The sequence below is a fragment of the Paenibacillus sp. NRS-1760 genome, assembly GCF_050467785.1.
GTDB lineage: Bacteria > Bacillota > Bacilli > Paenibacillales > Paenibacillaceae > Pristimantibacillus.
Genome location: NZ_JBITPK010000013.1, coordinates 634,388 through 749,730 on the forward strand (window position 1 = coordinate 634,388; position 115,343 = coordinate 749,730).

A 115,343-nucleotide genomic window follows, 5' to 3' on the forward strand; every position below is an offset into this window, starting at 1 on the left:
TTCGCTGCTGTCGCTGGGCCTTAGCCTCTTAGCCCAATCTCCTGAGCGTGTAAGTCAATGAGCGTACGATTAAGGTCCATTAGTTTGTTGCTTATAACTTTGTTCATTATCCTGTTAGCTGCAACTGGCTGTGCTTCGGATACCTTTACGAACCTCACGAACGTCGATATAGAACCGCCTAAGCGCGGATTGCTGGCTGCTCTTCAGAATGAACAAATGCCATCACCAGAAGCTTCAGGTTATCACGTTAAAGTAAGCGAAATAAATGGCAATCCAGTAGAAGTAGGAGAAATGGAATTACAATTGGAAGTCACCACCGCTGAGGGGCAGCCTGTAACGAAATTTACAGAAGATATGACCAAGCTCATGCATCTGATCGTCGTTAGTAAAGATTTATCATCGTTTCAGCATGTGCATCCCGATTATGTGAAAGACAATGTTTTTCGGACAAAGCTTAATTTACCATTTGCAGGCTCGTTTTATGTAACGACTGAATTCAAGCCTCATAAACAAAATGTTGTCATTAATAAGCAGTGGATACAGGTTGCTGGCGAGCCATTATCTAACGAAACAATAGTTCCTGACACCACATGGATAAAAAGTGTAAGCGGCTTAGAAGTTTCATTATCGGCAAGTCCCGGGATTGGTGAAATAGAAGCGGGACAGATGGTTATGTTATTATTTCGATTCATTGATAAAGAGACGGGAAAGCCGATAAAGCAGATAGAGCCATTTCTCGGCACTTCCGGCCATTGTGTTATTTTGAACAGCACAGTTGACCAATTCGTACATGCACATGCAATGGAAGCGATGAGTGGTGGTGCAAACGTCATGTTTCACACGGTATTTCCTGAGAAAGGCATCTACAAGTTATGGGGGCAATTTCAATTTAAAGGCGAGGTGCTGACGGTGCCATTTGTCATCACCGTTAATTAAGGGATGGTTCTGAATGGATTTAATTTTTCTAAATGCAAAAAGGATTGTCTCTTAAGCGACGGCTGGAGACGATCCTTTTTGCTGTATGATCATTATAAAGTGAGTCCAAATCGCTTGAGCTCAATAAAGATGGGTTCCAATCGTTTACCTTTTTCAGTAATGGTGTATTCTACTCTTGGGGGGACCTCAGCATAAATGGTTCGACTAACGATGCCTTGGTCTTCAAGCTCCTTCAAGCGAAGGGAAAGTGTCTTCGGACTGATGCCTTCGAGTGATTTCAACAATTCACTAAAGCGCATCGTTTCTTCGACCAGCAGGTCACGAATAATGAGAAAGGTCCACTTCGTACCGATAATGTCTAGTACTTTACCTATAACGCAAGGAATACCATAAGTACCTCGCTCTAGAACGAGTAGTTCACGTTCATCCATCAGATCACCTCAATTAAATTAACTCCATTTCTCCAAGTATAGTACAAAAGTAACTTTAGGGAAACTATATGAAAAAAAGTTCACTACTTTCGCATTTATACTTACTGTGGTAAAAATAGATTAATAACTACCCACACTAATTAACGAAGAGGTGCATAGATCATGACGTTTAAACATTTGGATACACCATTTGAACTCAAAAGTCTTAAGCTTAAGAACAGAATTGTAATGGCACCTATGTGTCAATACTCTGTAGACGCGAAGGACGGGATACCTAATGAGTGGCATTATGTTCATTATGTTTCACGTGCGATAGGCGGTACGGGTCTTATCCTCATGGAGATGACCGATGTTGATCCAGATGGTCGCATTACAGATCATGATTTAGGGCTTTGGTCAGATGAGCATATTCCAGCTTTCAGACGCATTATTTCAGAAGTGCACAAACATGGATCCAAAATAGGCATTCAAATCGCGCATGCTGGGCGCAAAGCAGAGGACGCTGAGCAGCCCGTTGGTCCATCTGCCATCCCAGCAGGTCCTAACTATAAAACACCTAAACCACTTTCTGTCGAAGAAATAAAAGTTATTGTGAATCAATTTAAAGAGGCAGCTAGAAGAGCAGTAGAAGCGGGTGTAGACACAATTGAAATACATGGTGCTCATGGTTATTTGGTGCATCAATTCCAGTCTCCTGGCATTAATACCCGTGAGGATGAGTACGGTCAGGATTTGGCTAAATTTGGTGTAGAGGTCGTACAAGCGGTGAAAAGCGTAATGCCGGCAGACATGCCGCTCATCATGCGAATCTCTGCCATTGAATATATGGATGGTGGTTATGATTTGAACCATAGCATTGAGTTCAGCAAACGCTACAGAGATGCTGGAGTTGATGTGTTTCATGTATCCAGCGGCGGGGAAGGACCAGTAGGAGTAAGGCGTCCGGGCAACTATCCTGGTTATCAGGTGCCTTTGGCACGTGCTCTGAAAGAAGCGCTGCAGGTACCTGTAATTGCCGTAGGCAAGCTGGAGGATCCACAGCTGGCTGAAGCGACAATTGCGAGTGAAGATGCAGATCTAGTAGCTGTTGCTCGCGGGATGCTTCGTGATCCTTATTGGTCATTACATGCAATTCAGGCTATAAAAGGTGAGGCATTGCCAGCAAAGCAATATGAAAGAGCATACTGATCATTATCATGCCAATAATAAGAAGAGCCTCTTGGACGCCGAGAGGCTCTTCTTATTATTCAAGCAATGCAATAAATCGGTTTGCGATGATGGGAAGAGAAGAATTGCGCCTAGTGGCAAAACCTACAGAACGTAATGGAATGGGTTCAATTGTCTGAAGTCGAAATAGTTTCTTATTCTCAAGTTCCTGATCGATAAAAGATTGAGTAACAAATGCTGCTCCATAGCCGCGAATAGCCATTTCTATCAGCATATCCATGCTGGACAGCTCCATATCCGCATCTGGCGTTATGCCTTGTGATTTAAACCACTGCTCAATAAACAATCTTGTACTGCTCGCTTCAGAGAGCAGCAAGAGCGGCAATTGTGCTAAGGCTTGAGCCGAAAAGGAGGTATCGACTAAATGACGATACGCTTCTCCTACAACAAAGCAGTCTTGAATCTCTTTTAGATGTGAAACGACAAGTTCATGATCAGAGAGGGGCAGGTGAACAAGACCAATATCAATTTGGCCATCTAACAATCGATCCCGTATATCCGATGTTTTTCCTTGAGAAAGCCGAATGCGTACATCGGGATGCTCCGCATGAAACGTATCAAGCAGCGGCAGCAGCAAATGCTTGATTACAGGTCCGCTAGCCCCAATGCGCAGCTCGCCTGCCGTAAGGTTTTTGAGCGCTTGTAATTGGATTTCACCTGCTTGCAGTATCGTAAACGATTTCTCTACATAAGCGAGAACCTCCAATCCTTCCGGAGTAAGCTTTACTCCTTTGGACAATCGATCAAACAGCTTCACTTCAAGCTGCGCTTCCAATTGCTTAATTGCATAGCTGACAGAAGGCTGTGTAATATGCAGCTCTTGTGCTGCTTTTGTCAAATTACCTAATTTAGCGGTATGGAGAAAAATGCGATACCATTCCATATTCATTAGCATGATATAGTTCCTCTCTATGACAAGATTCGAAAATTTCGATTTCATTTATTTCATATTCAAAATTATAATAGACAAATAACGAATGCGTCAAAGCATTCCATCGGGAGGTAAACATAATGGCAGGAAGCACATATGGGGAAAGCTTTAAGATTACGACATTCGGAGAATCACACGGGGAAGCCGTTGGCGTCATTGTAGATGGCGTGACACCTGGGGTTGAGCTGGATGAGAAATATATCCAAACGCAAATGGATCGAAGAAAGCCCGGTCAATCCTCTGTAACTACCCCGCGCAAAGAATATGATGTCATTCGTATTATGTCTGGCATGTTTGAAGGGAAAACAACGGGAACGCCACTTTTCATTATGCTGCATAATACAGATATGAAGCCTGAAGCATATAACGATATACAAAATTCCTTTCGTCCAGGACATGCCGATTATACGTATTTGAAAAAATACGGCTTGCGTGATCACCGCGGAAGCGGGAGGGCGTCGGGAAGAGAAACAGCAGGCCGTGTTGCTGGCGGAGCGGTTGCCCGCAAGCTGTTAGAGAACCGAGGAATAAGTGTTGTTGCTTATACCAAGGAAATAGGCGGTATTAAATGCGAAACGTACGTAGAGGATGAAATTGAAAAAAATGCGGTAAGAGCATGTGATCCAGAAGCAGCGGTTCGTATGATCGAGAAGATCGAGCATTTAGCGGCTATTGGAGACAGCTGCGGCGGTATCGTGGAATGCAGAGTAAGAGGCGTTTTACCTGGGATAGGCGAGCCAGTATTTGATAAGCTGGACGCTGAGCTTGCAAAAGCAATGCTATCCATCGGGGCTGTTAAAGGCATTGAGTTTGGGGCAGGTTTTGCAGCAGCAGAGATGCTCGGCAGCGAGCATAATGATGCCATGAGCAAAAACGGGTTTTTAAGCAATAACGCGGGCGGAATTGTCGGCGGCATCAGCACGGGTGAAGAAATTGTTTTTCGTATAGCGGTTAAGCCCACATCATCCATTTCTTTGCCGCAGCATACAATTGATATCCACGGTCAAGAGAAGATGATCGAGACCATTGGCAGACATGACCCGTGCATCTGTCCTCGTATTATTCCCGTTGTAGAAGCGATGGCATGTATCGTTATTGAAGATCTAATCAAGCGCCAAGCAGCAATGAATGGATAAACTGTGCTATGCTTATAAATGACAAATGCTGAAAGGAGATTGCTAATGAAACCAACTGTTTTCATTGATCGACAGATCCCCGCTGAAGTAGAGGCGTTTATAGCAGAGCACTGTATAATAGACAAATGGGATGAGAAAACGCCCATGACCCGACAGCAGCTGCTTCTGAAGATGGCGAGTGCAAATGGTTTATTAACGGCAGGAGCCAAAATTGATGCTGAATTAATCGAACATGCACCGCATTTGAAAGTCGTAAGCAGTATAAGCGTCGGCTATAATCATTTTGATCTTGAAGCAATGCGTACAAGAGGGATAATTGGTACGAACACGCCGCATGTCCTGAATGACACTGTAGCGGATCTTGCACTCGCACTCATTCTGGGAACAGCGAGGCGTGTTGCGGAGCTGGATCGTTACGTAAAGGATGGCAAGTGGAAGACAGGCGATGGCGTCAAGCTGTTCGGTAAAGATGTCCACCATGCTAAGCTTGGCATCATTGGAATGGGGAGAATTGGTGAGGCGGTTGCCCGTCGCGCTAGGTTCGGGTTTGACATGGATGTCGTTTATTATAATCGCAGCCGCAAGCCAGAAGCGGAAGAACAGCTAGGCGTTCGTTATTTTGAATTAAATGATCTGCTTGCTTATTCAGATTTTGTTTTATTATTAGCACCTCTGACACCAGAGACGGTTAAGCTAATTGGAGCAACTGAGTTTAAATTAATGAAGCCATCAGCGATTTTTATTAATATATCGAGAGGGCAAACGGTGGATGAGCAAGCTTTGATTGAAGCTCTCGAGCAGGGTACGATTTCAGCTGCGGGCCTTGATGTATTCGAAAAAGAACCGATTGAAGCGGATCATCCTTTTCTGACGATGGCTAATGTATTAACCTTGCCTCATATCGGCTCTGCTACATCGGATACAAGGTTTGATATGGCTATGCTTGCGGCTCAAAACCTAGTAAACGCGTTAACTGGACTAGTCCCCCAAAATGTCGTTGACGAGCTGCTTTAACAGAATAAACGTTGTTAATAAGAGGGGTACATATCATGACAGCTTCAAAGTTATTACTTCTCGGAGCAACAGGCAAGACCGGACAATTTATTGCGAGTTATCTTGAAGATAGGAACGTTCCATTCAAGCGATTTGTAAGACTGCCTGAGCAAATGATCGATGAGAGTTACCTCGGAGATGTACGTAATCAGCATGAGGTTTTTGAAGCCATGATTGATGCGAGCGGAGTCATTTGTGCGTTAAATACAGAAGGCAACGGAACGCTTGTCAGCGGCATCACAAATTTGATTGCCGCAATGCATCATTACCGAGTGAAAAGAATCGTTACGGTTGGTACAGCGGGCATCTTGCAGAGTGAGCTGCAGCCAGAGCTGCTTAGATACCAGTCCAGTGAAAACAGACGTTTAAACCATGATGCAGCCAAAGAGCATGAGCAGGCTTATAGGGCACTCGCTAACACTGATTTGGACTGGACCATCGTCTGTCCCACAAGACTCGTTCAAGAGGAGCTGCGAGGCGGTTATCGTGTGCGAAAGGAGATCCTGCCCTCTGGAGGTGCATCGATTTCTTTTGCAGATACGGCTGAATTCGCTGTTTCGGAATATTTTAACGGTGCTTATGTGCGAGAACGTGTTGGTATTAGCTACTAATTCATAGGCAAAAAGGTAAAAACACCTGAGTTCCTACTTTTCATAGGGACTCAGGTGTTTTTGGTTTTCTATGACAGAGCTGTATCAGCTTTCAAAACCTCAACGCGATTTGAGAAAAATGTAGCACCGCCGCCCATATCTGCGAGCCGCTGCGGCGTCAGTGTATTCACGGCTTGATGACCTTTTTTCTTGTCTTCCCACCATAAGCCTTGCGTGACGAGAACTCCTGGCAGTACGTCTTGACCAACACGCAGCGTCATCTCCAGTTCACCACGGTCATTACGTATCTTTACACGTTCCCCGCTAAGGAGCCCGAGTGCTTCTGCGTCCTCCGCATGCATATGAAGGAGAGGCTCCTTCTCAAGCTTTTGGAGCTTTTCTTGGTTGGCGAAGGTCGAGTTAATGAAGCTGTGATTCGGGCCAGTCGTCAGCCAAAAAGGATATGTTTCCGGCTCTCTAAGCGGCGTATGATTGGGTATTGGAGGCAAGCCGTTCATAAGCATTTTCTCCGAATAAAGCTCGATTTTACCCGAAGGAGTCGGAATCATCGAGGTATAGGAAGGAAGCTCATTACCGCCAGCCTTCATCCACGTATTAGCTTGCAGCGCCTCAAAAGTAATGCCTTTAAGAAGTGGATTATTTTCGCTATCAAGTGCCTCACTTATCATTTGCTGCTCAGAAATGTCAAATAGATGAGGCTCAAAGTCAAGTTTAAGCGCGAGCTCCTTAAAGAGCGTAAAGTTTGATTTGCATTCACCCATCGGTTCCATAATCGGCTGGTGTAGCTGCAAATACAGATGCCAGTAGGAAGTGTATAAATCCAAGTTTTCAAAATGAGAGGTTGCAGGCAATACTATGTCCGAATATTTGCAGGTGTCTGTTAAGAACAAATCATGTGTAACCGTAAATAAGTCTTCACGAGCCAATCCCTCGCGCACTCGGTTCTGGTCAGGCGCTACGACTGCTGGATTGCTGTTATAGACAAACAGCATCTTTACTGGAGGAGCGGCATCTAGAAGAGCATCGCCGAGCTGATTCATGCTGATCGTGCGGACATCCGGATCAGGCATTAAATCGGGGCGCTCAATTTTCTCACCATTGAGCCGCGAATACCAGCTGTTGCCTTTCATTGCACCGCCACCGAGAACATCCCATTGCCCAGTCAATGCAGGTAAGCAGGAGATAGTTCGCACGATCATTCCGCCATTATCATGGTGCTGAAGTCCGTTGCCAATGCGGATAAAAGAGGGAGTGGTCGTTCCATACAGCCTGCTAAGCTCCTCGACCTCCGCTGCCAGTACGCCCGTAATAGCTTCCACTCGTTCAGGCGTATATTCAGCTGCTTGCTTCGCGAGATCCTCGTAACCGAGCGTGAACTGCTCGAGAAAAGCTTGATCAGTCAGCCCATCACGGATGATAACATGCATCATGCCGAGAGCGAGTGCTGCATCCGTTCCCGGACGCAAATGAATGAACTGATCCGCCCAAGTAGAGGTACGATTGCGATGCACATCAATATGAATAACCTTTGCTCCGTTTTTCCGTGCTTCCGTTGCCAACATCGTTTGATGCATATTTGTGGATACGAGATTGCAGCCCCATATAAGAAACAGCTTCGTATGTATCGTTTCTTCGGGATCAATTCCTCTGGAAGCGCCCATCGTATAAGCATAGCCTGTTGAGCCAGCAGCGTTGCAAATTGCGCGGTCCAATTGACTAGCGCCGAGTCGATGAAAGAACCGTCGATCCATTCCTTCTGCATTCAAAACACCCATATTGCCATAAAAACTATAAGGCAATATGGCACTCGCTCCATGCTCTGAAATAATCCCTTTCATCCGTGAGGTAATTTCCTCATAGGCTTCTTCCCAAGATATGCGTTCGAATGAATGCTCGCCTTTGGGACCTACGCGGCGAAGAGGGTAGAGCAGTCTATCAGGATGATACACGCGATCATTTAATTGTCTTACCTTATTGCAAATTGCTCCGCGGGTTACCGGGTGCTCTGCATCACCTGTTACTTTCGTTATTTTGCCTTCCTCGAAGGTGACGCTCAGACCACAAGTATCCGGGCAATCAAAAGGGCAAACCGATTTTACAGTACCATTTATTACTGATTTGCTCATATCTATCTCACTCCATATAACAGCCATATTCACGTCGTATTATCATAGCATAATCGCATGCAACATAGGGAGCAAGATGCAAAAAAGTGATGTGAAAATCGCCTATTTTCCGAACTTCCAGTTTATTATCTATTGACAGCACTTTACTTGTCATGTAATATTCAATGTGCTTAAGACGTATTCCACAACTAAATAATTCGTATAACCTCACGGAGTTACAGCTTGAACAGGGTGAGGGTTTCTACGGGAAGCCTTACTTCCCAACTACGAATATGAGATCAATCATCATTGATCCTATATTCGCAGTTGGGATTTTTTTATGCGCAAATTTTCAAATTTTCATGAGGGGGATTCACACAGATGAAGTATATTTTTTCGGTTTTTCTAGGTGCTGCAAGCTATGGCATTTTATCCACTATTGTTGTGCTTGCTTATGGCCGCGGCTATGAGCTTGGTGAAGTTGTAGGCAGTCAATTGTTAACAGGTTTTTTGCTCGCTTGGATACTCACTTTCATTATGAAATGGCGTGAGAAGCGCAGCCAGAGCTCAACTAATCAAAGTAAGGCTAATACATCTATTCGCACGAGCAGCATGACATGGAAACAACGTTTCATTCTAATGGCCGCTGGAACTCCAACCGCTATTACAGGTTTATTGTATTACCAATCTCTTCGCTACATCCCAGCATCGCTTGCGATTATATTGCTCTTTCAGTTCACATGGATTGGTGTATTAATTCAAGCGGTAGGACAGCGGAAACGTCCAAACGGCATTATGTTTTTTACAATTGCTATCTTATTCGGCGGTACTTTGCTTGCAGCAGGCATCATTGAGCAGGGCACAGGACAGTTCAATATAATGGGAGTTATACTCGGCCTGTTATCTGCAGTCAGTTATTCACTATTTATTCTATTTAGCGGAAAAGCAGTTCCTTCTGTACATCCTGCATATCGAAGCGCATGGATGATTACCGGGGGCATGGTACTTGTATTTATTTTATTCCCTCCAACCTTTTTGTTTAATGGACTCATTTTTGGAGATTTGATGCTTTACGGTTTCTTGCTTGGTATGTTCGGTGCGTTTATTCCACCCGTGCTATTTGCAATCGGTGTGCCGCATGTCGGAGAAGGGATGGCAGGGATTTTAGGTGCGTCGGAACTTCCTGTCGCTGTTCTGCTTTCATCCTTCGTTCTGAATGAACATGTTAGTGCCTTGCAATGGGCTGGTGTCATCGTCGTACTCATAGGGATTGCGCTTCCAGAAGTCATCAAAATGAAGCGAAGAAGATTGAGCGTGCAATAATCACATATATGAAAAAGAAGCCAACTGCCCTGAATTAGAGCAGCTGGCTTCTTTTTTGAAATAGAGACTATTCCTAACCGTATCCTTATTCCTTTGTATAAGTGGAGAGCCAATTATAAATAATAAATAATCAACTGATGTTGTGTACACTAATCCTATTACTGGGAGGCATTTGATGATCTATGATTGTGTAATTGTAGGCGGCGGCATTGCAGGATTACAGGCTGCCATACAATTAGGAAGATATCGTCATCACGTTGCTGTTATCGATTCCGGCAATGGAAGATCTTCGGTATGCAGAAGCTATCATAATTTGATCGGTTTTCCTGATGGCATTAGCGGGGCGGAGCTTCGCCTTGCAGGGAGAAAGCAAGCAGAGCAGCTTGGAGTCACTTTCATACACGCTGAAGTTGTAGAGGCGGAAAGAATAAATGAGGCTTTTTTTCTAAAAACTTCGGATATGAACAGTTATAATGGTAAGAAGCTGCTTATTGCGACAGGTGTGAAGGATCGGCTTCCGAATTTGGAGATGCTTATTCCATGTTTGGGAACGAGCGTATACGTATGCCCAGACTGCGATGGATACGAAGTACGAGATCAGCCGACGCTTGTACTCGGTGCTGGAAATGCTGGAGCGCAAATGGCACTAACACTTACGCATTGGACGGAGGAGCTCATTTATGTTAATCATGAGCTCACACCAATTAATGAAGAGTTACGCCTCAAGCTAGACCAAAAAAGAATCCCCTATATTGAACAGACTATTCAAACCGTTCTGATTGAGCGTGAACAATTTATAGGGGTAATCCTTGCGGATGGATCATCTATTTATCGTCAGCGCTGTTTTGTTGCTTTTGGCGGTAATGATGTTTGTTCCTCCATTGCCAAGCAGCTTGGAGTAGAGGTTATGGAGAACAATCATATTGTCGTTGACCCGCGTACAAAGCTTACAAGTGTCGAAGACATTTGGGCCGCTGGAGACGTAACTGCGCATTCTGAAATGTTGACCATAGCAATGGGGGATGGCAGCCAAGCGGCAATATGGATTCATAAGAGCTTATTATCTACATAGAGGTAATGACCTTGTCGATAATTCCATATTCCAATGCCTCTTCCGATGACATAAAATAATCACGATCCATATCCTTTTCGATTTTCTCTATAGGCTGCCCTGTTCTTTCTGCACTAATCCGGTTCAATTTAGAGCGTATATTCAAAATCCGATTTGCACTTATCGCAATATCACTGGCTTGCCCTTGGACACCGCCATGGGGCTGATGAATCATAATCTCGCTATTAGGCAGCGCAGCACGATGACCCTTCTCGCCAGCAAGCAGAAGTATAGCTGCAAAAGAAGCAGCGAATCCCGTGCAGATCGTGTGTACTGGAGCTTTCACAAATTGCATCGTGTCAAGAATGGCGAATCCGGCAGAAGTAGAGCCGCCTGGGCTGTTAATGTACATCGAAATTTCTTTCTCAGAATCCTCCGCGGTAAGAAATAATAATTGAGCAACGATGCTGTTAGCGACTACATCATCTATTGCAGAGCCCAAAAAAATGATGCGATCCTTCAGCAATCGCGAATAAATATCGTAAGATCTTTCACCGCGGCTGGATTGCTCGACTACATAAGGTACATAATTACTCATCGTATTTTACCTCCAAATGGATGTTGTTTGGTTTCGATTAGTAAACGAATCACAATTAAAAAAAGATACGGGAAAAATTTTTGAGAAAAACGTATCTTTTTTCTCACCTCATTCGTTTACTTCAGTAAGGATGTTTTCCTTTTTGACGAGATGAAGAGAGGTAAATGCCGAGGAGGTATAATAATGAATGAACTGAAATCTTTACCCCATACAGTAGTAAAAAGTACAGAGGCTGACCTTGATCGGCTTCAAAAAACACTTGAGCGATATTGTTTGTTTTTAACCAAATCAAAATGGGATGCAGAGGATTTAGTGCAGGATACATGGCTAAAAGGGCTGCGGGCAGCTGTTGATTCAAATCACAATAATCCGGAAGCTTTGTTGCTGCGCATCGCCAAAAATACTTGGATTGATCAGCGAAGAAGAAAAAATCAATATCAACTTCTCATCCAGCAAGCGAAGCCATTGGATATAGCAGCTTATTCAAGCAGTCTTGACCACGAAGAAGCGATGTACGCGCTCATGCAACATCTGTCACCTTTACAACGAACCGTGTTTCTTTTGCGCGATGTGCTTCATTTTTCAATCGAAGAAACCGCCGAGCGGCTAAATACGACGACTGGTGCAATCAAGGCTGCCCATTACCGTGCGCGTGAAGCCTTGCAAGCAGTCAAGCGGGAGCTGAAGGCAGAGGCTGTTATTCTACCTGATGATGAGTATTTGCGAAGCTTCTTAAGAGCGATGGCGATTGCTTATCAGACGGGGGATGTGGCCCTTTTAGTTGAGCTTGCACAACGAGATATTTCTGAAGCGCCAATCCTTGTAGGTATCGCACAAAACAATAAGCGCAAAGCCTCAAGAAGTGGAGCACATGTGTTTGCTGCTAACCCAGTGAATGTGCAAATGGCAGCATAAGCAATAACAAAATAAACCGATGCCAGCAGGCGTCGGTTTATTTGCTGTGTGCAGCTCCACGCAGAATTTTATGAAATAAGCTATAATAGAGGAATAGAATATGAAGGATTGAGGCAAACAATGATGACTCGCAAGCTTATTTTTTTTGATATTGACGGTACCTTGGTTGATCACGAGAAGAAAATACCGCCATCTACGCAGCAAGCGATTGAGCAATTGAAAGCAGCTGGCCATGAACTCGTTATTGCGACGGGAAGAGGGCCCTTTATGCTGAAGCCCATTAGCGAACAATTAAACATAGAATCCTATGTTAGCTTTAATGGCTCTTACGTGGTTTACAATGGAGAAGTTGTTTATAGCCATTCGATTAATCCTGACCGACTTGCAGAGCTTACGCAAATTACTCTAAATAATAATCATCCTTTAGTCTATATGACACCGGAAGGTATGCGATCCAGTACACATGAAACCGCTTATTTAGAGGATGCCCACGAACCGTTAAAAAAGAAGCTGCCGCCTATGGAGCCTGATTATTATGTAGGAAAAGATATTTATCAGTGCCTGCTTTATTGCAAGCAAGAGGATGAGGGCTGCTACAAGGAAAATTTTTCTGAGCTCGGCTTCATTCGTTGGCATTTGTTTGGCAGTGACATTTTACCGCCTGGCGGCTCAAAGGCAAAAGGAATTCATGCTCTTGTAGAACGATCCGGTTTCGAACGTGAAAATATTTATGCATTTGGCGACGGTTTAAACGATCTGGAAATGATGCAATATGTCTATCACAGCGTTGCGATGGGCAATGCATCCGATGAAGTGAAGCAAGCCGCTCGTTATGTCACTAAGGATGTAACGGAGGACGGCATTATGTATGGCCTGCGCATGCTCGGTTTATTAAAAGAATAACGGAAGCAAGCTACTGATGCGAAAAATAAAAATAGGCAGATCTCTTTAATAGAGATCTGCCTATTATCGTACTATTTAATTACGCGTCTAGCAGTTACATAACGCTTGTCCCATGTGCTGCCTTTGAATTTGGAAATGGTTACGCCTACACCTACTCTGTAAGTGTGAAGGAGTTTATCATTACCGATATATATGCTTACGTGATTGATGATGCCATCACGATTCGTGTCAGAGAAAACAAGATCGCCTGGTTTAAGATTGCTTTTCGAAACATAAGTGCCTGATTTCGCTTGCTGTTTAGAAGACCTTGGCAGACTAATGCCATTTTTCTTAAATACGTACTGCGTGAAAGACGAGCAGTCAAACGCGCTAGTAATACCAGATTTTGCACCAAATTTATAAGGCACGCCCAAATATTTTTTTCCAGTTGCAATGACACTGTTTGCTTTGGACTTACTTGATACCGTTGCTGCATTTGCTTCTTGAGGCGCTATGACAGGCACGCTGGCAATGGCAATAGATAAGCTGATTCCAATACCTGCGATAAGTCTACTAATCTTTTTGTTCTTTGTGTTATTCATGATGTTCCTCCTTGAAATTAGGTAGTCTGTGTGTTGAGCTAGAAATACCATAACATAGATTAAATGCCCACTAATTACCTATGAGGAAGCAAACCCTTGCTGCTGCTGAATAAAAACAACTTTATTAAAAAGTGATGATAAAATACTCACTTTTTCTCACTTGACAGCTGTCCATTTGGTAAAGTTCATTTATAAGTGTTTTTACTCTATCGCCAAGCTGGATACAGGATATATACTGATGAAGTCGGGCCGACGAATCTTGAGGAAAGGAGCTGATCGATTTGATTAACAACTTGGAGGTGATCTCCGTTTAACGGAGATCGCTCATTAGAAGGAGACCGCAAGGTCTCCTTTTTACTTTTAAAAACGTTCTAACCATTATTAATGGAATTATTGTTAAACATTTCTTGTCATCTGAAAATGCTTACAATATAATAAGAAAGTGCAACAAGAAAGAAGTTCAAGTGGAGGGAATAACATCCATGGCTTTTATTGCTTGCAACAAAAACTCAGCGTTACCAAAAATCGAAAGGAGGAAGCAAAAAATGTTGATTAACACTACTGCTGCAAACAATTCTAAAAAGATTAGCTTGTTCGAGGAGGACATTTATTGTGAACTACAAAAATGGGAGAGACGTGCTTCCCCCTAGTCTATTGCAAGAGCTTCAAAAATACATTCAAGGTGATTTGATCTATGTGCCTAAGCTTGCGGAGAAACGCGCGCATTGGGGTGAGGTAAGCGGCACACGGAAACTGCTTGCCGAACGAAACAAAGAAATTTACCTGTATTATTCGAATGGTTGGACTGTTGCTGATCTAGAGCGGAAATATCATTTATCGTGCGAAAGCATTCGTAAGATCATTGTTAAATCACGATAATGAAAAAATATTGAAAAAAAGCAGATTGCCGCGAGCATCTGCTTTTTTTGTTTCATTATTGAGTAAAAAGTAGGATTGACACAACTAAGACAAACCTTTAAAAGGGATTTTTTGTCGAACGTCGAAATATTAATGGATGTATTTTTGACGATAGATGTCGAATGAACACTAGAACAAATGGCAGTGGAGGATTAAGAAAATGAAAACATTATTAATTGCAGAAGATGAGCCGGTTCTGCGCATGCTTATTATGGATACGCTCGAAGATGAAGGTTATGCGCTCGAAGAAGCGGCAGATGGGGAAGAAGCGTTACAAAAAATTGTGGAAACTAACTTTGATTTAATTATTCTAGACTACATGATGCCTAAGATGACAGGTATTGAAGTCATAGAGAAAACAAGGCTGCTGGAGGATCGCAAGCATTCATGCATTCTTATGCTGTCAGCGAAGAGCCAGCAAGCCGAACAAGAGAAAGTGCTGCTCGCCGGTGCGGATGGCTTTATGTCTAAGCCCTTCAGTCCGCTTGAGCTAATCGATAAGGTAGAGGAGATGTTACGTGGGTAAACTGCGTCTCTTCTATAAGAAAAGAATTACACGACAGTTCGTAGCGATGATGGTGCTCGCTTTATCGCTTATTCTTATTGGTGCTGTTGCCGTGCTGACAATCTCCGTTATTATATTAAAAAATTATGAGTCCGAAACGGTTCAAATGAGAGAGAAGCAAGAGCTTGTCGCGCAAATTGCCGATCATTCCAATGATATTATTTTGAGAGCGCGCGGTTACTATGTCTATTTAACTGAATTCGAATATAAGCAGATTTTTTCTGAGAAGAAGCTGCTGGATCAATCTCTAGCAAAAATCAAAACTTATCCGATTAATGCAACGGAACAAGAAGTGATGAACAATATTGAGTCCTTTTTCGTCGATTACTTTGAAAACATTTTGCCGAAAGCGATTGAATATTCAAAAGCTCAAGATTATGAAGCGCTTCGCGTCCTTGTATCCGCAGGTGAGGATAACCCTGTAAATAAACTAATTAGCTACTCACGTGATTTTGAGAAACAAGTACAGCTGCTTGCTGAGCAAAAAAACGATGAATTGTTTCGCAGCCTAACGCTCCAAGCCGTTATATTAATAGGCTACATCATTATTATCTTAATTATAGCTTCATTTATTACGAGAAAAGTGGCTAGAGATATCGGTGTGCCGCTCATGAGACTGACGAACCACGCTCGTGAGTTCGCGAATGGTGAATATTCGGAGCCGGAGGATCTCACAAGAGAAGATGAGCTTGGTGAGCTGGCACGAACCTTTAAGAAAATGATGACGCAAATCCAAAGTAAAGAAGAGGAGCTTCTCGCTCAAAACGAAGAGCTTATTGCGCAGCAGGATGAGCTTCAGGCGCAGCAAGAGGAACTGCAGATCGCCGTAGGCGTAATGGAGCAAAATGAGAAATATTTGGAGAAGCGCAACCAGCTTGTACAATCCCTCTCTAATACCCTCGATAAACAAGAGCTGCTGCAAAGCATCATTTCTAATATTGTCGCTATTACCGATTCCGATAAAGGCTTAATTGTGATGATGAATAGAGAGCATGATTGCGCATCCGTAGGGATTTCCAATGCTTCAGCCAAACAGTTTATTGAGCAAATGGAAGATGGCATCGTATTGCGTGCCTCACAGACCAAACAAGCATACAGTATGATTCGTGAATGTTCACTTGGTGAACAGGGATATCACGATTCTGCTATGAAAGCTACCGATTTAATCTTGCCAATTCTGAATGCATCAGAAGAAATGGTTGCCTGCCTAGTTATTACGAAGGTCAATCGTACGATTACAAAGCAAGAGGAAGAAGAGATCGTTGGCATGATGACACAAGTATCATTAGCCTTCGATAAACTGCATTTGTACGAGCTGTCGGAGAAGCAGCGATTGATGACTGGAGATATACTGAACACCATTCAAGAAGGCATACAATTGCTGGATCTAGATGGCAGCACGCTTCAAATTAATCACAAAATGGCTGAGATATTCGGTTTTTTCAATGATGAAAAAGGGACAATCAATATGCCTTTTGAGCAATTCAAAGGTTTTGTCCAATCCTCTGTTGTTGAATCTGAACAGTTAATTCAATTTATGACTGGGCTTATCTCAAATGGACATTATAATGGCTTGCGCAGCATGAACTATGAAATTACAGAACCAGAAAGAAAATTCATTCAAATTTATTGCGAGCCCTTGTACCGCAATGGTCAACAATTCGGGTTATTGCTAGTTCACCGTGACATCACGAAGGAGTACGAGGTTGACCGGATGAAATCTGAGTTTGTAAGTACAGTTAGTCATGAGCTGCGGACGCCGCTTGCAAGTGTGCTTGGATTCGCAGAACTGCTGCTTCACCGGGAACTGAAGCCGGAGCGCCAGCGGAAATATGTATCGACGATTTATCAAGAAGCAAGAAGATTAACGACGTTAATTAATGACTTTTTAGATTTGCAACGAATGGAATCAGGTAAACAAACCTATGAAATGAAAAGCACATCGTTAACGCCATTAATTAAAGAAGCCATCGACATGCAGCAAATGTCTGCTAGTATCCATCAAATAACGTGGCAAAATGATGCACAAGAAGCAATTGTAATTGCAGATAAAGATAAAATGCTTCAGGTATTCATTAATTTATTGAGCAACGCAATTAAATACTCGCCAAATGGCGGACCAATCACTTTGTTTAGCAGCATTAACAAAGATATGATCGTCATTCGCTTAGAAGATGAGGGACTTGGCATACCAAAGGATGCACTGCCTAATCTCTTCAACAAGTTTTATCGTGTCGATAATTCAGATCGAAGAGAAATTGGCGGGACTGGCTTAGGCTTAGCAATCGTAAAAGAGATTGTTACAAGACATGATGGAAAAATAGAAGTTTTTTCCGAGTTCGGACATGGAAGTACCTTTATCGTGACGCTTCCACTGGCTAAGCAGCAAGAACGAATACAAAACGATGAGTTGAAGGAAAATACTTCTTCTGAGACGTCCATTCAAGTGATGCTGATTGAAAACGACCTTAATTTGTCAACTTTACTCCGTGATGAATTGAGGTCTAGTGGATTTCATGTTCACCTGTTCACAGAAGGTGGATTGGCTATTAATGCAATTGAACAGCTCAAACCGGATATCGTGGTCATCGATCTGATGCTGGAATCAGGAATTACCGGCTGGGATATTATTAGCAAAATCAAGAAATCCGATGTATTGCTAAATACGCCAATCATCATTTCGAGCGCCTTCGAAGAGAAAGAAAAAGCTGCACAATGGGGAATTAATGAATTCCTTGTGAAACCCTATTTACCTGGCAGACTAAGTGCAGCAATATCTCGTTTGCTGCGATAATTGGGGGAGCCCATTTTCATGAAGACGGAAAAATATAAACAACTGATTCAACAGCGAATTACACAGACGATCGATGATTGGTCCAATCAAACAGCAGTTGAGGAACAAGATATTCATCGATTTTTCCATAATCTTAAAGGGACAAGCGGTACGATTGGGCTACGTGAGGTTGAAAAGTTTTCGGAATCCAAAGAACAATTTTTTTCTGAAAAAAGCAAAAAAACGTACATACGCGAGGAGTGGTCAGAGCATTTGCTGCCACTAACGGCCATGTTTCCTCAAGTACTGCAGCTGCTAGACGGACTCGACAATGCAAATGAGGGTCAGGCTGATTCCCTTGATGATCATTCAAAGCATCACAATCGTGTACTTGTCATTGATGATGATGTTGAATTTGTAACCTATGTCAAAGAAGTTTTAGAGAAAAATGATTATCCAGTAAGCATAGCTCTGAATGCGGAGCGCGGTTTAAAGCTGTTCTACGAATGGAAGCCTAATCTCATCCTTCTTGATATCGTGTTGCCCGATCGAAGCGGCATGTATGTTCTTAATCAAATCGTTGATAAGGCGAAGCAGCAGCATATTCCGATTATTATGGTCAGCGGGAATGTATCCGTCGAAAATCAAGTTAACGCCTATCGATCCGGTGCGATGGACTTTCTTGCCAAGCCGTTTGATGTTGAGCTGCTTAAGGCTCTCATCGACAATCGATTTGCGATGAAGATGGACTGGGAACGCTCGATCATTATTGATGAGTTAACAGGCGCTTACAATCGCAAGCATTTCAATCAAATGATGCGGCAGCATATCGACAGCTTTAAACGCTCAAACGATATTTTCTCACTCGTTATGATTGATTTGGATTACTTCAAACTTGTAAATGATACCTATGGTCATCTTCAAGGGGATGAGGTGCTTCAAGCCTTTGTGGCAACTACACAACATGCGATCAGGCCAAGAGACATTTTATGCCGATATGGCGGGGAAGAATTTGCTCTCATTTTACCGAATACGGATGCAGTTCAAGCAGCTTACCTTATGGAGCGTCTACGCAATAAATTTAATGCTATTAAATTTCAAACGGGTGATTCTCACTTCCAAGTCACATTTTCATCAGGAATCACAGAAATAACGGAACTTAATAGCCATTCTGCTACCCTGGTAGATGAAGCGGATCAAGCTTTATACAGTGGGAAACGCGGGGGAAGAAACCAAACGGTTGTTTATTCCAAGGCATTAAACCATTCCAAAAACGAATCGATATTAAACATCATTGTCGTTGATGATGATCCATTAATCCGAGAGATTATCATCAATCGATTTTTTAACTGGAAACCGACGAATCATACGAAGGTAAAAGCAGAAGGATATGCAGACGGAAGAACGTTCTTATCCTCCAACTGGTACAAAGAGAGTGAAAAGTATATTATACTGCTCGATGGCTCTATGCCTGATTTGGACGGATTAGAGGTATTAAAGGAGCTCCGCCTCAATTATCCTGAACAACAGCTGTTGATCGTCATGCTGACCGCCCGCAATAATACTTCTGATATCGTCAATGCACTTCAAATTGGTGCAGATGATTACGTCGTTAAGCCATTTCATATGCAGGAGCTTGTTCTGCGAATCGAACGATTGGCTAGTCGAATCGTTAACTAGATTAAGGAATAGCACAAAAAATCGCGCTTCGATAAGAAGCGCGATTTTTTTTATAGGGCATCCTATGATTACAGACTTGCATTCCCTATTAGGGAATAGTATGTTTAGAAAAATTAAACCGAATCAGCGATGGACGGCTTCCGGTAATTCTACAACGGTTTGGGGATACTTATAATCGTTCTGATAACAGTTCGTGTCTGAATCATAAGTAGACTGTGAAAGCTTGTGAGAGATCGCGAATATGGGAAGTTTCGGGTTGACGTGCAGGGAAGAATCATAAAAAGAGCATCGTTCAAAATTAAAGTCCAGCGTAGTGATAATGATGACGCAGTTCGAGAAGGTACACCCGATAAAGCTAAATCCGTCAAAAGCAATCGTTTCATTCGTAAAATGTTCATTCGAAATTGTGTGCATAATCAGCGCTCCTATTCTGTGGTGGGACAACCTAATTGCTAGTCTACCAGATTCGTGATGTGATGTTTGTCGGTTGATGCATGTGAAAATTAATAATTAACGACATAAATAGCGTTCATTTGAGATGACTCTCCATTAATATAGTGAGTACAATATTTTTTTACAAAATACGATTGATTAAGTGAAGGAGCTGTATAAATGGACTCAAAAAAATTAGCCGCCGAAAAAGCTGTCGAGTTTCTTAAGGACGGAATGGTCGTGGGATTAGGAACAGGATCAACCGCTTATTGGGCGATTCAAAAAATCGGTCAAAAAGTAAAGGAAGGCCTATCGATTAAGGCGATTGCTACGTCGAGAGCTTCTGAAGAGCTTGCGATAGAGCTTGGCATTACGATGCTTCCATTCGCAGAGATTGAGCAAATTGATGTGACAATTGACGGCGCAGATGAAGTAAATAACGAATGGAACTTAATCAAAGGCGGAGGAGGCGCGCTGCTCCGAGAGAAAATCGTAGCTGCCGCCAGTAAACAGCTGATTATCATCGTAGATGAAAGCAAGCATGTCGCGCAATTGGGACGTTTCCCGCTCCCGGTAGAAATCGTTCCGTTTGGTTACGAAATGACAATAAAAAAACTGCGTAATCTCGGCGCTGAGACGACAGTGAGAACGAAAGAAAATCAAATGTTTGTAACGGATAATGGCAACTATATTGTAGATTGTCAGTTTGGTACCATTTCGCAAGCAGAACAGCTGGAACATACATTGAATCTCATCCCTGGTGTCGTCGATAACGGTTTGTTTATCGGTATGGCAACTAAGGTCATCGTAGGTTATGCCAATGGTACAGTGAAGCTATTGTAAAGCTTTCTAATAGATGTATGCTGCACTTAGCTTGACACATCACCCGAAAGTGGTTTACAACCATATACAGAGGTGAGCGACATGAGCGTCATTCGGTTGGAGAACGTAACGAAAAAGTATGGAGATACACTTATTTTTCGAGATATTTATTTTCGTATAAGCAAAGGGGAACGAATCGGTCTTATAGGCCGTAACGGCGCAGGAAAATCGACCGTATTTAAACTTATTTTAGGCAGAGAAGAGCCTACGGCAGGAAAGGTAGAGGTTGATCCGAAGGTCAAGGTGAGCTACTTCTCACAGTTCTCAGAGCTGAGCGGCAATCGTTCCGTCAAACAAGAGCTGGAGCTTTGTTATGAGCATATTTGGAGCATCGAACGCGAGCTTGGGGAAATCGGAGAAAAGCTTGGTATTACCGTTGATGCTGATGAAATGGATCAGCTGCTGAATCGTCAAGCAGCTCTCTTCGAGCAGATGGAGCATCATAATGGCTGGAATGCTGCTGTAGAGATCGATACCGTACTCACAAAGCTTGGATTTGATGAGCAATCGCGTCAACAGCCTATCGATCAATTGTCAGGCGGCTGGCGCAACCGCGCCGCACTTGCCAAAATGTTAATTGAGCTGCCAGACGTCGTACTTCTTGATGAGCCGACGAACTTTCTAGACCTCGAAGGTCTTGCTTGGCTGGAGCAATGGTTAAATCGCTTTAGCGGCACAATGATTTTGGTATCTCATGATCGGCAGTTTATTGACCGGGTAGTAACTCGTACTATTGAGATTGAAAATTATCATTTTCAAGAATATGAAGGCAATTATACCGATTATATTCGGAAGAAGAAGCTTCGCAAGAAAGAACTTGATCGGCAGTTCGAATGGGAAGAGGAGCTTCTGCTAATGGAAGCCGAGGAAATCGACAACCGTTCGAACAGGAAATCATCCAAAGATCGTCTGTCGCGGAAGCTGGCTGATATGAAGAAAAGAGTAGAGCCGCATCCTGTAAACGTTCTGATTACTGATATTTATGAAAATTTGCGTTTTCCAGACAACTTATGCACTGTCGATGCAATAAGCAAAAACTATGCTGAGCGTGTTATCTTTCAAGATGTCAGTTTTGATATCCAAAAAGAAGACCGGATTGCTATTATCGGTTCAAATGGCAGCGGAAAATCCACTTTAATTAAAGTGCTAACAGGACAAGAACCGGCTGATTCAGGTGCCGTGCAGTTTAGTAAAGGCGTAAGCTACGCCTATTTCAATCGCATGTGGGACGAGCTCGATCAGAAGGATACGGTAAGCCATGCAGTGAACATCTATGGCCTTGGACTTAATGCCCCTCGCAAGAAAGTGAATAAATTTCTTTCTATGCTGCAGTTCTCGGAAGCAGACCTTCAAAAAGTGATCGGAAGCTTATCCGGCGGTCAACAGGCACGTGTGGCACTCGCAAAATGTTTGCTGTCCGGCGCCGAACTAATCATTTTGGATGAGCCTACCAATCATTTGGATTTGACCAGCATACAGGTGATGGAGCAGGCGTTAATTCATTTCCCTGGAGCAGTACTCACCGTAAGCCATGATCGTTTCTTCATTGATAAAATCGCTACAAAGCTGCTGACCTTCGAACCTGGAGGAGTAATTACTCAACAAAGTGTATAGCTCACAGCAAAACATAGTATAAGCCAACCTAATGGGGTTGGCTTTTTTTTGTTTATCCGAGCTTAAATAATAAAGATAAGCTGCATATATGGCGGGAGATCGAAGTCATTTTTCAGCGGTCTGTCTTCATATACTACGATATGTGCGGATACCGTCGAACATTGTCCACTAACCATGCCTCGTATAAGAAGGAGTGGAGTGAGATGCAATTTTCTATATCCGATGAGCTGGAAATGACTCGCGCAGTGTTAAGGGAATTTGCAGAAAGCGAGGTTGCAACTAGAGCAATCGAACGTGATGAGAAGGAGCAGTTTGATCAATCGTTATTTGACCAGCTGGCTAAGCTTGGCATAACAGGCATACCTATTGATGACTTAAATGGCGGTGCCGGCAGCGATTGGATGACTTTCATTATTGTAATAGAAGAACTGGCTCGTGTCTGCGCTTCTACAGCCGCTCTGCTTGCCGCCCATACGGTTTATGCTGCTATGCCGATTTTCACTTTTGGCGACGACGCTTTAAAAGCATTGTATCTTAAGGACCTCGCAAAAGGTGTAAAGCTAGGTGGATGCGCTCTACCATTGACAGTAGTGGGGAACGAGGGATTGAGCAGCAGCATTTCAGCACGTCGACGAGGAGACCACTGGGAGCTAAGCGGTAAGCATACATGTGTCATTCATGGAGATATTGCGGATTATTGCATTGTTATTGCAAAGACGGAGTTAAAACGAAAGAAATCGTTATGTACAGCTTTTTTAATAGAAACGAGTAAAGCTGGATGGCAAATAGGGCAGCGAGTACGAACAATGGGATTGCGTTCTTTCCACATTTCAAATGTGAAGCTGGATAAATGTGAGTTATCGGAGACAAACAAAATCGGAAAAGATGGTCAAGGGTTTGAAATCATTTTGAATTCCATCGATATCGGGCATTTGAGTGCAGCTGCGCAATCCATTGGCATTGCACAAGGAGCTTTTGAAGCTGCAGCTGCCTATGCCAAGGAGCGCAAGCAATTCGGTCATTTAATTGGAAAGCAGCAAGGCATCTCTTTCAAGCTTGCAGATATGGCAACTCAGCTGGAAGCAGCCAGGCTTCTCGCTTATCAAGCGGCGTGGCGCAAGGATGAAGGCTTAAGCTTTGCAAAGGAAGCCGCCATCGCGCGTAAGTTCGCGGCAGAAACGGCTGTTGCCGTTGCGATTGAGGCTGTACAAATATTTGGCGGTTATGGCTATATGCAAGAATATCGGATGGAACGGTTTTTAAGGGATGCAAAATGTGTGGAAACGGAGCTTGGAACAGGAGGGATGGAAGTGGATTGCATCCATCGGATGCTGAAGGAGTAGGGGGTATATCACCATGCGCCAGACCGTTATTATAGGAGGGAAACGAACAGCTTTCGGAAAGCTCGGGGGCATGTTCAAAAATGAGAAAGCAGTTGATCTGGGCGCTTCCGTCATTAAAGGAGCCCTGCAGCAAGCAGGCATACACGCAAGTCAAGCTGATGCCGTCATGATGGGAATGGTGCTTCAAGCAGGCTGCGGTCAAAATCCAGCGCGACAAGCTGCCATTCTTGCAGGGATCGATTGGAGCGTTCCAGCGGAAACGATTAACAAGGTTTGTGCTTCGGGCTTGCGAGCCATTTCTATGGCAGATCAGGTCATACGTGCCGGAGATGCAAACATAATATTAGCTGGCGGAATGGAGAGCATGAGTCAAGCGCCATTTGCTGTTCGAACGGCTAGATGGGGAAACAAGCTGGGAAATGCCGAACTGACGGATTTATTGATTCATGATGGTCTTCTTTGTCCTTTCGAAGATGTACTGATGGCTGTTTATGGCAACAAAATTGCAACAGATCATCATATTAGCCGAATGGAACAAGATGAATGGGCATTAAGAAGCCATGACCGGGCGAGCTCTGCTGCAAATCTGCGATTATTTGAGGATGAAGTTGAGCCTTACTACACTTCTGCAAACGCTATTTTGGCCATCGACGAAGGACCACGTTTTAATACGGATTTGTCGAAGCTTGCGCTGCTAAAACCAATTCATGGTCCAAGCGGTACGATTACAGCTGGGAATGCTCCGAGTGTGAATGACGGCGCCGCCGCTATGCTCCTCATGTCGGAGGAAGAAGCGATACGAGGCGGACACAAGCCGCTTGCCAAAATTATCGGACATAGCACCATTGGTGCGAGTGCTCCTAATTTAGCTGCTGCTCCAGCGCTTGCAATCCAAAAGCTATTGCGAAAAACGGGCATTCCTTTAAAAAACATTGATTTATTTGAGGTGAACGAAGCATTTGCCTCCGTCATCCTAAGCTGCGGGAAAATAGTAGGCTGGGATGAGGAGAAGGTCAATGTGAATGGCGGTGCGATCGCGCTTGGACATCCAATCGGTGCAAGCGGCGCAAGAATTTTACTCACTTTAATTTATGAATTGAAGCGCCGCGGCGGCGGTTTAGGCATTGCTGCCATCTGCAGCGGCGGAGCCCAGGGTGATGCCATGCTCATTCAGGTGGAGGGCTAAGGCAAAGGGGGTGCTCATGATTATCCAAACCGTTACCGTAATTGGAGCTGGACAAATGGGCAGCGGAATTGCACAGACGTTAGCGCAAAATGGATTGCAGGTAACTCTTTACGATATTGAGCAAGCTGCCGTGGCAAGGGGGATTGCCACAATTAATACTTCGCTGGCTCGACTTGCCGCCAAAGGAAATATTAGCGAGGCTGATCGAACTCAGACCATAAAATCCATCATACCATCGACAGACTTAATGTGCGCCAATCGCTCTGATCTAATGATCGAAGCTGCGCCAGAGAATAGGACGATGAAAAAAGCGCTTTTTGAAAAGCTTGATCAAATTTGTCAACCAAATGCCATTTTGGCTACCAATACGTCCTCGTTATCGATTACAGAAATAGCTTCAGCAACAAAAAGAGCATCGCGTGTAATCGGCATGCATTTCATGAATCCCGTACCTATTATGCCATTAGTCGAAATTATTAAAGGGCTTGAGACTTCGAGCGATACATTTGAAAAAATAAAAGCATTGACGCTCACAATCAAAAAAACGCCGATTGAAGTTCAAGATTTCCCCGGCTTTGTCTCCAATCGAATTCTGATGCCTATGATAAATGAAGCGATTTACACGGTGTATGAGGGGGTCGCTGAGCCGGAAGCTGTAGACCAAGTGATGAGGCTTGGCATGAACCATCCGATGGGTCCGCTTACGCTTGCCGACTTTATTGGACTCGATACTTGCTTAGCCATCATGGAGACGCTGCAAGCCGGATTCGGCGATTCAAAGTATAGACCATGCCCGCTGCTGCGCAAATATGTGCAGGCTGGCTGGCTAGGTAGGAAAGCTGGACGCGGCTTTTATGTGTACTCGAATGAGAAGGAATAGGCACATCCGAAGGGAGACGGGCGATGGAACTCCGACTTTCAAAGGAACAATTAGAGCTGCAACAAGCGGTACGACGTTTTGCAAAGACACAAGTAGCCAGCGCTGTGCCGATCATGGAGCTACACGATCAATTTCCCAGCCTTCTCATTGATAAACTATCACAAGCAGGCTTTATGGGCATTCCAATTCCTAAGCAATGGGGAGGAGCAGGCTGCGATTTCATTTCCTATATTGCTGCGGTTAACGAAATATCAAAGATAAGCGCAGCGCTTGGCGTCATCTTATCCGTTCATACTTCGGTTTGTACTTTGCCAATCCTGCATTATGGTACGCCTGCTCAAATATCAAGATATGTTCCCAAGCTTGCTTCGGGTGAGCGGTTAGGCGCTTTCGCGTTAACAGAGCCTCACGCGGGTTCGGACGCTTCCTCTATAAGAACAACAGCAGTATTAGACGGAGAATATTATGTTTTGAACGGATCAAAGGTATTTATCACGAATGCCGGCGCGGCCAATGTTTATGTTGCATTTGCAGTGACTGATGCAAGCAAAGGCGCATACGGCATTACCGCTTTTATTATTGAAAGTGAAACAAAAGGGCTAACGATCGGAAGAAAAGAAAAAAAATTAGGTTTGCACGGATCAAATACTTGTGAGCTTATATTTGATCAATTAAGGATACCCGTTTCCCAGAGACTTGGTGAAGAAGGCAAAGGCTTTACCATAGCCAAAGGCTCACTTGACGGCGGACGTATCGGAATCAGCGCCCAAGCGCTTGGAATTGCGCAAGCTGCACTAAACATTCTAAATGACCGCTTCCAACCGAAGGCTGCATTGTTGTTAAAGCCAAATCAGAAAGCAATGCATCAGCAAGTTAAACTCGCTGGCATAACAGCTAAAGTAGAGGCAGCGAGATTGCTCGTTTATCGCGCGGCGTATTTGCATCAAGAAGGTTTGCCTTGTACGAAGGAAGCATCCATGGCCAAAATGTTCGCATCTGATAAAGCAGTTGCAGTGACAAGCCAGGCAATGCAAATGCTCGGATCAGACAGCTGCCTGCAAGGATCAACGATAGAAAGACTGTTCCGAGATGCGAAAGCCACTCAAATTTACGAGGGAACGAACGAAATTCACCGAATAGTAATCAGCGGCAAAATACTCAAATCATTATGATTTCTAAAAAGGCGGTGGCGAGATGGTTCATACTCCCGGAGCGCGATTTCGCGAGGCGCTTCAAGTCGAGAAGCCTTTGCAGATCGCAGGCGCTATAAATGCCTTTTCGGCAATAATGGCTGAAAGAGCAGGGTTTCGCGCTTTGTATTTATCTGGTGCAGGTGTTGCTAATGCGTCGTTCGGTCTGCCTGATCTAGGGATTACAACGCTGCAGGATTTTCTTGAGGATGTAAGAAGAATAACGAGTGTTACAGAGCTTCCGCTGCTCGTAGATGTGGATACGGGCTTTGGAGGAGCTTTCCAAATTGCGCGAACGATTAAGCTGATGAACCGTGCGGGAGCCGCAGGCGTTCATATTGAAGATCAAATCATGGCTAAACGCTGCGGGCATCGCCCGAACAAAGCAATCGTAAGCAAGGAGGAAATGGTCGATCGGGTTAAAGCTGCTACAGACGCAAGAGAAGATGATCAGTTTGTCATTATGGCTCGCACGGATGCGCTTGCGGTTGAGGGATTAGAAGCAGCGATTGAACGGGCATGCGCCTGTGTGGAAGCCGGAGCAGATATGATTTTCCCTGAGGCAATAACAAAACTTGAGGATTATCAAGCCTTTGCTGATGCGGTGAAGGTTCCTATACTCGCAAACATTACGGAGTTCGGGCAAACTCCGTTGTATACGATAAAAGAGCTTGAGCATGCAGGTGTCAGCTTAGCTCTTTATCCGTTATCTGCCTTTCGCGCAATGTCAGCAGCAGCTCTTCATGTCTATGAAACGATAAAACAAGAAGGAACACAGAAAAATGTCATAAATGTTATGCAAACTAGAGCAGAGCTTTATGATTTCCTCGATTATTTGAGCTACGAAGAGAAGCTGGATCAGCTTTATGGAGTCAAAGAGGAGGAGAACCGTCATGACAACTAAAAAACAAGGCGGTCTCGCCGACGTTATAGCGGGACAGACTTCGATTTCGACAGTCGGAAAAGCAGGAAAGGGCTTAACCTATCGAGGTTATTCGATTGATGATCTCGCCCTTCATGGCAGCTTTGAAGAAACTGCTTTTTTATTGTTATATGGAGCACTGCCAAACGATGTCCAGTTAAAAGATTACACGAAGAAGCTTGCGTCACTTAGACAACTGCCAGCAGGTGTATTGAACATATTGGAGCAGCTGCCGAGCAGCACACATCCAATGGATGTGCTTCGAACGGGGGTTTCGGCGTTAGCTGCGTTCGAACCAGAAAATGAGGAGCGTGACGCTTCCCACATCGCTGATAGATTAATAGCCTGCAGCGCCTCTATTTTATTATATTGGTATCATTATCAGAAGAGTGGGAGAAGGATTGATACAGAGACAGATCAACAAAGTGTTGCTGGACATTTTCTGCAGCTGCTTCATGATCAACGCCCGAACGAGCTTCATGAGAAAGCTTTTGACGTTTCACTTGTCCTGTATGCGGAGCATGAATTCAACGCTTCTACATTTGCAGCACGTGTTACTGCATCTACTTTATCAGATATGTATTCCGCCATTACGACTGGCATCGGCACACTCCGTGGACCTCTTCACGGCGGTGCCAACGAAGCCGCGATGGAGCTGATTGAACAATTCGGCAGCGTGCGCGAAGCCGAAATCGGGATTAGGCAAATGCTGAAGGACAAAAAATTAATTATGGGCTTTGGACATCGTGTTTATTCTGTATCTGACCCACGATCCGATATTATTAAATACTGGTCAAATAGACTCTCTGCAGGGACTGAGAATTCAATGATTTATCCAATTTCCGAGACTATAGAGAAAATAATGCTGCAAGAGAAAAAACTATTTGCTAATTTGGATTTTTACAGCGCGTCAGCCTATCGATTTATGGGCATTCCAACCTCACTTTTTACACCGATCTTCGTTATTTCTCGTACCAGCGGCTGGGCTTCCCATATCATTGAACAACGTGCAAACAATCGAATCATTCGTCCAAATGCTGATTATATTGGCTATGATTTGCTGCCTTGGCTGCCTATCGAGCAACGATCCTAAATGAGGAGGAGGATGCGAAACGAATGTCCACTTTAATGAGTAATGAGAGGCCAAAGCCGGATCAAGTGTTGGTTGATATTGCACAATATGCTGCAAATTATACGATAACTAGCAAAGAAGCTTATAATACCGCTCGCTATTGTCTCATCGATACGCTTGGCTGCGGGTTGTTAGCGCTTAGGTATCCCGAGTGCACGAAGCTGCTAGGCCCTACAGTACCCGGAACTCTCGTTCCGAATGGAGCTCGTGTTCCTGGAACTTCGTTTCAGCTTGATCCGATCACTGCTGCATTTAACATTGGATGTATGAACCGCTGGCTCGATTACAATGATACTTGGCTTGCAGCGGAGTGGGGCCATCCTTCAGATAATCTTGGAGCTATACTAGCTGCTGCGGACTATGAAAGCAGGAAAAACATAGCCGAGGGCAAACCGCCGTTTGTCATGAGAGATGTGCTTACGGCTATGATCAAGGCTCATGAAATTCAAGGCATTCTTGCACTTGAAAACAGCTTTAACCGCGTAGGGCTCGATCATGTTATTCTCGTGAAGGTTGCCTCAACTGCTGTAGTGACTGCGCTGCTAGGCGGGACGACAGATGAAATTATTGATGCTTTATCCAATGCCTGGATTGATGGTCATCCGCTTCGTACTTATCGTCATTCGCCAAATACAGGTTCGAGAAAGTCATGGGCAGCCGGCGATGCCACAGCTCGCGCGCTTAGGCTTTCATTAATGGCGCTAAAAGGAGAGATGGGTTATCCCGCTGCACTAACTACGCCGGAATGGGGATTTTATGATGTGCTGTTTAAAGGGAATTCCTTGTCCATTAAACGGAATTTTGAATCTTATGTCATGGAAAATGTATTGTTTAAAATATCTTTCCCCGCTGAATTTCATGGCCAAACAGCGGTGGAGGCTGCTATCTTGCTGAACCCGAGTGTAAAGGACAGATGGCATGAAATTGATAAAATAATCATTTCTACACATAAATCCGCACTGCGAATTATCGACAAAACAGGACCGCTCCATAATCCTGCGGATCGTGACCATTGCATTCAATATATGGTTGCAATTGGTCTGATTCATGGACATTTAACTGCCGATCATTATGAGGATGATTATGCGAGTGACAGTCGTATCGATGAGCTTCGCAAGAAAATGATTACGACTGAAGATATCACTTACTCATATGATTATTTGGACGCTAATAAACGCTCGATTGCCAATGCCATTCAAGTGTTTTTCCAAGACGGAACATCCACTGAGAAGATCGAGATTGCTTACCCAGTAGGTCATCGGCGCAGACGTCAGGAAGCCATACCGCTTCTGTTTGCGAAGTTTGATACCAGTTTGAAGAGCAGGTTTCCATCCAAGCAAACACAAGCGATATTAGACCTCTGCCAAGACCAAAACGTATTAGAGAACACGCCCGTACAGCAGTTTATGGAACTATTTGTTATTTAGGTGAATGCCTGCGTACAGCGCAGGTTTTTCTTTTTAAAATCTATTTTTTTTTGTAGCTTTTCTGTAACTTTCTGCACCCCCATTTCGTTATATTGTATAAGTAAGCCGAATAAGAATATATACCATATAGAAGGAGCGTCTGCGCTATGAAAAAATATGTATTGATCGCAACTGTTGCGATAGCTTGTCTCACGGCCTTTAGCTTTGCGCCGGCGGGAGGCCGTGAATATACACCGGTAGAACAAACACCGGATATGATAACTGGCTACGTTGCAATGACAAAAGGGGAAAATCATCATTACACATTATCGATCGACCAAATCGATTGGTACGAGGGTGATGCAGCTACAAAGATTTTCCTTGAGCGTGAAAAGGATTCTGGGCTAGATGCCCCGCCAGATGGTTATTACATTGAGAATGATGATGAAACATTGCGTGACTTACCGATAGCCGATAACGCTGAGGTGCTAATGCAAATCTATAATCGAACAGGCAATATTAATGAAGCAGATATAGTTTGGAATGAACCGATTTCAGTTAAAAAGTTTATTGAACTCATCAATACGGAAGACGACTTCGATATGAAGAGCTTTCCTTATCATATGACGATCAAGAACGGGGAAATCGTACGCATCATCCAGCAATTCGTTCCTTAAATAACTTTTACATTTATGAGAGAAAGCAACACAACAAGCGCGTGCCGATATTTAATCGGCACGCGCTTTTTAATGTTTCACTTGATACTTTTGAAATAACGTTTCTTCATTCTGATTTATCCGTTTAATCCCGTCCAGCTTCATAGATACGATGAGCAAGCATCTCAGGATGTGTCTTTGCAGTTGACATATGATCGCCATGACCTTGGATATATCGGAACAAGCCCAGTCGATTGGACATATGCGGATGCCATCCATATTCGCTGTTGTACTGTGGAAGAACATTATCTTCCGTTAAGAAAATATAACTTTTAGGCATATTCAAACTAAAAAATACTTTAAGATCGAGTTTTTCATAAAAAGGTTTTGCTGGTTCTGGACTTACCATACTGTACATTTTCTCCGCTAAGCCGAGGCTTGCCAAATTAACAAATGTTTCACGAAACAGCGAAAATGGCAGCATGATCGTATCATCCTTCGAGCTTTCCCTAAGCTGCTGGAAACTAGCTTTTACAGGGGCTGGAAATTCATCGGCGACCATTTCACCGTCGTTTAATACAAAAGCATCCAAAAATACGAGCCTCCTAATACGCTCTGGAATAAGCTCTGCAACCTTTTGGATAACGGAGCCTCCGAAGCTGTGACCCACAAGTATGATTTGCTGAAGATTTCTTGACACAATAGAAGCGGCTACAGAATGACTTATCATTTCATGAGTGACGTTTTTATTAGGGTCTGCACCATGCCCAGGATATTCAGGCGCGAACACGGTATGGCCCATTTTGGTTAATTCATAACCGATGCCGTTCCAAAAGCTCGCATCCGCCCAGGAGCCATGAACGAGAACAAAAGTGAGCGGCTGTTCGCTCTGCATCAATCTTACACTGGTTGCGAAAACATCCGAGTATGGATAAGCGTAGTTAATCGTGTTTTGTTCAATTTGATACATACAGCATTACTCCTCAAAATCAGATTATTCAGCATATGCCTATAATCCATTTAAGGTTAATAATCGCCTAGTATTTGTACAAGGCTGCAAATTTTCCACTTATATTATCGTTTTAATATCCTTATTCTGATTAAGCGGAATGCGAAAGCGATGTCTAGCTGAGTTATTGGGTGGAATATTGCTTTTTGCTGATGCGAGCGTAGCATTAATTTCACCGCCAAGCATGATGAGGATAGAGCTAATGTAGAGCCAGATCAACAGGATGATTACTCCTCCGAGACTGCCGTATGTTTTCGAATAGTTCCCAAAATTGTTCATATAGAATTGAAAAACAAGTGAAGTCGCAATCCAACCAAAAGTTGCAAATAAAGCACCTGGCACAGCTTCTTTTAAGCTCAGCCTTCTGTTAGGAACTATCCAATAAAGCAAGGAAAAGGCGCCTATCATTGCCGAAATTGGTATGACATACTTCAAGACATTCCAAATCCATTCGAAACCATTTGGATAATCAAGCCATTTAAATAAGTATTCGCCAATAGCTTTACCGAAAATAAGCATAACCATGACCAAAACAATAACGACGACTAAAAAAATTGTTGATAGCAGTGAAATACCGCGTACCTTCCAAAACGGCCGCTTTTCCTCAACATCGTACGCTTTGTTCAATCCTTTCAAAATCGCATTAATACCGTTTGAGGCAGACCAAATAGTCGCAATCATACCGATTGACAGCAGTGTTCCGCTGCTGTTATCTACAACTTCAGCAAGAATTCCGCTAATCGTATCACTTGCTTCTGCAGGTAGAAGGCGAATAAACTCTGCGATCACGCTATCACCAGACATTTCGATAAAGCTAAGCAAACTGACCATAAAAATAAGAAAGGGGAAAAACGATAAGATCAAATAATACGTTAGCTGTGCGCCAAGCGCAGGCACATCATCCTCACGAAAACGGCTGTATAAGCATTTTATAAATTGCATCGTGTTGAATTTTTGTTTCATCAAGACCACCATCCTTTTGATATAAAACTAAACAAAATAGAAGAGCACAAAACATTTTTTGAAATAGAAAAGATAAGCTGCAAGTAGGAAATAGTCAAATCATGTCGAATAAGAGTATGAGTAAATATTTTCGAATGAAGGGAGTGGACCTTATGTTTTTACATTTTCTACAAACCAAGGAGCAAAAAGAAGCATTTCTCGAATTAGCACATCTTGCAGCAAATGCTGATGGGTTCATTCACAAGAAAGAACAAGGATTTCTTCAATCGTATATGCAAGAGATGGATATGCAGCAAGCCGTAATAAGCTTTTCATCCGAAAAGCAGTTAGCAGATATACTAGGAAATATTAATGATGATCATGTAAAAAAAATCTTTTTCGCAGAAATTCTGCTTCTCATATTCGCTGACGGCGACTACAATGACGATGAAAAAGAGTTAACAAAGGATATGAAAGAGCTTCTTAATCTAGACGAAGAAACTTGTGAATCCATTAAAAACTGGGTTATTCGTATGGATCAGCTCAAAATTGAAGGACTTAAGCTTATTTTGAACCCCTAATAAAATAGCAGACATAAGTAAAAAACCTCCGTTCTTCCCAGTGGAAGAATAGAGGTTTTTTTAAGTACTGCTTTTTCTTACATGCATTATGGCTTCGAAAAACCGAATTTTTCAAACACAGCCATTGCCTCTGCCGTTTGAAGATAATCATAAAATTGCTTCGATTCTGGAAGATGCTTTGTTGCTGTAACGATACCAATCGGATAGGTGATCGGCGTGTATGTTGCAGGATCAACGGTAAGGACAATATTGACTTTATCTGATGTTAAAGCGTCAGTCTTATAAACAAAACCCGCGTCTGCATTGCCTGTTTCAACGTACTGAAGAACCTGACGGACATCTTTCGCTTGAACAACCTTCGGTTGCAACCTATCCCATAGCTTTGCTTGTTCCAAGGCTTCTTTCGTATAGCTTCCAGCCGGTACGCTCTCTGGGATGCCAATTGCAATCGTTTTGACATCAGCGTTCAACAGATCATTAACCGTTGCAAGCTGCGTTTTTGACGTTTTTGAAGTGACGAGCACGAGTCCATTAGAGAGGAGATTTGTTTGGCTATCCTCAGCAATCAGCTTCGCATCAACTAGTGACTTCATGTTTTTGGAAGCAGCTGAGAGGAAAAGATCCGCAGGCGCACCATTTTCAATCTGCTTCTGAAGAGCGCCTGAAGCGCCAAAGTTAAAATTCAGTTTTACATTAGGGTGAATTACCTTAAATTGTGTTTCAATTTCCTTTAACGCATCCGTTGAACTTGCAGCTGCCGAAATCGTTAAATCAACATTTTCAGCAGGTGTTTCCGTGCTAATTGCTGTTGCTTCTGGTTGATTGGTGGAGCTTGGTTGATTCGTTTGATTCGATCCACAGGCCGTTACAACGACCATAATCATAACCAAATACAATAAAACATAGCTTTTTTTAAGTGAATTAATCATTTAATACCCACTTTCGTTATGTTTAGATATAAATAGATATATTCCATTTTCCGATTATAAGATGAAGGAAATAGATTTGTAAAGCGAATCACCACAGTATTTCCGTTGTTTATGCTACAATAATGATTACTGCATACAATCCTTAAGAGGTGATTAACATATCTGAAAATATTTCCTATACGACAGAGGAAATCTCTAAGCTGCTCAAAATATCCAAATTAACCGTTTATGATCTCATTAAAAAAGGGGATTTGGCCTCATACCGAGTAGGTAAACAAATGAGAGTGGACGCTTCTGATTTAGAAGCCTATAAGCAGCGCTCAAAGGGTAACCAGCAAAGCTTGCGTGACGCTTTAAATGTTCAACCAGATGCTGCAAGCAAAGCACGCCATAACCTTGGAGCTCGCTCCGTTGTCATCACAGGACAAGACATCAGCCTCGACATACTCGGAAGGCATATAGAGAAATATACACACGCACTGCGCCCACTACGGTCCAATGCTGGCAGTCTAGATAGTTTGATCTCCATGTACAATGGGCAATCCGATGTCGTAAGCACCCATCTGTTAGACGGCGATACGGGCGAATACAATATTCCGTACATACGCAAGCTGCTCGTCAGCTCGTCATACGTTGTTATTAATCTGCTATCTAGGAAAGCTGGGCTATTTGTCCAAAAAGGGAATCCGCGAAACCTAAAAGGATGGAGCGATCTTGTTCAGCCAGACTTACGTATTATTAATAGAGAAAAAGGCTCCGGGGCTCGTGTATTATTGGATGAACAGCTTCGATTGCATCGTATTTCGGCACGCGAACTTCTCGGTTATGAGGACGAACTGACAAATCATTTAGGCGTTGCAGCCAAAGTGGCGGGTGGCGAGGCCGATGTTGGAGTTGGGATAGAAAAAGCAGCAGCGATCGTAACTGGAGTGGACTTTATTCCTTTAGTTAGTGAACGTTATGATCTTGTCATTATGAAAAATCCGGGGAATGTCGACCTCATTAACTTAATTATCGAAATTTTGAAATCCGCTTCATTTCAACAGGAGCTTGCAGCTATTTCCGGCTATGACTTATCACAGACAGGAAATGTTCTTTATGAATGTTAATGCAGATGTCACTTTTCAGATGAATCCCATTATAATGCGCAAGGATGGTTGAGATGAAACTTCCCATTTTGAATGAAGTGTTAATTAAACGAATACAGCAATCAGAAATGGAATATCTTACATCAAGAATTAGTTCCATAGGGGAGAGACTAGGCAATCCTGAAGGAGTCGAAATTAATCATTATGGCCAAGCTGTAGCTTACTATATAAAAACAATGCCTTGGGGCATTTTTAATTCGGTAAAAGGTTTGGGCGATGAGGACAGCGACAAGCTGGAGGAGATTATCAAGTTTTATGAAGCAAGAGACAGAAGCTTTCAAATTGATTTGGATCCTATAAAATGTACAGCTGCTCTGTTTGGAAAATTGGCAGAGCTCGGTTTTCGACATAATGGCTTTCATTCTGTTCTTTATGGACTGCCAAGTGAAGATAAACCTGTTTTGCCTCCTCATATCACGATTTCAGAAGTCGTTACAGAGGAGGATTTCGATCATTATGCTGAAATCCATTGCCTAGGATCAGGCATGTCATTGTCCGATAAACACCATTTTGTTAATAACAATATTGGTTTACTGAATCGAAAAGGGTGGAAAATCTATCTAGCGTATTTAAATGACATACCTGCAGGTGTAGGTGTCATGCATATGAATGAGGATGGAATCGCATCATGTGCTCTTGCGGCTACTGCCCCTACATTTAGAAAACAAGGTCTGCAAACAGCACTATTAAACAAGCGTCTACATGAAGCGCATCTTGCAGGCTGTGAGCTCGTCGTAGCACAGGCTAGCTTCGGATCAAGCAGTCAACATAATATGGAAAGAGCCGGATTACATATCGCATGGACGAGATCCATTATGAAAAAATAAAAAGAACATTTTGTATTCATGCTTTTCATGCTATTATTGATCCATAAATATGGATGACAGGAGAAAAATAATATGAGCTATACGCAGTCAAGCGGTTATGGTAAACCGATGCAAAAATTAATGCTAACCTTTTTCTTTGCCTTAATTGTTTCAGTAGGCGGCATGTACATAGGAACAATGCTTCCCAGCGCCGCACGAATCCCACTGTTTATTGTCGAGATTGGATTAATCATTGCCATCATGTTTTTGCGTAAATCAACAGCAATTGGCTACTCACTGATGTACGTGTTTATGATTGTATCTGGTGCAACCTTGCAGTTTTCTTTAAGCTATTATATCGCCTCCATGGGTACATCGGTCGTCATTCAAACCGTTGCCGTTGCTGTACTCGTTTATGCAGGCCTTGCGATCTACGCTACATACTCCAAAGAGGATTTTCGCTTTCTCGGTGGGTTTTTGTTCGCATCATTAATTGGGCTCATCCTTATCGGTCTTATGCAATTTATTTTCCCTTTCGGAGGGATGATGGAAACCATTTATGCCGGCTTTGGACTGCTCATTTTCATCGGTTATACACTTTATGACTTTAGCCGTATGTCCAAGGAAGGTTTTGAAGACAAAGATATTCCACTGATGATCGTTAATATTTATCTTGATTTGGTTAATATCATTTTGTTCGCCCTACGTTTTGTGAAATCCTTGCTGGATGATTAAACATTCATCCTAATTGCCAATAAGGTTAATCTTCATACTTGAGGATTAACCCCTTTTTTTTTACGAGTCAATAGCCATTTTTTAATCATTGATTTATCGGGTGAAGCTGCTTTGATATCATAATCAATAAAATCCCCTCGACGAATTCGCTTATCCAAAGCTTGCTGCTGATCCCTCCATAAACTTTCTGCTACATAGTTATGAAACAACATAATCCATTCCTCCTCTTACCAATCAATGCTTATGCTTTCATTATGCGATCTGAGTCCGTTGCTAAAAAGAGTAGATCTTTCATTGTTTATTTCACCTTTTAATTTTCAGAGCGATGCCCAGTATAGCTTTATCCTAGGAGGAAAGAGATGGAGTTTATAATCGTTTTACTGCTAACGATGATTGTTATTTTATTATTTGAAATAAATGGAAAGCTGCCTAGAAGAAATCGAAACAAAGATGAATTGAGGCGTGCTTTGAAGAGAGATCAGGAAAGAAGAAAAAGGGATAAAGAAAGAGATTACTAAGAGACCGCTGAATGACGGTCTTTTTTTTTTGTGATGCCACGTTGACATCTGCATTTAAAACATGTATATTTTTATCAACACCTTATACCCATAGGGGTATATGTACGGCGTCATTTTTTCGCCTTTTTCTATACCCTAATGGGTATGTTGTTCAAATGATTTATTAATAAACGCAAAGGAGGTTCAAGAAATGATGAATCACATTCAAGCAGACAAAACAATAGATTGCAAAGGCTTGGCTTGTCCTATGCCCATCATCAAGACGAAAAAAGCAATGAATGAGCTTCTTTCTGGACAAGTCATTGAAGTGGTTGCCACGGACAAAGGATCTTTGGCAGACATCCAAGGGTGGAGCAGAAATGCGGGGCATCAATACTTAGGTACGCTTACGGAGGGCGAGGTATTGAAGCATTACCTTAGAAAATCCGACCCGAATGAAATAAAAGAAGAAATCAAATATTTGAAGACAATGAACAACGGAGATTTGATGAAGAAGCTTATTTCAAATGAGAGCATTTTGATTTTAGATGTACGCGAATCTGCAGAGTATGTTTTTAACCACATTCCAGGAGCCAAATCAATTCCGTTAGGAGAGCTTGACTTGCGAACGAGTGAACTCGATCCTGATCAGGAGCTTCATATCGTGTGCCGCACTGGCACCCGCAGCGATATCGCTTGCCAGCTATTAGCTGATAAAGGGTTCAAACTCGTGTACAATGTCTTGCCAGGTATGTCCGAATGGGAAGGACCACTAGAGAATGATGTACAGTAATACCATTCACTCATCATAGTAGGAGGAATACACCGTGATTTCATCAAACCAGTTAAATGAAATGAGTGCAGGCAGCTAGCAAAACTTATTTTAAGCAAAAAAGAAGACCTCTTCATCCTTGATGTACGTAGTGAAAGCGACTTTGCGAATTGGAAAATCGAAGGAAGTCGAATCGAAGTTCTCAATATTCCTTACTTTGAGCTGCTAGAGGGAGTAGAGGAGATAATCGAACAAATTCCAATAGACAAAAAAGTGCTGGTTGTATGCGCCAAAGAAGGTTCTTCTATATTTGTTGGAGAGTTGCTCGTCGCAGCAGGCAGGTCTAATATTTATTACTTGCAGGGCGGAATGAAGTCGTGGAGCGAGCATTTGGAGCCCGTAAAAATTGGCGATTTGCGCCAAGGCGGTACTATTTTTCAGTTTGTACGAATGGGTAAAGGCTGCTTGTCCTACATGATCGTATCAGACGGTGAAGCTGCTGTCATAGATGCCCCTAGAATGACGAATGTGTTGGAGCAATTTGCGAAGGACAATGGGTATCGCATTATGCATACGATAGATACCCATCTTCATGCGGATCATATCTCGGGCGGCCGTAAGCTTGCAGAACAACAATCTGCAACGTACTGGCTTCCTCCAAAAGATGCTGCAGAAGTCACATTTGAATACGCGAAGCTTGAGAACGGTCACGATATTGAGGTAGGCAATACCACTTTAAAAATACAACCCATTTATTCACCTGGTCATACGACGGCAGTACATCGTTTATAGTAGATGATCAGTATTTGCTAACTGGTGACATTTTATTTATTGAATCCATTGGACGACCTGATTTGGCTGGACTAGCTGAAGATTGGGTTGGTGATCTTCGCCAAACGTTATATAGTCGTTATCCGGAGTTGTCTCAGGATTTAATTGTACTTCCAGCACACTTCGGCAAGTTCTCGGAGCTTGGAGAAGATGGGCGGGTAGCCGCTGTTTTATCCGATGTATATAAAAACACTACAGGCTTGCAAATATCGGATGAAGCTGAGTTTCGCAGCATGGTGACCAACAATCTGCCGCAGCATCCGAACGCTTACCAAGAAATACGCCTAACGAATATGGGTAAAATCACACCTAACGAAGAAGAGCAGCGCGAAATGGAAATCGGTCCAAATCGTTGTGCCGTTCACGATAATTAAAGGAGGAAATGAATAATGAAAGCTGATCTAATCGTTGATACCAAAGGGCTGGCTTGCCCGATGCCAATCGTAAAAGCAAAAAAAGCGCTGGATGGATTGAAACCTGGACAATTTATGGAGGTATTATCAACCGATAAAGGTTCTTTAAATGATTTTACGGCTTGGATTAGAAAAACAAATCATGAACTCGTGCAGCATACGGAAGAAAACGGCGTGTTCACATTTCTAGTGAATAAAATTTAACTGAATTTTATTATGGAGAGGAGAACATAAATGGAAGCTGTAACTGAAAAAACAACGATAGTCCTCTTCAGCGGGGAACTTGATAAAGCGATAGCTGCTTTTATTATTGCAAATGGAGCAGCTGCTTATGATCACGAGGTAACTATATTTTTCACCTTTTGGGGACTAAATGCTTTGCGCAAGGATGAAGCAATCCATACCAAAAAAGGGCTTCTTGAAAAAGCCTTTGGCTGGATGATGCCAAGAGGACCGCAAAAACTAGGCTTATCCAAAATGAATTTTGGCGGCATGGGACCTAAAATGATTAAGCATGTTATGAAGAAACATAATGCGTTATCACTGCCGCAGCTCATTGAACTTGCGCAGGAGCAAGGGGTTAAGCTTGTTGCATGTACAATGACAATGGATCTTCTTGGTTTGCAGCGTGAAGAGCTGATCGATGACATTCAACTTGCCGGTGTAGCCGGTTACTTAGGCGACGCCACCGATGCAAAAGTGAATTTATTTATATAATTAATGAAATGATACTCTTTTTTGGTTTATAATATACCCATACATGTACACGTTATCGAATGGGAGGTTAAGAACATGGCATATGTTTATACTGATGAAATGAAAACACGTCTAAGAAGAATAGAGGGTCAGGTTCGAGGCGTATTGAGATTGATGGATGAACAGCAATCCTGCAAGGACGTAGTGAGCCAGCTGTCAGCAGTACGCAATGCAGCAGATAAAGCTATGGCCCAAATTGTTGCGGAAAACCTTCATCAATGTATTATTGAAGAACAGTCAACTGGTGGCGATACGAATAAGCTGGTTAAAGAAGCGATTGAGCTACTTGTGAAAAGTCGGTAAAAGAACACAAGCTTAATAACCTTCTCTAGCATACTCTACTTAGTAGAATGGATGGTAGAGGAGGAATAGTTATGCATTTAATTTCAATCATTCTCATTGGACTGGCTTCTAATATTGATAATTTAGGAATTGGTGTATCCTTTGGCACGCGATCAACAAAAATTCCAATTGTCTCAAACTTGTTTATTGCCATATTGGCCATGGCTGCAGCATATTTAGCCATAACAATGGGTCACCTTATATCTGGTTTTATGAGTCAAAAGCATGCAGATTTAATTGGTGGTTCTGTCATCATACTTCTAGGTCTTTGGAGCATATTGCCTAAACAGAGGACAAGGGTTGCAACAAGTCCATTACGTGAGACAAGTGATTCGGAAAGATCTATTACTTGGCAGGAAACGATCTCATTAGGTTTTGCTTTATCATTAAATTGTATCGCTACAGGATTTGTAGCAGGTGTTAGTGGTGCGTCACCGATAATGACTGCAATTTCAGTTGGTACATTTTCACTAATAACCGTTGCTATCGGATTGCGGATTGGACATGAGATTGCAAGAACATGGTTAGGTAAATATTCTACGCTCATCGGCGGTATGATACTCATTGTAATAGGCCTTATGGAGATTTTTTTGTAACTGACCGATAACAAAAAATAAGCGAACACGGTAGAGCGTGTTCGCTTATTCTAAGACGTCATATATAATTCTTACACCTAGGGAGCTGTAATTTTCTTCTTTGTAATGTCCATGCTCACAATACTTGGTGCTGGACAAGCTTTCATTGATTGACAGCAAGGGTTCATTGCAGGTCGGGCATTTATCTTCAAATATTTTTTTGAAAATACTTTTCATTTTTTAAATACCTCATTTCACATGAAGTTACTTGGTTTTAATTATACCTTACTTATTGCAATCCAACAAGGAGAGTTTTTATGGACATTATCCTTTACATCATCATGACGCTGCTCGGTTTTGTCGGTTCCTTTTTTTCGGGATTACTTGGCATAGGCGGGGCCATAATAAATTTTCCCCTTTTATTATATGTTCCATCCAGTCTTGGCTTAGCGCAGTTTACGGCAAAAGAAGTGGCATCCATCAGCATGTTTCAAGTTTTCTTCGCTTCGTTAGCTGGGATTATCGCTTTCCGTCAAAAAAGCAATCAAACAGCAGTCATTCATAAAGGTCTTGTTATTTATATGGGCAGCAGTATTTTAATGGGCAGTTTAATTGGCGGATTCGGATCTCGTTTTCTTAATGAAGATGCCATTAATATTATATACGGAACATTATCGGTTATTGCTGTTGTTTTAATGCTCGTTCCAAACCGGGGAAAACAACAATTAAATATAAATGAAATCACTTTTAATAAGCTCATTGCGGTAACGTCTGCTTTCATTGTTGGCATTGTGTCAGGAGTTGTTGGAGCAGGTGGTGCTTTTATTCTAATCCCAATCATGTTGACGGTCTTAAAAATTCCCACAAGGACAACCATTGCCTCATCATTAGCGATCGTATTTGTATCGGCGATTGGTGGTGTCATCGGCAAGCTATCCGCTGGTTCCATTCCGATATGGCCAACTGTATTTGTTGTATTGGGCAGCTTAATCGGTGCACCAATTGGATCTAGAATCAGCTCTAAAATAAACGTGAAATATTTGCGATATGGGCTTGTTGTATTACTCATTTTCACAGCGATTAAAGTGTGGTCATCCATATTGCAATAGAATATGCGTACCTTATTAAACGGATTGGGGAGGTTAGGATATGTTGATTTTACTTGCTCTAACTGGTTTATTCGTGATGTGGTTCATTTATAGAAGATTCTCGCCCCTAAAAAATTTAACTTATGTCGACGAAAAAGCGCTAAATGAAAAAGGCGTTATACCTGACAGCAGCAAAATACTCGATGTCCGCGATTCAACTGATTATGAGAAATGTCATGTGGATGGTTCGATTAATATATCAATTGGTCGGCTCCCTTATTTGTGGAACAAAGAGCTTGCACCAAATGACTCCGTCTTAATTTTGTCGGACAGTTTCTATAAAAGTAAAAAGGCTGCGAAAATCCTTAAAAAACATGGTTTCAGCCAGCTGTTTACTGTACGAAACCAACAATGTGCATAGATAACTTTTCAAGTGACTGATGAACCGCGTATATCGCGGTTTTTTTGCGTCCACTCTAAACCAGATTATGGTACAATTTCCTCGTATGTTGAAAATAATACTGTTCGTGCACAACCATTTTATATCAGAAAGCAGGGATCATTTGAGATTATTTCATGTGAGCGAAGAAAGTGATATTACACTTTTTGAACCTAGAATACCTTCTCGAGTGGATATGGATCAAAGCAAAGGGTTGGTATGGGCAATAAATGAACAATGCTTGCCGAATTTCCTAACACCTCGCAATTGTCCTAGAGTAACTTATCATAGTCATGAAACGACCACAGATGAGCATAAAAAACTTTATTTAAGCTCAAATTCGTTGGATCATGTTGTTGCGATTGAGCATAAATGGTTTGAAATCATGAGGGAAACCACATTGTATTTATATGAATTCGATACGGTTGATTTCTATGGCGCTGATAAAAGTGCTGGTTACTATGTGAGCGAAAAAACACAGATCCCCATCAATAAAATAATTGTTCATGATTTGTTTGGAGAACTCATACGCAGAAATGTCGAGGTTCGCATGATCGATAATTTGTGGGATTTGAATGATAAAATTGCAACCACAAGCTTTAATTGGTCGATGTGCAGAATGGGTTTTGCCGCGCAGAGAAAGGAATCAGTATGATGAGTACAATAGTTGAGATTGAAAACTATAATCCTCTTTGGGAGCACGAATTTTGTGAAATACGATCTACTATCGAAGCTGAAGTTGGGCAATTCATTAGGTCAGTTGAACATGTAGGAAGCACCTCTGTTAAAGGACTTGGTGCAAAGCCCATCTTGGATATAGATATCGTCATTGAAGATTATAGTATGCTGCCTCTGATCATCCAAGGGCTTGAGAAGATTGGTTATTTCCATCAACAAGATTGGAGTTTTGAAGGAAGAGAGGCCTTTGGCAGAAAAGATATGTCGGTTCCTTGGCATAAACAGCGTGAAAAATGGATGGAGCATCACTTGTACGTGTGCAATCGTGATAGCGAAGAATTAGCAAGACATTTGGCATTCCGCGATTATCTTAGGGAGCATCCCGAAGCTGTCATTGCGTATGAACAGTTAAAAAAGGAATTGGCATTGCAAGCTCAAGATCGGTCCGGTTATACAGCAGGTAAAACGGATTTTATAAATGAAATATTAAAAAGGGTAAAGCTCACGAAAACAAAGGTTCAGCTCTGAACTTGATACAAACGAACAATTTTTTATAATTTTAACGGCAGTCTTTACATCCATATGGACGAAATTAGAGCGGCTCGTGTAGTATAGATTCATTGTTCCTAATTAATGGAAGGGGATCGAGACAGATGAATGAATTGCTAAGCGAGTGGAAAATAACAGAGGGCCACTTGGATGTTGTGCCCGAAGAGGTTGGGCTCAGCTCACATCAATTAAATAAGCTGGATAATCACTTTCTGAATCTGATCGCACAGCAAAAAATTCAAGCAGCCAGTTTTCTCGTTGCACGAGAAGGAAAGATCGCCGCATGGAAATCAATGGGTCGACTTCATGGATCCACAGACCAAGGTGAACTGCAGCCGGATTCCTTGCGTAAAATGTCATCCATAACGAAAGCATTCACAAGTGTTGCAATCATGAAGCTCATAGAGGACGGTAAGCTTTATATCGATCTGACTGTGTCCAGCATTTTGGAAGAATTCAATAATCCTGTACATAAAGATATCACCTTGTTCCACTTATTAACGCATACGTCTGGTATTTTACCAGTCACCGGATATTACAATGAGCCCTATCCTAGAGAATGGTGGGGGGCTAGCGGCATGGATAATTGGATTCGAAAAGTGTTGCAAGGCCCGCTCGTTTGCCAACCTGGGGATGCCTATAATTATTCTACGGTGGGCTTCGCTCTGCTGGGCGAGATCATCTCAAGAGTATCTGGTAAGCAGTATGAGGACTACATTACGGAGAACATTATCGAACCACTCCAAATGACACGTACTTTTTTTGATGTTCCTGAGCATCTGCACTCTGAAGTATGCAGTGTAGATCAGATGGATATCGAAAGGTTAAGCATAGAAAATGACGGTTCCCCTATGCCGCCTCGTTCGGATAGTGGACTTTATTCAACACTATTTGATATGTGGAAATTCGGACAAATGCTGTTGAATGGCGGAACCTTTGAAGGTCAGCGTATCCTTGGCAGAAAGTCGGTAGATCTGATGACTCGCCGACATCTGTTTAACGTTCCCGCCTATCATTGGGGAGGTAAAATCAAAGATAAAGGTCATGCTCTTGGTTTAGATTTAGCTATTCATCATCTTTCATATGAATCAGTAGGCACCTACCAGCTGGAGGGTTCAGGAAGAACCGGATTTTTTGTGGACCCGGTTGAGAAGCTCGTTGTTATATTCATGGTACCTTCCATTTACTCATGGATACCTGAATCGGTACTTGGTACCAAACAAATTATATGGTCAAGTTTGGTTTAGAATAAGCATAAAACTTGAATGCAGCCATTAGTGATATTTATATAGAGTGAGTCGACTATTCGCCTCGCTCTTTTTTTTGTGCAGACAATTAAACTGATGCAATGACATCATTAAAACTAATCAAGATACTTAACCCGGGTATAGTAAAAACTCTTGACCTACATACCCTTAGGGGGTATATTATAATGGTTATGATGTAAAGGAGAGATGCCAAATGAATGATAAAATAAAAATCGCAGTCTCACCAGCCATTCAGGTTGGAGGCAGCCTGTTCACACCTCATCAACTGGTAACCATAGGTTCACTTATTGACACAGAAGCAAATATAGAGATGACACCTTTTAAGCAGCTTTATGTGGAAATACCGTTAGATCAACAAAATGAACTAACCGAACAATTACGAGCAGTCGGCCTCGAGGTTAATCCTTCAGGCTTTACGACAAAAAGCTTGATTGCATGCAACTTTTGCAAAGGAGCCCAGGATGCCGGCTTAGATATTGCCATTAAATTAAACGAAGCAATTGCGGGAATCGGAACACCAACTCCAATGAAAGTCGGTTATGCTGGTTGCGCATTAGGTACAAGTGAACCTTTATTAAAAGATATTGGGGTCGTAAAAATGCGGAATGTGTTTGACGTTTATGTCGGCGGAGAGCCCAAGGGAATAAAACCTTCCTTTGCCCAGCTTTTAATTTCAGGGTTATCGGAAGAGAAGTTAATACCATCAATAATTAATCTCATTAACTATTATAAAGAACATGCTAAAGGAAAGGAAAAATTCAGCAAATTTATTAATCGTATTTCACTAGACGAATTAAAAACTTTGAAATGGAATGAACAACCATGAGTAAAATTTTAGTTGTAGAGGATGAAGATAAAATTAGAGAGGTTATAATCGCTTATCTAAACAAGGCTGGTTATAGTGCATGTGAAGTTAGTGATGGCCAAAGTGCGTTGCATGAAATCGATAAGCAGCCCTTTGATTTAATCATTCTTGACTTGATGCTCCCTGACATTAATGGAGAACTGCTGTGCAGACAAATACGAGGAACTAATCCGGTACCTATCATTATGCTAACGGCTAAAGCTTCTCTAAATCATCGCATCCAAGGGTTATCTGCTGGAGCTGACGATTATATCGTGAAACCATTTGATCCCCATGAATTGTTGGCTAGAGTTCGTTCTGTCCTGCGGCGTACTAATCATCAAGAGCTTCTCGCTGATCGTTTGGAATACGGTAATGGACGATTAAGTTTGGATAGCCAAGCTAAACAGGTTTACATCAATCAAGAACCCATAAATTTAACACCCAATGAATATAAACTGCTTGTTGCTATGGCTAGAAATGCTGAAAGAACACTTTCCCGCGAACAATTAATTGATATGGTGATGGGAATCGATTTTGAAGGGGATGCTCGTACAATTGATCAGCATGTCAAAAATTTACGGCAAAAAATAGAGGAGGATGCTAAAAATCCAATGTTCATTCAGACGGTTTTTGGTGCCGGCTATCGCTTTCATGGAGGAGGCAAATGAAAAAAACACTATCCTATCGGATTAGTATTCTTCTTATCTTTTATACCACAGCCATCTTAATCATTGCTTCCATTGCTTTAGCTACAGCCACTCATCATCATTTCCAGCTTTATGGTGAAGAGATAGCGCAAGGTAGCCACGATAAGACAGAGTCATTAAATTCACATTTAGAGCAAGCCGTTCTTCAATCCATTGGACTGACAGTAGGCGGAGCACTCATTATTACGCTTATTATGAGCATTTACATCGCTAAAAAAATTTCCTCACCTTTAGTTAAAATGAAGAACATAACACTCGTTATGGCAAGAGGAAAACGAGATGCTCGACTACCTATAAAAGGAACTCCAAAAGATGAAGTCGATCAACTGGCTGCCTCTATCAATCATTTAGCTGAACAGCTTGAACAGCAAGAACAATTACGGGTGACGATGACCGAAAATATTGCTCATGAGCTTCGAACACCTTTAACGACATTAAATAGTTATTTATCAGCGATTCAAGATGGGATTTGGGAAGCTACTCCTGAACGCATTCAATCATGCAGAGAAGAAATTCACCGTTTAGTCCAAATGGTTAATGATTTGGAAGAACTGCAAACACTTACTTCTACAGCACAGCCGTTAACCTTAAAAGAAGCTCCTCTAACAAAATCTATAGAACAAGTTATAGATCTTATGAAGCCCTCCTTTTCAGACAAAGGAATTATATTGGAAAGAGGTTTCATCCCTAAAATGACTATCCATGCTGATGAATACCGACTCATTCAAATATGGACAAATTTATTATCGAATGCTCTAAAATTTACTTCAAGTGGTGGAAAGATATCGGTATATGGGAAATTAGTTCAACAAGGTGTTCAAATAACTGTCAAGGATACTGGAATCGGAATACCAACTGAGCAGCTCGCGCATATATTCGAACGTTTCTATCGTGTGGAAAAATCACGGAACCGGAAATCGGGAGGTGGGGGCTTAGGACTGGCTATTACGAAAACACTTGTCGAACGTCACGGAGGACAAATTTGGGCTGAAAGTGATGAAGGGACTTTATTTCATGTGTATTTACCGAATACAGTAAAGAATAACTAAATAAAGAGTCTATTTGTAGATGAATGAAAACAACATGCTGCTATTGGAGTCAATCAATTCGAGCCAAGGCTTACTTCACAAGATAGTAAACTGCAGAGGCTGTTACTAATCTGATACTGAACCGAGTGAGATTGTTTATAAATGAATAGCATAAAAAACACGTACCGTTGATGCTTTTCCGATCGGAGGTACGTGTTTTTTATTGAAGATAGACATTGCTGAAAAAGATCTTCGTAATCGGCATAGCAAGCTTGAATAACATCAATTCCTAATCGGAGGTGCAGCAAATGTCCGGGGTCATTTCCAAAGCTATTCACATATTGGATCTGCTTGTACCGCATGGCAGCGAGAAAGAAATGAGTGCAACAGAAATCAGCAGGGAACTCGACATGCCCGTACAAAGCGCGCATCGGATTCTTCATTCTTTATCCGAACATGGATTTGTTGCTCAAGATAAAAAATCGAAAAAATATAAATTAGGACTTTCCATTATGAAATACGGTTTTTTGATGTGGGACAGTCTAATGTTCAGGTCACTGGCTAGACCATTCATGGTCGAACTATCGCAAAAAACGAAAGAAACGATCTATTTGGCTACAAGAGAGAACCAAGAAGGCGTCTATATTGATTCCATCGATTCACCGCAAATTTTGAAAATTTCCGAACCTATCGGACTTAGGCTGCCACTCTATATAGGAGCATCTAATCGCGCTATTCTTGCTCATTTGCCATCCACGATGCAGGAAGCTATATTGCAAGGTGTGGATTGGACAACAATACCGTCGCTGATTCCATTATCCAAAGAAATGATTCAGACTGATCTAGAGATCATTCGCTCCCGAGGTTATGCCATCACATCAGGAGAAGCAACGGATGGAACAACTGGCATCGGGGCTCCCATCTTTTCTTATGATAATACCGTTATTGGATCACTGAATGTAGCTGGTCCCGCGATACGCTTTACGCCAAGTAAAATCGAGAGCTACGGTCAGCAAGCAAAAAAGTATGCGGATCTCATCTCCAAAGAACTGGGGTTCCGCAATAAGATACGTTGGAGCGAGTAGGTGGCGATCCCAAACGAATAAATTGAACGAACAGTGATCGAGCGTTCGTTCTTTTTTTATGCAAAAAACTGCTTTACATTGATTTAGGACATATGTCCTTTCCTAAACCTTGAAATGTATCGTTTAATGATGGAAAGATTGATATGGAGGAGAGCAATGATATGAAAGGGAGCATTTTTGCATTTTTAGGCGGGGTCTTAATTACACTGCAAGGTGTTGCTAATTCAAGAATTAGTCAAGATATCGGCACTTGGCAAACCGCAACGATTACCCAGTTCACCGGCTTCATAGCAGCCTTGATTATTCTGTTATTCGTCAGGGATAAACAGTGGACCGGTTTTAAACAAGTAAAACCCTTATATCTAATCGGCGGTTCCTTTGCAGCTATTATCATCTTCAGCAATGTCACTGCTATTCAACAAATTGGCGTTACACTTAGCATATCTGCCATGCTGATTGCCCAGTTAAGCCTGGCTTTTATCGTCGATAGTCAAGGATGGTTCGGGGTTGCAAAGCAGAAGATGAGGCTGCCTCAATTCATCGGTATTGGGATGATGATAGCTGGGGTGGTCATATTGCGGTTATAATAGTTAAAATATACCAAGCCCTTGATCGTATTCCACTGGAGGTGATTCGTACAGATGCAAGAAATTAAAGATCGCGAGCAGCTTCACCATTTTTTACAAGCGCATCAATTGGAAGCAACATTCGGGGAACAACTATTACCCCATTTGTCACTATTCTGCTTTGATCATGAGGAGCTTATTTGTTCCCAAGGTCAATCTTCAAAATATCTCTATTTTCTCGTTCAAGGAAAGATAAAGATCTACACAACCTCAAAAGATGGGAAAACACTTATTCTTACTTTCAAAACCTCCCTTGATGTAGTGGGGGATATTGAATATGTGCAAGACATTGACATTATTAATACGGTTGAAGCCGTGTCGACTGTATACATGATTGGAATTCATCATCAGTGGTTGAATAAATACGGCAAAGATCATTCACCGCTGCTGCAATTTTTATTGAAAATTATAGCTCGGAAATTTTTAAAAAATTCGAATGCATTAAGCTTCAATATTTTGCACCCTGTAGAGGTTCGATTGGCGAGCTATCTATTGTCCGTCTCCTATGATGATTCAGAATATCTAATTAAAGGGCAGCGAAAAACAATCAGCTTAAAGGATACGGCTAACTTGATTGGAACGAGCTATAGACATCTCAATCGGGTTGTCCAGCAATTTTGTGCAAAAGGTTTAATTGAGCGGAAGAATGGAGGCATTCTTGTTAAAAACAAGGATGGACTACGCGCACTCGCCAGCCAAAATATTTATGAGTAATACAATATCATGAGCTATTTCAAAACAATAAGCCAATGGGAGAGTAGAAAACATGATGATCGGGCTTATATTCGCAGTTCTCACTGGTTGTTTGGTCAGTTTGCAAAATATATTCAATAGCAAAGTCAATGAACGAATAAATACATGGACAACTACTGCCTTAGTATTAGGCATGGGCTTCCTTGCCTCATTTGTTATCGGATTCGTATTCGAAGGCGAACAGTTATTTGTATTACAAAATATGAAGCCATGGTACTGGTTCAGCGGTCTAATCGGCGTAGGCGTCGTTACTTGTCTGGTACAAGGCATTAGGCGGCTTGGCCCGACGTATGCCATCTCTATCGTTCTAACCGCACAGCTGGGAACTGCTTTATTGTGGGACTCGCAAGGGTGGCTAGGTATCGAAAAAGTAGCGTTCACAACGAATAAAGGGTTAGGTGTCCTTGTAATCGTCTGTGGTATCATTGTATTTAAAATAAGCGGTGCTCGTAAGAAAGTTACAGCATAACGACCAATAACGTTTAAGATTCAATTTGATCAAAGCAGGGTATTTTCTTCTATAAAGGCTCTAATACTAACTTAGCAGCAGGAGGAGGAAAAACATGATCAAAGCTAAACTTAAGTACGGTCTTGTAGCAGCAGCACTGATGATTGGCCTTACAGTAATCACACCGTTAACGCAAGCAGCAGTCAGCACAACAGCAAAGGATCTTTTCAGCGGAACACCAGCAGGGGATACCGCATACCATTTCAGTGATATTCAATTTTTGAACGGTACAACCGGACGCGCTGCTGGCAATGGATTTCTCATTGGTACTTCTGATGCCGGCTCAACATGGCAACCGATCTATAAGGGTACTTGGCAATTTACACAGCTTGATTTTATTTCCAACACAACCGGATGGGCATTGGCGAAATCTTCTGCTTCCGGAACGAATGCCCTTATTCACACCAAGGATGGCGGAAAAACGTTCACCAAAATAGTAACCAGTCCGCTCGCGCTTGAACGTATTCATTTTGTGGATGCTTCAAATGGCTTCGGCTATACGAAGGCTTTTGCCTATAAAACATCAAATGGCGGGAAAACATGGACCAAAATCTCTACTCCTCCCAATAACCGCTATGCAGAGTTTACAGATGTGAAGCATGGATGGTCACTTATCGTAGTACCTGGATTTGGCTATCGACTATCAAAAACCACAGATGGTGGTATGAATTGGTCCACGAAACTAACGGTTAAATCTGAGGAGAGCATAGGCGGAAAGCTTTACACAAAGGGAAATCAAATATGGGCACAATTTTACGGTGGAGTAGGGATGTCCCAGCAATCTTATTCCCTTTATGCCTCTGCAGATAGTGGTTCAAGCTGGAGGAAAGTAATTAGTCAGGAAACAGCAGGCGGTGGACCAGCACCGGGCGGTGCTGCAGGACTTGTTAAGGAAGGACCGGCTGCGCCTGGTGGACACCCTAGCAATATGGAGCTTGTTGATGGAGCTGCGATACTCGGAGGTTACTCTCCAGCCGCTGGAGTCATTGGCGTTGGTCGTTCGGTTGATTCAGGGAAAACGTGGAATAATCTTAGACCGATCGCAGGGGGAGAAAGCATTATTTCGTTTACAAGCAAGGAGCTAGGCTGGATGGCAGATACAAGCCTAGCTAATGCTGCTGTGTACAGAACAACTGATGGCGGCAAAACATGGTCCAAAAAAATAAGCATTCCTGAAAACAATCAGTAAGCTGCAATAACGGATATGCTGACAAGAACTTTAAGAAGACTGGTTCCTATTATAGGGGCCAGTCTTTTTGTTGCCGTCAGCTATTATGTATAAAAAATGAGGGGCTAAGCAAAATAAATGAAGTATTCAACTTCAATTTGCGGTAATCACTTGAGTGGGGTGGACGTATGGATGATATAAAATGTGATTTCTCTCCAATGAAAGTTGAAGTGAAAAGCAAGCTTCTACATTTGCGTGAATCCCTTGAATCTTTGATAAAGGATTTGGATCATGATGCTGGCAATTGCTTGCTAAACGAGTTCCATTCTATGAAAGAACAAGTTTTTGAGACGGAATCGATTGCAACAACCTTTTATTTAAAATGTTATCTTGCACCTTATACCGCTAAATATGACGAGTTGTCCCATGCAATATCCCATTTATCGAAACGGCGCCATGGGGCGCTTCTCGTCGTGCAAAGATCAGATTCAATTGATAGGTATATTACTCATGGCGTATTAATTTCTGCCATGCTGACGCATTCGTTAATAGAATCTATTTTCACGCCTGGCGGTCCACTCCACGACGGCGCAGTTTTAATCCAAAATGATAAAATTATATCTGCTGGCAATGTCCTCCCGTTAACGCAAAGAGACAGCGAGCAGAAGAAGCTTGGAACTAGACATCGTGCCGGTCTTGGTTTATCAGAATTAAGTGATGCACTTGTTATCATCGTATCAGAAGAAACCGGACAAGCTTCCTTCAGCTTGGAAGGAAATTTATATCCCTTTTCACCTGGCAATGATCTGCTCCATTAAATGACACAAAGAAAAACCACCTCTTCATAAAGAGGTGGTAGTTGGTAGTGACGATTAACGCAATGTTCTCAATGCACCGCTCCAAGCGAGTACTTGATCTAACATACCGTTCAAATTAGTAAGATGAAGATCAGCTGGTTTGAAAACAGAACCGTTCTCAAAATCAGTGAAGAGTGACAATGCAGGATGTACACGAACGTCAGCTACAGACAATTCACCCAAAATTCCACGTAAATGCTCAGCTGCACGAGCACCTCCTACAGAACCGTAACTTACGATACCTGCTGCTTTATCGTTCCATGCGTCACGTGCATAATCAAGCGCATTTTTCAGAGATGCTGAAATACTGTGGTTGTATTCTTGTACGATAAATACGAATCCATCCAAACTAGCAAGCTTAGTATTCCAAGCTGTTGCTTGCTCAGTAGCATCGCTTTCTCCCAAGAGCGGGAGCTTGAAATCCGCGATATCAACGATTTCATAATTAGCATCTCCGCGTTGATCAGCAATTTTCTTTACCCATTCACCAACTTGCGGGCTAAGACGACCTTGACGAGTACTTCCTAAAATAATACCGATATTTAATTTTGACACTGTTTTTTCCTCCTCAATAGTTGTTCTACCAAATCATTTGTCTAGAAAACCTTTTGCAGACACTGCCAAATCATGTTGTAAAGCTTTAGAACAAGAACCGTCCTTAGAATAACAAATAGTTAATGATCAGTATTTCTTAAACAAGGAAGGGTTATTCTTAAAAAGATGGATAATAAAAATACGCCAACTTCCTTTACGTTGAGTATCTTTAATATGAGATAATAATAGCGAATATAATTTTCTTTGTCAAGTAACTATAATTAATTAAGTGCATTAATCTTTCCATTAATTGTAGCTTTTCAAACTTAAACATTCACACTTGCCATTTTATCAATTGAGTAGTAAAGTGATGGCATAGTCATTGAGAGGGGGAACGAAATGCAGAATAATACGTTAGGTTCGTTAATTTGGCTTCGGCTGATGCGTTTTACGAATCAGAGCAACCAGATGTCAAATGAATTTTTAAAACAATTTGATTTAACGACTGCTCAATTTGATGTACTCATGCAGATTCGTGTCTATCAGCCTCTAACCCAAATGGTTTTAGCCGAGAAAGTAACGGTTACGCAAGGCGGTATATCTCGCATGCTCGTACGACTTGAGAACGAAGGTTATATTGTGCGCAAGCAAGACTGGAAAACCAAAACGATTAGTTTAACAGAAAAAGCCGAAGCCATATTGGATAACGCAATGCCGAGCCAGCTTGCTTTTCAAACTTCATTTTTTGAAGATGTATTAAATGAGGACGAACAAAAAACACTATACGCATTGATGACTCGTATCCATAAACATAGCCAGAAAAAGAAATTGCCGTCAGAGTAATTTTTTTGCAATATCAATTGACTAGTCAAGTTAAAAAGAGGAGGAACAATTATGTATACCATCCCTGGACATCATCATATTTCGATGATTACAAAAAACGCAAAAATTAATAATCATTTTTATCAAGAAGTACTAGGACTACGCAGAGTGAAGAAGACGGTCAATCAAGACGATCCATCCATGTATCATTTATTTTACGGTGATTTAACGGGCAGTGCGGGAACGGAGCTATCCTTCTTTGAAATGACAAATGCAGGAAGAACTGTGCGCGGTACTAATGCGATTACTCAAATTGGCTTACTCGTGCCTTCTTTAGAAAGTTTAGCCTATTGGAAAAAACGTTTTGAATTATTAAAGGTAGAACACGGCGAAATCACAAAATATGCAGGACGAGATGCGCTCCATTTTGAAGATACAGAAGGTTTGCGAATGGTTCTACTAAACAATAACGGTGAGGAAGTCCCTGAGAAATGGGCAGCATGGGAGGAATCAATCGCCTTACAAAATCATCGCATTCTTGGCATGGGAACTGTCGAAATTACTGTTCGATCTTTAGATCATTTAGCCGCTACATTGACGAGCATGTTAGGTTATAGCGAAGTGTCACGTACGGATAATGAAGCCGTTTATCAATCCGTTGCCGGCCGTTCCTATGGAGAAATTTTGGTCAAACAAGCAGATGGAGCAATCGAGAAGCCTGGAAGAGGAAGCATTCATCATTTAGCGATCCGTGTTAAAAATGAAGAAGAACTGCGTTATTGGGATGAGGTCGTTAAAAAACGTGGCTTCCACTCCTCCGGCATTGTGGATCGTTATTATTTTCAAAGCTTATATTTCCGAGAATCAAATGGCATTTTGTTTGAAATAGCGACGGATGGGCCTGGGTTTACGAAAGATTCATCCGTCGCAGAGCTGGGCAAAGCACTGGATTTACCGCCATTTTTAGAAGCCAGACGGGCGGATATTGAAGCAAAATTAATACCGCTGAATTAATACGCAAAAGGGGAGAGTACGCATGGAAAAATATCGAATCGATAAAAATAAATGATTAGAACTCGGATTGTATTCCATTGGGGATCATTTGCCTAACCCGCATACGGGCACTCAAATTGATTTTGGCGGTGTTCCGTTTGATAGAATTGCAAAAAATATAGAATTTATCGCTACTGAAATTATGCCCGCAATTAAGAAACATACCGCTAAAAACTAAATTGCAATTAAAATCAATTTCATCATTTAACTTATAAAAAGTGCCGCGACGATTTATTGCGGCACTTTTTTATGTTCCAGATCATCCTAATAACCCCGCTAAATAGCTAGTCATAACGAGCTTCCGTAGCTATTTATGTATGGATTGGAACAATTTTCTATTTATATATAGAATTATTCTATTATTCAAACTTTTCAAAATTCTGTATGCTAGGGATAATCAAAGTTCATAAAACACATAGGAATTATATGGATTACTTGTAAAGTATGTATACCAAATGATAAAAAGTTGGTGAATGCAATAGGACAGCTATTAGAAGTTGATCGATTACAGGTGGCATTTCGGATGGATCAAGGAGAAGTGATCGCTGTAGATGATGTGAGCTTCACACTTGAACATGGGGAAACCATCGCTATTGTTGGCGAATCCGGTTGCGGAAAGAGTGTAACATCCCTTTCCATCATGGGATTGCTCGGTGCTAATGGTTCAGTTCGTCACGGAGACATCAAGTTCAACGGCTCATCCTTAATCAGCTGCTCGCAAGCTCAGCTTCGTAAGCTTCGCGGCAGCGAAATCGCGATGATTTTTCAGGAGCCGATGACCTCTCTAAATCCAGTCTTCTCGATCGGAGAGCAGATTGAAGAAACGATTCGCCAGCACTTGAACCTGTCTCGCAAGGAAGTGAAGCTCCTAGCCGTAGATTTGTTAAGGAAAGTAGGTATTTCTAGAGCTGAATCGATTATAAAGGAATACCCTCACGCACTTTCAGGAGGCATGAGACAACGGGTAATGATAGCAATGGCGCTGGCATGCCAGCCCAAGCTGCTCATTGCCGATGAGCCAACGACTGCACTCGATGTTACGATTCAAGCACAAATCCTTGCATTGATGAAGCAGCTGCAGGCAGAAAGCGGTGCTGCTATCTTGCTAGTTACGCATGATTTAGGAGTTGTAGCTGAAATGGCTGATACGGTGGTCGTCATGTATGCGGGGCAAGTCGTCGAATCAGCTGACGTTTTCACTCTCTTTCGAGCACCAAAGCATCCGTATACGCAAGGCTTAATGAAATCAACCCTCCGACTCGATCAAGTCAACAGGGAGCGGCTGCAGACTATTCCAGGTTCAGTTCCCTCTTTCCAGAAGATGCCAGCAGGATGCCGCTTTCACCCACGCTGTCCACATACAATCGCACGATGCCAGCAAGAACAGCCTGATCTTACGACGAATGGACAGGGACATCATGTACGCTGCTGGCTGATGGACCTTCCAAACGTATCGAATGAAGAACATACTCAAGCGGTTAGCTTATGAGCCTCAACACACTATTGCAAATCGAACGGTTAAAAATGTATTACCCCATTCGTAGTGGCGTATTTTCGAATCAAGTCAGCCATATCAAGGCGGTTGATGATGTGAACCTAACGATGTATGAAGGGGAAACCATCGGTTTAGTAGGCGAATCGGGATGCGGCAAGTCGACGATTGGACGTTCAATCATTCGACTTGAGAATCCGCAAGCTGGACGTATTCTTTTTGAAAATCAGAATATTATATTTTCCTCTCAGCGACAGTTAAAACAACTGCGGACACGAATGCAGATGATTTTTCAGGACCCTTATGCTTCCTTAAATCCAAGGCTTCGAATATACGATACGCTTGCTGAGCCGTTAATTGTTCACAAGCTGGTGAAGCGCAGTGAGGTGCAGCGTGAGGTTGATAACCTGCTTCAATTAGTTGGATTGCCGCGTTCGGTTGCCAATCGATATCCTCATGAATTTTCTGGGGGGCAGCGCCAGAGGATCGGAATCGCTAGAGCCATTTCAATCAAACCCAAATTGATCGTATGCGATGAGCCAGTATCAGCGCTTGATGTCTCCATCCAAGCTCAAATTTTAAATCTTTTGCAGGATTTGCAAAATGAGTTGAAGCTGACGTATTTATTTATCGCCCATGGCATTGGAGCAGTTAAACAGATCAGTACAAGAATCGCCGTCATGTACTTGGGGAAAATCGTAGAATTGGCGCCTACAGAGGAGCTATTCCGCAAGCCGAAGCACCCGTATACGCAGCTTCTATTAAATGCGTATCCTCCGCCGGACCCAACACTTCGAACAACGAAGAGTCACATCATTCAAGGAGATGTGCCTAGTCCAGCTGAGCCTCCATCTGGTTGTCGATTTCATACTCGTTGTCCTTATGTGCAAGAGTTGTGCCGAACAACAGAACCGGTAATTACGGAAGAGCATCACTCTGTTGCATGCCACTATCCGCTTGCATAGCACAAAGGCTAGGAAAGGAGAAGGCATCGATGGGCCATTATATCGTTCGAAGGCTGCTGATTTCCATTCCAGTATTTCTTGGAATCACATTGCTTAATTTTCTTATCATGAATATGGCTCCCGGGAATCCCGTGGATATGTTAATCAATCCTAATATCCCGAAAGAACTGCTAGAGATTAAAAAAGAGCTGCTTGGTCTGAATGACCCATTGTATATACAGTATGTAAAATGGCTGGGCGGTTTTTTTAGAGGAGAACTAGGCTATTCATTTAGCAGCTTCGCCCCCGTATCACAGTTGATTGGCGCCAGAATCGGACCTACCTTGCTGCTGGCTGCAGCATCGATGCTGGTTGGGATATTGATTGCCGTACCCGTGGGGGTGATCAGTGCTGTCAAACAGAATTCAAAATTAGACTATGTCATGACAGGGTTATCCTTCCTAGGCACCTCGATTCCTCCCTTTTTCCTAGGCCTTGGATTTATCTATTTGGTTGGAATTAAGCTGAAGTGGCTTCCAACAGGGGGAATGTCAACGTTAGGTGGCTCTGGAAGCTTCGGGGATATCCTCATGCATATGATTCTTCCTGTCATGGTACTTGGAATTACGATTGCTGGTAAAAAGGTTCGTTATGTTCGCGCCAGTATGCTCGATGTACTCCATCAGGATTATCTGCGTACAGCAAGGGCGAAAGGCCTTAGTGAATTTCTGGTTACGAATAAGCATGCACTCCGCAATGCCTTAATCCCGATCATAACGATCATCGGTGCAGAAATTCCTTTGGTATTAGGCGGCAGCATTATTATTGAGCAAGTATTTCAATGGCCGGGTATCGGGCAATTAACGATGGAAGCCATTCTCTCACGCGACTATCCGACTTTAATGGGCATTAATTTGATTGCTGCATGCGTTATACTCCTCACGAATTTGTTCACCGACATCGTTTATTCAATAGTTGATCCACGCATTAAATACAGCTGATTGGAGGGGATAGCGAATGTCCGTTAGTGAAATGCCATGGATGAGGAAAGATGCATTTTCTTCAGATCATGGCGATGAAGACGAACTGTCCTTGGATGTAATGGAGAGTCATGCCCAATTAGTGAGGCGTAAGTTTATCAAGCACAAGCTGGCGGTATGGGGACTTGTAACTACCTTGCTGCTGCTTAGTATCGCTCTTTTTGCTCCGTGGCTTGCTCCGAGTCAGCCTAATGAAATTACAGATGTGTTCTCAGCCCATCCCTCGCTTACACACTGGTTAGGCACCGATCAAGTAGGGCGGGATGTATTAAGCCGGTTGATTTATGGAACACGTGTATCTTTAATGATTGGTTTTTTTACAGTTGCTTTGTACGTAACCTTCGGAACATTCATTGGACTAATTGCTGGTTACTATGGAAAATGGCTGGATATGGCACTTATGCGTTTGACTGATATTTTCTTAAGTTTTCCTTACATGATGGTTGTGTTGGTCATCGTGAGCGTGCTTGGTGCAAGTGCAACCACGATCATCCTTGTTCTCGCACTATTCAAATGGCCAACAATAGCAATGCTTGTCAGGGGAAGCGTATTATCCATGAAACAAATGGATTTTGTCCGCGCCGGCGTTGCGCTTGGATACAACACCCCGCGAATACTATTGAAGCATATTTTGCCAAATGTATTGGGGCCAATCATTGTGAATGCAACGTTTGGCGTTGCCAGCACAATTCTTAGTGAAGCTGGACTTAGTTTCCTTGGGATGGGGGTCAAATCCCCTCAGGCGAGCCTTGGCAATATGCTGCATGATGCACAATCGCTAACGGTTTTAACGGAGCAGCAGTGGTTATGGGTACCCGCTGGCATCGTTATTCTCATTACCGTTCTTGCGATTAACTTTGTAGGTGACGGCCTTCGTGATGCGTTTGATGCAAGAGCCTAAGTACATGAAGCTGCTATTTAATTATTTAAATAGAAAAAGCAATAAAACAAAAGGAGAGAAACAAATGAAAACAAGGTTTCGAGTACAAGGTTTCATAGTATTAACCATCTTCTTGATTTTCCTATCGGCTTGCAGTGAAACGAAGCAGGTGAATGTCGAAGCAACAGCAGAACCAGCCAAGGAGGAGGTTTATGTTAAGGCAACAACCAACGATGCCAAAGCAAAAAAAACCTTATACATTGGCATCGTTAATGCTCCTGTTACTTTAAATCAAATCAATACGCAAGGAAGCTCGGCGTCGCTGGCGCCCATTAATTTACTTAACGATTCTTTGCTCGATGTAACGGATACCGCACAATTTATTCCGAAGCTGGCGGAATCTATCGAGACGCAGGATAAGCAAACTTACCGTATCAAACTCAAAGCGAATGCCAAATGGAACGATGGCAACCCTTTTACAACGGCAGATGTGGCTTTCACCTTAAAGCTTGCCCTCCATGCCAAAGTAGAATCATCCTTCAAGCTGGATTTTATCGAAGGTTTAAATGACATTGGGAAACTGGATGAAGGGAAGACAGAGCTATCCGGATTAAAAATCATCGATCCAACGACCTTCGAGATCAAAACAAAAACACCGATCGATCCGCTCGTATTTAATGAACGTTTCGGTGTTAAGGTTAATTTCTTGCCCGAGCATATTCTGAAAGATGCCAATCCAGAGCAGCTTTCAACGAACGAATATTTTCAAAAACCATTAGTCACCATTGGTCCCTATAAGTTTGCGAATTATGAGCAGGGGCAATTTGTCGAGGTGACGAAAAATGAAAAGTACTACCTCGATGTACCTAAGATTGACACGATATTCATAAAGGTGCTTCCCGCGGCAAATCTTGTAGCACAGCTGCAGACGGGAGAAATTCAAATGAATTCTTTGCCGGTCGGGCTTGTACCGATTACGGATTATGATAAGGTCAAGGGCTTTGAGAATGTAAATGTAACCTCTGCTCCAGCTTCTGAGCCGGCCGAAATTTTCTTCAATACGGAGAAGCTGCCAGATAAAAAAGTGCGCCAAGCGATCGCCTATGCGTTGAACCGTCCACTCATTGTGGAGCAGCTGCTCAAAGGGCAGGCCGAAATTATTGATGGAGGCATCCCAAGCTCGCATCCTTATTTTAATAAAAATATTGCCAATTATGATTACAATCCTGAAAAAGCAAAAGAGCTTTTAAAAGAAGCGAACTGGGATCCCAAACGTACCATTACATTTATTATTCCAGTTGGGAATAAGGTTCGTGAGCAGGCTGCTGATATTCTCGTACAAAACTTAGAATCTGTTGGGATTAAAGTAGACGTTCAGAAATTCGATTTCCCAACGTTAATCGATAAAGTGGAGAAGGGCGAGCATGACATTACCATATTCACAAGAGATTACTATATCGAACCGAGCCTCTATTTTACAACCTATAAAAGTGATGATCCCGAGAGTGTGATTCGATTTAAGAATCCATTAGTCGATGAGCTGATTAAAAAGGGCGAACAAGAAATTATAGAGGAAAAACGTCACGAGATTTATAACCAACTGCAAGAGGTACTGCATGATGAGGTTGCCACTTTAGCTGTTTATTCCGAGAAACGTTTGCAGGTCGTATCAAAAAACGTTCTGGTTGGAAAACCGCTTAATCTAGGTACGTTCAATAATGTAAACCAGTGGGATATAGAAACAAAATAGCAGCACACGGTTTTATAAAAGCTGCATGCCATGAAGTTATTGCTCGGTTTTACGGAATTTATTCCATTTATATATGTTTTTAAAACTTTAGGAGGTGCAAGGATAATGACAGAATTGAATTGTCTTGTATGCAAGTCGGATATCGAGGTGGAAGAGAGTGTAACGACGGGTGAAATTTTGGAATGCGGTTCATGCGGTCAAGAGCATGAAGTGCATGTCGAATCCAATCTTGTAAGCATCGCTCTAGCTCCAGAAATAGAAGAAACTTGGGGAGAGTAGGAACCGAACATGGAGCAGAATCGTGCGATTTTATTATGTGTTACAAAGTTGCGGGAAGAAGAACAACGAATAATCGATCATCTTCGAGCTTTAGGCGTACAAGTGCAGGTGAACTTGGATTCCATGGAGTTACCATTAGGCGAGCCTGATGTCCATTCCTTCGGACTTGCTCTCATTCGTTGTCTCTCACAGAAAAACGCGTTGAATCGAGCCCATCTGCTTGAATTAGCCGGTCTTGAAACGTTGAATTCGGTCAAAGCAATTACTATTTGTACAAATAAAATACATCAAGCGATTGTGTTTCAAAAACATGGCATTCCCCAGCCCCAATATAAAGTAGCTTTTACACCTGAGAAGCTCTTCCAAGCTTTGCAGACATTTGGAGATTTATGTGTCATTAAGCCGGCAACCTCATCTTGGGGAAGAGGAATAGCTAGAATCACCGGCAAAGAATGCTTAGATGGGTGGATAGCTGCAAGGGAATCTGTAGATCCTGGGCATCAATCGTTCCCTGTATTAGTGCAAGAATATGTGGAAAAAGGCGATTTTGATATCCGTGTTGTCATCGTAGGCAGCAAACCGATTGCTGCGTTCCGCCGAGTTTCAGCAGACAACTGGAAGACGAATACGCATCTAGGCGCGGAGATCGATCCTCTAGAAATTAATGAAGAAATGGCATCCATTTGCAAACAAATAATTGAGGTTTTGGGCGAAGGCATTTATGGTGCAGACTTGTTTTTTGATTACAAGCAGCAACGGTATGTCGTTTGTGAAGTGAATCAAAACCCGGAATTCGCAAAGTCTTGGAAAATTCATGGTGTCGATGTGGCCTACCATATTGCACAATATGTAAAAGCTGCGATTGAACGAAAAAATAAGGCCAACTTAACTGTTATATCGCGGTAAATAGGGAGGTTAAATAGGAAATGGGAGAAACATTAACGAAACCAGAAGCTGTCATCCAAAAAGAAAACTATTTTTCATTGTCTTTTGTATTATCGAGAGTACTAAATTCAGGCGTCATTATGAGTATTGAAAAAAATGATCTTGAATTAAAAGGATTGGAGAAAGGGATAGCCAAGCTGACCAACAAGAAATATGTCTCCTTATTTAATAGTTACACGGGTGCGATTCATGGTGCGCTGTGGGGACAGGACTTAGGCTACCATACATCTGCACGACTGGATCATCCGAGTGAGCAGGAAAAAAAGTTTATTCATTGGTTAGGAATCACACTCATTTCAGATCAACACATAAAGCAGGCTTATGTGACCGTTGAAGTTAATTGGGATAATCTTCAGCAGTTGGATCAGATCATTTTTAAAGCCAGCGATCACGCTCCCGTTCTCGTTTTGGATTTTACGGGATTAGGCTTTGGTCCGGTAGCTGCCATCGCAGCAAATGATGAGAACATTTGGAAAAAAGCAGAGCGCTTGAAGATTTTTGGTGCCTTTGATTTACAAACGATGTGGACACAGGAAGAAAGTGAACCTGACCTGCAGCCAGCCTTACAGTTCAACTATAGGCTTAGCCCGCTCGTGGCAGCATGCGTGAAGTTAACACTCTTAAGGAGGAACCAATCATGATGAAGTCGGATTTTATTCGCAAGCCGTTAGCGCTGCCATCAGACGATTGGGTTCAAGCGCCATTAGCCTTTTATGGAGGACCGTCGATTATTCCAGAGGATGTAAGGAAGACGAATTTCCCAATTATTACGAAAGAAGATGTCATCCAAATGCTTATCTCCATCCAACAGGATGGAGAACAAGTTGTCGATGAGTTCAAGGAAACGTATCGCAATTATGTTGGGGCGAATTATGCGATTGCTACAGCGAGCGGTACATCCAGCCTGCACCTCGCATTAGTTGGGGCAGGTGTACAGCCCGGGGATGAGGTGATCGTTCCTGCATTCACATTCATAGCAACCGCTCAAGCCGTTGTTGCAGCGAAAGCGATCCCCATTTTTGTGGACATCGACCCTATAACCTACTGCTTGGATCCACTAAAAGCAGAGCAAGCCATAACGAACAAGACAAAGGCAATCATGCCCGTTCATGTACATGGCCTACCTGCTGATTTACCTGCATTGAGACGTCTGACTGACAAGTATTCGCTTCGCCTTGTGGAGGATGCCTCCCATGCGCATTCCGCATCGATCCATCAACAACTCGCCGGTTCGATCGGAGACAGTGCGGGACAAAGCTTAATGGCCGATAAAAACTTTCCTGTAGGCGGGGAAGGAGGCATCGCTTTTTTCAAAGAAAAAGAGGATTATGAGCGCGCACTCGCGTTCCTTGATTCATCAGGTATTGATTACCGCATGTCGTGGATCGCAGCTGCTTTCGGTTTGAGCCAGCTTTCCCGACTTCCTTATTATGATGCCATTCGTGCACGGAATGCAGCCTATCTAACCAATGAGCTTTCAGAGACTAAGCTGTTTAGCGGACCATTCGTACCGGATGGGTATAAGCACAGTTATAATATGTATCGCGTTAAACTCTCACCCGAGCGGCTTGGGCTTGAGGATTTGGAGGATTATCTTGTAAAAGATGCCGTTCAGCAGCTCATTAATTCTGAAGGCGTGTTTGCTAGAGAATGGCAAAATGTGCCGATACCTGGGCATCTGCCATTCAAAAATCGGAAAGGCTTTGGGAATGGTTATCCGTTTACGTTATCGGACCGTCAAGATTTTGGTTACGATTTGAACCATTTCCCTGAAACATTGAAGATGCTTAGAAACAGCTTAACGATATGCAGAGAATTAAGAACGCCTATAGAATATGAGCGAATTCAAGCTTACGCCTTAGCTTTCAAAAAAATTGATGCGAACCCGCATATAATTCGAGAACTGGTAGAGCGAGGCAGCGATCTTAAAGTGCTGTACGAAAGAGACGCTAGATTAGGATGAGTACAGCAGAACAACAAACGAAACGAGTAGCCATTTTAGGCGGCAGCGGGTTCACTGGCGCTGAGTTATACAGGCTGCTAAATAAGCATCCTCATTTTGAAGTTCAGTTTGTGTCCTCCGAATCCAAGGCGGGATACCCGGTGGATAAGTTCTATATTGGTTCTATTCATAAGAAAAAGCTCAGCTCGTTAAAGTTTAAAAAAATATCCGAATTAGACGGTCATTACGATGCGCTCTTCTCCTGTTTGCCTACAGGCTCCTTGCCTAAGATCATCCAGCATGTTGCAGAGCATACAGACTATATCTTTAATCTAAGCGGGGATTATCGTATATCCGACCCCGATATATTGCATCAACATTATCCAGAAACATTAAAACATGCATATGAAGGCGGATGGCACTACTATATTCCAGAGTTCAGCAAAATCAATACTGAAGCAAAGGTAGTCAATCTTCCGGGCTGTATGGCGGTGGCGACGCTGTATACACTTTATCCGCTTGTGGCGCATGGCTTAATTGAAGGACGTATAGTCACTGATGCCAAGACGGGCTCCAGCGGCGGCGGAAAATCGACAACAGAACATCATGCGGAGCGCTCCCATAACTTCAGAGCTTATAAAGTTCATGGTCATCGTCATCAGCCCGAAGTCGTGCATGCATTATCCTATCATTTGAATCAAACGGTAAATTTGCAGTTTTCGGTCTATAGTCTTGATCTTCCCCGAGGAATTATGACAACCTCGTATTCCTTGCTCAAAGAGCATGTAACAGAGGTAGATGTAAAAAAAGCATTCTACAGCACGTATTCATCCAAACCCTTTCTTCATTATTTTAACTCGGGCAATGGTTCACCTATGATCAAAACAGTGGTAGGAACAAACTATGCAGAAATCGGTGCTTATGTGGATGGACGTAATTGTGTTTCCATCGTAACCATCGATAATTTAATTAAAGGAGCTGCGGGGCAAGCCATACAGGCAGCAAACAATTATTTTGGATACTCTGAGGAGGCGGGATTGACATTTGAATTTGAGGGAGCGTGGCCCTGATGAGCAGCGGCAGCTTATATGTAATCAAGCTCGGGAGCAGTACGATTGTAAACCATCCTCACATTTTTGAAGAAATTAGCCGTATCGTAAAGCGAGAAAATCAAGTGCTGCTTGTGGCAGGCGGTGCCGAAGCCATTAAGCAAAAATATGAATCCATTCCTCGTGCGATGCCTTTTCTTACATTGCCGTCAGGGGATGAAGTGCGGTACTGTTCACCCGAAGAGATGCCGATTATCCGTGCTGCCTATCATGAGATTATTTTGCCCACTATACATACACAGCTGAAGGCATACGGTCTGACTGTCTACTCACAGCTTGGTGGAGATCAAGGTCTTGTTTATGGCGAGAAAGCGAAACCCCTTAAAGTGATTAAGAATCAAAAATCAATTATTGTCCGTGATTCGATGTTCGGTCATTTTGTGGGCAGTCATGTGGCATTTCTCAAATCTGCTTTACAGGCCTTTGATGTTGTATGTGTTTCTCCACCAATATTAGATCCAGAACTGGATGTGTACATAAACATTGATGCAGACGTGCTTGCTGCTCACTTAGCAGTGGACTTAGAAGCGCATCACCTGCGCTTTGTTACTGGAACTGCAGGTTTACTGGAAGATATTGAAGATAAACATTCAACGATACAAAGTGTCTATACGAATGATGAATTAAGCTTTGTAAAAGGGCGCATGAAGCAAAAAGTACGCGCAGCCCAATTAGCAATCCGACAGGGCGTCTGTGATGTGAATATATCCGGTCCTCATACCTTGGAAGCCCCCGGCAAAACGTGGTTCTGGAACATGGATCGGGAACTCGGCGCATTCGATTTATTGAATAAAGTCGCGCGCATTCCTTCGGTCTCTCAAGATGAGCATGTGCTTTCACACTACTTATTAGAGACGATAAAGCAACCTCCGGTTTCGGGGGAAATTGACCACGCTGGGAACATCGTTTTCCGCAAAGGGAATGGTCCCCATACGCTGCTCTTGTTAGGGCATATAGATACGGTTCCGCATGTTTGGCCTGTTCGATCCGACTCCAAAGGCATTACGGGCAGGGGAATCGTGGATGCTAAAGGCTGCTTTGTAAATTTCATTCATATGCTGCAAGAAGTTGATGTGCCAGAGCAGGGATCTTTACTTGTAATTGGAGCCGTCGAAGAAGAAATATCATCATCAAAAGGAGCTCATTTCATTCGAGATCATTACAAAGCGGATGCGGTTATTATTGGGGAGCCGAGCGGGGTAGAGAGCTTAACCCTTGGTTATTACGGTCTCTTTAAGCTGGAAATTACTATTCATCGAGCTCAGGAGCATACCGCAGCCAAAGATAGCCAGAGTGTTATCGACGAATTGTACAGTGTCGTATCAGATATTCGTGTTCTCGTACGTGATATCGATCCGCAATCCCTATCCTCATTAATTGATATCGAGCATCAGAATGAACGGGGCTTTTTGACGGTAAAAGGGACGTTAAACTTTAGAATATCACCTACGGCAGGCAACGATTATTGGAAAAAAATTGATTTGTCATTTGGTGAAAATGTGACTGTTGAAATCCTGCGTGCAACACCAGGATTTTCGAACTCTCGCACAGGCTCCTTAGTCAAAGCTTTTGTTCGCAGTTTCGCAAAGCAGGGAAAATCGATTCACTATATCAAAAAACGTGGAACGAGCGACATGAATACGCTGGCCACAACTTGGGATTCCGTCCCGATGGTAGCTTATGGTCCAGGGGATTCCAGCTTGGATCATACGAATGATGAATATTTACATTACGGTGAGGTAGAGCAGACCAGAACAATTTTGAAGGAAGCCGTAAACGAATGGTTTCGGCTGAGATTGGAGGAATAAATGGAGCTGGCAATCGATATTCAAAGGGAAGAAATTTCCCTGCTGGTTGATAAAGCGAAAGAAGCGAGGAAATTGATTATTGACATGGCGGCTTCGTCTACTGGATGCCATATCGGAGGAAGTCTTTCTGCGATTGACTTATTGATTGGTGCATATTCGAAATATGTGCAAGATCCCAATACGCTCATCATTCTTAGCAAAGGGCATGCTGCAGCAGCATTATATGCCGCGCTTCATGTATATGGGATTATCAAGGATAACCCAGCGGATAGCTATGGAAAAGCAGGCTCTTTGTTCACAGGTCATCCTAATCATAAACTATCAGGAATCCCCTTCGCTACAGGCAGTTTGGGTCATGGCATTCCTTACGCAGCAGGTTGGGCACTGGCGCAAAAGATGAAACAAACGAATGGACTAGGGATTGTGATCGGTGGAGATGGGGAGCTGCAGGAAGGGTTATGCTGGGAAACCGCACAGATTGTCCAAGCCCAGTCGATCACTAATTTTGTATATATCGTAGATTGCAACGGAGGCCAAAACGATGGTTATGTGCATGACATATCACCGCTTCGCAATCTCCGGCAAAGATTTGAAGCGTTTGGCTTTGCTGTCAAGGAAATCAACGGCCATCATTTCGAAGAAATCCTTGCCGCGATTGAACCAGATCCAGATAGACCGGTAGCCGTCCTAGCCAATACGATAAAAGGAAAAGGTGTTGCAGCGATTGAAGGAAACCCCGAAGCGCATTATGTTAAAATCCCGGAGAAGCTCGCCCATAAATGGAAGGTGAATTTATCATGACCAAGAAGTCAGGTAGAGATGCCTATAAAGATGAGCTGACTACACTTGCTTCCAGCAACGACCAAATTGTATGTATTGAAGCAGATCTAGGAGGCAAAAATCATCCTTTTGGACAGCAGCATCCCCAGCGTTTTTTTAATCTAGGCATCGCGGAATTAGCTGGCATTGATATGGCAGCCGGTCTTGCTGAAGCAGGTTATGTGCCATTCTTCTCAACCTTTGCTTCCTTTGCAGCATTGCGAGCAGCGGAAAGCATCAAGCTGACGATGGGGTATATGGGAAAAAATGTGAAGGTTGTAGCTGCGTATGGAGGGGTATCTGGTGGTTGGTTTGGAACGACACATCATGCACTGGAGGACATCGCAGTCCTCCAATCGTTTCAGAACATACGGATCGCCTGCCCTCATGGTGAGCAGGAAACACGAAGAGTAATACGTGAAGCAGCAGCATCAGAGGAGCCGTATTATATTCGCCTTTCTAGAAATGATGCTTTTGACAGCTTGGATCGAGCAGAGGACGAGAGCTGCAGAAACTTAATTGTTGAAGGAGGCGCACGTACTGCCCGATCCAAACTATGCTTGATTTCCGTGGGTGAACAAGCAACAGAACTTTGCAAGCGGATCGTTCAAGAAGACGACGATATCGTACATGCGCATTTATGTTACGTCGACATTCAAAGCTTGAAACCTTATATTCAACCATTAAGCGGTTTAGCTGACCAATTTCTGGTCGTTGAGGAGCATCGAGCAACCGGCAGTACGGCGTCCTATCTAGCCTTATTATTGCCAAAGCATCAAGTTCACTCACATCATTGCGGTGAGAAATGGCCAATCTACGGCGGTACACATGCTGAGGTTCTAGACTATTTAGGATTTGGGTTTGAACCACTGCAACAACAAATCCAGAATATTCTAGGAGGTAAGGATGGTTTTTAGCGTACTTAAACAAAGAAACTTCCGCCATTATTCCTTCGCTGATATTATTTCCGGGTTCGGCGTAGGTATGAGTACGATTGGTGCGAACTGGTATCTCATGGATCAGACAAATTCGATTACCGCCATAGGGTTCATGCTTTCCTTAAATGTTATTGCTGGTTTTCTCATCTCCGCATTTGTAGGCACCCTAATTGATAAATGGAATCGTAAAACGATTATCTTATGGGCCAATGGCATTCGGGCGATCGCCTTGTTAATCATAACAGGTGCTTTTGTATGGACGGGATTCCGAATTGAATATCTTTATGCCTTTGCCATTATTAACGGGATGGGCTGGACCGTGTATATGACTGCTTCTCGAAGCCTGGTTCAAGAAATCCTATCGGAGAAGGATCTCATTCATGGCAACTCCTTAATTGAAATCAGCTTGCAAGTAGGGATGTTTATGGCTGGTGCACTTTCAGGAGTGTTGTACAAATTCGTTGGTTTTGAGATCATTCTTCTTCTGAATGCGATCGCCTTTATAGTGAGCAGCCTCTTCCTTAGTCGAATTCAATATACACCTATCCCTTTTGAAAATGATAAAGAGACCTTTTTTGCAACGTTTAAGAATGGCATAACGTATCTGGCGGAACGTCCATTTATTTTCATGTTTGGTATTGTATCGATTATTCCACTCGTTTCTACGATGATTTACAACGTCGTTCTTCCTGGCTATGTGAGCAATACGGTGCAAGGTGATTCCGTTGTATTCGGTTTGTCAGATATGTTTTATGGCATTGGGGGATTATTGTCTGGATTTATTGCAGCACCCTTGGCAAAAAAAATATCACAACATGGAACCATACTATTATTTTTTATGATATCCGTGCTGAGCTTGCTCGCTGTAGCGTTTAACCATTTGATTCTGCTTTTGTATTTTGGCAGTGTGTTGATCGGATTAACGAACTCTTCGTTACGTATTTTGATGACAACGACGCTGATGGAATCGGTATCCAAATCCTACATGGGTCGAGCGACTTCGGTCTGGATGGCGATTTCCTTGCTCTTGCAGACCATGTCCGCCACAGGGCTTGGCCTTGTCATTGATCATTTCTCTCCAGGTGCGGGTTTTATCTGTATGAGCGGCTTAATGTTCATCGGATTTGTTGTGTACTTTGTGATGAATAGTAAAGCGACACAAAAAAGTACTCTGGAAGCCTGAAATTTGCATTGCGAACCACTTCTTTCATAACCATTAAAGGAGGATAAAAAGATGACAGCAATTAAAACGGTAGCTTTTGTTGAACCAAGTTTCTATGGCGTTAGTTTTGCGAGAGTCGCTTTTGAACAGGGACATAAAGTTATTTCCATCGTTTCTTCAACGGAAAATCCGCAAAAGTATGGATATGAAGGGATCTACCATGATTTGATTGTCGCAGATATTCGAGATGAAGAGTCACTCTATCAAGCGATTGTTAGCTCCCCCTATGCGAATCAACTGGATGCGTTAATTCCTGCTACGGATTACGCCTCTCACGTAACTGCGAAGGTTGCGGAGCGGATTGGACTTAGAGGAGTACCCTACGAAGCAGCTTTAAAGTCGAGAAACAAAGATTTGGCTAGAGAAGCTTATGCTGAACATCAAGTTCCGAGTGCAAAATTCAAAAAAGTGAGAACTTACGAAGATGCTTTAGCAGCTGCGGAAGAGATCGGATTTCCTATCGTATTAAAACCGACGAATTGCGCAAGCAGTCAAAATGTTTATTTCATCAACAATACAATTGAACTGAAGCATGCAATAGATGCGATCTCAGCGTTTAAAGTAACTTATATGGACTTTAAAGTCCGCGACGAGTATTTAATTGAAGAGTACTTGGATGGTCCAGAATTCAGTGTCGAATTGTTCGTAAAAGAGGGGGAGCCCATTTTCTCGGCCGTTACTGAAAAATTGACCTCGCCGCTTCCTTATTTTGTTGAGATCCTTCATACATTACCTACTTCAGTGCATGTAGAGCATGAGGATCACATCGTTCGTACGGCTGTTGATGCTTTGAGAGCTATTGGGATAGTGAATGGACCAAGTCACGTAGAAGTGAAGCTTACAAGTACGGGGCCACGAATTATCGAGGTGAACGGCAGGCCAGGAGGCGACAACATTTCTTCTGATTTATTAGTGCAAGCGTTCGGTGTCGATATATTTGAAGCAACCGTTAACTATTATTTAAACCACCCGATCAATATTCAGAAAAGGTTTAACCGCGCAGCTTCAATTGCTTATGTGACCGCCGATCGAGAGGGTATTTTCGATGGAATTGAAGGTTTTGCCGATTTAGAACAACATACAAATGTTATCCGAGCACAGCTAACGGCAGCTGAAGGAGATTTGGTCTCAGAAGCAAAAAGCTCGGATGATCGATTGGGTTATTTCATTACAGTTGGCAACACCCCTCAAGAAGCGAAAGAACTAGCCCTTGCCCTTAAAGAAACGTTAACGGTCGTGTATCACCAGCATGAAACAGAGAGTGCAGCGGGGTAGACGCAAGACAAGAATTGAGTCTGAATAAGCAGGGAACAGGCTCTTAATGAGCCTGTTCCTTCCATAAATAGAATGTAGCAATAAATCCACGATTAATCATATCAAATGAAAGCCTTTAAGAGACAAGCTTCAACCCTACGGCTGAACCTAATACCATCGTTATAAAAACAACCCTTTTCCAATCTTTCGATTCTCCATATAAAAGCATTCCTAATATAGCTCCGCCTGACGCTCCAATCCCCGTCCAAATGGCGTACGTTGTTCCCATAGGCAGTGTTTTCATGGAATAAGCAAGAAATAGGAAGCTTGCTAAAAATCCGATCGTTAATAATACAACGGATTGCCAATTGCGATCCTTATGCAATTTGTTTATCATCGCAACACCAAACATTTCAAACAATCCTGCAAATATGAGAGAAATCCAAGCCATTAGGATACAGCTCCTTTCTGATCTTTATCCTTCGTAACTAATTTCAAGCCCATAACTCCCGCTAATAAAAGTAAAATCAACAACATTTTGGTCCATTTAAATGGTTCTCCAAAAAATATGATTTCGGAAAAAACTGTTCCTGCCGTACCCATTCCTACAAAAACAGCATATACCGTTCCGACGGGCAGTTTTTTGCCTGCAGCGATCATTAAATAGAAGCTGATAATAATAGAAATAACAGTTCCTGCCCACGTCCAGAAATCATCCGCGTGTTTTAAGCCAATCACCCAAAAAACCTCGAAAAAAGCGGCAATAAATACTTTAATCCAATTCGAATTCACCAAAATACACCTCCAATTTTATTGTTGCCAAAAAACATAAAAAAAAAGCCCAAGAGTAAACTGTTTAACAGTTTCTCCCAGGCTTTTATCCTTCCGTGACACAGCATCGCTGTGAGTTTTCTCTCGGACCAGACCAACGGTTACGCTGCGGAACCCTAGAAAACATTTCGTTTATTCAATTACCTTGTATTATACACATATCCGAATCAATTACAATACTCATAAAATGGAAAATAACAAAAAAAGATCTTCCAGAACATGTAGTACAACCCTTGGAAACCATATATGCTTGATATAAAATAATAGGAAAGCATTAGGAGAAAGGGGAAGCTGAACATGTCGATGCAGATCGAACTGAAACCGAGAAAACCGGGAAGCAACGGCAAGATGCTTGTCTTGCTGATTCATGGTTTGGGCGCTCCTGAAACGTGGGTAAAGCCAGGCAGAGACTGGGCGGAGCTCATCGCATCAGATCCGGACATCACGGATACGGATATTGGTATCGTTACATATGACACCTCTAAGCTCATCAGCAGCATCTTTGGAATCGAAGGAGAGTTTGAAGTTTTAGGTCAAAAAATTAGTGTCAGTAAAAAAAGTCCTCTGTCCATAGACCAGCTTGCTATTCAATTAAAGGCTATTTTGGATGGGTATACCTATAGAAAATATGAGAAAATCGTTATCGTTGGCCACAGTATGGGAGGATTAATCGGTAAACGATTCCTACTCAACGAATATTTGCATCGCAAAAAAGGATTAGAACGGATCGGTGGCTTTATTAGCTATGCAACACCTTATAACGGCTCTAAATTCGCTGAATTCCACCATTTAATAAAGCGCTTTCAGAATCATAAACAAATCGAACAGCTGCGTTCAAACAACGCTTTTTTGGATGATATGAACCGCAGTTTTTTTGATGCTCAAGAAGAGCTTAAGAGCTTCTTCACGTCCATTTACTGCTTCGGAGACAAGGACACCGTAGTCGAGGAGGGAAGTGCTGTTCCTACGATGGGACATTCAACCAAGTACGCGCTTGCCAGGTCTCTGCCCGGTGATCATGGCACCATTCTAGATCTGCTGCAAGGGCATCTCTCAACGAACTACGATATTCTAAAAGGACTTTTACTAGACGTACTTGGCCCTTTTAGTCCTTCACCATTAGGTATACAAGATAACCGCCCAGAGATTACAACTTCCTTAGAGCTGTCGGACAAGCCAGCAGGATCAGCTAATGTGTCTAAGATGCAGGCTCGATTAAACGATCAATTTGAGATTCACCGACAAGCGCTGGATACCATCTTCATACGACGTTTCAAAAATGATGACGAAATAAGAACAAAGCTTATTGCTTCTATGAATGATGTTCTTCGAAAGCTGAAGGAGATGGAAGAAAGCAGATTACAGCTGTTTCTAAAGCTGTACCAATTTGCAAACATTCGTCTTCCTGAAGGAGAACCCGGCCTGCGCGAGCTGTGGGAGCTGCTGGCTCTCGTCAATTTGGTATATCCCGATTGGAACTTTATCGATCCTGAGGAATGGGTTCATTTGTCCAATCTTCAGCTGGATTCCGATCGCTGGGTGCGTATGCTCTACTCACAGGCTAAAGAAACGATGCCTGAGGTCGTCATCGGATTTATGACTAAACTTTATACCAATTCTTTTCAATCTTATATGAAGTCCAGAGACCATTCGGATTTATTCCCATATCGCTTGCTGCTCGAAAATATTAACACGGAATCACTCGCAAAAGGCAACCCAGAAAACCTATGCGAGCATTGCAACAATGGCCGTAAAGCTGACTTTTCCAAAATTTTATTACAATTTGCTCAAGACACGAAGTTAACCATCTTCGAAGGCTTAGAATCTAATCGCTTATCCGGAACGGTCAGTATTAGTTGTTCCTCTTGCTTGCGTCAAGTTAGACATGAAGTGAGTTATGAAGAAATTTGCACGCGACTAAGGAGTGTGATTTGAAAATGGTGCAACAGATATTTGACTTTTTTGACCAACAATCTGACCTTGAGAAGCTAACAAATGTATCGATTAGGCATATAGATGCCCTTTACTTTTCTGCGAAGCAAATTTTTGCTGTCGTTTCCTATGACTCTCCATCATCACTCGAGAATCACTGGGAGCGAGCAGCTTATCAATTTGCTTACCGGGTACAGAATCAGCTGCCCAGCGAACTAGATGATTTGCGTTGGGACATGTATTTAGTCCTCTTTGTAGACGCGCAAGAGCTAAGCAATGTTTTGAAAAAACGCATCGAGTCAAACCGCTTTTTCTTTCGCAAGATAATCATCACGAGCTCTGATTTAAATCGTTTAGCTGAAAAACTGCCTTTAGACTTTCAAACTAAGCTGCCCGAGCACCAGCTCGAGCGCCTTTGGTTTCATGATCGGCATTTTCTCCAGCAATGGCAATCTTGTGTTCAACAATCGACAAAAGACCAGTTAAATATAGCTTTGTTTAAAGCTGATGAGCAGTCTGTGGACAAGCTATTGTCATCTTTAAATATTCCAGTGTTAGCTGAGGTGCTCAGCCATGAGGATTAATGCAATCACAATAGAAGCATTCCGCGGGTTTAATGAGAAGCGAAGATTTGAATTTCCCAATACAAGCATTGTCATTTTACATGGCCCAAATGGTTACGGAAAAACCTCTTTTTTTGACGCGATCGAATGGGGATTAACCGGTAGCATTTATCGTTATGAGCAAGACCCCGAACGAAAATTATATCGATACATTGGGAATCATTTTGCCGGGGATAGAGCTCCAAAAGTAATCATTGAACTAGGAAATTCAGACATACAAATCACAGTAACACGTACGGGGATCGTGAGTACGAATGTAAGGACAGATAGCGGAGCCCATTTGCTTGAAGTTGAGATTAATGGTAAGAAGGTACCTGCCAAGGAGGCAGAAGCCGTTTTAAAAGAGAAGCTCGTCCACGCGGAATGGCTCGATAAAGTGGATTTAAACAAAAGCTTGTTTCTTACTCATCTTCTATGTCAAGAACGGATGAATGGCATCCTAAGAGGCATGAAGGAGAAGGATCGCTACAATTCGGTTTCCCGAATTTTCGGCACAGAGCAATTTTCGAGCTATGGAGAACTCGTACATAAAGCAAGGATGGAGCTGGAAGAAAGAAGACTAGCATTTAGCCAAAAGCGTGGGCAGCTGATTGCGGAGGAAGAAACGCTGGAGCACCGTATTCAAGGCATTAAGCTAGAAATCTCAGAATTCTCGCCTGCATCACGAAATAATCAATGGTCAACAGCACTTCATAACTATGAAGCTGTCTTCCAAAAAGCAGCGGTTTCAGAAGATGAAGATCAGGTTATTTCATTGATCAAAGAAGCCGAGGAGCAAATAGAAGCTCTCGTTCAGGAACGAAATCTTTTGGAAAATGATACAATCAGACGGCTAGATCTAGCAAAAGATGCTATGACCTCATTACAGGAAAAGCTTCCGCTTCTGATGCAATGGGAACGAGAAAATCATCTTACTCAAACGCTAGATGAACACTTAAATACAATTCAAAAATTGCTAAGGCTCAATGAAGAAGCAGATAGTTTTTTGCAAAACGAACAGATCAAGCTCCAAAACGAACAGCTGTATGAGGATTTACAGCAGCAAACAACGGCAATTCAGCATAGAGCCGATCACTTATTTGAAGCGCTAAATGAAGTGAAAAAATTATTGCTTCAGGCAAAAAACCGTAAAAAATTTGATGGGATGAGCGGTAACTTTGCCATGGCTTATCCACGCTTAGAGGAGTCTCCTCGACTCGCACTCTATCATTCATTACGAGAGTTAGAGCTGCGGTTTCGTGAACAAACAGATTTGGAAATCTCCTTTATGGAGGCTGATCGTTTACACAAGCAGCAGTTGGAATTTGTACAGCAGCTTGTGCTTCATGAAAAGAAACATAAAGCTTTTCTAAAGCATGTTCTACAGGTTGCTATTGAACAGCCAGAGCTAGAATGCTGCCCTGCCTGTGGAATAGAAGATGTTGATTCATTACGCCTGCAAAACTATGTCAGCACCCAGATGGATGCCATTCATCCTGATCTAGCTCGTGCAGAAAAGAAGAGCCTCGAGCTTGAATTACAACGACAAATCTATAATGCCCAGCTGTTTGAAGCAAAAGCAAATGTTAAAGAAAGTCTAACCATACTTCAAGCTACCATGCAGGAATGGAGTGATCAGCATACTCAATTGCTCGATCAAGTGGCAGATTTACAAGAAAAGCACTACGATTTGCATAAAAAAATGCAGTTAATGGACAAGAGCTACAATGATTTCAAAGCATTGGCTGATGAGTTGGATATCCCTATTCATACGCCAGCTCTGAAAGAGCTGTTGCTGACTAAGCTGGATGAAGGCAATAAAAAAGTAGATCATTTACGCAAGCAGCTTATTACGATTGCTACATCGTTTTCATCCCTGACAAGGGAGAGCAAAGAGAGAGAACTTAAGCATCTACAAGATGATGTCGTTGTTTGGCTAGGTAAGCTAACGGCAGAAGGAATTATTGGTGCCAGTGCTCAAACAACGGATTGGAGCGCAGTTGCAGATCAGTTAGACGCAAAGTCTAGTTTGGTTGAAGAGTCATTGCTCGAAAATACTTGTAAGCACGGAGCAGCAACACAATTATTAGATGCTTTCCGAGCAAACACAGATCTCGCACTGCTCGAACAATTACAGCAACAAAAAACTGCCAAGCATAAGATCATAGAACGAGTGGAAGAAGGTCTTCGAACCATCGAAGACATGGTTGCCGCTCTAAAGGATGCCGAGCAGGCCGTGCCAGATGCCATTCGCGGCTTGAATGAACGAGTCATGGATCAAATGTTCGATACTATGCGTTCCATCTTTGTCAGAATCAACTCTCATCCCGTATTTACCGAGATCGATTATGATACGGGGAAAAAATTCAACAGCAATCGCTTATTTCTCAAAGTGATGACGAGAGAAGACGCGGCCCTTGGCCACCAAGAAGCAAATCCCTCGTACATATTTAGCGCAGCCCAGGTGAATGCCACTGCGATTTCATTCTTTTTGGCCATGGCGCTTACTCAATCTTGGTCCCCACTGTCCTTTGTCGCAATGGATGACCCTGTACAAAGCATGGATGACTTGAATGTAGCTGCATTAATTGATCTTATACGTAATTTAGCTGATTCCAAATTGCAAAATCATAAACAATTTATTATCTCAACACATGATTCGACCTTCTATCAGGTTATGAGAAAGAAGTTCAGAATGCTGAATGTAGGCATTATTGAATATGATTCCTATTCAGAAGCAGGCCCTACATTTGAGCAGCGTGTAGTAGAAGCTACGGATAAGAAGCCGATTGCCATATTTTCGAAAGCAGACTCATAAAAAATCAATCATAAAAAGTCGATTTCCTGTACGATTAAGGAATCGACTTTTTTTATTATAAATGGCCTAAAAATATAATTAATCTAAACATGAGAATAAAAATTTTCAACTTCGTTGTATATAGTGTAAAAGCTTTTACAAAAAAATAAGGAGAATCGCTAATGAAGTCTAATGATAAAAATTTCATCCAACGCTTAAAGCGCCAGAAAGAAGATGCTTTAGAATATATCGTTGATACCTATTTGCCCTTAATAAAAGGGGTAACTTATAAAGTGCTGTCCCCGCTTGAGAACGAGGGAGTTATTGAAGAATGTATGAACGATATTTTGTTATCCATATGGAACAATTCGAATAAATTCCATGGCGATTCGACTGATTTCAGGAAATGGATTTGTGCTATAGCCAAGTTTAAGTCTATTGATTATTACAGAAAAAATAGTAAAAGAGTTGAGTTCACCACTAATGAAATGGAATTGAGCTCCGAAAAATCGGCAGAAGAAGAGTTGATTATGCTGGAGGATAAAACGGAATTAATTCAATTAATCCATTTATTAGAGCCTGTGGATCGGGATATTTTTATAATGAAATTTTTTCTTGGATTAAAAACAGAGGATATATCAGCGAAACTCGATTTAACGAAATCTTCCATCGATAATCGAATTTATAGAGGGAAAAAGACACTTTACACCAAAGCGATGCAGCTGAATTGGAAAGGTAGTGTATGATGAAGGATATATATGATTTATTAAACGATATAGATCTAGACGACAAGCAGTTTGTGGAAATGGAAGTAACTGAATTTGAAAAGACCAAGGTCATGAAAGCATTAAAGCAGTCCTTAGCTGAAAATAAAAAAACACAGCGTTGGAAAAAGAATGCTGCTGCAGTCATTCTAATCGGTTTAACGACTGCTACCTTTGGCATTACGTTCCCTGCTTATGCTAGTGAAATCCCCGTTATAAGAAATATATTCAGGTTATTGGATACCGGAAGGGTCGGATTTTATGATGACTATAAGAAATATTCCAGCGAAATTAACATGTCAAAGGAGAGCAGCGGCATAAAAGTGACGATAGAAGATGCGATTTTTGATGGGAAATCGGTTACTTTAACCTATGCATTAGAAAGTAAACAAGACTTGGGTGACGAACCAAAGTTACATGGTTTATTATTTGCAAAAGGAGCACTCGGTGGTAGTCAAAGCTCTGAAATTACAAAAGTGGATGAGAATAGTTATGTAGGTTTAGTGCAAAGCAATATCGATTTTCGTAATCAAAAGGAATTGGATCACGTAAATATAAATTGGACTATTGAAAATATAACAGATCAAAATAACGAAGAGAAAATACAAGGTAAATGGAACTTTGCTCTCTCTTTAGACGCAACGGCGAATCAAACACAGATCATAAATCAAAGTATTGAACATGAGAGAGTAAAAGTGAACATAAACCATATATCCTACACCCCCATGAGCTTTATCGTTTATTACAATCAAGTGATTTCGGATGAGACAAGAAATGAATGGGATGCTGTAGATGTGGATATCGAAATTAAAGACGACTTAGGCAATCATTATGTAGGTAAAGGCAATGGAGGAGCAGGTGAGCGAAGCGGCTATAACATAAACTGGAGTAAAACCTTCGAAAAATTAGACCCTAATGCTACCAAGCTTATACTGACATCTCAAATAAACTTGTATGAACACACTGCTGAAAATCATGGATCATTAGAAATATCGAGAGACGAAGGTTCAAAAGAAATGGTATTGCCTAAAAAATCAGGTAGAGGTAGAGAACAAATTAAATTAGATGATATTGTCATTGAAATAAAGAAATAAATGATAAGTCATTAAGGCTAGTGAGATGACATGCTATGGTTGCTTCAAATTAAGCCATTAAAAAAGCGAGCAGGATCGTAACCTGCTCTTTTTTGTTGCATATTTAATAAGGAGAAACGATAATTTAATGATATGTGGGAAATAGGATTGATTACATTTATAAATAACAACTTTTGATTAAAAGGTAATATTAATCGGAAAAATGTGCTATAATTTAAAGTTGAAATTTCAAAGCTTTAACAACAACAAGAAAAGGTGAAACGAATGATAATGAACGAATGGGAACAACTTTTATGAATAATGAATTGAACCTTTATAAACGTATCTTAAATAAACTGCCCGACTTGAATATTAAGCTTGCTGAACCCGTTAAAAATCACGCATATACAAAATTAGGGGGGAATGCAGATGTATTCATTACTCCAAATAAATATGATGAAATAAGCACTGTCTATAAAATTGCGAAAGAAGAAAATGTTCCAGTTACCCTCTTGGGACATGGCTCCAATCTTATCGTGAAGGATGGCGGCCTTCGCGGGATTACGATGCATCTAAAAAACTTGAATGAAGTTCGTACCGAAAATTGTACAATTATTGCGCAGGCTGGAGCTTCGATTATAGATGTGTCTAGGCAAGCATTAGAACAGCATCTGTCTGGACTTGAGTTTGCATGCGGCATTCCAGGTACGGTCGGTGGTGCATTGTATATGAATGCAGGTGCCTATGGCGGACAAATTTCGGATGTATTAGTCAAAGCTTTAGTCATGAACGAAGCAGGCGAGCTTCTCACATTATCAAGTGAGGATCTGTCATTAAGTTATCGGAAGAGTAATATTTCTGCAAATAAATATGTCGTTCTCGAAGCTGTATTTAATCTTAAACAAGCTGAATATGCCGATATTAAAGAAAAAATGGATGAGTTCACTTTTGCGCGAGAAAGTAAACAGCCATTGGAATATCCTTCATGCGGCAGTGTATTCAAACGCCCGCCCGGATATTTTGCTGGAAAACTGATACAAGACAGCGGTTTGCAAGGGAAACGAATCGGAGGAGCAGAGGTATCCACGAAACATGCAGGTTTCATTGTAAATGTGGATCATGCTACTTCCCAAGATTACATTGATTTGATCGAAGTTATTAAGTCGACGGTAAAACAAAACTTTGGCATAGATTTAGAAACAGAAGTCATTGTCATTGGGGAAGACAACCAAAACTAAAACAAATGATTAATGTTCAAAGACCCTTCCCATTCAATTGGCGAGGGTCTTTGATTTTTTACAATATTTATATTTATATAACATTTTTGGTTTCTTATATAAAATTTATCTATTATGTAATCGATTGACCGTAAGCAGGCGTGAATGCTACAGTTATCTCAGCCTTTAATCCTCACTTAACCCGTAGGGATTATGAGTTTAATACATACCAAATTGGAGGAAACGATTTTGAAAAAGTTTAATGGAATTGCGTTTGCCCTTGTTTTCTTATTTGTTATTACAGCATGCGCCAATAATGGCAGCAGCAATAAAGGAGAATCAACCGCTGGGGTTAAAAAAGTTATTGTCGGCACTGGCAATGATTTCGAACAAGTAGCTTTTCTCGATGATAACGGAAAGTTAACAGGCTACGACGTTGAGGTTATCAGAGAGATAGACAAACGTCTAAAAGAGTATGAATTTGAGTTTCAAACGATGGAATTTTCCAACATTCTATTAAGTCTAGAAACGAAAAAGATCGATATAGCCGCTCATCTATTCGAGAAAAACCCTGAGCGTGAACAAAAGTTTTATTTTAACGAAGAACCTTACGCTTATTGGCGGAACAAAATTATTATTGCAGCAGTAAACAATGAATCGATCAAGTCCTTAGATGATTTGAAAGGAAAAAAAGTGCTGATTGGCCCGACCAGCGCTCAAGCTCAAATCCTTGAAAATTACAATAAGGAGCATGATGGCGCAATAAAAATCGTGTACCAGCAAAACGATGCTAACGATGAAGTTCTTCAAATCACTAACGGACGGGTTGACGCAACAATAAGCGCAGACTTCCTTCTTCCGATCAAAGATCCGCAAGGTAAGCTCAAAGCAGTAGGAGATGCGCTTAATGAGGGGCATATCCAGTATGTACTCCGTAAAGACGACCCCGAGTCAAAGAAACTTGCCGACGCTGTGGATCAAACGATAAAAGAAATGAAAGCGGATGGAGCCCTCGCAAAGCTTAGCACGGATTGGCTTGGTCAGGACTTTTCAAAATAAAGGCTTACCAATTTAAATGTGGAGGTGATTATTCACTATGGGAATTGCAGTGATTTATGGAAGCTCCCGCAAAAATGGAAACTCGGACCAACTAGCGAATTTATTAGTTGAAGGATTTGAAGCAGATAAAATTCACTTATCTGACTATAACATCAAGCCTATAGTCGATTATCGGCATTGTGAGAAAGAGCCTTACCCAAATGATGATTACCATCATCTGATCGAACGCGTAAAGGCACAAGATGTATTAGTGTTCGCGACACCTATCTACTGGTATGGCGCATCAGGCCTTACGAAGACATTCATTGACAGATGGTCCCAATCATTAAGAGAGAATAAGGCCGAGTTTCTATCTAGTTTTGCGTCAAAAACAGCCTGGGTCATCGGTATAGGCGATGACGAGCCCCATCTGAAAGGAATTCCGCTTGTTCAGCAATTTCAATATATTTTCGACTATACGGGCACAAATTTTGCAGGTTACATCCTTGGGAGAGGCAACAAGCCTGGCGATATTTTGCAAGATACCATTGCTTTGGCCACTGTGGAGGAAATCCGGAAAAAGTGGCATACTTAATCAAAATGTAAATTTAGAGGAATTCACACGTTGTAACAACATCTGAATTCATTTTATAATGTAAAGAGGCAGGGAGGTGATAGGAATGGCAAATCAAATTGCCGGGAAAAGTAACTGCTCATGCAAAGCCTAATATTAGGGCGATACTTTGCGTGGGGCCGGACTGAAATATTTTCGCCCAATGGAGCTCATATCGTTTCTAATAAAAGCTTTGCACCTTATATTTTTTCATTAAAAATAAGGGGCTGAACAGCTATGAATAAACCATTTATTAGAAACCATCAATATAATTTAATTAAGAAACAAGCACATCTGCTTCAAACTGCATGCAACACGGTATCCGATCCGAAAGTAGTTGAAGCGGTTAGGTATAGTACGCAAACAAAAATTACCGAAGCGTTCCAAGACGCAACTGATCTTCAAAAGCATGAGTTAGAGAAGCTTGCAATGTTAAATAGGACGGAAGAAATTCAATCCTATTTGCAATCGCTGCAGCCTTTGATGTCGGAATTCACTCAAGTAACGGCAGCTCAAATAAAAAAGCTGTTTCCAAAAGTCAAAAAGTTAAAGGTACCCGATTTTGCTGATATTGACTACCGTTATGTTACCTATATGAGTTGGACCGATATCGCATCTAATAGGCTGTTTCTTATTTACCGTCAAGACGGACAGCTTATCGGCATTGAAGGAAAGTTTACGCCAACAAATAAGAAAAGCACTTGTTTTTTGTGCAATCGACATGAAGAGGTTGCGTTATTCACGGCGATTACGAAATCAAGGCCTGCTAATGCTTCACCTGATTACTACAAGGCGATTGGGAATTATATGTGCGTAAACAGCGAAGCCTGCAACGCAAATATAACGGATGTCACCGTTTTAGAGAAATTCATCAGCAACTTCATCGGAAAACATGAATCATAAAATGAAAAGAAGCATCAGAAATTCTGATGCTTCTTTTTTTCATAGTGATTTGCTTCCTCCAGTATATCTGATTGCAGTCTACACAAGTTCTTCAAAAGTGTAAGTTACAATGAGGATAAGGAATAGTGGATAGGAGGACACAAGAACAAATTTTTTAAAAAAAGAAATGAAAAAACGTTTCCGAAATACCCATTGGGGGTATAATGCGAATAACATACTGAACGAAAAAACAGAGGAGTGTTATATAAAATGAAAAAACAATTGCTTTTAATTAGTGTTGCTGCGGTAATCGCTTTAAGTGGATGCGGTAAAAACGAAAGTGCTGAGAACGCTATGACCAGCAATCAAGGTGAAGACCACTCACAAATGAATCACTCCAATAGCAGCCAGCTTCCTAAAGGGTTAAAAGAAGCAACGAATCCGACCTACAAGGTGGGAAGTGAAGCGATTATAAAAGCAGACCACATGGCAGGAATGAATGGAGCTACAGCAACAATTGTGGGCGCCTATACGACTACTGTATACGCCGTATCTTATACCCCAACAACGGGCGGCGAAAAAGTGACCAATCATAAGTGGGTTATTCAAGAAGAAATTAAAGATGCAGGCGACAAACCCTATGAGCCAGGTACAGAAGTTATCCTTCAAGCAGACCATATGGCGGGTATGAACGGCGCAACCGCAACAATTGATACCACAGAGCAAACGACGGTTTATATGTTTGATTACGTTCCAACCACTGGGGGAGAAAAAATGAAAAACCATAAATGGGTAACGGAAAGCGAGCTTTCACCGAAGTGATCAACCGTTTCTGAACAAACGACGATTCTTACTTAATATTAGAGAGAATCGTCGTTTTTTTGTACAGGAAAACGAAACTTTTTTACAAATAATGGCGTCTAATCCTAATTAGACATTAAAATGAGCATCAAATAAGTTTCAAAATAAGAAAATGAACATAACCAGTTCAACACATCCCATGTGTTGAACTGGTTTTTTGTTTTAGAGGAAAGAAGCTTAGATTAGTTTTATTATCATTGAATCGCATACGATTTACGTAATATTACATCTTATAGCTCGGTCAAATATGTCTTTATAATGTAAGGGTGTGACAACGTGAGGAGGGATGTCTATCATTCTAAAATGAACTAGGAAAGTGAACGGAAGGCTATACGGAAATCGCATAAAAGTGAAACAATCTTTTTTGTAAACGCTGCCATTCGTACGTTTCTCGGTAGATCGCACATTTTCTCGCACCCCCACATTATTGAGGAGGAATATAATGCGCAATAAGTATGTTGCATGGTCGCTTATCGTTACCATGCTATTCTCGACCTTGCTCCTATCTACTGGACCGTTTACTCCCGTTTCTGCTGCAGGTGGATCAAATCTGTCAATCGGCAAAGACGTTACAGCAAGCGGCCAATCTCAAACCTACAGTCCAAGCAATGTGAAAGACAGCAACCAAGGAACGTATTGGGAAAGTGCAAATAACGCATTTCCACAATGGATTCAAGTCGATCTCGGCTCAAGTACTAGCATCGACCAGATCGTATTAAAGCTGCCTGCTGGCTGGGAAACAAGGACGCAAACGCTTGCGGTTCAAGGCAGTGTTAATGGAACAACGTTTACGAATATTGCAGCTTCTAACGGTTATGTATTTAATCCGGCGGTTGCAAGCAATTCGGTCACAATTAACTTCACTTCAACGAACACACGTTATGTTCGCTTGAATTTTACAGGCAATACAGGCTGGCCAGCGGCACAGTTATCCGAATTCGAAATTTATGGCACTGCGCTTACACCGTCACCAACTCCTACGTCAACGCCTACGGGCATCTATCAGGCTGAGTCTGCTGCACTGTCCGGCGGAGCGAGTGTAAATACGGATCATACCGGCTATGCCGGCACTGGATTTGTTGACGGCTACTTAGCACAAGGTGCGACAACAACGTTTACGGTCAATGCAGCCGCGGCAGGCAGCCGCAACGTGACACTCAAGTACGCCAATGCGAACGGAAGCACAAAAACAATAAGCATCTACGTTAACGGAACAAAAATCCGCCAAACCTCACTTCCAAACCTTGCGAACTGGGATACGTGGGGAACGAAAGCAGAAGCTCTCCCTTTAAATGCAGGCTCCAATACGATTGCTTATAAATACGATGCAGGTGATTCCGGCAATGTCAATCTTGACCAAATCACGGTTGATTCAACGATCATTACACCTACACCTTCTCCTACAGCAACGGCAACTCCTACTCCAATAGCTACTCCTACGCCAGCGGTGACGCCAACAGCAACGCCAACTCCTACGCCAACAGTGACACCAACTCCAACAGCAACGCCTACGACTCCTCCAGGTGGAAACATCGCTATTGGCAAAGCTATTAGCGCATCATCCAGTATACAAACGTTTATCGCAGCGAATGCAAACGACAATAACACCGCCACTTATTGGGAAGGCGGCAGCGCTTCGAGCACCTTAACTCTCGATCTTGGGGCGAATCATGACATTACATCCATCGTGCTTAAGCTGAATCCTTCTACAGAATGGGGCACTCGTACACAAACGATTCAAGTACTAGGCCATAACCAAAGTACAACAACCTTCAGCAGCTTAGTGTCGGCACAAGCTTATACGTTTAATCCAGCTTCGGGCAATACGGTAACGATTCCGATTACCTCGACGGTTAAACGTCTGCAGTTGAATATTACGACGAACTCCGGCGCACCTGCCGGTCAAATCGCTGAGTTTCAAGTCTACGGAACGCCTGCTCCAAACCCTGATTTGACGATTACAGGCATGTCATGGGCACCGGTCTCACCAATAGAGACTAACGAAATTACACTGAACGCAACAGTTAAGAATATCGGCAACGCCAGTGCCCCGGCGACTACAGTCAACTTCTACCTTAACAATACGCTTGCCGGCTCTGCTCCAGTAGCCGCACTAGCGGCCGGTGCTTCAGCAACAGTGTCACTTAATGTTGGCGCCAAAACAGCAGCTACGTACTCAGTAAGCTCGAAGGTAGATGAGAACAATGCAATTATTGAGCAAAATGATGCCAACAACAGCTATACGAATCCATCATCACTCATTGTCGCTCCTGTAGCCAGTTCCGATTTAATTGGAACTGTATCCTGGACACCTAGTAATCCAGTTGCCAGCAATACTGTCGCTTTCAACGTTATCCTTAAAAATCAAGGAAACATTTCTACAGCAAGCGTCACCCATGGCGTAACCGTTATTCTTAAAAATTCAGCCGGCTCTACCATTCAGACCTACAACGGGTCATATAGCGGTACTTTAGCAGCTGGCGCATCTGCAAATGTCAGTATTCCTGGAACATGGACAGCAGTAACAGGCAACTATACCGTATCAACAATCGTTGCTGTTGATGCCAATGAATTAGCAATTAAGCAAGCAAATAACACGAGTTCAACAAGTCTAGTCGTTTATTCTGCTCGAGGTGCTAGCATGCCTTACAACAGGTACGATACGCAGGATGCGACTCGTGGTGGAGGGGCAACTTTACAATCTGCACCGACATTCGATCAGGCGCTGATTGCATCCGAGGCATCTGGTCAGAGCTACGTGTCACTTCCATCGAATGGCTCATATCTTCAGTGGAACGTAAGGCAAGGGGAGGGCGGAGCAGGCGTTACGATGAGATTTACGATGCCTGACTCGTCAGATGGCATGGGGCTCAGCGGATCACTTGATGTTTACGTCAATGGTGTCAAAGCCAAGACCATCCCGCTCACATCTTACTACAACTGGCAGTATTTCGCGAGTGATCAACCAGCTGACACTCCATCCGGAGGACGTCCGCTCTTCCGATTTGATGAGGTGCATTGGAAACTCGACGCAGCCCTTCAACCTGGCGATACCATACGTATCCAAAAAAGCAATGCAGACAATCTCGAATATGGTGTAGACTTCCTTGAAATCGAGCAGGTTCCTGCTGCGATTGCCCGCCCAGCCAACTCGGTTTCTGTAACGGATTTTGGCGCTGTTGCAAACGATGGCCTCGATGATCTTGCAGCTTTCGAAGCTGCTGTAACATCAGCGGTTTCTACTGGGAAAATCATGTATATACCGGAAGGAACATTCCATCTCGGAAACATGTGGAAGGTCGGTTCTGTCAGTAGCATGATTAATGATATTACGATCATGGGTGCAGGCATCTGGCATACAAACATCCAGTTTACCAACCCTAATGTAGCATCGGGCGGCATTTCATTCCGTGTCGAAGGCAAGCTTGATTTTAGCAATATCTATATGAATTCCAAGCTGCGGTCACGCTATCACGAGGGTGCTATTTACAAGGGCTTTATGGACAATTTCGGAAAAAATTCAAAGGTACACAATGTATGGGTTGAGCACTTTGAATGCGGTTTTTGGGTAGGGGATTATGCACATACACCAGCAATTTATGCGGATGGGCTAGTGATCGAAAATAGCCGTATCCGAAATAATCTTGCTGATGGTGTCAACTTCGCCCAAGGAACGAGTAATTCGACTGTTCGCAACAGCAGCGTCCGAAATAACGGTGATGATGGTCTTGCCGTATGGACGAGTAATGTAAATGGTGCTCGCGCGGGTGTCAACAATACTTTCTCGTTTAATACGATTGAGAATAACTGGCGTGCGGCTGCTATTGCATTTTTCGGTGGGGGAGGACATAAGGCTACTAACAACTTGATCATCGATACTGTCGGCGGATCTGGCATTCGAATGAACACTGTATTCCCAGGCTACCATTTCCAGAACAATACCGGCATTTTGTTCTCGGATACAACGATTATTAACAGCGGAACTAGTAAAGACCTCTACAATGGCGAACGCGGAGCTATCGATTTGGAGGCATCTAACGATTCCATCAAAAACGTGACGTTTACCAACATTGATATTATCAATACGCAGCGCAGTGCAATCCAGTTTGGATATGGCGGCGGCTTTGAAAATATCGTGTTCAACAATATCAATATTAATGGTACGGGACGTGATGGAATCCTTACATCGCGGTTCACATCACCGCATCCAGGTGCGGCAATTTACACCTATACGGGGAATGGATCAGCAACGTTCAACAACCTGACGACTAGCAATATCGCTCATCCCAACACGAATTACATTCAGAATGGATTTGGTTTGATCATTCAGTAACAGATGGATCATTCAGTAACAATAAGAAATGGCTGTGTGGGGGAGTTCTTCGGAACTCTTCCACTTTTTTTATGTTTATCAAAGCTATACAACGAAAATGAGGAATCTAAAAATACATATTAAATATATACGATTTTAGAAAATGAATGTGAAAAACAAACAATTATATGAGCAATTAGTTGATAACGTCGTTATTTAGATAACACAAAGCGAATAGTTAACCAAAATGTTCATGATTTAAATAAAAATAATCGGAATAATCCAAGCATTCTATGCATTAAATGAATTACCGTTCATATTTTATATATAAAAGAAGCAATTCACTCCAGAAAGCAGGAGGTTATCGCATGAATGCCGAGCACAGTCAAGGACTTAATGCCATTTCGCAACCTGGTGAATTCACAGAGCTTGACCGTTTCATGTTCGAGTCTTGGGGTTATTTGATCATTCCTAATGTATTAACCGCTGACCAAGCACAGCAATGCCTGGAGGCATCTATTCGCCTGCATGAGAGAGAAGGGACAACCGGATGGGCTCAGGTTGGCCGAGGATTTGAAAGTGAACCTACGCTGGACCAGTTGATTGATCACCCTGCGGTACTCCCAAAAGTGAGAGCATTATATGGCGATCGTTTTATTCTTCAATCCGCTTGGTGCACGAAGCAGCCGGCATTTGGAGGAGCAGGCGGCTGGCATCAGGATGGCTCAGGAGCTTACGATTTTAATCAACTAGCTTATCCCATTCCTCTGCTGCAGCTGCGCGCTTCCTATTTGCTTACTGACCAATCGCTGCCTAGGATGGGCAACATGGAGATGATTCCAGGCAGCCATAGAGCCCAAGTTCCACTCCCGGCAGACATCCGCCGCGATAAAGGTGATTTGCCAGTAGGACATGTCATTTGCGCACCTGCCGGATCTGTATTGCTCTTCCATAACGCGGTTTGGCATCGTACATATTATCATGACGGAGATTACGACCGTTATACCGCACATTATATTTATAGTCCGCCTTGGGTTCGATTCTCCGATCGCTTTGCAAACAACAAGGACTATTTGGAGCGTACAACGCCTATGCGCCGTTATTTAGCAGGGGAATATGAGCGGCCAGACGCGCCATTTGGCGCCGGGTACCCCGCAACGGCATTTAAAGATTAGTAATGCGTAGCTTAAGCAAATATTTGAATAATGGAGGGATTTTCGAATGTTAAATGTAGCGATGATTAGCAAATGGCATGTTCATGCTGATGGGTATGCCAAACACCTGCAATCACTTGGAAACGTAAACATAACAGCAGTTTGGGATGAAATAACGGAGAGAGGGCGAACGTGGGCAGCGGAGCTCGGAGCTGCTTTTGAATCTGATTTAGATACGCTGCTTCAAAGGGCAGATGTAGATGCTGTTGTCATCGATGCCCCTACCAGCATGCACGCGGAAGTCATGGTTGCTGCTGCGCAAGCTGGAAAACATATTTTCACAGAGAAATCGATGGCGCTTACGGTAGCCGAATGCGACAAAATTACGGCTGCTGTACAAAAATCCGGCGTGAAGTTTTGTATCTCTTTTCCCGCTCGAACAAGGCCTCACCATATATTCGCTAAACAGCTTCTGGATGATGGGCTGCTTGGTGCCATTACGCTGCTGCGAATCCGAAATGGTCACGACGGAGCATTAAACAATTGGCTGCCTGAATACTGGTACGATGAGAAACAGGCAGGCGGCGGAGCTATGATGGATCTTGGTTGCCATCCGATGTATTTGGCAAGCTGGCTGCTTGGTGAGCCGAGACGAATTACATCCATGTTTAATTATTTTACGGGCCGGGCTGTTGAAGATAATGCACAATGCTCGATTGAGTTTGCTAACAACGCGGTTGCGCTGCTGGAAACTAGCCTCGTTACTTACTCGACGCCTTCTGCGTTTGAACTATACGGTACTGAAGGGACACTGATCATTTCCGGGGAAGATGTTAAATTTGCTTCCAAACATACCGATTCACCGCTCCAAGGCTGGATTTCACCTCGACAGCTTCCAAAGGAGCAGCCGCTTCCACTAACACAATGGGTGGATGGCATTCTGAACGACAAGCCGATGCCATTTGGACTCGAGGACGGAACAAAGCTGACGGAACTTCTTGAAACGGCATATATCGCACATCGCGAGAGAAGAACCGTAGATTTTAAACGGCAAGGAGGAAATTAATGAGATGCGAACAGTAAAGGTAGGTATTATCGGATGCGGTATGATTGCTGGCGGCAAACATATGCCAAGCTTAGCCAAGGTGGGTAATGTAGAGATGGTCGCATTCTGCGATCTGATCGAAGAAAGAGCACGCGAAGCAGCTGAGCAGTATGGAGTTCCCGGCGCAAAGGTTTTTACCGATTATAAGCAGTTATTAGCCATGGAGGATATTGAAGTCATTCATGTATTGACGCCAAATATTTCGCATGCTGTCATTTCAATCGATGCCATGGAAGCAGGCAAACACGTTATGTGTGAGAAGCCGATGGCCAAGACCAGTGCCGAAGCGAAAGCGATGTACGAAGCTCATGTTAGAACCGGTAAAAAGCTGACCGTTGGCTACCAGAACCGCAGCAAAGCTCAGTCGTTGCTGTTAAAAAAAATGATCGAGAATGATGAGCTTGGCGAGATCTATTATGCCAAAGCGGTTGCAACAAGGCGTAGAGGCGTTCCTACATGGGGAGTATTTCTGGATAAAGAGAAGCAAGGCGGCGGACCTTTGATCGATATTGGCACCCATTCACTGGATCTCATCCTCTGGCTGATGAACAATTATGAACCTCACAGTGTAGTAGGCAGTGTGTTCCAGAAGCTGAAGGATACTGAAAATGCAGCTAATGAATGGGGATCATGGGACCCAGAGCAGTTTGAAGTAGAAGATTCCGCTTTTGGTTATGTAAAATTCAAAAACGGTGCTGTCGTTTCAATTGAAACCAGCTGGGCACTTAATATCGCCAAATCTGAAGGATCATATTTGTGCGGTACGAAGGGCGGCGCTGATTTTCACGATGGTCTGCGCATTAACGGTGAGAGGGACGGCAGCTTATTTCTAAACGTCATCGACGTCAAAGCAACCGAGAGAGAGCAATTCCGTGGAGAAAACCTGACTGATTTCGAGTATGAAGCCAAGCAGTGGATCAGCAGTATTGTTAACGATACCGATCCGCTCGTTAAGCCTGAAGAGGCGATGGTGGTATCGGCAATTCTGGAAGCGGTATACTTATCAGCCGAAACCGGCAAAACGATCTACTTCGATTAAAGGCAGCTCATGTCACAAGTAAGAGACGGATAATCATATGAATTACAATAAAGGACGGTATCCTGAGGTCATTAGACTTCTGGATATCGTCCTTTTCAATTGATGTACCCTATATTTAAGATGAAGATTTAGTGCTTTTTGCAGAGCTGAGGCGATCAATTTGATTATCGAGTACTTTGCTGGCTTTTTCTAAAAACTGTGTAATTAGTTCCAGCTCTGCATCTGTATAGGAAGAAGCCAGCTTCACCATCTCGTTATGAAGTGGAATATACGTATTGCTGACGTCTTCTTTTTCTTCATAGAGGGGAACAATAATCACTTTGCGACGGTCATTGGGATCGTTTTGCCTGCGTACGTAACCGAATTTTTCAAGGCGGTCAATTAATGCTGTCACACTTCCTGTAGCAAGGCCAGTTAGTTTGGACAACTCACCGGCTGTGATCGGACCTTTTTCACGCAAAATATCCACAGATAAAAAATCATTATTATATAAGCCGAGAGCACCAGCTACATTTTGTTGGTACAAAACTGTTCGGCTTCCTAGTCCGCGCATACGTGCGACGAATTGTTCCTGCTTATCGGTCGCTTGCACTTGTTGCTCGCTTGACAAAGGACAAACCTCCTTTTAAGATATGGGTATCTCAGTTATCGAGATACTTTGTTATAAAGATATTAGATGAAATGAATATAATCAAGTTCATTCTATCGAAATCATTCGTACTTTGCAAAAACTTTAGTCATGATGGCTAAACAATTTTAACCCATATTTGAGATCGAAATGCTTTAAGACATAGAATAATTATTTATTATGAGGAGGATTTTTATGAAAGATACCATTTTTATTAAAGGTGCACGTGAAAACAACCTGAAAAATGTTTCCCTTTCAATTCCCAAGTACAAGCTGGTCGTTCTTACAGGTCCATCAGGATCTGGCAAATCAACTTTGGCTATGGATACACTTCAAAGAGAGTGCCAAAGGCAGTATTTGGATTCCATGGGCATGACCTCGGATTCGATAGGGAAGCCGAAGGTTGAGTCTATCGAAGGATTGTCACCTTCCATCAGCGTTGGACAGCATGTTACCAATCGAAATCCACGCTCAACAGTCGGAACAGTAACCGATATCTATACGTTTGTAAGGTTTATCTTCTCGCGACTAGGGGAGAGGATTTGCCTAGCTTGCAGCGGTCACATTGCTCCTTCATTTGAGCCCAAAGGTGCAATGGCTGATGAAGATGAGGAAATGGATCATCAAATGATAGGATGTCCTCACTGCGGAGCAGCGCTTGAGCAGCTAGGAATGTCGCACTTTTCCTTCAACAAGCCAGAAGGAGCCTGCGGAGCTTGCAGTGGGCTTGGACATGTGGCAAGCATTAATGAAGCAGCCGTTTTCAATTCGGAGCTCAGTTTGCGCGATGGGGGAGTGGCTTCTTTGAACGGGGTTCATCGCGATATTCAAATTCGTATTTTGATGGCGGCAGGAAAGCATTACGGCTTTGCATTTGATCCGGATCAGCCTTTAAAGGATTTCGGAGAGATACAGCGCGATTTGTTATATTATGGTGTCGAGAGTGAAGCCTTCAAGCGGCATTATCCAAATGTGAAGCCTGTCCAAGGTACAAAATTCGAAGGGGTCATCCCTGGTTTATGGCGGCGTTACAAAGAAAAAGAAGGAGAAACAGGCACTGCGGAAAAAGAGGGAAGTTTTTTTCATGAACAGCTTTGCCCGGAATGCCTAGGCGCACGCCTTAAGAAAGAGGTTCGTCTCGTTCAAGTAGCTGGCTCAACCATCTCAGACGTATCGGAATGGTCGCTCAGTGATGTATTTAAGTGGACCGAGGAATTACAAGAGACGCTTCCGCCTGAAGGTCATTATCTGCTCAAACCCATTCTGCACGATATGCCTACTAGGCTAAAACGAATCATTGATGTTGGCCTAGGTTATCTTTCCCTGAATCGGCAAACCGTTTCGCTATCCGGCGGCGAAGCACAGCGGCTGCGGCTCGCATCGCTGCTCGGTTCTGGCCTCACCGGAGTACTTTATATTTTGGATGAACCGACCACGGGTCTCCATCCCCGTGATACATCCGGTCTCATACGAGTACTTCAGCAGCTTCGTGATTTAGGCAATACAGTACTCGTAATCGAGCACGATGTTGAAATGATGCGTGCAGCAGACCATATCATCGATATAGGTCCTGGCGCTGGGTTGCACGGTGGAACCGTCGTAGGCGAAGGAAGTCTGGAGGATCTAATGTCGAGTACGCTTTCGGTTACAGGCGCTTATTTGAGAGAAGAGAATGGCTCAACTCCTGTACGCGTTCGCAGGACAGGCAACGGTCAATTTATTACAATCGAGCAGGCTAAACTCCGTAATGTTGAAATTCCAACTGTAGCCTTCCCGCTTGGCTGTCTCGTTTCCGTTACTGGTGTATCTGGCTCCGGCAAATCCACGCTAGTTTTTGATATCCTTGCACAAGGAAGTCAGAAGGAGTTGGAGCGAATAGGGTGCAAGGAAATTACGGGCTTAGAGCATGTCGGCAATGTCGTTATATTTGACCAGACACCCATGGGAAGAGTGCAGCGCTCCAACGTAGCAACATATACAGATGTGTTTACGCAGCTGCGCCAGTTGTTCGCTGGTTTGCCAGAAGCTAAAAAAAGAAAACTGACAACCAAACATTTCTCATTTAACACTTCTGGTGGCCGATGTGAGACATGTCAGGGGTTAGGCGTGCTTTCCGTTGATATGAACTTCCTGCCTGATCTGGAGGTAAAATGTCCTGACTGCAAAGGAAAACGATTTACGGATGAGGTTTTGCAGGTTCAGTATGAAGGATGCTCTATATCGGATTTGCTGAATATGTCTGTACAGGAAAGCCTAGCTATTCTCAAAAAAGAAACTAAAATAACAGGTATAATCGAGATGCTTTGTGAAGTCGGACTAGGCTACTTGAAATGGGGTCAATCGGTCAAAACGTTATCTGGCGGCGAAGGACAGCGGATCAGACTGGCGAAAGAGCTGAGCAAGCCTTCCAAAAACCATACGCTCTACCTGCTGGATGAACCGACGACAGGCCTCCATCCATCTGACATTAAGCAGCTCCATACTTTACTCAGTAAGCTGGTTGATACAGGCAATACGGTCATCGTTGTTGAGCATAGTCTGGAACTGATACGAGAATCCGATTGGGTTATCGATATCGGCCCAGAAGGGGGCGCAGCCGGCGGCACATTAGTAGCAGAAGGCACTCCTGAACGTGTAGCGGAAGTAGCAGAGTCCTATACGGGTATGTTCTTAAAGGAAATGTTGGCTAAAAGGCAGTAATTATAGCTTGCCAATCTATCGCTAAATCAATACGTAGTGCAGGTACTGTCATACTGGCAGTACCTTTTTTGTCAAGTATTCCAAATGGAGAGGAAAATTCAATTTCTTTTATAACGAATCACTAATTTATGGTAAATTACAGTAGTGCAACATGTAAACAAAGGAGGAGATCGCCGTTTCTAATGCTCTAAATAAACATAATGAATATCCAATGGCAAGCATTCCAGCTGGAGAAATTGAATTAAGAGATGACCGGACGAAGCGAAAATGGAAGTCTGAAATTAAACCCTTTTATCTTTCACCTTATCCCGTAACGATGGAATTGTATTTAGCTGTAACCAAAAAATCTCCTCTTTCTTTGAGTAGTGATCAAAAACCAGTGGTCAATATCTCTTGGAATGAAGCCATCTATTTTTGTAATTTATTGTCCCTGAATGCAGGATTAACGGAGTGTTATTCATTCAGTCAGGATGGAGATCATGTTGAATGTGATTGGGAATCTAATGGCTATCGCCTTCCGACAGAGGCGGAATGGCAATATGCGTGTAAAGCAGGAACAGCTGGCTATCAATACGGAGAGATCGATAAAATCGCTTGGTACAATGGAAATTCGGGAGACAGCATTCACGAAGTAGGTAAAAAAGAACCCAACGCATGGGGCTTATATGATATGTTAGGAAACGTATGGGAATGGTGCTGGGATTTATATGATGAGCAGGTATATGGCTCATATCGCATTTTTCGGGGCGGCAGCTGGGCTGAAGAAGCGAGAGGCTGCGGAGCCACTTGTCGTCGTCGCAGTCATCCGTCATTTTGTATTGACGACCTTGGGTTTCGCCTTGCCAAATCATGTTAACGAGTTGATAATAACCGCGGAGGTATACCTCCGCGGTTATTTCTAATTCCTATTAAGCTATTTGCAATTCATAAGCTCACGCAGCGCATCTGCAAATTTGGAGATTCCTAAACCAATTTCAGCTTCTTTTGCTCGAGCAAAAGTAAATCTTACGAAACCAGAATCCGATCCGTACACACTTCCAGGAACAAAAACAATCCCTCTTTTTATGGATTCCTCCAGCAGCTTTCCATCGTGAACATCCGGAACTAGCTTACACCATAGATGAAGACCACCTTGTGGGGCAGTGAACGTAACCAATCCTGGAAGTTCCTTCTGCAATGCTTCAATAAGTAAATCTCGTTTATATTGGAGCTGCATTCGCAAGCGGTCAAGATGAGGTTCAAAATAATTGGACTTCAAAAATTGTGCCGCTACCTGCTGCGGTATAACGCTAAGTCCAAAATCCATTTGCTGCCTTGCGTCAGCAAGCCTTTCCACAATGGAGTTAGGGGCAACCATCCAACCAATTCGCATGCCAGATGCAGCTATTTTGGAAAAAGAACCGATATAGAGGACAGACCCAATTGAATCCATTGATTTCAGCGGTGAAGGCGGTGAACCTTCATAGTCCGTTAAGCTAAATGGATCATCCTCGACAATAGGCAGCGCCAACTCGCTTGCAACGTCAAGCAGCTGTTTGCGACGTTCAGCACCGAACACTGTACCTGTTGGGTTCTGATAGTTCGGGTTCATGAACACCATTTTGATCCGATGTTTTTTGTATAAGGCTCGAATGTCCTCTGGACATACCCCTTGACTGTCAACAGGAAGACGGAACAATCTAAGCCCCGCTGATTGAAACATAGGCAGAGAATAGCAGTAGGAAGGATCTTCAATCGCAACTGCGTCGCCAGGCGACAACAAACACTGGGTTATTAAATATAACGATTGCTGAGATCCCGATGTGATCAAAATCGATGATTCCGTTGTCTTAATACCTCGATGTTGATCAAGATAGGATACCAACGCTTGTCTAAGCGGAATATACCCTTGAGGATTATCATAACCCAAATATGAAGTGTATTTATTCTCACTCATCAACGTTGTAATTTCATCATTAGGAGCCAAATCAGCCGACAGCTCGCCGCTAGCAAAATCGATGAGAGAGGGGTTTTGATTGAGCGCTTCACGAATTCTTCGCATAAAGGGTAAGTTAGGTAGAAAGCTGCCGCCTTCAGCGTACCGACTCCAATTTGGCGTGTGCCTCGGAGTGGCTCCCCATTTTGTTTTGGATACACGCGTTCCACTGCCTGTCTGACTTTCAATAATCCCCATCGATCGAAGCTCGGCAAAAGCCAAAATGACTGTACTGCGGTTGACGCCCAGTTGTTCAGCCAATTTTCTCTCCGATGGAAGCAAGCTGCCAGGAGGGAATTCACCGTAGGAAATCCGTCTTTCTAGATGATCGGTAATTTGTTTATATATAGGAATTTTACTTTTCCTCTCAAGTTCCCACATCAGGTTCACATCCCTTGCTTGTAAATAAAACATTATAGTCATGATTATCATACCACTGATTTTCAAACTGAAAGAGGATGTTTTCAACCTAACTATGACAGTTAAATGAAAACCAATCGAATTGGATGGTAGTAATTCATCCGATTTGGATGGTTCGTTTTTTCGCTTTTTATTTTATGATAAACGTTAATTCACATTTCAATGAACTGCACGTATTAGGGATCAAAAATATACTGCTAACATATAGGGGGAAATCATATGCAAGTACCTATCGGCGTATGGATCGTATCTTTTATAATCGTAGCCATTCTTTCATGGATTACATTCTGGATCACGAACAAAGCGTATTCAAGACGTTGGGAAGATCATGATGACAGCAACCTAAATAATTAAACAAAAAAGAGTGTGAGTTACAACAACAAATAGCTCAGGAAATGGAAATCAGTAACGACAAAAGCTTTGTTGTTACTGGTTTTTTTGCGTTCATCTGCGTATTTTCTTAAGATAAAAAGTGAAAGGGTATATAATCAATCATTACTTGCATTTTGCAAATAATTGCGCTATAAATAGATCAAGAGGTGAAACAAGTGGAGAACACAAGAGAGATGTTTCAAATAATGACTCGCCGGTTTGGGCTTCTGGATAAAAATTGTTGCACAGCGGGCGGAGTGGGTATCTCATTAATTCAAAGCCATATTATTTATGAGATCGATCGAAAACATAATCCATCTATTCAGCAGGTGGCGGATTCACTATCCATAGACATCACGACGTTTAGCCGCCAAGTTCAAAGCCTTGTGAAGTTAGGATTGGTGAAGAAAACACAACTTCCTGAAGACCGGAGAATCAATATTTTAACGTTAACGACTGAAGGCAAGTACATTTCAACAGTCATTGATGGCCAAATGAATGACTATTTAAAAGAGGTCTTTTCGCATATGTCTGAATTTGAACAAGACATGGTCATAAACTCGATAAAATTGCTTAACGACAGCATGGCAAAATCGAAAGTATGTTGTACAACACTGGGATAATTATTTATCCCTTTAAAAATCATTAATACTTGCAATTTGCAAATAATATCGAGGAGGAAATAAAATGATGAAAAGTATTCTTGTTAACCAAATTAGCTGCTGTGAGGTACATGACAACGAAAAAAGCAATTTGCCAATTGCAATTATAGGAGCTGGACCGGTAGGTCTTGCGGCAGCTGCACATTTAAGTTTAAAAGGAGAGTCATTTTTACTTTTAGAAGCTGGTTGCGATATCGGAGCAAATATTAAAAAATGGGAGCATGTAAGACTCTTTTCCCCATGGGAATATAACATCGATAAAGCAGCTAAACAATTGTTGCTTTTGACCAACTGGATCGCACCAAAAAATACGGATATTCCAACAGGGAAAGAACTCGTAGAACAATATTTAAAGCCTCTGTCAGAGCTCTCTGAAATAAGTCCGTCTATTCATTTGAATACGAAGGTGACTGCCATTAGCCGTAAGGGTTTAAATAAAGTCAAAACGAACGGTCGTGATGATCTGCCTTTTGCCATTCACGCCACCCAAAATGGCAGCCAACATCTTTTTGAAGCAAGAGCGGTTATTGATGCAACAGGTACATGGTCAAATCCAAACCCGCTTCGTTCGGATGGTGTGTTCTTATTAGAAGAAAAAGCGCTTAGCAATCAAATATATTATGGCATCCCAGATTTGCTCGGAAAGGATGAAGAACGTTACCGCGGAAAAAAAGTCCTTGTCGTTGGAAGTGGTCATTCCGCCATTAATACACTTTTGGAACTTGGCGAGCTTCAAAAGCAAACAAACGAGACTGAAATTGTATGGGCAATACGAAAACATCATCTTGTGGATGTTTATGGCGGACGTGAGTTAGATGGATTACCGGCAAGGGGAGAACTCGGAAATCGAATTCAAAAATTAGTTGAATCGGGAATTTTGAAAGTGATGACCTCGTTTTATATTGATGAATTAAAACAGAGTAACGGGAAAATTCATGTTATCGGTACGGTTGGATCAGAGAAAGCTTATATTGACGGTGTTGACGAGATCGTATGCAACACGGGCTCACGTCCTGATTTATCATTTGTCCGTGAGGTAAGAGTGATGACGGACCCGAATCTTGAAAGTGCATATGAGTTAGCGCCACTAATCGATCCAAACGTTCATAGCTGCGGTACAGTTAGACCTCATGGTGAACTCGAATTACGTCAACCTGAGAAAGATTTTTACATTGTCGGTGCCAAAAGCTATGGAAGAGCACCGACCTTCTTAATGACAACCGGCTATGAGCAAGTTAGATCGATTGTAGCCGGTTTAGTGGGGGATATGGAGTCTGCTCGTAAAGTAGAGCTGGAATTGCCGGAGACAGGTGTTTGTAGCATTGGTGTCGGCGGCGGAGACAGTTGCTGTGGACCAGTTCAAGTGGAAAAATAATATACGATATTTCAGCAAGAGTATGAGCAACGTTCTACTTCAAACAACCTAAAACAAAGGGCATTTATTCAATCTAATGCCCTTTGTTTTGTTTATTTAGGAAGAAGGGGCGACTATGAATGGTTATAAACACTCGAAATTTTCACATCTCATCATATTCGCCATTGATTATATAAGTAATTAGTTATATAATTATGAAATGAAAAGAAGCCAACGGGATAAAACAGAGGGAGGTACTTCATATGGAGCAAAAGATACAGGAAATGGCCGAGGCTTATAAATTATTAGCCGATAAAACGCGGTTAACCATCGTAGCACTGCTCAAAGAAAAGGAACTATGTGTATGTGATATCACTGACATTATCGGGATGTCTCAGCCAAATGCCAGCCAGCATCTACGAAAACTAAAATCAGCCGGACTTCTAAATGAAAAGAAAAAAGGGCAGTGGGTATATTACTCCCTTAATCCGGATGCGGAAGCCTATGTTCAGTGCGTGTATCCATATCTGCCTTCCATGAAAGAAAAAATAGCAGGCTTAAAAAATAACAGCTGTGATACACAGGGGGAAGCATGACACTTATTGCCATTTTAATCTTTTTACTTACGCTCACGTTTGTAATCTGGCAACCAAAAGGACTAAGTATTGGTTGGTCGGCAGCTGCCGGTGCTATTCTGGCTCTCTTGTTTGGCGTCGTAAGCTTTGCTGATGTTAGTACGGTTACGGGTATTGTTTGGAATGCTACGCTTGCCTTTGTAGCCATTATCGTAATATCGCTTCTTTTAGATGAAATCGGCTTTTTTGAATGGGCGGCGCTTCACATGGCGCGGCTCGCACAAGGCAATGGAAAGCTTATGTTTGTTTATGTTGTTCTTCTTGGTGCAGCAGTATCGGCATTCTTTGCCAATGACGGCGCCGCGCTTATATTAACACCTATTGTGCTTGCGATGGTGCGTGCACTCAAATTTGATCAGAAAATGATTTTGCCTTTCATTATGGCCAGCGGTTTTATCGCAGATACGACTTCGCTCCCTTTTGTAATCAGCAACCTCGTAAATATCGTTTCCGTTGATTTTTTTGGAATCGGCTTTATCGAGTATGCTAGCCGGATGATTATTCCGAACTTTTTTTCGCTGCTGGCAAGCCTTCTGGTCTTGTTTTTGTTCTTCCGTAAAAGCATCCCTGGTCACTACGATTTAAAACAGCTCAAGAAGCCGTCTGAAGCCATAAAAGATAAGAAGCTGTTCCAAATTTCGTGGGTAATCTTAGCTATGTTACTTCTCTCATACCTAGTAATTCAATACATTCATGTTCCAATTTCCGTCATAGCAGGCGTCGCTGCAATCTTGTTTATTTTAGCTGCTCGCCGCAGCCCGGCTATTCAAACTTGGAAGCTGGTCAAGGGCGCTCCTTGGGCAGTTGTCATCTTCTCCATTGGCATGTACGTGGTTGTTTACGGACTTCGTAATGTGGGACTGACAGATGAACTAGGAAAAGTCATTCAAGCCATCGCCGACAAGGGACTATTCATCTCCACTATCGGTATGGGATTCCTTGCTGCGATATTGTCTTCGGTCATGAACAATATGCCAACCGTGATGATCGATGCACTAGCCATAAAAGGAACAGCAACGCAAGGCGTCATTCGTGAATCTTTGGTGTATGCCAACGTTATCGGCAGTAATTTGGGACCTAAGATGACACCCATCGGATCGCTCGCGACACTTTTGTGGCTGCACGTATTATCACGTAAGGGTGTAAAAATCACATGGGGAAATTATTTTAAAACGGGTATCATTCTCACGATCCCAACGCTGTTTATCACATTAACAGGGTTGTATTTGTGGCTGCATTTCATCCATACAACAAGCATTAATGTATGGGTGTTAATTGCTGTAATTACCGCAATATTGGTTCTAATCGCCATATGGATAAATGCTTGGATTAGCTCGAAAATGGGCAAAACGAAATTTCAAGAAGAGATAGTAAAAGTTAATTCGAGAATATAGGAGGACGATAATAATGAACAACAAACCACTCGTTTATTTTTTGTGTACTGGAAACTCTTGCAGAAGCCAAATCGCCGATGGATTTTTAAAGGCAATGGGCAGCGGCAAATATGAAGTGAAGAGTGCTGGTCTAGAAGCTCATGGCTTGAATCCCCGTGCGGTTCAAACCATGAAAGAAGCAGGCATCGATATCTCCAATCACACTTCGGATGTCATTGATCCTGAAATTTTGAAACAAGCAGATTACATCATCACGCTTTGCGGTCATGCTAACGATAACTGTCCGGTTGTAAGTAACGACAAAGCGCAAAGATGGCATTGGGGCTTCGACGACCCCGCAAAAGCGACAGGTACAGAAGAAGAAATCAATACTACATTCGCAGAGGTCCGCGATTCGATAAAAAATCGTATTGAGTTGTTTGTGAAGGAAGGGAAGTAATAAACAGAAATAGTTATGTACTTACGAATATATTCGAGGATTTAGGAACTGTTTTTGTGCCATTTATAACTATACTACAAAAGAAGCAAGCCCTCAGGGCTTGCTTCTTTATCATTTAAAATTGCTAATTATTTGGTCTTGCTGAATTTCATCATCTCTAATGATACCTACTCCTGCGTATAAGATATAAATAATGCCGCCAACGAAGCATGCACATAAAGTTAAGAAGGAAATCATATGTTGTCATCCTTTCTAATCGTGATTACAACAATCGTACAGTGCCCCTCAAACCTTGTGACCCTCCAATCCAATCTGATATCTCCCATCCAATAAAATTCAACTGACGGTAGTTATTGATAGCTTGACAAAAAATGAAGCTCCTCTTACTATAATATTATCTCGATTATCAAGATACTTATAACTATAATTATATTTAATCAAGACAATCTGTCGTCGAGATAAACAAAAAGAGTGGCAATTACATTGTCAATTGAACAAAGTGGAGGGAACGAGAAACAATGGAAATGGCAAAAGGAAATAAAGTAGGTGTAATCATTGCAGCACTTCTGCTGGCTACACTGATGGCATCAATGGATAACACCATATTAGCAACAGCGATGGGGACAATCGTAGGGGATCTTGGCGGGTTTGACAAATTAATGTGGGTGACCTCTGCTTATATGATCGCAGAGATGGCTGGCATGCCGATATTTGGTAAGTTATCTGATATGTATGGCCGCAAGCGTTTCTTTGTTTTCGGAATTATCGTATTCATGATCGGTTCTGCTTTATGCGGTACAGCGGAATCTATTGTACAGCTAAGTATTTATCGTGCGATACAGGGTATTGGCGGCGGAGCACTTGTACCCATTGCATTCACAATTATGTTTGATGTGGTCGCACATGAAAAACGTGGGAAGATAGGCGGATTATTTGGTGCTGCGTATGGTATTTCCAGCATTTTCGGACCTCTAATTGGCGCTTATATTGCAGATTATGTTCATTGGTCCTGGATTTTCTACATCAATTTACCAATAGGAATTATTGCATTTGTAATGATTGCTTATTTTTACAAAGAGTCTGTTGAGCATTCTAAACAAAAAATCGACTACATGGGCGCTATTACGCTCGTAACCTCAATTCTTTGTCTCATGTTTGCGCTGGAGCTAGGAGGTAAAAAATACGATTGGGACTCCTTTACGATAATAGGTTTGTTTTTAGCTTTTGTCGTATTATTGGTCACGTTTATCTTTATTGAACGCCGCGCAGAAGAACCGATTATCACCTTCAGCATGTTCAAAAATCGGCTTTATTCCACGAGCAATTTAATGGCTATTTTTAGCGGCGCAGCATTTATAACAGCTTCCGTCTACATCCCAATCTACGTTCAAGGGGTACTTGGAGGCTCAGCTACAAACTCGGGGCTCGTGTTGCTTCCTATGATGGTCGGATCTGTTGTCACTGCTGCTGGCGGCGGTATTCTGCTCTCCAAGTTTAGTTATCGCTCCATTATGATTTCGACATTGTTTCTGCTAGTGGGCGGCATGGCTCTACTGACTACTTTAACACCCGATTCATCCCGATTTACGGTTACAATCTTTATGATTTTAGTTGGTCTTGGCATCGGCTCATCGTTTTCTGTTCTAAGCAATTCCGCAATACATGGATTTACTGCTAGGCAGCGAGGCTCTGCAAGCTCTACACTTAGCTTCACTCGGGAACTGGGAATGACGCTTGGAATTACGGTATTTGGCATTATTCAAAGTCACTTATTTGCAAATAAACTTTCTTCATCGTTCGGCAGCGGCGGTCAAACGTCGGAGTTCATTGATCTAAGTGATCCAAGTAAAATTTTGACACCTGAGACAAGGGAGAGCATTCCTTCTCAGATTCTTGATAAAATAACTGAAGCACTGTCCTCGTCACTCGTTCATACTTTTGCTTGGGCCATCATTCCATCCGTCATTGCTCTTTTAGCTGCCTTTGCTATGAGCAAGGAGAAGTTTGATCCAGCTTCCGAGCTAGAAGAATATTCAGCATCTCATTAAAAAATAAACCTCGCTATTCGTAGCGAGGTTTTTCTTATGTACATTAAACTTTTCCAAATAAATCTCTAATGACGCTTGCGTCAAGCTCATTCGTTATTTTATAAGAATTAGCAGCATCTTTTGAAGCATTATAATTAAATACATTTAGATAATGATAATCATAAAGTGTAAGGCCGAATTGTCTATTCTCATTCGTTTTTATCGTTATCCAATACGTTTCATTGATATTGATCGTTGAAAAATGCTCTTTTATAAGCTTTGTGTTAGAAAATACATTCATGATGCGTTCAATTTGAGCTAAATCAGTAACGACTATTTTTTCCTCTAATGGATCATCTATTGATTTCAAAATCTCAATTGTGCTAATTTGATTTAAATTTAATTGATCCGATATGACCTTATTAAACGTCGTTTGTTTTGAAGAAATCGTAAAAACAACAACACCAGCGATTACAAACAAAAATAATGCAGGAACAAACATATAGCGCTTTTTCATATTGGTCTCCTTAGTCAATTAATCTATAGGAAAAATGTATTTATGAATTTTTATCCATAAAAAGTATAACATAACCAAGAGTCTATTTAGTTACATCATAATATTTCACAACTTGACATATTAGCGACTTCGTAGGTATTATAGACACAATAAGTCTGTAATTGAGGTGAGAACATGAAATTTTCCAAAGCAACCAATTATGCACTTCACACCATGCTCATGCTTGTTGAAGCTTCTAATTTGAAGCCCATAGGTGTCAAGCAGCTGGCGGAATCCCAAAACGTTTCACCTACTTATCTTTCCAAAATTTTAACGAGACTCGTCAAAGCAGGGATGATTGAATCCGTTTCTGGGGCAAACGGAGGTTACCGGCTATCACGCAAAAAGGACGACATTACGTTTTTGGATATTATCCACGCTATTGAAGGAACAACATCATTATTTGAATGTGATTTTGTTCATGGTGAAGAATGCTTGATTCAAGCTGCAATGAAAGAAGCGGAAGAGAAGATGGAACAACATCTGAAACAAACGAAATTAGCTGACATTGCAAAAAAACAAACCAAACTTGAAGGTTAAGAACATTATTTCAGAAAAAGGAGAAGTACAATTAATTTCGTATAAAATCCTTTTTTAATACAATTGTAGACATAACGAATCTTTAATATCGTATTTAAACATGATAATAAGCGTTTTTTCGCATTATTATAGATATAAAGAGTCTTTAATATCCCATTAGTAGGAGATGAGCTGCATGAATTATGATTGTGCCGTTATTGGCGGAGGACCAGCAGGGTTAAATGCCGCACTTATGCTTGGCAGGGCAAGGAGAAGCGTTGCTTTGATCGACAACAATCGTCCAAGAAATGCTGTTACTCATTCATCGCATGGCTTTATAACAAGGGATGGCGTTACACCTGCTGAGTTTCGTCGCATTACTTATGAAGAGGTGCTGAGTTATCCAACAGTCGATCATAGGCAAGCTGAGGTGATTTCTGTCAGCAAAATTGAAGCCGGATTTGAGCTTATTGATTCATCTGGATTTCGCATTCATACACGTAAATTGATCTTGGCAACAGGAGTAAAAGAAATATTTCCCGAGATCGAAGGCTTTTACCCGCTTTATGGAAAAAGCTTGTTTAATTGCCCATATTGCGACGGCTGGGAGCTGCGTGATCAGCCGCTTGTCGTTGTTTCGGAATATCCGACTGTTTTTCATACAGCGAAGCTGCTTCTCAATTGGAGCAAGGATTTAGTTGTCTGTACAAACGGGAATGAAACCCTGTCTAACGAACAAAAAAAACAGCTTCAACGAAACGGGATCGTCATCATGGAGCAGCCCATTGCAGCATTCGTCGGACAAAATGGGAAGCTTGAGCATGTTCGTTTCTCAGATGGAACTACCATCGAAAGAGCTGGTGGTTTCGTTACTCCTAAGTTTATTTCAAGCACGCGGTTCGGAGAACAATTGGGCTGTGATAAAACGGAGTTGGGAGGAATTCAAACGGATGGAAAGGGGAAAACCTCAATACCCGGTCTTTATATCGCTGGTGATGCTTCCTACTTCATGCCATCCCAATTGGTTTTTGCAGCGGCAGACGGCAGTCGAATAGCGATGAGCGTAAACTTGGAGCTGGCAGAGGAAGACTTCATTTAACGAAACATAAATGCAGTCACAATACGAAAGGACTCACAGTAAATAATAAATAGAGGCAAGGTGTGCAAATATAAGAAAAACATTCGTTTCGCAATGGAGGATTCAGATGACTACAAAAATTAAAATGACTCATACGTTTAATGCTCCTCGTGACCTTGTTTTTAAGGCTTTTTCAGAATCAGAACATTTATTGAATTGGTGGGGACCAAAAGGATGGGCTTTTGATATTAAAAAATTCGATCTCCGCCCAGGTGGTTTATTTCATTACAAACAGACCGCACCAGACGGAACCGAGATGTGGGTCAAGTTTATCTATCATGAAGTTAATTCACCTGAGAAAATTGTATATACCAATTCCTTTTCTGATGAGAAAGGTAACACCGTGCGTGCACCCTTTGACGCTAATTGGCCTCTTGAATTTTCAGTCACTATTATTTTCAGTGAAGATGGAGACAAAACCATTCTTACTATGGAAGGGGAAGCAGTATCTCCAACTGAAGAGGAAGCCAAAACGCTTGAAGCATCACAAGATATGGTTCGCGAAGGATATGAAGTGACGTTTAATCAACTGGCAGATTACTTATTAATGGTATAAACCAACTAGTTAAAGTGATACAAAAAAACTCTTAACGACAAAGGTTAGTTTGATCTCACATTGTTGATGATCAACCTAACCTTTGTTGTTTTTTTGTTAGAAGGGCTCAAATGGAACGGGGGCGAGCCTTTTTGCGTAATGTATCTCAGTACTTTGCACTTCATGTCCAACTTGATATTCTCGCTACATATTTTTACCAAAAAATTGTTGAACCACCAACAATCGTGTAAAATATAACTTATTTGCTCGACGCATATCGTTCCAAATTCCTCGGAGGAAGTGAGTAAACATAATATTTTAGTCTTATGTACTTCAGGAAACTATACTAGGGCTTCAAATCAGTTATTTTATTACATTTCCCAGTCATTTTATTTTAACTATAAGTCGAGGTTATGCGTCGTATGAATGATAAGTATACAGCTCAAGCAGATACTTGGTACCAGCTTGCAGAGCAAAAGGCAGCCCAGTATTTTGAAACATTGAACGAACAAGTGAAGAATAAAACTTATGTAACCACACTAACCGAAGATATTCAATTGTGGAAAAAGAACCATATCCAACATTATTCATTGTTATCCTTTTTTTCGAGAGGAAAGAAAAAACCGGATTCTCGGGATTATCATAGATATATATGGTGGCTGAATTATTCAGGAAAACTTGATGATTATTTGGATCGAAGCGTTTCCTATATTTATATGAGGGATTTAGGAAAAGCTTTAGATGCTCCAGAGACACAAATGAGAATTCAACGAGTGATTGCTGACGTCAAAAGCCACTTTATTCAACCCTCAACAACAAACGGGGGAGAGCAGCCTGATTTTATGACCTTGGCGGGGCTGTATCGGTGGGCTCAGAAGGAAGGCATAGAAAACGGCATAATTTGGGTAATAAATAAACTGAAATCCGTTTCCTCTAATATCCCAAAGGAAATGAATTCCGAGCATGCGGTGCGCAAGCTGATCAAAATTATTATTGGCGTAATGCTGCATGTAATTGAAGAAATGGATGATCAAGTATTGCCTGCTGAACGTGCCCGGAGACTAGACGAAGCCATCAGACTTGGTTACTCCTATGGGCTAACCTATCCTTTTATTGACGATCTGCTTGATTCAGGTGTCCTAAAGGCAGAGGAGAAAGAACAATATTCCAATATGATCCGTACTTCGCTTCTAAGCGGATCTGTTCCACAATTAGGTGAATGGTCCGGCAATAACTTTAAATTTGTCCAATACGTACACGCGGAGCTTAGTGACGCTTTTGAGTATATTAAAAAATATCAGCGACCTGAAACACAACAAACCTTTTTCGAGCAATCCTACGTGTTTTTTCATTCTCAGGATTTGGACCGTGTCAAGGACCTATCGAATGTAAATTACTCTAACAAAGAGCTTTACCTGCCTATCATTTTAAAATCCTCATCTTCAAGGCTTATCGTCCGTTCTGTCATTAGTGCTCCTTTGGACGAAGGCTTTGATAATCGAACATTTTATTATGGCATTTATAACCAGCTGGCAGATGATTTAGCAGATATGTTTGATGATATGAAAGACGGGGCGGTAACACCCTATACCTATTATTTCAAATACCATGAGCAGCGCTCAGATCTAATCAATCCCTTTGAGTTATACTGGTCCGTCATCTCTTATTTAATTCACAACGTATACGACTCCGATGCCAAAACCCGAGAAGTGATTCTTGATCGTGCCTTCAATGGTCTAAAAAGGTTGAAAGAACGTATAGGTACTGAGAAATACAACGAAATTATGGCGGTGTTTGCTTCAGGAGATCCACATTTTAATCGCCTTATCCAACATGTGGTTCAAAAAGCAGATGATGTGGATTTCTTCGATAAACTGCTCCGGGATCAGATGGTAACGGTTTTAAAAAGCAATCGCAGTGAAAAGGAACAATTCCTTTCAACTGTCAAAACTGCTCGCGAGCAAATCAACAATCTATTGCCGATTCACAAAAGTAATGAAATACCTCCAATGAGAGAGCTGCTTATTGATGCTGCAAACTACAGTCTTGAGGGAGATGGCAAACGATTACGGCCAATATTGGCTTGGGTCATGGGTATAAATGAGTATGGACTGCATGCTTCCGCGATCGTGCCGCTTCTAAAATCATTAGAGTATATGCATACCGCGTCTTTAATCTTCGATGATCTCCCAACGCAGGATAATGCCTCTACTCGCAGAGGGCGACCTACGCTGCACCAGGTGCATAATAGTGCTACCGCGGAATTAACCGGCCTATTTCTTACCCAGAAGGCGATTGAAGAGCAATCATCCCTTGAACAGTTTGACCCTAAAACCGTGCTTGCTTTAATGCAATATTCGTCCCAAAGAGCTGGAGATATGTGCATGGGGCAGGCGATGGATTTGCATTCCAAAGGAAAAGCATTAACATTGGAGCAGCTAAATATGATGTGCTTTTACAAAACCGGAATTGCATTTGAAGCTTCACTTGTAATGCCTGCTATTCTCGCTCAGGTAAAGTCGTCAGAAATTGCGATTTTAAAAAAATACGCCTATCATGCGGGCATAGCCTTTCAAATTAAAGATGATTTGCTCGATTCGGAAGGAGATTTAAATTTACTCGGTAAACCTATTGGCCAGGATGTGGAGAACAACAACTCGACTTTTGTAACCATCCTTGGTCTAGATGGAGCTAGAAAAGAGATGTGGGAACACTTCTGCCTTGCAATGGAAGCATTGAAGGAGATGCCACGTAATCCAGCTTTTCTGAAGCAACTTCTGAATTATATTATAAGCAGGGATTATTAAATTACATTCGTACGTCTTGAAGAAGATTCGAGCAATCATGTTAGATAGTGCAATAATTTGAATAAGCTAACAGCAGTCCATCGGTGACATATGGTCACTGTTGGACTGCTGTTACTTTTTAATGGTGTTTGAAGCAGTCAGCAAAAGTTGATGAGAATGAAGGGGAGAAGTAAAGTGAGCGAGGTTAATATGACTAATTACCAATTCATAAGTGACTATAAAGACATTTCAACCTACAAAGAAAGCTTTAATGAATTGGCTAAAATGGTATTTGGACTTGATTTCGAAAAATGGTATGAAAAAGAGGGCTGGAACGAAAATTATATATGTTATTCCTTTCTCGATAAAGGTAAAGTCATTGCCAATGCCTCAGCAAGCAAAATGACGGTTATATGTAACAGTGAAGAGTATAAAGCCATTCAAATCGGTACCGTTATGACGCATCCCGACTTTCGAAATCAAGGATTATCAGGCAAACTGATGAACCATATTATCGAGAAATATGAACAAGAATATGACTTTATCTACTTGTTCGCTAATGACTCGGTTCTAGACTATTATCCTAGATTTGGGTTTAGAAAAACGCAAGAAAGTAGTTTTACTTTAAACATTTTAGGTTTAGAATTAAAACCAGAAGCAATCCGTTCCTACCGCAAGCTACATACGAATAACGCCAATGATTATCGGTTGATGGAGCAGTTTGCTAAGGAAAGAATACCTGTATCCCCTATAATGGGTGTGAAAAACAATGAACATCTATTGCTGTTTTATTTTATCTTAGCATTCAATGATGCGATTTATTATGTCGAGGAAGTTGATGCCATTGTTATTTTTAAGCATGAGGATAAACAACTTCATCTTTATGATGTCATCAGTGTTCAAAAAGTTGATTATGATGTTATTTTGAACAGCCTTGTTACTGCCGATACGGAGATTATTCATTTTCACTTTATACCCGATTACGATAATGAAAACATTCATGTCGAGTTATTAGCACAGAGTGAGGACACATTGTTTGTTCGTCCTTCATTTGAAGATAGAGCAGAACATATTTTGTTTCCATTAACTTCTCATTCATAATGAAACACTTTTTTCAAACATTATCAGTACAAGGTAAATATCATGCTCTACATCCTGTAGGAACAGCGTAGGCTATCGTCTTCCATGTCAATCGTACAGGTCGTTTTGTCTTCTTGAGAATACAATATGGTGTATTCCAAAACAGGAAGGAGATAATTCTGTGAACCGTAACGATTATAATAACATGAGTAATAACATGAACATGGGTAGTAATATGGGCAGTAACATGGGTATGGTAGAAGGTGCGAATTCGGCTAACTTTTGTCCAGATTGTCCAACACAAACGATTTATGATCCTCCAATTACGCAATATGAGGACATCTACCATCCGCAGCTTGTAAATGTTATTCAAAATATTGAAACGGTGAAGAAGCATCATTGTTGTCCTGTCTATCAGCATTATTACACGCAATCTGAGAAAAATGTCATGGTTTCAGGCTTAAAACGCAGAAAACGTGCTAAAATATCTTCCAAAAAACGTTCCAAAAAATAGTCCTTAAATATTAAAGAAGACCCGTAAGAGCCCACGCTTCGCAAATGAAGCGGCTGTCTTACGGGTCTTTCGCTTGTTTTCAAGATTACAAAAACTGAAACAAGAGATGTTTTCTTCTTAAATACATATACAATACATACAGAATACGGCAGACAGGCAAAACAAACAGAAAATTACCTTAACTGTTGTCAAAAAGGCTCCAGCCTCAATAAGATATGAATATAAATTGTTGAAATTCTAAAGGAATTTAATGGGGAAGCTGAACAACTTTGTGAAATATATCTACTCCTTCATATAAACGTTGCAGATTATTCACAATTTGTATACTTGAAAATCTCAGAAGCAGAGAAGTAGCAACGTTTAGATTGAAACTAATAGAAGTTTAGTTTAACATCAAATACAGTGAACCATACCGCAAGTATCGGAAAAAATGTAATGATGCTAGTAACACATAGCGGCAAACAAAAGCTTCAATCGATGCATTAAGCTTTGTTATTGCCTTTGCTTTGTGTGTTCCTAGAGCCTTGTAAACGGACTTTTCACTTTTCACCAGCTTTCAAATAGCTTATAATTATCTGATAATCACAGATCATTTAATCTATAATCAATTACAAAACAATATGATATGGTTTTAATTGAAACAGAAAAGGTGTGTGACTGGGTCGAGCATTGGCTTAGTGTAACGCCTATACAGAAGCGCCTACATGCTTTATGCAAATTTTAGGATATAAGGATGGTAAAAATGAGCAACGGAGAAAATAAAACAGACGTCATCTTGATTGGTGCCGGAATCATGAGTGCGACTTTAGGGACACTTCTGAAAGAATTGGTACCGGAATGGAAAATTACCGTGTTTGAGAAGCTCGAAAGTGCTGGAGAAGAAAGCTCTAACGAGTGGAATAATGCAGGAACAGGGCATGCAGCACTGTGCGAGCTTAACTACACTGTAAATAAGCCAGACGGATCTGTAGATATTAGCAAAGCGATTCAAATTAATGAACAGTTCCAGCTTTCCATGCAGTTTTGGTCTTACCTTGTAAATAGTAAGCTAATTCGTAATCCGCAAGACTTTATTATGCCAATACCTCATATGAGTATGGTCCAAGGAGAACAAAATGTAACGTTTCTAAAGAAACGTTTTGAAGCCATGTCTACTAATCCATTGTTTAAAGGGATGGAATTTTCCGATAACCCTACAAAATTGATGGAATGGATCCCACTTATTATAAAAGATCGTAAATCAAATGAAGCTATAGCAGCAACCAAAATTGACTCTGGCACGGATGTCAACTTTGGTGCTTTAACGCGCATTCTGTTTGATCACTTAAAAAGTAAAAACGTTGATCTCAAATACAAACATAGCGTTGATAATATTAAACGTGCTAGCGACGGCTCGTGGGAATTGAAAGTACGTAATGGCAGCGGCAACGTCGAACGGCATACTGCAAAATTTGTCTTTATCGGAGGCGGAGGCGGAAGCCTGCATTTATTGCAAAAATCCGGTATTCCTGAAGGTAGACATATTGGCGGATTCCCAGTAAGCGGAATATTTATGGTTTGTAATAATCCGAATGTTGTGGCACAGCATCATGCAAAAGTTTACGGCAAAGCCAAAGTTGGAGCTCCTCCAATGTCGGTTCCACATTTGGATACAAGATTTATCGACAATAAAAAATCTTTGCTGTTTGGTCCATTTGCCGGATTCTCACCTAAGTTTTTGAAAACCGGTTCAATGTTTGATTTGGTCACTTCCGTAAAACCGGATAATCTCATCACAATGTTATCCGCAGGTGCAAAAAATATGTCATTGACAAAATATCTGATTGAGCAAGTTATGCTATCCAAAGAAAAGCGCATGGATGAGTTGCGCGAGTTTATCCCTAACGCCAAAACGGAAGACTGGGATTTAGTAGCAGCTGGTCAGCGTGTGCAAGTAATCAAAGATACTGAAGCTGGCGGCAGAGGAACACTTCAATTTGGTACGGAAGTTATAACGGCTGCTGATGGTTCGATTGCAGCATTACTAGGCGCTTCGCCAGGTGCTTCTACTGCTGTTCACGTTATGCTTGAAGTATTTAAAAAATGTTTCCCTCAACACATCAAAGAGTGGGAACCAAAAATTAAAGAAATGATTCCTTCTTATGGCGTTTCATTAATGGAAAATCCAGAGCTTCTGCACGAAATTCATACTTCTACAGCTGACTCACTAGGCCTGAGTGAAAAAGAACTGGCTTTTAGTTAGTTTTTCTGATGTAAAATCAAATGAATATGGATGTAGTGAATTATTTAATTTCATTAAAATAAATATTGAACCTTTGATCTAGTTATAGATTGAAGGTTCTTTTTTTATTGAATTTACAGGTGCTGCAGTTAATATTGCTTGCATGTTACCGTTTTTGGTGAGAGGACATACTAATAAAAAACTTTTTGCTCCCTTTTAAAGCAATTGTCCCAATTTTTTTTTACAGCGTGAAAAATAACGGGCTGCTCGATTGTATTACTAGTGAAAGGGGGACATCAAGTGAACGATTCATATGAGCTCAATGAATCCGTCCGCAAAGCCGTGGTCAACTATTCCGACAGCCTGGTCAAGATAGCTTTTGCTTATCTCAAAAATATTGCTGACGCGGAGGAAGTAGCGCAAGAAGTATTTCTAGCCTATCTCCAAAAATCCCCCGTCTTTGATAGTGATGAACATGAGAAAGCCTGGTTAATCCGTACAACGATCAATAAATGTAAAAACTTGCTCAAGACGGGGTGGTTTAAGAGTCGAAACCCCATACCGGACAACCTGTCTAACCTACCGAAGGATGAATACATGGTCATGCAGGCAGTATTATCATTGGATAAAAAATATCGGGTCCCGATCCATTTGCATTATTACGAAGGTTATTCCTTGGATGAAATAGCGGATATACTTCATGCCAAACCTGCGACGGTAGGTACTTGGCTCGCTCGAGGGCGTAAACAGCTTAAAGAAGTTATAGGCGGTGATTTGTGAGAATGAAAAAAACAAGTTATAAATCGGCCATGTCTAAAGTGAAAATAAGTGAAGACTTTCAAGAACGTACACTTGAACGCTTAAGCCTGGAGAAGCACAAACAAATCGACAACAATAATAACAACATACGAAATGGAGAGATTCCTATGAAAACAGTTCATTCTAAAGTAAAGAAAAACAAAGTGATGATCTGGGCAACCAGCATTGCGGCTTGTGCGGTATTGACTCTGAGCATTTATG

Annotated in this window: 113 protein-coding genes, 2 pseudogenes and 2 riboswitches (2 of these 117 running past the window's edge); of the genes and pseudogenes, 99 read left to right on the forward strand and 16 right to left on the reverse strand. The window is 42.0% G+C overall.

The window, feature by feature from the left end; genetic code table 11:
• Positions 1-61: the 3' end of a hypothetical protein gene (locus ACIFSR_RS18475; RefSeq protein WP_430059057.1), read on the forward strand. The gene continues 980 nt to the left of window position 1, outside the view; only the last 61 of its 1,041 coding nucleotides appear in the window; the start codon falls outside the window, past its left edge; it ends in the stop codon at positions 59-61.
• On the forward strand, positions 58-936 hold the full coding sequence (locus tag ACIFSR_RS18480) for a hypothetical protein (protein ID WP_430059060.1): 879 nt from the start codon (positions 58-60) through the stop codon (positions 934-936). Before ACIFSR_RS18475 ends, ACIFSR_RS18480 begins: the two co-directional genes overlap by 4 nt.
• Positions 937-1,028: 92 nt before the next feature.
• Here ACIFSR_RS18480 and ACIFSR_RS18485 read toward each other — a convergent pair whose 3' ends face one another.
• Complete coding sequence (locus ACIFSR_RS18485) at positions 1,029-1,367, reverse strand: winged helix-turn-helix transcriptional regulator (protein ID WP_430059063.1); 339 nt, start codon at positions 1,365-1,367, stop codon at positions 1,029-1,031.
• A 162-nt stretch (positions 1,368-1,529) separates the two neighbouring features.
• On the opposite strand from ACIFSR_RS18485, the gene ACIFSR_RS18490 reads away from it, so the two are divergent.
• A complete protein-coding gene (locus ACIFSR_RS18490) occupies positions 1,530-2,555 on the forward strand; it encodes an NADH:flavin oxidoreductase/NADH oxidase (protein WP_339209399.1) in 1,026 nt (341 codons plus the stop codon).
• A 55-nt stretch (positions 2,556-2,610) separates the two neighbouring features.
• On the opposite strand, the gene ACIFSR_RS18495 is transcribed toward ACIFSR_RS18490, so the two are convergent.
• Complete coding sequence (locus ACIFSR_RS18495) at positions 2,611-3,489, reverse strand: LysR family transcriptional regulator (RefSeq protein WP_430059066.1); 879 nt, start codon at positions 3,487-3,489, stop codon at positions 2,611-2,613.
• Positions 3,490-3,605: 116 nt separating this feature from the next.
• On the opposite strand from ACIFSR_RS18495, the gene aroC reads away from it, so the two are divergent.
• From aroC to ACIFSR_RS18510, 3 genes are read left to right on the forward strand one after another with little or no spacing between them, the layout of a single operon-like run.
• Positions 3,606-4,661, forward strand: a complete 1,056-nt coding sequence (gene aroC / locus ACIFSR_RS18500; RefSeq protein WP_076265927.1) for a chorismate synthase — start codon at positions 3,606-3,608, stop codon at positions 4,659-4,661.
• Between the two features lie 45 nt (positions 4,662-4,706).
• A complete protein-coding gene (locus ACIFSR_RS18505; protein WP_430059069.1) occupies positions 4,707-5,675 on the forward strand; it encodes a 2-hydroxyacid dehydrogenase in 969 nt (322 codons plus the stop codon).
• A gap of 35 nt (positions 5,676-5,710) precedes the next feature.
• Positions 5,711-6,325, forward strand: a complete 615-nt coding sequence (locus tag ACIFSR_RS18510) for an NAD(P)-dependent oxidoreductase (protein WP_430059072.1) — start codon at positions 5,711-5,713, stop codon at positions 6,323-6,325.
• A gap of 68 nt (positions 6,326-6,393) precedes the next feature.
• On the opposite strand, the gene ACIFSR_RS18515 is transcribed toward ACIFSR_RS18510, so the two are convergent.
• The gene (locus tag ACIFSR_RS18515) at positions 6,394-8,451 is read right to left on the reverse strand and encodes a molybdopterin-containing oxidoreductase family protein (RefSeq protein WP_430059074.1); all 2,058 of its coding nucleotides are present in this window, start codon (positions 8,449-8,451) and stop codon (positions 6,394-6,396) included.
• A 177-nt stretch (positions 8,452-8,628) separates the two neighbouring features.
• Positions 8,629-8,738, forward strand: a riboswitch (purine riboswitch).
• A 73-nt stretch (positions 8,739-8,811) separates the two neighbouring features.
• On the opposite strand from ACIFSR_RS18515, the gene ACIFSR_RS18520 reads away from it, so the two are divergent.
• Positions 8,812-9,753 carry an EamA family transporter gene (locus tag ACIFSR_RS18520; RefSeq protein ID WP_430059076.1) on the forward strand — a complete coding sequence of 314 codons (942 nt, stop codon included), beginning with the start codon at positions 8,812-8,814 and terminating at the stop codon, positions 9,751-9,753.
• Between the two features lie 175 nt (positions 9,754-9,928).
• Positions 9,929-10,825: an NAD(P)/FAD-dependent oxidoreductase gene (locus ACIFSR_RS18525; RefSeq protein WP_339209391.1), complete on the forward strand. Its 897-nt coding sequence runs from the start codon at positions 9,929-9,931 to the stop codon at positions 10,823-10,825.
• On the opposite strand, the gene ACIFSR_RS18530 is transcribed toward ACIFSR_RS18525, so the two are convergent.
• Positions 10,818-11,402 carry an ATP-dependent Clp protease proteolytic subunit gene (locus tag ACIFSR_RS18530; protein WP_339209390.1) on the reverse strand — a complete coding sequence of 195 codons (585 nt, stop codon included), beginning with the start codon at positions 11,400-11,402 and terminating at the stop codon, positions 10,818-10,820. The genes ACIFSR_RS18525 and ACIFSR_RS18530 overlap by 8 nt on opposite strands.
• 183 nt (positions 11,403-11,585) lie before the next feature.
• On the opposite strand from ACIFSR_RS18530, the gene ACIFSR_RS18535 reads away from it, so the two are divergent.
• Both ACIFSR_RS18535 and ACIFSR_RS18540 read left to right on the forward strand, forming a co-directional pair.
• Positions 11,586-12,317: an RNA polymerase sigma factor gene (locus ACIFSR_RS18535; protein ID WP_430059080.1), complete on the forward strand. Its 732-nt coding sequence runs from the start codon at positions 11,586-11,588 to the stop codon at positions 12,315-12,317.
• 120 nt (positions 12,318-12,437) lie between these two features.
• The gene (locus ACIFSR_RS18540) at positions 12,438-13,220 is read left to right on the forward strand and encodes a Cof-type HAD-IIB family hydrolase (RefSeq protein WP_430059083.1); all 783 of its coding nucleotides are present in this window, start codon (positions 12,438-12,440) and stop codon (positions 13,218-13,220) included.
• A 71-nt stretch (positions 13,221-13,291) separates the two neighbouring features.
• Here ACIFSR_RS18540 and ACIFSR_RS18545 read toward each other — a convergent pair whose 3' ends face one another.
• Complete coding sequence (locus tag ACIFSR_RS18545) at positions 13,292-13,801, reverse strand: C40 family peptidase (RefSeq protein ID WP_339209386.1); 510 nt, start codon at positions 13,799-13,801, stop codon at positions 13,292-13,294.
• 612 nt (positions 13,802-14,413) lie between these two features.
• Between ACIFSR_RS18545 and ACIFSR_RS18550 the strand changes: the two genes are divergently transcribed.
• The 4 genes from ACIFSR_RS18550 to ACIFSR_RS18565 all read left to right on the forward strand — a co-directional run bounded on the left by ACIFSR_RS18550 (position 14,414) and on the right by ACIFSR_RS18565 (position 19,737).
• Positions 14,414-14,680: a CD3324 family protein gene (locus ACIFSR_RS18550; protein WP_054024760.1), complete on the forward strand. Its 267-nt coding sequence runs from the start codon at positions 14,414-14,416 to the stop codon at positions 14,678-14,680.
• A gap of 199 nt (positions 14,681-14,879) precedes the next feature.
• On the forward strand, positions 14,880-15,245 hold the full coding sequence (locus ACIFSR_RS18555; RefSeq protein WP_339209385.1) for a response regulator transcription factor: 366 nt from the start codon (positions 14,880-14,882) through the stop codon (positions 15,243-15,245).
• Entirely contained in the window at positions 15,238-18,078 is a 2,841-nt protein-coding gene (locus tag ACIFSR_RS18560) for an ATP-binding protein (protein ID WP_430059087.1), read from the forward strand. Before ACIFSR_RS18555 ends, ACIFSR_RS18560 begins: the two co-directional genes overlap by 8 nt.
• A gap of 18 nt (positions 18,079-18,096) precedes the next feature.
• Entirely contained in the window at positions 18,097-19,737 is a 1,641-nt protein-coding gene (locus ACIFSR_RS18565; protein WP_430059089.1) for a GGDEF domain-containing response regulator, read from the forward strand.
• Between the two features lie 123 nt (positions 19,738-19,860).
• Here the strand turns inward: ACIFSR_RS18565 and ACIFSR_RS18570 are convergent, their stop codons facing one another.
• Positions 19,861-20,151 (reverse strand): hypothetical protein, encoded by a 291-nt coding sequence (locus ACIFSR_RS18570; protein WP_076265938.1) that lies wholly within the window; start codon positions 20,149-20,151, stop codon positions 19,861-19,863.
• A 198-nt stretch (positions 20,152-20,349) separates the two neighbouring features.
• Between ACIFSR_RS18570 and rpiA the strand changes: the two genes are divergently transcribed.
• From rpiA to ACIFSR_RS18620, 10 genes are all read left to right on the forward strand, one after another.
• Positions 20,350-21,012, forward strand: coding sequence for a ribose-5-phosphate isomerase RpiA (rpiA, locus tag ACIFSR_RS18575; RefSeq protein WP_339209379.1), 663 nt, complete (start codon positions 20,350-20,352; stop codon positions 21,010-21,012).
• An 81-nt stretch (positions 21,013-21,093) separates the two neighbouring features.
• Positions 21,094-22,665, forward strand: a complete 1,572-nt coding sequence (locus tag ACIFSR_RS18580) for an ABC-F family ATP-binding cassette domain-containing protein (RefSeq protein ID WP_339209378.1) — start codon at positions 21,094-21,096, stop codon at positions 22,663-22,665.
• Positions 22,666-22,868: 203 nt separating this feature from the next.
• Complete coding sequence (locus ACIFSR_RS18585) at positions 22,869-24,008, forward strand: acyl-CoA dehydrogenase family protein (protein WP_430059092.1); 1,140 nt, start codon at positions 22,869-22,871, stop codon at positions 24,006-24,008.
• A gap of 13 nt (positions 24,009-24,021) precedes the next feature.
• On the forward strand, positions 24,022-25,194 hold the full coding sequence (locus tag ACIFSR_RS18590) for an acetyl-CoA C-acetyltransferase (protein WP_339209375.1): 1,173 nt from the start codon (positions 24,022-24,024) through the stop codon (positions 25,192-25,194).
• A gap of 16 nt (positions 25,195-25,210) precedes the next feature.
• Positions 25,211-26,074: a 3-hydroxybutyryl-CoA dehydrogenase gene (locus tag ACIFSR_RS18595; RefSeq protein WP_430059094.1), complete on the forward strand. Its 864-nt coding sequence runs from the start codon at positions 25,211-25,213 to the stop codon at positions 26,072-26,074.
• Between the two features lie 23 nt (positions 26,075-26,097).
• The gene (locus ACIFSR_RS18600) at positions 26,098-27,246 is read left to right on the forward strand and encodes an acyl-CoA dehydrogenase family protein (protein ID WP_430059096.1); all 1,149 of its coding nucleotides are present in this window, start codon (positions 26,098-26,100) and stop codon (positions 27,244-27,246) included.
• 22 nt (positions 27,247-27,268) lie between these two features.
• A complete protein-coding gene (prpB, locus tag ACIFSR_RS18605; RefSeq protein ID WP_430059097.1) occupies positions 27,269-28,168 on the forward strand; it encodes a methylisocitrate lyase in 900 nt (299 codons plus the stop codon).
• Positions 28,158-29,279, forward strand: coding sequence for a bifunctional 2-methylcitrate synthase/citrate synthase (gene prpC / locus ACIFSR_RS18610; protein ID WP_430059099.1), 1,122 nt, complete (start codon positions 28,158-28,160; stop codon positions 29,277-29,279). The genes prpB and prpC overlap by 11 nt, the downstream gene beginning before the upstream one ends.
• Before the next feature lie 23 nt (positions 29,280-29,302).
• Positions 29,303-30,745: a bifunctional 2-methylcitrate dehydratase/aconitate hydratase gene (locus tag ACIFSR_RS18615; protein ID WP_430059101.1), complete on the forward strand. Its 1,443-nt coding sequence runs from the start codon at positions 29,303-29,305 to the stop codon at positions 30,743-30,745.
• A gap of 146 nt (positions 30,746-30,891) precedes the next feature.
• Complete coding sequence (locus tag ACIFSR_RS18620) at positions 30,892-31,401, forward strand: hypothetical protein (RefSeq protein WP_430059103.1); 510 nt, start codon at positions 30,892-30,894, stop codon at positions 31,399-31,401.
• A 124-nt stretch (positions 31,402-31,525) separates the two neighbouring features.
• On the opposite strand, the gene ACIFSR_RS18625 is transcribed toward ACIFSR_RS18620, so the two are convergent.
• A complete protein-coding gene (locus ACIFSR_RS18625) occupies positions 31,526-32,350 on the reverse strand; it encodes an alpha/beta hydrolase (RefSeq protein WP_430059105.1) in 825 nt (274 codons plus the stop codon).
• A gap of 99 nt (positions 32,351-32,449) precedes the next feature.
• The gene (locus ACIFSR_RS18630; protein WP_430059107.1) at positions 32,450-33,352 is read right to left on the reverse strand and encodes a YihY/virulence factor BrkB family protein; all 903 of its coding nucleotides are present in this window, start codon (positions 33,350-33,352) and stop codon (positions 32,450-32,452) included.
• Positions 33,353-33,504: 152 nt separating this feature from the next.
• Between ACIFSR_RS18630 and ACIFSR_RS18635 the strand changes: the two genes are divergently transcribed.
• On the forward strand, positions 33,505-33,912 hold the full coding sequence (locus tag ACIFSR_RS18635; RefSeq protein WP_430059109.1) for a TerB family tellurite resistance protein: 408 nt from the start codon (positions 33,505-33,507) through the stop codon (positions 33,910-33,912).
• 86 nt (positions 33,913-33,998) lie between these two features.
• Here ACIFSR_RS18635 and modA read toward each other — a convergent pair whose 3' ends face one another.
• Entirely contained in the window at positions 33,999-34,841 is an 843-nt protein-coding gene (gene modA, locus ACIFSR_RS18640; protein WP_430059111.1) for a molybdate ABC transporter substrate-binding protein, read from the reverse strand.
• 158 nt (positions 34,842-34,999) lie between these two features.
• Between modA and ACIFSR_RS18645 the strand changes: the two genes are divergently transcribed.
• The 3 genes from ACIFSR_RS18645 (at position 35,000) to ACIFSR_RS18655 (ending at position 37,530) form a co-directional block, all read left to right on the forward strand.
• Positions 35,000-35,950, forward strand: a complete 951-nt coding sequence (locus ACIFSR_RS18645) for a helix-turn-helix transcriptional regulator (RefSeq protein WP_339209619.1) — start codon at positions 35,000-35,002, stop codon at positions 35,948-35,950.
• Between the two features lie 53 nt (positions 35,951-36,003).
• Positions 36,004-36,816 carry a GNAT family N-acetyltransferase gene (locus ACIFSR_RS18650; protein WP_430059112.1) on the forward strand — a complete coding sequence of 271 codons (813 nt, stop codon included), beginning with the start codon at positions 36,004-36,006 and terminating at the stop codon, positions 36,814-36,816.
• 72 nt (positions 36,817-36,888) lie between these two features.
• Positions 36,889-37,530 (forward strand): Bax inhibitor-1/YccA family protein, encoded by a 642-nt coding sequence (locus tag ACIFSR_RS18655; RefSeq protein WP_339209359.1) that lies wholly within the window; start codon positions 36,889-36,891, stop codon positions 37,528-37,530.
• 32 nt (positions 37,531-37,562) lie between these two features.
• Here the strand turns inward: ACIFSR_RS18655 and ACIFSR_RS18660 are convergent, their stop codons facing one another.
• Positions 37,563-37,742 (reverse strand): hypothetical protein, encoded by a 180-nt coding sequence (locus ACIFSR_RS18660; RefSeq protein WP_339209358.1) that lies wholly within the window; start codon positions 37,740-37,742, stop codon positions 37,563-37,565.
• 147 nt (positions 37,743-37,889) lie between these two features.
• Here ACIFSR_RS18660 and ACIFSR_RS18665 point away from each other — a divergent pair, with 147 nt between their 5' ends.
• From ACIFSR_RS18665 to cdaS, 21 genes and pseudogenes are all read left to right on the forward strand, one after another.
• Complete coding sequence (locus ACIFSR_RS18665) at positions 37,890-38,048, forward strand: hypothetical protein (protein ID WP_430059115.1); 159 nt, start codon at positions 37,890-37,892, stop codon at positions 38,046-38,048.
• Positions 38,049-38,238: 190 nt separating this feature from the next.
• Positions 38,239-38,820, forward strand: a complete 582-nt coding sequence (locus tag ACIFSR_RS18670; protein WP_430059117.1) for a sulfurtransferase TusA family protein — start codon at positions 38,239-38,241, stop codon at positions 38,818-38,820.
• An 87-nt stretch (positions 38,821-38,907) separates the two neighbouring features.
• Positions 38,908-40,004 (forward strand): annotated as a pseudogene (locus ACIFSR_RS18675) (MBL fold metallo-hydrolase).
• Positions 40,005-40,019: 15 nt separating this feature from the next.
• Entirely contained in the window at positions 40,020-40,247 is a 228-nt protein-coding gene (locus tag ACIFSR_RS18680; RefSeq protein ID WP_430059119.1) for a sulfurtransferase TusA family protein, read from the forward strand.
• A 30-nt stretch (positions 40,248-40,277) separates the two neighbouring features.
• Complete coding sequence (locus ACIFSR_RS18685) at positions 40,278-40,760, forward strand: DsrE/DsrF/DrsH-like family protein (protein WP_339209355.1); 483 nt, start codon at positions 40,278-40,280, stop codon at positions 40,758-40,760.
• Positions 40,761-40,835: 75 nt separating this feature from the next.
• On the forward strand, positions 40,836-41,102 hold the full coding sequence (locus ACIFSR_RS18690) for a metal-sensitive transcriptional regulator (RefSeq protein ID WP_339209352.1): 267 nt from the start codon (positions 40,836-40,838) through the stop codon (positions 41,100-41,102).
• Positions 41,103-41,173: 71 nt separating this feature from the next.
• Positions 41,174-41,737 carry a manganese efflux pump MntP family protein gene (locus tag ACIFSR_RS18695; RefSeq protein WP_430059121.1) on the forward strand — a complete coding sequence of 188 codons (564 nt, stop codon included), beginning with the start codon at positions 41,174-41,176 and terminating at the stop codon, positions 41,735-41,737.
• A 296-nt stretch (positions 41,738-42,033) separates the two neighbouring features.
• The gene (locus tag ACIFSR_RS18700; protein WP_339209350.1) at positions 42,034-42,825 is read left to right on the forward strand and encodes a sulfite exporter TauE/SafE family protein; all 792 of its coding nucleotides are present in this window, start codon (positions 42,034-42,036) and stop codon (positions 42,823-42,825) included.
• Positions 42,826-42,865: 40 nt separating this feature from the next.
• Positions 42,866-43,225 carry a rhodanese-like domain-containing protein gene (locus ACIFSR_RS18705; RefSeq protein WP_430059124.1) on the forward strand — a complete coding sequence of 120 codons (360 nt, stop codon included), beginning with the start codon at positions 42,866-42,868 and terminating at the stop codon, positions 43,223-43,225.
• 142 nt (positions 43,226-43,367) lie between these two features.
• Complete coding sequence (locus ACIFSR_RS18710) at positions 43,368-43,898, forward strand: DUF6886 family protein (protein ID WP_430059126.1); 531 nt, start codon at positions 43,368-43,370, stop codon at positions 43,896-43,898.
• A complete protein-coding gene (locus tag ACIFSR_RS18715) occupies positions 43,898-44,449 on the forward strand; it encodes a GrpB family protein (RefSeq protein WP_430059128.1) in 552 nt (183 codons plus the stop codon). The genes ACIFSR_RS18710 and ACIFSR_RS18715 overlap by 1 nt, the downstream gene beginning before the upstream one ends.
• Before the next feature lie 125 nt (positions 44,450-44,574).
• Complete coding sequence (locus tag ACIFSR_RS18720; RefSeq protein ID WP_430059130.1) at positions 44,575-45,717, forward strand: serine hydrolase domain-containing protein; 1,143 nt, start codon at positions 44,575-44,577, stop codon at positions 45,715-45,717.
• Between the two features lie 214 nt (positions 45,718-45,931).
• Positions 45,932-46,564, forward strand: a complete 633-nt coding sequence (locus ACIFSR_RS18725; RefSeq protein WP_430059132.1) for a nitrite reductase — start codon at positions 45,932-45,934, stop codon at positions 46,562-46,564.
• Positions 46,561-47,253 carry a response regulator transcription factor gene (locus ACIFSR_RS18730; protein ID WP_430059134.1) on the forward strand — a complete coding sequence of 231 codons (693 nt, stop codon included), beginning with the start codon at positions 46,561-46,563 and terminating at the stop codon, positions 47,251-47,253. Before ACIFSR_RS18725 ends, ACIFSR_RS18730 begins: the two co-directional genes overlap by 4 nt.
• Positions 47,250-48,341: a sensor histidine kinase gene (locus tag ACIFSR_RS18735; RefSeq protein ID WP_430059136.1), complete on the forward strand. Its 1,092-nt coding sequence runs from the start codon at positions 47,250-47,252 to the stop codon at positions 48,339-48,341. Before ACIFSR_RS18730 ends, ACIFSR_RS18735 begins: the two co-directional genes overlap by 4 nt.
• A gap of 287 nt (positions 48,342-48,628) precedes the next feature.
• The gene (locus ACIFSR_RS18740; RefSeq protein ID WP_430059138.1) at positions 48,629-49,405 is read left to right on the forward strand and encodes an IclR family transcriptional regulator; all 777 of its coding nucleotides are present in this window, start codon (positions 48,629-48,631) and stop codon (positions 49,403-49,405) included.
• Positions 49,406-49,566: 161 nt separating this feature from the next.
• Complete coding sequence (locus tag ACIFSR_RS18745; RefSeq protein ID WP_430059140.1) at positions 49,567-49,992, forward strand: DMT family transporter; 426 nt, start codon at positions 49,567-49,569, stop codon at positions 49,990-49,992.
• Between the two features lie 54 nt (positions 49,993-50,046).
• Positions 50,047-50,745, forward strand: a complete 699-nt coding sequence (locus ACIFSR_RS18750) for a Crp/Fnr family transcriptional regulator (protein ID WP_430059142.1) — start codon at positions 50,047-50,049, stop codon at positions 50,743-50,745.
• Between the two features lie 52 nt (positions 50,746-50,797).
• Positions 50,798-51,253 carry a DMT family transporter gene (locus ACIFSR_RS18755; protein ID WP_339209336.1) on the forward strand — a complete coding sequence of 152 codons (456 nt, stop codon included), beginning with the start codon at positions 50,798-50,800 and terminating at the stop codon, positions 51,251-51,253.
• Positions 51,254-51,347: 94 nt separating this feature from the next.
• Positions 51,348-52,481 (forward strand): WD40/YVTN/BNR-like repeat-containing protein, encoded by a 1,134-nt coding sequence (locus ACIFSR_RS18760; RefSeq protein WP_430059144.1) that lies wholly within the window; start codon positions 51,348-51,350, stop codon positions 52,479-52,481.
• Between the two features lie 167 nt (positions 52,482-52,648).
• Positions 52,649-53,278 (forward strand): sporulation-specific diadenylate cyclase CdaS, encoded by a 630-nt coding sequence (gene cdaS / locus ACIFSR_RS18765; protein ID WP_430059146.1) that lies wholly within the window; start codon positions 52,649-52,651, stop codon positions 53,276-53,278.
• Positions 53,279-53,332: 54 nt separating this feature from the next.
• On the opposite strand, the gene ACIFSR_RS18770 is transcribed toward cdaS, so the two are convergent.
• Positions 53,333-53,872 carry an NADPH-dependent FMN reductase gene (locus ACIFSR_RS18770; RefSeq protein WP_430059148.1) on the reverse strand — a complete coding sequence of 180 codons (540 nt, stop codon included), beginning with the start codon at positions 53,870-53,872 and terminating at the stop codon, positions 53,333-53,335.
• Between the two features lie 378 nt (positions 53,873-54,250).
• On the opposite strand from ACIFSR_RS18770, the gene ACIFSR_RS18775 reads away from it, so the two are divergent.
• From ACIFSR_RS18775 to ACIFSR_RS18860, 18 genes and pseudogenes are all read left to right on the forward strand, one after another.
• Positions 54,251-54,694, forward strand: a complete 444-nt coding sequence (locus ACIFSR_RS18775; RefSeq protein WP_339209333.1) for a MarR family winged helix-turn-helix transcriptional regulator — start codon at positions 54,251-54,253, stop codon at positions 54,692-54,694.
• Positions 54,695-54,745: 51 nt separating this feature from the next.
• Positions 54,746-55,687, forward strand: a complete 942-nt coding sequence (locus ACIFSR_RS18780) for a ring-cleaving dioxygenase (protein ID WP_430059150.1) — start codon at positions 54,746-54,748, stop codon at positions 55,685-55,687.
• A 112-nt stretch (positions 55,688-55,799) separates the two neighbouring features.
• Positions 55,800-55,904, forward strand: a pseudogene (locus tag ACIFSR_RS18785) (LLM class flavin-dependent oxidoreductase); the annotation flags it as partial.
• A gap of 345 nt (positions 55,905-56,249) precedes the next feature.
• Positions 56,250-57,215 (forward strand): ABC transporter ATP-binding protein, encoded by a 966-nt coding sequence (locus ACIFSR_RS18790; protein ID WP_430059152.1) that lies wholly within the window; start codon positions 56,250-56,252, stop codon positions 57,213-57,215.
• Complete coding sequence (locus tag ACIFSR_RS18795) at positions 57,212-58,183, forward strand: ABC transporter ATP-binding protein (RefSeq protein WP_430059154.1); 972 nt, start codon at positions 57,212-57,214, stop codon at positions 58,181-58,183. Before ACIFSR_RS18790 ends, ACIFSR_RS18795 begins: the two co-directional genes overlap by 4 nt.
• 29 nt (positions 58,184-58,212) lie before the next feature.
• Entirely contained in the window at positions 58,213-59,163 is a 951-nt protein-coding gene (locus ACIFSR_RS18800; protein WP_430059156.1) for an ABC transporter permease, read from the forward strand.
• Between the two features lie 16 nt (positions 59,164-59,179).
• Entirely contained in the window at positions 59,180-60,103 is a 924-nt protein-coding gene (gene opp4C, locus ACIFSR_RS18805) for an oligopeptide ABC transporter permease (protein ID WP_430059158.1), read from the forward strand.
• A gap of 64 nt (positions 60,104-60,167) precedes the next feature.
• Positions 60,168-61,832 carry an ABC transporter substrate-binding protein gene (locus ACIFSR_RS18810; protein WP_430059160.1) on the forward strand — a complete coding sequence of 555 codons (1,665 nt, stop codon included), beginning with the start codon at positions 60,168-60,170 and terminating at the stop codon, positions 61,830-61,832.
• A 105-nt stretch (positions 61,833-61,937) separates the two neighbouring features.
• Positions 61,938-62,111, forward strand: a complete 174-nt coding sequence (locus tag ACIFSR_RS18815) for a lysine biosynthesis protein LysW (protein WP_430059162.1) — start codon at positions 61,938-61,940, stop codon at positions 62,109-62,111.
• Positions 62,112-62,120: 9 nt separating this feature from the next.
• The gene (locus ACIFSR_RS18820; protein WP_430059164.1) at positions 62,121-63,017 is read left to right on the forward strand and encodes a RimK family alpha-L-glutamate ligase; all 897 of its coding nucleotides are present in this window, start codon (positions 62,121-62,123) and stop codon (positions 63,015-63,017) included.
• Positions 63,018-63,037: 20 nt separating this feature from the next.
• On the forward strand, positions 63,038-63,697 hold the full coding sequence (locus ACIFSR_RS18825; protein WP_430059166.1) for a degT/DnrJ/EryC1/StrS aminotransferase: 660 nt from the start codon (positions 63,038-63,040) through the stop codon (positions 63,695-63,697).
• A complete protein-coding gene (locus ACIFSR_RS18830; RefSeq protein ID WP_430059168.1) occupies positions 63,694-65,019 on the forward strand; it encodes a DegT/DnrJ/EryC1/StrS family aminotransferase in 1,326 nt (441 codons plus the stop codon). The genes ACIFSR_RS18825 and ACIFSR_RS18830 overlap by 4 nt, the downstream gene beginning before the upstream one ends.
• Positions 65,016-66,068, forward strand: a complete 1,053-nt coding sequence (gene argC / locus ACIFSR_RS18835; protein WP_430059170.1) for an N-acetyl-gamma-glutamyl-phosphate reductase — start codon at positions 65,016-65,018, stop codon at positions 66,066-66,068. The genes ACIFSR_RS18830 and argC overlap by 4 nt, the downstream gene beginning before the upstream one ends.
• Positions 66,068-67,915 (forward strand): M20/M25/M40 family metallo-hydrolase, encoded by a 1,848-nt coding sequence (locus ACIFSR_RS18840; RefSeq protein ID WP_430059172.1) that lies wholly within the window; start codon positions 66,068-66,070, stop codon positions 67,913-67,915. The genes argC and ACIFSR_RS18840 overlap by 1 nt, the downstream gene beginning before the upstream one ends.
• Positions 67,916-68,716 (forward strand): 1-deoxy-D-xylulose-5-phosphate synthase N-terminal domain-containing protein, encoded by an 801-nt coding sequence (locus tag ACIFSR_RS18845; protein WP_430059174.1) that lies wholly within the window; start codon positions 67,916-67,918, stop codon positions 68,714-68,716.
• Positions 68,713-69,651 (forward strand): transketolase, encoded by a 939-nt coding sequence (locus ACIFSR_RS18850; protein ID WP_430059176.1) that lies wholly within the window; start codon positions 68,713-68,715, stop codon positions 69,649-69,651. The genes ACIFSR_RS18845 and ACIFSR_RS18850 overlap by 4 nt, the downstream gene beginning before the upstream one ends.
• Complete coding sequence (locus ACIFSR_RS18855) at positions 69,641-70,855, forward strand: MFS transporter (RefSeq protein ID WP_430059178.1); 1,215 nt, start codon at positions 69,641-69,643, stop codon at positions 70,853-70,855. Before ACIFSR_RS18850 ends, ACIFSR_RS18855 begins: the two co-directional genes overlap by 11 nt.
• Before the next feature lie 51 nt (positions 70,856-70,906).
• Positions 70,907-72,169 (forward strand): ATP-grasp domain-containing protein, encoded by a 1,263-nt coding sequence (locus tag ACIFSR_RS18860; RefSeq protein ID WP_430059180.1) that lies wholly within the window; start codon positions 70,907-70,909, stop codon positions 72,167-72,169.
• 115 nt (positions 72,170-72,284) lie between these two features.
• Here ACIFSR_RS18860 and ACIFSR_RS18865 read toward each other — a convergent pair whose 3' ends face one another.
• Positions 72,285-72,599: a DMT family transporter gene (locus tag ACIFSR_RS18865; RefSeq protein WP_339209315.1), complete on the reverse strand. Its 315-nt coding sequence runs from the start codon at positions 72,597-72,599 to the stop codon at positions 72,285-72,287.
• The gene (locus ACIFSR_RS18870; RefSeq protein WP_339209314.1) at positions 72,599-72,940 is read right to left on the reverse strand and encodes a DMT family transporter; all 342 of its coding nucleotides are present in this window, start codon (positions 72,938-72,940) and stop codon (positions 72,599-72,601) included. Before ACIFSR_RS18870 ends, ACIFSR_RS18865 begins: the two co-directional genes overlap by 1 nt.
• Positions 72,941-73,012: 72 nt before the next feature.
• Positions 73,013-73,110: riboswitch (guanidine-I (ykkC/yxkD leader) on the reverse strand.
• A 166-nt stretch (positions 73,111-73,276) separates the two neighbouring features.
• Between ACIFSR_RS18870 and ACIFSR_RS18875 the strand changes: the two genes are divergently transcribed.
• The 14 genes from ACIFSR_RS18875 to ACIFSR_RS18940 all read left to right on the forward strand — a co-directional run bounded on the left by ACIFSR_RS18875 (position 73,277) and on the right by ACIFSR_RS18940 (position 92,368).
• Positions 73,277-74,914, forward strand: a complete 1,638-nt coding sequence (locus tag ACIFSR_RS18875) for an ABC-three component system protein (RefSeq protein ID WP_430059182.1) — start codon at positions 73,277-73,279, stop codon at positions 74,912-74,914.
• A 2-nt stretch (positions 74,915-74,916) separates the two neighbouring features.
• A complete protein-coding gene (locus tag ACIFSR_RS18880; RefSeq protein ID WP_430059184.1) occupies positions 74,917-75,495 on the forward strand; it encodes an ABC-three component system middle component 1 in 579 nt (192 codons plus the stop codon).
• Entirely contained in the window at positions 75,485-78,331 is a 2,847-nt protein-coding gene (locus ACIFSR_RS18885) for an AAA family ATPase (RefSeq protein WP_430059186.1), read from the forward strand. Before ACIFSR_RS18880 ends, ACIFSR_RS18885 begins: the two co-directional genes overlap by 11 nt.
• Before the next feature lie 161 nt (positions 78,332-78,492).
• The gene (locus ACIFSR_RS18890; RefSeq protein WP_339209306.1) at positions 78,493-79,056 is read left to right on the forward strand and encodes a sigma-70 family RNA polymerase sigma factor; all 564 of its coding nucleotides are present in this window, start codon (positions 78,493-78,495) and stop codon (positions 79,054-79,056) included.
• Complete coding sequence (locus ACIFSR_RS18895; protein ID WP_430059349.1) at positions 79,056-80,168, forward strand: DUF4179 domain-containing protein; 1,113 nt, start codon at positions 79,056-79,058, stop codon at positions 80,166-80,168. Before ACIFSR_RS18890 ends, ACIFSR_RS18895 begins: the two co-directional genes overlap by 1 nt.
• A 293-nt stretch (positions 80,169-80,461) precedes the next feature.
• Positions 80,462-81,385: a UDP-N-acetylmuramate dehydrogenase gene (gene murB / locus ACIFSR_RS18900; RefSeq protein ID WP_430059188.1), complete on the forward strand. Its 924-nt coding sequence runs from the start codon at positions 80,462-80,464 to the stop codon at positions 81,383-81,385.
• A 228-nt stretch (positions 81,386-81,613) separates the two neighbouring features.
• Positions 81,614-82,423, forward strand: a complete 810-nt coding sequence (locus ACIFSR_RS18905) for a transporter substrate-binding domain-containing protein (protein ID WP_430059189.1) — start codon at positions 81,614-81,616, stop codon at positions 82,421-82,423.
• A gap of 37 nt (positions 82,424-82,460) precedes the next feature.
• Positions 82,461-82,997, forward strand: a complete 537-nt coding sequence (locus tag ACIFSR_RS18910; RefSeq protein WP_339209302.1) for a flavodoxin family protein — start codon at positions 82,461-82,463, stop codon at positions 82,995-82,997.
• A 255-nt stretch (positions 82,998-83,252) separates the two neighbouring features.
• The gene (locus ACIFSR_RS18915; protein ID WP_430059191.1) at positions 83,253-83,918 is read left to right on the forward strand and encodes a FusB/FusC family EF-G-binding protein; all 666 of its coding nucleotides are present in this window, start codon (positions 83,253-83,255) and stop codon (positions 83,916-83,918) included.
• Between the two features lie 249 nt (positions 83,919-84,167).
• A complete protein-coding gene (locus tag ACIFSR_RS18920) occupies positions 84,168-84,719 on the forward strand; it encodes a YdhK family protein (protein ID WP_339209300.1) in 552 nt (183 codons plus the stop codon).
• 481 nt (positions 84,720-85,200) lie between these two features.
• The gene (locus ACIFSR_RS18925; protein ID WP_430059193.1) at positions 85,201-89,091 is read left to right on the forward strand and encodes a discoidin domain-containing protein; all 3,891 of its coding nucleotides are present in this window, start codon (positions 85,201-85,203) and stop codon (positions 89,089-89,091) included.
• Positions 89,092-89,438: 347 nt separating this feature from the next.
• Complete coding sequence (locus tag ACIFSR_RS18930) at positions 89,439-90,245, forward strand: phytanoyl-CoA dioxygenase family protein (RefSeq protein WP_339209298.1); 807 nt, start codon at positions 89,439-89,441, stop codon at positions 90,243-90,245.
• 46 nt (positions 90,246-90,291) lie between these two features.
• On the forward strand, positions 90,292-91,290 hold the full coding sequence (locus ACIFSR_RS18935; protein ID WP_339209297.1) for a Gfo/Idh/MocA family protein: 999 nt from the start codon (positions 90,292-90,294) through the stop codon (positions 91,288-91,290).
• A 4-nt stretch (positions 91,291-91,294) separates the two neighbouring features.
• Complete coding sequence (locus ACIFSR_RS18940; protein WP_430059196.1) at positions 91,295-92,368, forward strand: Gfo/Idh/MocA family protein; 1,074 nt, start codon at positions 91,295-91,297, stop codon at positions 92,366-92,368.
• Between the two features lie 115 nt (positions 92,369-92,483).
• Here the strand turns inward: ACIFSR_RS18940 and ACIFSR_RS18945 are convergent, their stop codons facing one another.
• Complete coding sequence (locus ACIFSR_RS18945; RefSeq protein ID WP_339209609.1) at positions 92,484-92,921, reverse strand: MarR family winged helix-turn-helix transcriptional regulator; 438 nt, start codon at positions 92,919-92,921, stop codon at positions 92,484-92,486.
• Positions 92,922-93,191: 270 nt separating this feature from the next.
• Here ACIFSR_RS18945 and uvrA point away from each other — a divergent pair, with 270 nt between their 5' ends.
• Together uvrA and ACIFSR_RS18955 are read left to right on the forward strand one after the other, a co-directional pair.
• Positions 93,192-95,696, forward strand: a complete 2,505-nt coding sequence (gene uvrA / locus ACIFSR_RS18950; RefSeq protein WP_430059198.1) for an excinuclease ABC subunit UvrA — start codon at positions 93,192-93,194, stop codon at positions 95,694-95,696.
• Positions 95,697-95,907: 211 nt separating this feature from the next.
• Positions 95,908-96,552 carry a formylglycine-generating enzyme family protein gene (locus tag ACIFSR_RS18955; protein ID WP_339209292.1) on the forward strand — a complete coding sequence of 215 codons (645 nt, stop codon included), beginning with the start codon at positions 95,908-95,910 and terminating at the stop codon, positions 96,550-96,552.
• Between the two features lie 57 nt (positions 96,553-96,609).
• Here the strand turns inward: ACIFSR_RS18955 and ACIFSR_RS18960 are convergent, their stop codons facing one another.
• Complete coding sequence (locus ACIFSR_RS18960) at positions 96,610-98,052, reverse strand: PLP-dependent aminotransferase family protein (protein ID WP_339209608.1); 1,443 nt, start codon at positions 98,050-98,052, stop codon at positions 96,610-96,612.
• Positions 98,053-98,310: 258 nt separating this feature from the next.
• Here ACIFSR_RS18960 and ACIFSR_RS18965 point away from each other — a divergent pair, with 258 nt between their 5' ends.
• The 7 genes from ACIFSR_RS18965 (at position 98,311) to ACIFSR_RS18995 (ending at position 104,995) form a co-directional block, all read left to right on the forward strand.
• A complete protein-coding gene (locus ACIFSR_RS18965; protein ID WP_256710766.1) occupies positions 98,311-98,445 on the forward strand; it encodes a hypothetical protein in 135 nt (44 codons plus the stop codon).
• A gap of 194 nt (positions 98,446-98,639) precedes the next feature.
• Positions 98,640-99,086 carry a MarR family winged helix-turn-helix transcriptional regulator gene (locus ACIFSR_RS18970; protein ID WP_339209291.1) on the forward strand — a complete coding sequence of 149 codons (447 nt, stop codon included), beginning with the start codon at positions 98,640-98,642 and terminating at the stop codon, positions 99,084-99,086.
• Between the two features lie 64 nt (positions 99,087-99,150).
• Complete coding sequence (locus ACIFSR_RS18975; RefSeq protein WP_430059201.1) at positions 99,151-100,500, forward strand: NAD(P)-binding domain-containing protein; 1,350 nt, start codon at positions 99,151-99,153, stop codon at positions 100,498-100,500.
• A 242-nt stretch (positions 100,501-100,742) separates the two neighbouring features.
• Positions 100,743-101,075 carry an ArsR/SmtB family transcription factor gene (locus ACIFSR_RS18980; protein ID WP_339209287.1) on the forward strand — a complete coding sequence of 111 codons (333 nt, stop codon included), beginning with the start codon at positions 100,743-100,745 and terminating at the stop codon, positions 101,073-101,075.
• Positions 101,072-102,508, forward strand: coding sequence for an arsenic transporter (locus tag ACIFSR_RS18985; protein ID WP_339209286.1), 1,437 nt, complete (start codon positions 101,072-101,074; stop codon positions 102,506-102,508). Before ACIFSR_RS18980 ends, ACIFSR_RS18985 begins: the two co-directional genes overlap by 4 nt.
• Before the next feature lie 13 nt (positions 102,509-102,521).
• On the forward strand, positions 102,522-102,947 hold the full coding sequence (gene arsC, locus ACIFSR_RS18990) for an arsenate reductase (thioredoxin) (RefSeq protein WP_339209285.1): 426 nt from the start codon (positions 102,522-102,524) through the stop codon (positions 102,945-102,947).
• A gap of 518 nt (positions 102,948-103,465) precedes the next feature.
• Positions 103,466-104,995: an MDR family MFS transporter gene (locus ACIFSR_RS18995; RefSeq protein WP_430059204.1), complete on the forward strand. Its 1,530-nt coding sequence runs from the start codon at positions 103,466-103,468 to the stop codon at positions 104,993-104,995.
• Between the two features lie 43 nt (positions 104,996-105,038).
• Here the strand turns inward: ACIFSR_RS18995 and ACIFSR_RS19000 are convergent, their stop codons facing one another.
• Positions 105,039-105,491: a hypothetical protein gene (locus tag ACIFSR_RS19000; RefSeq protein ID WP_430059206.1), complete on the reverse strand. Its 453-nt coding sequence runs from the start codon at positions 105,489-105,491 to the stop codon at positions 105,039-105,041.
• A gap of 174 nt (positions 105,492-105,665) precedes the next feature.
• Here ACIFSR_RS19000 and ACIFSR_RS19005 point away from each other — a divergent pair, with 174 nt between their 5' ends.
• The 9 genes from ACIFSR_RS19005 to ACIFSR_RS19045 all read left to right on the forward strand — a co-directional run.
• Positions 105,666-106,070, forward strand: coding sequence for an Rrf2 family transcriptional regulator (locus ACIFSR_RS19005; protein ID WP_339209283.1), 405 nt, complete (start codon positions 105,666-105,668; stop codon positions 106,068-106,070).
• Between the two features lie 175 nt (positions 106,071-106,245).
• On the forward strand, positions 106,246-107,148 hold the full coding sequence (locus ACIFSR_RS19010) for an NAD(P)/FAD-dependent oxidoreductase (RefSeq protein ID WP_430059209.1): 903 nt from the start codon (positions 106,246-106,248) through the stop codon (positions 107,146-107,148).
• A 106-nt stretch (positions 107,149-107,254) separates the two neighbouring features.
• Positions 107,255-107,743 (forward strand): SRPBCC family protein, encoded by a 489-nt coding sequence (locus ACIFSR_RS19015; protein WP_339209281.1) that lies wholly within the window; start codon positions 107,255-107,257, stop codon positions 107,741-107,743.
• 392 nt (positions 107,744-108,135) lie between these two features.
• The gene (locus tag ACIFSR_RS19020) at positions 108,136-110,529 is read left to right on the forward strand and encodes a polyprenyl synthetase family protein (protein WP_430059211.1); all 2,394 of its coding nucleotides are present in this window, start codon (positions 108,136-108,138) and stop codon (positions 110,527-110,529) included.
• A 174-nt stretch (positions 110,530-110,703) separates the two neighbouring features.
• Positions 110,704-111,609 carry a GNAT family N-acetyltransferase gene (locus tag ACIFSR_RS19025; RefSeq protein ID WP_430059213.1) on the forward strand — a complete coding sequence of 302 codons (906 nt, stop codon included), beginning with the start codon at positions 110,704-110,706 and terminating at the stop codon, positions 111,607-111,609.
• A gap of 160 nt (positions 111,610-111,769) precedes the next feature.
• Positions 111,770-112,102 carry a hypothetical protein gene (locus ACIFSR_RS19030; RefSeq protein ID WP_083681545.1) on the forward strand — a complete coding sequence of 111 codons (333 nt, stop codon included), beginning with the start codon at positions 111,770-111,772 and terminating at the stop codon, positions 112,100-112,102.
• Between the two features lie 742 nt (positions 112,103-112,844).
• A complete protein-coding gene (locus ACIFSR_RS19035) occupies positions 112,845-114,344 on the forward strand; it encodes a malate:quinone oxidoreductase (RefSeq protein WP_430059215.1) in 1,500 nt (499 codons plus the stop codon).
• A gap of 279 nt (positions 114,345-114,623) precedes the next feature.
• Positions 114,624-115,103, forward strand: a complete 480-nt coding sequence (locus tag ACIFSR_RS19040; protein ID WP_339209271.1) for an RNA polymerase sigma factor — start codon at positions 114,624-114,626, stop codon at positions 115,101-115,103.
• Between the two features lie 2 nt (positions 115,104-115,105).
• A protein-coding gene (locus ACIFSR_RS19045; RefSeq protein ID WP_339209269.1) for a hypothetical protein crosses the window boundary here: on the forward strand, positions 115,106-115,343 show its start. It continues 347 nt past the right edge of the window; only the first 238 of its 585 coding nucleotides appear in the window; the start codon lies at positions 115,106-115,108; its stop codon lies off the right edge, out of view.

Coding starts and splice junctions, on each gene's coding strand:
- ACIFSR_RS18480 (WP_430059060.1), top strand. CDS start 58: ATGAGCGTACGATTAAGGTCCATTAGTTTGTTGCTTATAACTTTGTTC.
- ACIFSR_RS18485 (WP_430059063.1), bottom strand. CDS start 1,367: ATGGATGAACGTGAACTACTCGTTCTAGAGCGAGGTACTTATGGTATT.
- ACIFSR_RS18490 (WP_339209399.1), top strand. CDS start 1,530: ATGACGTTTAAACATTTGGATACACCATTTGAACTCAAAAGTCTTAAG.
- ACIFSR_RS18495 (WP_430059066.1), bottom strand. CDS start 3,489: ATGCTAATGAATATGGAATGGTATCGCATTTTTCTCCATACCGCTAAA.
- aroC (WP_076265927.1), top strand. CDS start 3,606: ATGGCAGGAAGCACATATGGGGAAAGCTTTAAGATTACGACATTCGGA.
- ACIFSR_RS18505 (WP_430059069.1), top strand. CDS start 4,707: ATGAAACCAACTGTTTTCATTGATCGACAGATCCCCGCTGAAGTAGAG.
- ACIFSR_RS18510 (WP_430059072.1), top strand. CDS start 5,711: ATGACAGCTTCAAAGTTATTACTTCTCGGAGCAACAGGCAAGACCGGA.
- ACIFSR_RS18515 (WP_430059074.1), bottom strand. CDS start 8,451: ATGAGCAAATCAGTAATAAATGGTACTGTAAAATCGGTTTGCCCTTTT.
- ACIFSR_RS18520 (WP_430059076.1), top strand. CDS start 8,812: ATGAAGTATATTTTTTCGGTTTTTCTAGGTGCTGCAAGCTATGGCATT.
- ACIFSR_RS18525 (WP_339209391.1), top strand. CDS start 9,929: ATGATCTATGATTGTGTAATTGTAGGCGGCGGCATTGCAGGATTACAG.
- ACIFSR_RS18530 (WP_339209390.1), bottom strand. CDS start 11,402: ATGAGTAATTATGTACCTTATGTAGTCGAGCAATCCAGCCGCGGTGAA.
- ACIFSR_RS18535 (WP_430059080.1), top strand. CDS start 11,586: ATGAATGAACTGAAATCTTTACCCCATACAGTAGTAAAAAGTACAGAG.
- ACIFSR_RS18540 (WP_430059083.1), top strand. CDS start 12,438: ATGATGACTCGCAAGCTTATTTTTTTTGATATTGACGGTACCTTGGTT.
- ACIFSR_RS18545 (WP_339209386.1), bottom strand. CDS start 13,801: ATGAATAACACAAAGAACAAAAAGATTAGTAGACTTATCGCAGGTATT.
- ACIFSR_RS18555 (WP_339209385.1), top strand. CDS start 14,880: ATGAAAACATTATTAATTGCAGAAGATGAGCCGGTTCTGCGCATGCTT.
- ACIFSR_RS18565 (WP_430059089.1), top strand. CDS start 18,097: ATGAAGACGGAAAAATATAAACAACTGATTCAACAGCGAATTACACAG.
- ACIFSR_RS18570 (WP_076265938.1), bottom strand. CDS start 20,151: ATGCACACAATTTCGAATGAACATTTTACGAATGAAACGATTGCTTTT.
- rpiA (WP_339209379.1), top strand. CDS start 20,350: ATGGACTCAAAAAAATTAGCCGCCGAAAAAGCTGTCGAGTTTCTTAAG.
- ACIFSR_RS18580 (WP_339209378.1), top strand. CDS start 21,094: ATGAGCGTCATTCGGTTGGAGAACGTAACGAAAAAGTATGGAGATACA.
- ACIFSR_RS18585 (WP_430059092.1), top strand. CDS start 22,869: ATGCAATTTTCTATATCCGATGAGCTGGAAATGACTCGCGCAGTGTTA.
- ACIFSR_RS18590 (WP_339209375.1), top strand. CDS start 24,022: ATGCGCCAGACCGTTATTATAGGAGGGAAACGAACAGCTTTCGGAAAG.
- ACIFSR_RS18595 (WP_430059094.1), top strand. CDS start 25,211: ATGATTATCCAAACCGTTACCGTAATTGGAGCTGGACAAATGGGCAGC.
- ACIFSR_RS18600 (WP_430059096.1), top strand. CDS start 26,098: ATGGAACTCCGACTTTCAAAGGAACAATTAGAGCTGCAACAAGCGGTA.
- prpB (WP_430059097.1), top strand. CDS start 27,269: ATGGTTCATACTCCCGGAGCGCGATTTCGCGAGGCGCTTCAAGTCGAG.
- prpC (WP_430059099.1), top strand. CDS start 28,158: ATGACAACTAAAAAACAAGGCGGTCTCGCCGACGTTATAGCGGGACAG.
- ACIFSR_RS18615 (WP_430059101.1), top strand. CDS start 29,303: ATGTCCACTTTAATGAGTAATGAGAGGCCAAAGCCGGATCAAGTGTTG.
- ACIFSR_RS18620 (WP_430059103.1), top strand. CDS start 30,892: ATGAAAAAATATGTATTGATCGCAACTGTTGCGATAGCTTGTCTCACG.
- ACIFSR_RS18625 (WP_430059105.1), bottom strand. CDS start 32,350: ATGTATCAAATTGAACAAAACACGATTAACTACGCTTATCCATACTCG.
- ACIFSR_RS18630 (WP_430059107.1), bottom strand. CDS start 33,352: ATGAAACAAAAATTCAACACGATGCAATTTATAAAATGCTTATACAGC.
- ACIFSR_RS18635 (WP_430059109.1), top strand. CDS start 33,505: ATGTTTTTACATTTTCTACAAACCAAGGAGCAAAAAGAAGCATTTCTC.
- modA (WP_430059111.1), bottom strand. CDS start 34,841: ATGATTAATTCACTTAAAAAAAGCTATGTTTTATTGTATTTGGTTATG.
- ACIFSR_RS18650 (WP_430059112.1), top strand. CDS start 36,004: ATGAAACTTCCCATTTTGAATGAAGTGTTAATTAAACGAATACAGCAA.
- ACIFSR_RS18655 (WP_339209359.1), top strand. CDS start 36,889: ATGAGCTATACGCAGTCAAGCGGTTATGGTAAACCGATGCAAAAATTA.
- ACIFSR_RS18660 (WP_339209358.1), bottom strand. CDS start 37,742: ATGTTGTTTCATAACTATGTAGCAGAAAGTTTATGGAGGGATCAGCAG.
- ACIFSR_RS18665 (WP_430059115.1), top strand. CDS start 37,890: ATGGAGTTTATAATCGTTTTACTGCTAACGATGATTGTTATTTTATTA.
- ACIFSR_RS18670 (WP_430059117.1), top strand. CDS start 38,239: ATGATGAATCACATTCAAGCAGACAAAACAATAGATTGCAAAGGCTTG.
- ACIFSR_RS18680 (WP_430059119.1), top strand. CDS start 40,020: ATGAAAGCTGATCTAATCGTTGATACCAAAGGGCTGGCTTGCCCGATG.
- ACIFSR_RS18685 (WP_339209355.1), top strand. CDS start 40,278: ATGGAAGCTGTAACTGAAAAAACAACGATAGTCCTCTTCAGCGGGGAA.
- ACIFSR_RS18690 (WP_339209352.1), top strand. CDS start 40,836: ATGGCATATGTTTATACTGATGAAATGAAAACACGTCTAAGAAGAATA.
- ACIFSR_RS18695 (WP_430059121.1), top strand. CDS start 41,174: ATGCATTTAATTTCAATCATTCTCATTGGACTGGCTTCTAATATTGAT.
- ACIFSR_RS18700 (WP_339209350.1), top strand. CDS start 42,034: ATGGACATTATCCTTTACATCATCATGACGCTGCTCGGTTTTGTCGGT.
- ACIFSR_RS18705 (WP_430059124.1), top strand. CDS start 42,866: ATGTTGATTTTACTTGCTCTAACTGGTTTATTCGTGATGTGGTTCATT.
- ACIFSR_RS18715 (WP_430059128.1), top strand. CDS start 43,898: ATGAGTACAATAGTTGAGATTGAAAACTATAATCCTCTTTGGGAGCAC.
- ACIFSR_RS18720 (WP_430059130.1), top strand. CDS start 44,575: ATGAATGAATTGCTAAGCGAGTGGAAAATAACAGAGGGCCACTTGGAT.
- ACIFSR_RS18725 (WP_430059132.1), top strand. CDS start 45,932: ATGAATGATAAAATAAAAATCGCAGTCTCACCAGCCATTCAGGTTGGA.
- ACIFSR_RS18730 (WP_430059134.1), top strand. CDS start 46,561: ATGAGTAAAATTTTAGTTGTAGAGGATGAAGATAAAATTAGAGAGGTT.
- ACIFSR_RS18735 (WP_430059136.1), top strand. CDS start 47,250: ATGAAAAAAACACTATCCTATCGGATTAGTATTCTTCTTATCTTTTAT.
- ACIFSR_RS18740 (WP_430059138.1), top strand. CDS start 48,629: ATGTCCGGGGTCATTTCCAAAGCTATTCACATATTGGATCTGCTTGTA.
- ACIFSR_RS18745 (WP_430059140.1), top strand. CDS start 49,567: ATGAAAGGGAGCATTTTTGCATTTTTAGGCGGGGTCTTAATTACACTG.
- ACIFSR_RS18750 (WP_430059142.1), top strand. CDS start 50,047: ATGCAAGAAATTAAAGATCGCGAGCAGCTTCACCATTTTTTACAAGCG.
- ACIFSR_RS18755 (WP_339209336.1), top strand. CDS start 50,798: ATGATGATCGGGCTTATATTCGCAGTTCTCACTGGTTGTTTGGTCAGT.
- ACIFSR_RS18760 (WP_430059144.1), top strand. CDS start 51,348: ATGATCAAAGCTAAACTTAAGTACGGTCTTGTAGCAGCAGCACTGATG.
- cdaS (WP_430059146.1), top strand. CDS start 52,649: ATGGATGATATAAAATGTGATTTCTCTCCAATGAAAGTTGAAGTGAAA.
- ACIFSR_RS18775 (WP_339209333.1), top strand. CDS start 54,251: ATGCAGAATAATACGTTAGGTTCGTTAATTTGGCTTCGGCTGATGCGT.
- ACIFSR_RS18780 (WP_430059150.1), top strand. CDS start 54,746: ATGTATACCATCCCTGGACATCATCATATTTCGATGATTACAAAAAAC.
- ACIFSR_RS18790 (WP_430059152.1), top strand. CDS start 56,250: ATGGATCAAGGAGAAGTGATCGCTGTAGATGATGTGAGCTTCACACTT.
- ACIFSR_RS18795 (WP_430059154.1), top strand. CDS start 57,212: ATGAGCCTCAACACACTATTGCAAATCGAACGGTTAAAAATGTATTAC.
- ACIFSR_RS18800 (WP_430059156.1), top strand. CDS start 58,213: ATGGGCCATTATATCGTTCGAAGGCTGCTGATTTCCATTCCAGTATTT.
- opp4C (WP_430059158.1), top strand. CDS start 59,180: ATGTCCGTTAGTGAAATGCCATGGATGAGGAAAGATGCATTTTCTTCA.
- ACIFSR_RS18810 (WP_430059160.1), top strand. CDS start 60,168: ATGAAAACAAGGTTTCGAGTACAAGGTTTCATAGTATTAACCATCTTC.
- ACIFSR_RS18815 (WP_430059162.1), top strand. CDS start 61,938: ATGACAGAATTGAATTGTCTTGTATGCAAGTCGGATATCGAGGTGGAA.
- ACIFSR_RS18820 (WP_430059164.1), top strand. CDS start 62,121: ATGGAGCAGAATCGTGCGATTTTATTATGTGTTACAAAGTTGCGGGAA.
- ACIFSR_RS18825 (WP_430059166.1), top strand. CDS start 63,038: ATGGGAGAAACATTAACGAAACCAGAAGCTGTCATCCAAAAAGAAAAC.
- ACIFSR_RS18830 (WP_430059168.1), top strand. CDS start 63,694: ATGATGAAGTCGGATTTTATTCGCAAGCCGTTAGCGCTGCCATCAGAC.
- argC (WP_430059170.1), top strand. CDS start 65,016: ATGAGTACAGCAGAACAACAAACGAAACGAGTAGCCATTTTAGGCGGC.
- ACIFSR_RS18840 (WP_430059172.1), top strand. CDS start 66,068: ATGAGCAGCGGCAGCTTATATGTAATCAAGCTCGGGAGCAGTACGATT.
- ACIFSR_RS18845 (WP_430059174.1), top strand. CDS start 67,916: ATGGAGCTGGCAATCGATATTCAAAGGGAAGAAATTTCCCTGCTGGTT.
- ACIFSR_RS18850 (WP_430059176.1), top strand. CDS start 68,713: ATGACCAAGAAGTCAGGTAGAGATGCCTATAAAGATGAGCTGACTACA.
- ACIFSR_RS18855 (WP_430059178.1), top strand. CDS start 69,641: ATGGTTTTTAGCGTACTTAAACAAAGAAACTTCCGCCATTATTCCTTC.
- ACIFSR_RS18860 (WP_430059180.1), top strand. CDS start 70,907: ATGACAGCAATTAAAACGGTAGCTTTTGTTGAACCAAGTTTCTATGGC.
- ACIFSR_RS18865 (WP_339209315.1), bottom strand. CDS start 72,599: ATGGCTTGGATTTCTCTCATATTTGCAGGATTGTTTGAAATGTTTGGT.
- ACIFSR_RS18875 (WP_430059182.1), top strand. CDS start 73,277: ATGTCGATGCAGATCGAACTGAAACCGAGAAAACCGGGAAGCAACGGC.
- ACIFSR_RS18880 (WP_430059184.1), top strand. CDS start 74,917: ATGGTGCAACAGATATTTGACTTTTTTGACCAACAATCTGACCTTGAG.
- ACIFSR_RS18885 (WP_430059186.1), top strand. CDS start 75,485: ATGAGGATTAATGCAATCACAATAGAAGCATTCCGCGGGTTTAATGAG.
- ACIFSR_RS18890 (WP_339209306.1), top strand. CDS start 78,493: ATGAAGTCTAATGATAAAAATTTCATCCAACGCTTAAAGCGCCAGAAA.
- ACIFSR_RS18895 (WP_430059349.1), top strand. CDS start 79,056: ATGAAGGATATATATGATTTATTAAACGATATAGATCTAGACGACAAG.
- murB (WP_430059188.1), top strand. CDS start 80,462: ATGAATAATGAATTGAACCTTTATAAACGTATCTTAAATAAACTGCCC.
- ACIFSR_RS18910 (WP_339209302.1), top strand. CDS start 82,461: ATGGGAATTGCAGTGATTTATGGAAGCTCCCGCAAAAATGGAAACTCG.
- ACIFSR_RS18915 (WP_430059191.1), top strand. CDS start 83,253: ATGAATAAACCATTTATTAGAAACCATCAATATAATTTAATTAAGAAA.
- ACIFSR_RS18920 (WP_339209300.1), top strand. CDS start 84,168: ATGAAAAAACAATTGCTTTTAATTAGTGTTGCTGCGGTAATCGCTTTA.
- ACIFSR_RS18925 (WP_430059193.1), top strand. CDS start 85,201: ATGCGCAATAAGTATGTTGCATGGTCGCTTATCGTTACCATGCTATTC.
- ACIFSR_RS18930 (WP_339209298.1), top strand. CDS start 89,439: ATGAATGCCGAGCACAGTCAAGGACTTAATGCCATTTCGCAACCTGGT.
- ACIFSR_RS18935 (WP_339209297.1), top strand. CDS start 90,292: ATGTTAAATGTAGCGATGATTAGCAAATGGCATGTTCATGCTGATGGG.
- ACIFSR_RS18940 (WP_430059196.1), top strand. CDS start 91,295: ATGCGAACAGTAAAGGTAGGTATTATCGGATGCGGTATGATTGCTGGC.
- ACIFSR_RS18945 (WP_339209609.1), bottom strand. CDS start 92,921: ATGCGCGGACTAGGAAGCCGAACAGTTTTGTACCAACAAAATGTAGCT.
- uvrA (WP_430059198.1), top strand. CDS start 93,192: ATGAAAGATACCATTTTTATTAAAGGTGCACGTGAAAACAACCTGAAA.
- ACIFSR_RS18955 (WP_339209292.1), top strand. CDS start 95,908: ATGGCAAGCATTCCAGCTGGAGAAATTGAATTAAGAGATGACCGGACG.
- ACIFSR_RS18960 (WP_339209608.1), bottom strand. CDS start 98,052: ATGTGGGAACTTGAGAGGAAAAGTAAAATTCCTATATATAAACAAATT.
- ACIFSR_RS18965 (WP_256710766.1), top strand. CDS start 98,311: ATGCAAGTACCTATCGGCGTATGGATCGTATCTTTTATAATCGTAGCC.
- ACIFSR_RS18975 (WP_430059201.1), top strand. CDS start 99,151: ATGATGAAAAGTATTCTTGTTAACCAAATTAGCTGCTGTGAGGTACAT.
- ACIFSR_RS18980 (WP_339209287.1), top strand. CDS start 100,743: ATGGAGCAAAAGATACAGGAAATGGCCGAGGCTTATAAATTATTAGCC.
- ACIFSR_RS18985 (WP_339209286.1), top strand. CDS start 101,072: ATGACACTTATTGCCATTTTAATCTTTTTACTTACGCTCACGTTTGTA.
- arsC (WP_339209285.1), top strand. CDS start 102,522: ATGAACAACAAACCACTCGTTTATTTTTTGTGTACTGGAAACTCTTGC.
- ACIFSR_RS18995 (WP_430059204.1), top strand. CDS start 103,466: ATGGAAATGGCAAAAGGAAATAAAGTAGGTGTAATCATTGCAGCACTT.
- ACIFSR_RS19000 (WP_430059206.1), bottom strand. CDS start 105,491: ATGAAAAAGCGCTATATGTTTGTTCCTGCATTATTTTTGTTTGTAATC.
- ACIFSR_RS19005 (WP_339209283.1), top strand. CDS start 105,666: ATGAAATTTTCCAAAGCAACCAATTATGCACTTCACACCATGCTCATG.
- ACIFSR_RS19010 (WP_430059209.1), top strand. CDS start 106,246: ATGAATTATGATTGTGCCGTTATTGGCGGAGGACCAGCAGGGTTAAAT.
- ACIFSR_RS19015 (WP_339209281.1), top strand. CDS start 107,255: ATGACTACAAAAATTAAAATGACTCATACGTTTAATGCTCCTCGTGAC.
- ACIFSR_RS19020 (WP_430059211.1), top strand. CDS start 108,136: ATGCGTCGTATGAATGATAAGTATACAGCTCAAGCAGATACTTGGTAC.
- ACIFSR_RS19035 (WP_430059215.1), top strand. CDS start 112,845: ATGAGCAACGGAGAAAATAAAACAGACGTCATCTTGATTGGTGCCGGA.